Below are 115,343 nucleotides of genomic sequence, written 5' to 3'. Positions count from 1 at the left end.
AAATTGCGACGATTTGTGACACTGTCAAACAGCAAGGCGATTCTGCGTTGTTTGCGTATAATGAACAGTTTGATCGTGTCACTGTCGACACACTCGAAGTACCACAAGCACAGTTACAACAAGCATATGACACGCTAGATGCTGAGTTGCGCCAAGCATTGGAACTGAGCTATCAGCGTATTTATGATTATCAAGCAAGTATTCGCTATCAGAACCAACCAAACAACCAAGAAATGTATGAAGTATATCATCCGATTGAACGTGTCGGTGTCTATGTGCCAGGCGGTAAAGCGAGCTACCCTTCTACCGTGCTAATGACTGCAACACTCGCCAAAGTTGCAGGAGTTAAAGAAATTGTCGTTGTGACACCACCACAAACAAACGGTATTGCACAAAGTGTGTTAGCAGCTTGTCATATCGTTGGTGTCGATCACGTCTATCAAATCGGTGGCGCGCAAAGTATCGCAGCACTGGCTTACGGTACTGAAACGATTCCAAAAGTAGACAAAATTGTTGGACCTGGGAACCAGTACGTTGCCTATGCGAAAAAGCTCGTTTATGGCGAAGTCGGTATTGACCAGATTGCGGGTCCGAGTGAAATTGCATTAATTATCGACGACACATGCGATGTTGAAGCTGTGGCGTATGATGTACTCGCTCAAGCAGAACATGATGAAATGGCACGCACTTATGTCATTTCAACAGACTTGGCACTCCTTGAACAACTTGAGGGGCGTTTAAGTACACTCGCTGAGACGTCAGAACGCCGAGATATTGTTACAGCAAGTTTACGCGACCATCACTATGCGATATACGCGGATGACTTTGAAGCGTGTTGCCAGCTAATGAACGAAATTGCACCAGAACACGCGTCGATTCAAACGGCAAATCCTGAACAGTTTGTCCCTTATATTCACTACGTCGGCAGTCTGTTTTTAGGCAGTTATGCACCGGAAGCTATTGGTGACTATATCGCAGGTCCGAGTCACGTCTTACCAACAAACCGTACCGCACGTTTCCAACACGGACTATCCGTAAATGACTTTTTAACCAAACATACCGTGATTCAACTGTCACGTGACACCTATCAACAGACATATCGTGCAGCGGCGACGATTGCACAGGACGAACAGCTTTACAATCACCAACAATCTTTAACGGTCAGAATGCGAGGGGAAAATAATGATTAGAATCGATAAAAATGAAGGTGTGGGGACGCCTTTGTCAGCGAAAACATACTTTGACATACTCAATAACCAAGATTACAACTTGTATCACGATGATGACTATGACCGCTTCTGTGCGGCATACGCCAACTATTTCGGTGGCTTTTCAAAAGAACAAGTATGTGCGGCAAACGGCTCAGATGAATTGATTCAAAAATTGATGCTCATTATGCCGGAAGGTCCTTGTCTCACGTTAAACCCTGACTTTTTTATGTATCAAGCGTATGCGGAACAAGTACAACGCCCTATTGAATTTGTCGATGCAACGCCAGACTTACAATTTCCGATTGAAAATGTCTTAAAACGCATTGACGACGTGCAACCGAGTTTCTTTATTTTAAGTAATCCGCACAACCCGACAGGACAGCGTTTCGATGAACATTACATTTTACAAATTGCCGATAAAATGAAAGCACTCGGTGGTTATATTGTCGTTGATGAAGCGTATATCGACTTTTCAACACCGCTCGACATTACATTGGAAGATCACATTGTTGTCATGCATACATTGTCGAAAGCGTTTGGACTCGCCGGCTTACGTGTGGGTGTATTGATTGGTACTGAACCGACAATTGCTCGCGTACGTCGTATTGAGCACCCATATCCGCTTAATATTTTGTCATTGCGCATTGCGACATATTTGTTTGAACATCCAGCATCAACGAAAGTATTTGTTGAACAACAACGTGACTTAAGTGACCGACTTAAAGCGATTTTCACACGCTATGTTAGCGATAAATTAACGCTATATCCAAGTGACACGAACTTTATTTTAACGGCGGGTGAACAAGCTGTAGCACTCGGTAATTATATTTATGAACGTGGCTTTAAGCCGAGATTTTATGACCCTATCACAGAACAACCAATGGGCGATTGTGTGCGTTATTCTATTATGTCTACTGAAGATATGGAGCGTTTTGAAGCAATCGTGAAGGAATGGAGTGAACAGTATGACCTTTCAAATTAAACGTGAAACGAAAGAAACCAAGATTGACATTACGATGTCTCAAGGCAATCAAGAGAGCCACATTCAAACGGGCGTTGGCTTTCTTGACCATATGTTAACACTGTTCAGCTTTCACAGTGGCTTACCCTTATCAATTGATGTACAGGGCGATACGTGGGTGGACGATCATCACACGACAGAAGACATTGGTATTGTGTTAGGTCAATTGTTGCTACAACTCACACAAGCGAACCCTTACTATGAGCGTTATGGGCAACAATATTTACCAATGGACGAGACGCTAGCACGTGCGGTCGTTGATATTAGCGGACGTCCTTATCTCAACTTTAATGCGACATTTAGTAAGGAAAAAGTCGGCCAGTTTGATACGGAACTTGTCGAAGAATTTTTCCGTGCATTTGTCATCAACGCGCGATTGACTGTACACATTGATTTGTTGCACCAAGGGAATACACACCACGAAATTGAAGCGATTTTCAAAGCTTTTGCGCGTGCATTGAAACAAGCATTGGCACCTGCACAAACGCAACGTATTCCATCGTCTAAAGGTGTGATCGAATCATGATTGTCATTGTAGATTACGGCTTAGGAAATATTCATAACGTTAAACGTGCGGTCGAATTTTTAGGGTACGATGTCGTCCTGTCACGCGACCCGGAGACGATTCAAGCAGCCGACCAATTGATTTTACCCGGCGTTGGGCATTTTAAAGATGCGATGACCGCCATTCGTCACTATCAACTCGACACCCTACTTCAACAATGTAAGCAACCAATGATTGGCATTTGCCTCGGCATGCAGTTAATGTACGAAGGCAGTGAAGAAGGTCATGTCGCAGGGCTCGGGTTGCTAAAAGGGCACATCACAGAAATTCAAACGCCTTATACCGTGCCGCACCTTGGTTGGAATAACTTAATTGCAAACTATGCCGAGTTAAAACACGACGTCTATTTTGTACATAGTTATCAAGCACCGATGAACGATGATGTCATCGCTTATGCAGAATATGGCACAGACATTCCGGGCATTGTTCAACACGGACGTTATATCGGCATTCAATTCCACCCTGAAAAAAGTGGACAAATCGGCTTAGATATACTTGCACAAGCACTCAAAGGAGGATGGCAACATGCTTAAACTATGGCCAGCAATTGACCTGATTGAAGGACAAAGCGTGCGCTTAACAGAGGGAGATTATGATACATCTGAAGCAATGACACGTTCCGCAGAAGACAGCATTCAGTTTTATCAACAATTCGACTGTGTTGATCGTATTCATATCATTGATTTAATCGGCGCAAAGTCACAACGTGCGATTGAAATGGACTATATTCGCCAGTTAATCAACAGTAGCACGAAACCGATTGAAGTCGGCGGTGGCATTCGTGACGTTGAAACCATTCGCGCATATTTAGCTCATGGCGTCGACTACTGTATTGTCGGAACCAAAGCCATTCAAGATATTGCATGGCTAACAAAAATGGCAACGTTATTTCCCGGGAAACTTTACGTCTCGGTTGATGCTTATGACACCGATATTAAAATCAATGGTTGGCTAGAAGATGCACAACTGAACTTATTTGACTATGTCTCAGCTATTGAACACTTGCCTCTTGGTGGTGTCATTTACACAGACATCTCTAAAGACGGTAAGTTACAAGGTCCGAACTTTGAACGTACGGCTCAACTCGCTGCACATACACAACTGCCCGTTATCGCATCCGGTGGCATACGTAACCAAGCAGACTTACAACAGTTAGAAGGTACGGGTGTTGCGGCGGCTATCGTTGGTAAAGCGGCCAATCAACCTGAATTTTGGGAGGGCTTGCGATGATCAAAAAACGCATTATCCCCTGCCTAGATGTCAAAGATGGACGTGTCGTTAAGGGGATTCAGTTTAAAGGCTTACGTGACATCGGTGACCCCGTTGCGCTGGCGATGTATTATAACGACAGCGGTGCAGACGAACTGGTCTTTTTAGATATTTCCAAAACAGAACGTGGACATGATTTAACACTCGACATTATTCAACAAACCGCTTCACAACTGTTTATTCCTTTAACGGTCGGCGGTGGGATTTCAACATTGGAAGATATTTCACAATTACTCAAACATGGGGCTGATAAGGTATCCCTGAACTCTGCCGCATTAAAAAATCCCGAACTTATTCGCCAAGCAAGCGAAAAATTCGGGCGTCAATGTATTTGTATCGCCATCGATAGCCAATACGATGCTGAGACGGACGACTATTATTGTTGTACACATGGTGGTAAGAAACGTACGAATAAGCGGGTTTATGACTGGGTTCAAGAAGTGGAAGCACTCGGTGCTGGCGAACTACTCGTAACGAGCATGGCGTATGATGGCATGAAAAACGGCTTTGACCTTGACCATTTGAATGGGATTGCGCAAAAGGTCAACATCCCAATTATCGCATCAGGCGGTGGCGGTAACGCAGACCACTTTGTCGAGTTATTTAATGAGACACCCGTATCAGCTGGACTTGCAGCGAGTATTTTGCACGATAAAGAAACGACTGTTACAGAAATCAAAATGACACTCGATCAAGGAGGGATTCCAGTCAGATGGCACTAAAACCAGACTTTTCAAAAGGACTTTTACCCGCCATATTACAAGACGCGACAACACAACAGGTGCTGATGTTAGGTTATATGAATGAGGAAGCATTTGAACGTACTGTCAATGATGGCGTCGCATGGTTCTATTCACGTTCCAAACAACGCTTATGGAAGAAAGGCGAAACATCCGGTCACACACAACAAGTCGTTGATATACAGCTTGATTGTGATAGTGACGCGATTTTACTATTTGTTGAACCACAAGGACCTACATGCCATACCGGTTCACAAAGCTGTTTTAACACAACGCTACCTTATCGACTACAACAACTCGAAACAACGATTCAGCAACGTGCTAACGCCCAAGCCGACAAGTCATACACGCAATACTTGTTGACAGAAGGAAAAGAAAAAATCACGAAGAAATTTGGTGAAGAAGCATTTGAAGTCGTCATCGCCGCAATGAAGAACGACCGTTCCGAACTCATTGCCGAAAGCGCCGACCTACTGTATCACTTCTTCGTACTCCTACACGAACAAGGCGTGGCGATTCAAGATGTCGAAGCCTTACTCGCCGAACGCCATCACACGAAAAATAACTTTAAAGGGGAACGCCAAGACATTGAAAATTGGTAGTGACCGTAAAAAACATGCCACCTTTATAGTGAGCATGTTTTTTTACTTATAAATGTGTATCTTCCTCATCTTTTTCACTCGCATGTAAAATACTGAGTGAGCGACGTTCAATCTTTTTAAAGCGCTCAGCACGTGTTTGAAGTGCAATCCGATCAGCTGATAACATCATCATAAAAGAAATCATGATAATCACAAAGATGACGATAAGCGGTACACCCGCAACGATTGACGCTGTTTGTAGGATTTCAAGTGCACTTTCCCCACCGACAAGCATCAGTGAAAACGGCAGTAAACATAGCGCAAACGCCCAGAATAAGCGATTCAACTTGATAGGCTCTCCTTCTACACGAACCTGTGTTGCTGAAGCTACGATATACGATGCCGAATCGAATGTCGTCACTAAAAATAAGAATGCTGAAAGGACGAACAATCCAATAATAACTGGCGCAAATGGCAGATGATTCACAACTTCTATAATCGCTGCTTCTGTACCGTGTGTATCTAAGAACGTTATGACATCAAATTGACCTGTAATCTGTAAATACGTCGCGTAGTTACCTAAAATGCCGAAGAATAACATACAACCAAATGTGCCATAAACAATCGTCCCTAAAATAACTTCTTTCATTGTACGTCCCTTTGAAATCCGCGCAATAAACAAGCCAATAAACGGTGCGAAGACAATCCACCAAGCCCAATAGAAAACCGTCCATTGTTGAGGGAAGTTCGTTTCTTCACGTCCACCAATACCACCAAACGGCTCTAACCACGTGGCCATTTGGAAGAAGTTTTTAAGCATATTCCCAAAGCTTGTCACGGTTGTTTCCATCATAAAAATCGTCGGTCCAACGATAAAGACAAAACCGAGTAAAGTCAATGCGAGCCATACGTTTACATCACTTAATAGTTGAATCCCTTTTTTCAAGCCACGATAAGAGCTGTATCCGAAAACAATGGTAATCGCCAAGAGTACACAACTTTTAACGACCATACTGGATCCATCAACACCCGTCAAATTCTCTAAACCAGCCGAAATCATTGGGACACCTAATGCCAGTGATGTTGCAGTTCCACCAATCAAACCAAAAATAAATAAAATATCGACCAGCTTACCAATAACCTTATCCGTTTGCCCTTTTAAAATCGGACGACACGCTTGACTAATTTTAAACACCGGTTGCTTTTTTACGAAGACTAAGTAGCCAATGGGCAATGCCGGTAAGACGTATATCGCCCATGCGATGGGACCCCAATGGAACATACCGTACATTGTGGCAAAGTTCAGTGCGGCATCACTCATCGGCTTTGCACCTTGAGGCGGGGCTTTAAAATAGTAGGCCCATTCAATCACACCCCAATACAAAATATTCGAACCGATTCCAGCACAAAACAACATAGATGCCCACGCAAAATTACTAAATTCCGGGCGATCACTTTCACGTCCAAGCGTCACGGAGCCATACTTTCCGAACGCAATATATAACACAAAACAAAAAATTGCGAGCCCTAATACGAGATATGTCGCACCGAGATTCGTTGTGACAACTTCATTCATCGCCACCACAACAGCACGACTTTGATTTGGAAATACCATCATCGGTATCACAGCCAGCAACAAAATACACGCTGCCCCACAAAAAACAATCCAATCCATTAATTTTTGATCTTTATGCATCCTAACATCCCCTTTATATATATCTATAGCACCCGTGCGTCGTCATTAAACCTTTATTTCAGCCTACCGACGTTTTTAATGCATATTAAGGGGGTGGCGTTTTATAAATGATCCTCTCACTGTTCATTATTTGGTATGTTGTGGTGTATCTCGTTTTTTCATATTAAGTTCGTTATACTAATAATAAACATCACTTAAAAACGTTTCATATTATAAACAAAGGGGCGATATTGATGAATCTTGTAACACTCGTACTGATAGGTATAGTATGCACAATCATCTATGCACTGTTTTGGACTTGGCTATTCGACTGGAACCAAAAAAGGAGAGCAAAACGGTTTACCAACCTATCTCCCCTAACAAAAAAACAACGCTATGTCATCTTTTGAATTCATATTCTGTTCGGATTTGTTTTTGTTATATATTTACTCTATATGAATTATAGATAAGTAGACCTTTTCACGCCATAAAAAATACCCTCACATCAGAACATGTCTGCCTAAAAGGTGTGAGGGCTTTGTCGTTATATTTGAATAATAATCTATGATAGAAACAAAATCAACTAGCACTTGATTTTAGTTACCTATCCACTTCACTATACCGTGCTAATATTTGGTCAATAATATATGCTTGCCTAAAGTCTAATGAGATACGCTTGTGCTTATGCGCTAAGTATAAATATTTATCATTCTGAGTCTCGATATACTTCCTTACATAAAATAAACACTTTCCATATATCAACATGATATCCTCTAACTCAAAGTCGGAATTCCCTTCTAATCCGAATACATAAAATGCGATAATCTTGTCTTCATAGTTATTATCATAATTAGCTTTTAAGGAATATTTTAGTGCATGATTGTTTAGCTTTTCATATAAGTATATAACGTTCCATTGAAAGGCTGTCGTATTATGAAAAACTTGTTCTTCATAATCTTTGATATTGATTTTATCACTATGATACATAGAATTAGCTCGAAAATCGTTATAATACTGTGAATCGCTTCCTTTTGTGACTAATTGATAGATATGATGTCCATCGTTACCTTTAATAAACGGAAGCATTGTCATCATCCCAACTATCATATTCATTAGTATCACATCGTACAGGAACGTTGTATTTGTCGTAAAATTAGTAATACAAAACAATATTCCCGCACAAAGGAAGTTAAACATAAAACCACCGCTACAATATGCGACCAATTGATTTACTTTTACCGGTTTTTCCCAATCTTCTACGTACATATTTGTCATTCCCAATCCCAAAAACACAGGATGATTCACATAAATATGTCCTTTTAAAATAAGCACACTAACGAGTGACAACATAAATAATTTAAACTTGAATAACACACCCCAAAAATAGTGTCCTAATTCATGGACAACGATTGAAATAACTCCCGCTATAATGAGTAACGAAATATTAAAGATTATCTCATAATGATAAACATAGGAAATAGCAGTCATGATGAATAAACATATTTCCAGTATGAGTATATTGTCTAATAGCGCATATAATTTTCGAGCCATTGCTTTCATCACGTATTTCCCCATTTAAAATAGATTCGTCTTTCTATTATTTTACCATAATAAAACATGCTTCTGATTTTCATCTTCACTTAACTCTAATACTTAAAAATTAAGAAACTATATTATATTTTCCTCATACTTGATCCTAATTTGATTTATTTTTGAGTTTTCTGATAAAATTGACTGATGTCTCATAAAAACATTTAAACTATTTCATCGTTCTATAAACTAATAAGACACCTTTCGAATAATTTGAATTAAACTTCAATAGTTCATTATTATTTGATTCTATGTCTATCTTTTTAACTGAAAAGTACGTTTTATTATGATAACGAATATTAAAATCATCGTAAGATTCAGTCTTAACATCTTCAAAAGTTCTATTATTCACACTAAAACGTGAATTCTTAACTGACTCAATACGCTCTTTATCACTAACTACATAAACATACCCCTTAAATCCATTAGACGGAACTTTTAACATTTCTCCTTTGTCTTGTTTGGTTATATGTACTATACCCAAGTTATCTGTATCGTCTTTTGGTATTTCTCGTTTTATTTCCATTTCGACATCTTTTCCTATATCATTAAATCCACATGAAATTAGTACTAATGCCGAGATACTAAATATCAAACATACTATTAGTTTTTTAATCCTCATCTTTTTCACTCCTAATATACTCTAAAATATCGCCCGGTTGACAATCAAGTTCCCTACAGATTCGTAAAAGGGTTATGAAACGTATCCCTTTTGCTTTTCCTGTTTTCAATATTGATAAATTTGCCTCTGTAATATCTATTCTTTTTGCAAGCTCTTTCGATGTAAGATTTTTTTCTTTAATTAGCTTGTCTAAATTTACTTGTATCTTATCCATACCATTAAATAAATCCCTCATTTTCTTTTTGGATATTACTTCCTTTTTCCAGCACAATTATCAATATAGAGTTAAATAACATAAATGCAGCATGTACTAAATAATTCTTGATTGAAAAATCGAATACAGCACTAACATTTTCTACATTTAAATAGTTGATTATTAGGTTTATTATGAATTGAAAAACAGTCACTAAAACTAAAAATATCATTGATTTCTTTAGTTTTTTAAGATTTTCATCACTAAAGTATTGCCCATCACTAAAAACAAATAATAGCTCACTCCAAATTTTCAATAATTGGATGATAAAAATAGAAATAGTAATTAGCAATATTAGAATACTTAGTGGAATCATTATTGGCACTTTGGTAATAAAGTCTCCATAGTCAAATGTAAATGTCCAATGATTTCTCTGTCCACCAAATAAGACCCCTGCTATGCCTATAAACATTATGAAAATTAATATCCAGATAAGGTAGCGCATAAAAGACAGAATATAGCTTGTTATTCTCATGATATTTCTCATACCACAACCCCCGTTATTGTCTTACAATAATTTTCTTCAATATTATTGTGAAACGATAATTTATTTTTGTCAATAATTTTTACTAGTGTTTCATAAAATAGTTGCCACTTAATGATTGCAAAGAACTACATATATTAATTTTAAACATAATAAAACTGTATGGATGCTAAGTCACATTCTAAATCATGACAAAATCCAACAATTGAGTTGAAGTAATACAAAGCTCCAGGATTTAATAGATATTTGACGTATTCCCTATAAGAAAAACAACGCTATGTCATCTTTTGGATTCATATATTGTTCGGCTTTATTTTCGTTGTATATTTACTCTATATGAATTATAGATAAGTAATAGTCTCAACACTATCAGTTTACTTGGTCATTTCTACATACTATTGAAATGGAAACTAGTAATTGTGATTGAGTGCCTATGTTCAATGCCATTAAAACAAATGAAATAAAATACTGTGTTAAAATGAAAAGTGAAAAACATAATTTATTTTAGGAGGCTGGTATCATGTTGTATGTAAAAAGTAAGCTTCTTTTAATAGTTGGAATTGTCATTTTTGTTGCTATGTTTTATTTTAAAGTAGAATTAGGAGACTCCATAATAAGACCTTTAGGGTATCTTTTATCTGGTCTTTTAGCAGGAAAATCTATTGGATATAAAGAGAAGGATAAATAAAAACAGCCCTTAACTTCACACAACGAATGTGGTGTGGTTAAGGGCTTTATATATTAGATGCGATATGATGTCACGGCACCATCGTTTGGATCATTTTTGCCGTGAACGTAGTAGTCTACATGTTCCGGTTCTAATGGTTTTACACCTTTAATGATGTCTGCTGCTTTCTCAGCTAACATCAATACTGGTGAATGGATGTTACCGTTCGTTGTTGTTGGCATAACGGATGCGTCTACAACACGTAAGTTTTCCATGCCATGTACTTTCATCGTTAATGGATCTACAACTGCCATTGGGTCTGATGCAGGTCCCATTTTCGCGCTACATGATGGGTGTAAGGCTGTTTCTGCATCGCGACGTACCCAGTCCAAAATCTCTTCGTCTGTTTGAACGCTTGGTCCTGGAGAGATTTCGCCACCGTTGAAACGATCCATCGCTGGTTGTTTCAAGATGTTACGTGCCACGCGAATTGCTTCAACCCATTCACGTTTGTCTTCTTCCGTTGATAAGTAGTTGAAGACAAATTTCGGTTTGACGTATGGATTCGTTGACGTGATTTTCAAGCTACCACGTGAGTTAGAATACATCGGTCCTACGTGTACTTGATAACCGTGTGCTGTTTCTGCTTTTTGTCCATCGTAACGTACCGCAAGTGGCAAGAAGTGGAACATCAAGTTTGGATATGCCACGTCGTCGTTTGAGCGGACGAAGCCACCACCTTCAAAGTGGTTACTTGCGGCTGCACCTGTACGACGTGTAAGCCATTCTAAACCGATAAATGGCATTTTCAGCTTGTTCAAGCTTGGTTGCATTGATACCGGTTCTTTACATGTATGTTGAATGTACACTTCCAAGTGATCTTCAAAGTTTTCTCCGACACCTGGTAAGTGTAAACGTGGTTCAATGCCGAGTGTTTTCAAGTATTCTGTATCGCCAATACCTGAAAGTTGTAACAGTTGTGGCGTGTTGAAAGCACCACCTGATAAAATCACTTCTCGTGCTAAAACTTTGTGTAAGCGACCGTTACGTTTGTATGTCACGCCTGTCACTGTATTACCATCAAAATGCAGTTTCTCAACAAATGCACGCGTTTTAACGGTTAAATTTTTGCGTTTCATCGCCGGACGTAAATACGCACGTGATGCTGATACACGACGACCGTTATGAATTTGGCTGTCAAAAGGACCAAAGCCTTCTTGGCGATAACCGTTCACGTCTTGTGTTTTTTTGTATCCCGCTTCAACTGCCGCATCGAAAAATGAATGGAATAACGGATTATTCGCTGGTCCACGACGCAATTTAATTGGTCCGTTCAAACCACGAATTGGATCGTCTTTTTCCGCACCGAATGTTGTTTCTAAGCGTTTGAAGTACGGTAGACAGTGGGCATAGTCCCAAGTCTCCATGCCTTCTGGTTGTCCCCATTTTTCATAATCTAACGGGTTCCCACGTTGATAAATCATGCCGTTAATAGAACTTGATCCACCGAGTACTTTCCCGCGTGTATGGAAGACTTTACGTCCACCCATATGTGGTTCGCCGTCTGTCTCATATTTCCAGTCATAGAAACGATTGCCTGACGGATACATCAGTGCTGCTGGCATTTGAATTAATAAATCCCAAGGGTAGTCACTACGCCCTGCTTCTAATACTAATACTTTCTTATCTTTATCTTCACTCAGACGTGCGCCTAATACGGATCCTGCGCTACCGCCACCAATAATAATATAGTCGTACATTTTATCGTATGCTTTACCCATCGAACATCCTCCTCAAGTTAACCTTCAAGTGATTGTTTCTCAGTGTGCAAATGACTACTGTTTACCAAACCAATGAACTGGCTCTGGATTCGTATTCGTTAAAATATGTTTCAACTCTAAATATTCTTCTAAACCGGCTGTACCAAGTTCGCGACCGATACCTGATTGCTTGTAGCCACCCCATGGTGCTTGTGCGAAGTAAGGGTGGAAGTCGTTCACCCAAACCGTACCCATACGTAACTTGTGTGCCACGCGTTGGGCTTTACCAATATCTTGTGAGAACACACCGCCTGCAAGACCATAAATAGAATCATTAGCAAGGCGAATCGCTTCTTCTTCTGTATCAAAGCCTTCGATTGTCACAACTGGACCGAACACTTCTTCTTGTACGATACGTATAGACGTGTCGCAATTTGTGATGACAGTCGGTTCAAAGAAAAAGCCGTCTTGTAAGTCTTCACGTTCTGGGCGTTTACCACCAATCGCAATCGTTGCACCTTCTTCTTTCGCCACTTGCATATAGCTTTCGACTTTCTCACGATGTGCTGCTGAAATGAGTGGTCCTAACTCTGTTGTCTCATCAAAGCCGTTGCCCATTTTGATGTCTTTAATACGTTCAATCAATGCCGCTTCAAAATCATCTTTAATCGCATTATGAACGATGAGACGTGAACCCGCAGAACATACTTGTCCCGCATGGAAAAACGCACCGTTCAACGCTTGGTCTACGGCTAAATCAAAGTCTGCATCATCAAACACAACATTTGGGTTCTTACCGCCCAATTCCAATGCTACGTTCGTTACATTGTCTGCCGCTTGTTTCATAATGCGTTTACCCGTTTGAATACCACCTGTGAATGACACTAAGTCCACTTCTGGGTGTGTTGACATGACGTCTCCAATGTCAGAACCAGCACCTAATACAAGGTTAATAACCCCTTTAGGGAAACCAACTTCCTCCATCAGTTCAAACACACGAATCGTTGTTAACGGTGTGATTTCACTTGGCTTCATAACAAGTGAACAGCCCGTTGCCAATGCAGGCGCAATCTTCCATGACGCTTGAAGAAGTGGATAGTTCCACGGTGTGATTTGTGTCACAACACCGATTGGCTCTTTCACGACTTTACTTTCAGTGTTTGGAATTGGTGAGTCGATTAATTCACCACCGTCTTTATCTGCTAAACCTGCAAAATACATGAAGACATTGTGAATATCATCCATGTCTGCGCGTGACTCTTCTAACGTTTTACCTGTATCTAGCGTCTCTAACTGCGCTAAGTTTTCACGATTTTCTTTAATTTTATCGGCAATCTCTCGTACTTTTTGCCCTTTATATTCTGCCGTTGTTTGCGCATATTCCCCTGCATCAAACGAACGACGTGCTGCTAAAATGGCACGTTCCACATCTTCTGTCGTACCTTCCGCAACTGTTGTAATAACTTCCTGATTGTATGGATTAATAATGTCACGTGTGCCGTGATTACTGCTTTCTACCCATTCGCCATCGATAAATTGACGACGAGATAACTGCTTAATCAGTTCCATCCTATACACCTCTGTTAAGTTTGTTAAGTTTTTATTTAACGAATTTCACAAAGTTAACTCTATCATACTTGTCAAAAAAGTGTCAACTTTCCCTAATAGACACTGTTAGCTAAAACGTGATTTTGTTAAATTTTGCATCTTTTTATCAGAAAAACTTGAGTTTCTGTTAGGAACAAGCGTACAATTTAGCCGATAGGAAAGATATAAAGGGAGGTGACCATTAAGTGACACAACATACAAATTATGAAGCACAACTAGAAACAGCGAAGGATATCGTGATTAACTCCATTGCTGAAACGATGGACCTGTACGGTATCAATCGCAGTGTCGGTAACTTATATGGCACAATGTTATTTGAAGAGAGTATGACACTTGATGAAATGCGCAACGAACTTCAAATGAGTAAGCCGAGTATGAGCGCAGGGGTTAAAAAGCTGCAAGAGTTCGATGTCGTTAAACAACGCTTTACACGTGGTAGCCGCAAGCAACATTTTGAAGCTGAAAAGGATTTCTTCACATTCTTCAGCAACTTCTTCACACAAAAATGGTATCGTGAAATTAAAATTAATATGGCTGCCTTACAAGAAGCAGAAGCGATGATCGATGACGTTCTCGCTGCTGACGATGTCGATGAGACATTACGCCAAGAAGCACAAGACGTGAAAGCACATATGATTCATTCACGCCTATACTATCAATGGCTCAATTCTATTAGCGACGCGATTAAGTCAGGTGCCATTTTTGACTATTTCCCAATTCCTGACAAAGACGCCTAAAAAAGTGAAGTCTGACATACCCAAATGCCAGACTTCACTTTTTTAATTTTTATAAGTTATTATCTTCGTCGTCTTTTTCGCTCACTTGTAAAATCCTCAATGAACGACGCTCAATTTTCTTAAAGCGTTCCGCACGTGTTTGTAGCGCAATACGGTCCCCCGACAAAATCATCATGAATGAAATCATAATAATGATAAAGATGACGATGAGCGGCACACCTGCCACAATAGATGCGGTTTGTAAGATTTCCAACGCTTTTTCGCCACCGACAAGCATTAATGAGAATGGTAATAAGCACAATGCGAACGCCCAGAATAAGCGGTTCATTTTCAAAGGCTCTCCTTTTACGCGTACTTGTGTGGCAGCCGCTACGATATATGATGCAGAGTCGAACGTTGTCACTAAGAATAAAAAGGCGGATAGGACGAACAAGCCGATCATCACAGGCGCAAATGGTAATTGGTTCACAACTTCAATAATGGTCGCCTCTGTACCGTGCGCATTTAAAAACGACACGACGTCAAATTGCCCTGTTAGTTGTAGGTATGTCGCATAGTTTCCGAAAATACCGAAGAACAACACGCAACCGAATGTTCCATACACAATCGTACCGAGAATGACTTCTTTCAACGTACGACCTCTTGAAATACGGGCGATGAATAGACCGATAAACGGCGCATAAACAATCCACCAAGCCCAGTAGAAAATCGTCCATTGTTGTGGGAAGTTTGTTTCTTCACGACCACCAATACCGCCAAATGGTTCCAACCACGTTGCCATTTGGAAGAAGTTTTTAATCATATTACCGAACCCTGTCACAGTCGTCTCCATAATAAAAATGGTTGGTCCGATAATAAAAACGAATGCGAGTAGGACGAGCGATAACCACACGTTCAAGTCACTTAATAGCTGAATCCCTTTTTTCAATCCGCGATATGAACTGTATGCAAAAACGACGGTGATTGCAAGAAGTACGAAACTCTTCACGACCATGCTGGAGCCGTCAACACCGGTTAATTTCTCTAGTCCAGCTGAAATCATCGGCACGCCTAATGCAAGAGACGTCGCAGTTCCACCGATCAATCCAAAAATAAAGAGAATATCGACTAATTTACCGATAAAGCCGTCCGTTTGTCCTTTTAAAATCGGACGACACGCTTGACTAATTTTAAAAATCGGTTGTTTCTTCACAAATACTAAGTAACCGATTGGTAACGCTGGTAATACGTAAATCGACCATGCAATCGGTCCCCAGTGGAACATGCCATACATCGTCGCGTAGCTCAATGCGGCATCACTCATCGGTTTCGCACCTTGTGGCGGGCCTTGATAGTAGTACGCCCATTCGATGACACCCCAGTATAAAATATCCGAACCGATACCGGCGCAGAACAACATAGATGCCCAAGCAAAGTCGCTAAACTCCGGACGATCGCTTGCACGCCCAAGTGTTACCGAACCGTACTTACCGAACGCAATATATAACACAAAGCAGAAGATGGCGAGACCTAACACGAGATATGTCGCACCTAAGTTCGTTGTAACAAAATCATTCATCGCCACAACGACCGCACGGCTTTGTTTTGGAAAGACCATCATTGGGATAACAGCGAGTAACAAGACAAACGCTGCACCACAAAAGACAATCCAATCCATTAATTTATTATCTTTATGCACAGTAAATCCCCCTTAGTTAATCTGTAGCATGACATGATAAAACCTCTGCTTTAGCCTAACGAAGTTTACATTTTAATGCAAATTTCATTCAATCACATACAAGTACAATTATGAATATATATAACTAAGAGTCATTACAAATATTGACAAAACAACGTTATAAAGTAGGTTAAGAACGTTAAATCAAAACTTAACAATTCATTTTATGTATTTTTATTCATCTTTAATTAATATTTATTTATTTTCAAATAGACAAAAATGCCCACTTCCATTTTAAAAAGTGAGCATCTTATTACGATTAAATATTTGGGCCGTATAGACGTGGTGTATCGTCAACAGGTTCACCGGCGATACGCTTCGTCAAAGTACCATGCCACGTTTCAGGCGTAAACGGTGCTGCTTGTAGTTCTTTTAATGATGCCATATCTGTTGCACCACGTAATGTATCGTTCATGCGTTGAATCGTCCAATCAGGATATGGGCGTTCTTGTAAATCCAATGTATCCCCCTGCTGAATGTATCCTTCTTTCAACACACGATAGTACCAGCCCGCTTTTCCAGTCTCTTCTAACATGACCGAAAAGTCCATAATGCCTTGACGACGACTCGTTTTCCAGCAAGGGCGTCTCGGTTGTGCCACTTGTACGACTGCATCGCCAATTTGGTAAATATCGCCAATACATACCGTTCCTTCATCCATACCTGTTACAGCAATGTTCTCACCGTTACTGCCAACACGAATCTCTTGTTGATAGCGTTCACTGAACACGGGATAATGTGCCACTGCATATGCAAATAACGCTTTTTCTGCACCGCCGTGATGACGTTTATCTGCGACTGTATCACCTTGAAGCCCTTCTTTACCAAGCCATACAGGCTCCGTTGTTTCTTGTTTAAACATTGCCGTTGTCCAAGTTTGTGCCATGCGTTCGGTCGCATCGGCATTGCCATGTTGACGCACTTGCCCAATATACAGTTTTTGAATTTGACCCGTCATCTTTATCGTCTCCTTTTTTCATTTCTGATTGTCATATATTACTAGCAAAATCTTAATACTTGTATCGCGCTAAAATGCCTTATACACTAACATTAACCAATAAAGATAAAGGTGGCAACAACTTATGCAACATTCATTATATCAACACGGAACACTTGGGACATTGATGGCAGGTGCACTCGAAGGCACTTGTTCAATTGAAACACTTCTAGAACATGGCGACCATGAGATTGCCACATTAACCGGTTCGGACGGAGAAGTTATTTTTGTCGATGGCCAAGCGTTCCATGCGACGACATCAGATAGTGACGTGCGCATCCTAACTGGTGATACACTCACACCGTATGCATCTGTCTCAAAATTTTCAGCAGATACCACTTTTGAAGCAACAGCAGCAGATCAGGATATGTTGTATCAACAAATTCGCCAACATATGTTGAGTGAAAACTTATTTGCGATGGTTAAGATTACAGGCACCTTTAAGCATATGCATGTGCGTATTATGCCGAAACAGAATCCGCCGTATACACGTTTGATTACATCTGCCAAAGCGCAACCAGAACATCATCGAGAACATATTACAGGCACGATTGTCGCAGTATACACACCAGAAGTCTTTCACGGTATTGGTGCGGCTGGTTTCCACGCACACTTCATCTCAGAAGACCGCACATTTATGGGGCATATTTTAGGCTTTGACCTTGCTGAAGGAACAGTAGAAATTCAAAATTATGCTGTTTTTGAACAACATTTATCAACAGAACCGAGCTTTCTTAATAAAACATTCGATTACCAAGATATTGCAGAAGACATTCGACAAGCAGAGTAACGCTAGATATAATAATAAACCGCCCATCAAAGTGACTGGGCGGTTTATTATGTTGCAGGGCGTTAAAATGATGCTTCTTAGACTTGCCGAAGTGAGACTATCTGGTCTACTCCCTATTCATCTTTTTCTAAAAAGTTGAAAATATGTTCGGCATTCTCAATATTATCAATATGACCACGAAATGCTTCAGAGCCTGGTCCATATGCGTATGTGTTAACGTCAACACCTGTATGACCATATGATGTCCAGCCTGTGCGTGATGCATCATTGATCGGTTGTTGTATCGCATCTTGTAATTTTTGATATTGTTTGTCGTATTGTTCTTGTTCTTTATTTTCGTCTAACTTCGCTAACTGATTTGCTTCTTTTTTAATATTTTGGATTGCTTTATCATCTACATCGAAACCATAACCTTGTTGTAACGTGTCTTCAATCGATTCTCCAGTTGCAATTTGATCTGTCATCCATTGCCCCGAATGCTTCATGCTTCGTACCTTATCAGCGTGCCATACATAGTCATGACCTTTCCCAACAGACAAGCCCCCTGTTGAATGGTCTGCAGTGGCAACGACAAGTGTATCAGGATGTTCCTTTGCATAGTTCATCGCGTCTTCAAATGCTTGTTCAAACCCTTGCATTTCTGACATTGCGCCTGTTACATCATTGGAATGTCCTTGCTTATCAATAGACGCACCTTCTACCATTAAGAAAAAGCCTTCATCGTTTTTAGACAGACGATCTAACGCTGCTTGTTGCATCTCTTTCAAGCTTGGGTCATCATCAGGTGCATCAATTTGTAACGGCATATTTTTATCCGCAAATAGCCCTAGCACTTGGTCACTATCCGCTTCTGCCAACGCTTCTTTCGTCGTTACAACATCATAACCATCTTTCTCAAATTTTTTATCAACGTTGTCATTATCTTTACCAAAATACTTCGCACCACCACCAAGTATGACATCTACCGTATGTTGATCATTGATACGTTCTTCATAAAATTGTTTCGCAATCTCATCTTTTTGACTACGATCTTCAACATGTGCCGCATACGCTGCTGGTGTCGCATCTGTCACTTCAGCAGTTGTGACAAGCCCTGTTGATTTTCCTTGCTGTTTCGCACGCTCTAAAACCGTTTCTACCTTTTGCTTGTTCTCATCTACACCTATGGCACCGTTGTATGTTTTCTGTCCGGAACTAATGGCCGTGCCAGCCGCCGCAGAATCTGTAATGTTATCTTCCTTGTCTGCTGAATATGTACGTTGCATGCCTACCAAATAATCATCAAATGCGGTTGTTTCCATTTCTTTTGTGTCTGGGTTATCGGCAAAATAGCGATACGCTGTGTTATAAGATGGACCCATGCCATCGCCCACCATAAAGATGATGTTCTTAGGATTTTTCGTATTACCGTATGTCACAGCATCTGCGTCGTTAGCGTCCTTTGCCAACGTTTGTGGCGCAGTACTCACGAATGATGCGCCTACTAATGAACTTGCGATTGCAATCTTACCTAATTGTGCAGTTAACTTCATATCTCATAAACCCCATTTCCAATATTGAATTCACGTTTATTGTAAGCGAACTTTTTAAAGAAACTTTGAGGTTGAGATTAAGATTTTGTAAAGCTGATATACGTTCCACATGAAACATTCCAAACAAAGGGAAGGCTACCCGCGCTCTGCCAGTAGACTCCCCTCTGTATCATTGAACGATTATGTGTATTGAATGGTCGCTGTTAACAAGACCTGCGTATCCGTCTCATTGCGGTAACTATGCGTATGTTCACCATTGAAACGAATCGCTTGTGAAGCTTCAACATGATATGTTTGTGTTCCAATATCTAGTGTTAGTGTTCCGTCATTAACAATAATAAACTCTTGGGACCCTTGTGGATGGCCGTCTGAATCCAACTTGCCACCCGGTGCAATTTCCATGCTAAACATTTCAAAACCGTGCGCGTTATCATATGGAAAGTACGGATAGACGACAACTGATTGATCGTCATTGTAAATCGGCTGTAAATCTTCCGTGGCTACTTGATAAATGTCTCTTTTATTGTCACTAATCAATTCATTTAACGGTAAATGTAACCCATTCGCCAACTTCCACAATGTATTAATACTCGGGTTGCCTGTTCCCTTTTCAATCTGACTAATCATCGTCTTACTAATCCCTGTTAATTGAGATATTTTATCCAAGCTCAATCGGTGTGTTTGACGATATTGTTGTATATTACGTGCAACAATTTGATTAATATCCTCCATCATTCCAAACCCTTTCTATTTACAATATAAAGAACATAATGTACGATATAGTTTGTCTTTTAAAAAGAACGTTTTGTTCATTATAACAAATTATAAGGAGTGTACGCTATGAACACATCATCTTCAAAAGTCAATTGGCTCTTATTTGCTGGTGTCTTATTAATCGCCGCAAATTTACGTGCGCCTATTACATCTGTCGGTGTCGTCTTACCTACCATTCAAGAGACATTACATCTTAGTCATACAGAAGTGAGTATTATTGCTATTATTCCACTACTTGCATTTGCCGTCATCTCACTGATCGTTGCGCGTATCAGTCACCGTTACGGTATGGCACGTGTACTCTTTGTTGCGCTGCTCTTGATTTTTGTCGGCGTTAGCTTGAGAAGCATTACAAATAGCACACTACTTTATGTCGGAACGTTATTGATTGGTGTTGGCATCGCGTTTGGTAACGTCCTTGCCCCGGGTGTCATCAAGTCGAAGTTTCCATATCGTATCGGTATTATGACCGCTTGGTACACGGTTGTGATGAATATCTTTGGTGCTTTATCATCTTATAGCGCAGCACCACTATTACACCACTTTAACTACAATATTGCGTTGGGTGCTATTGGTGTTGTAACAGTGATCGCCATCATTGTGTGGGCACCACAACTCAGAAGTCATGATACACATGCACAAGCGACACAAACAAGTCATGTCAACGTCTGGAAATCACCGTTATCATGGCGCATTACTTTGCTGATGGGTGGACAATCACTGATCTTTTACTCACTCATCAACTGGTTGCCCGAATTTCTATTAACGTATGACATATCTGTTGAACGCGCGGGTCTGTACTTATCAATTTTACAACTCGTGATTATTCCGTTCACGTTTGTCATTCCAATCTATGCCGTACGTCTACAATCACAAGTAGGACTGACAGCATTTGCCGGTACTCTTTTTACAACAGGTGTCTTGATTCTCATGATTTTCCCACAATGGGCATTTATTTCTATCATCGTTGTCGGTATCGCATGCGGTTTTGCGTTCGGTCTCGTGAACACATTCTTTAGCTTGCGTGCTGAAAATGGGCTAACAGCTGCCAAACTCGCTGGTATGTCACAAGCTGTCGGTTACCTATTCGCATGTATTGGACCATTAATGTTCGGTCTACTACACGACTTAACAGGCACATGGACTTGGTCACTTGCGATATTATTAGTCACAGCCATTGCGATGATGTTTATCGCAGCAGGTGCAGGCCGTCAAACAACGATTGAAGCCACACTTGGACTAAGTGAGAAAAAGTAAATCTGGACAAAAGCGGTTAAGATTTGAACAGAACTGAACGATGTGCAAAATTATTTTCATTTTGCCGAAATCGTGGCAGTTCTGTCGAAAACCCTGCTTTTGGGCCACCGTTTATCACTTTATTGCGCTCCATCTTCTTCACTAAATTGGCGTCTGAAAATGAGTGTGAGCACTAATACAACAACGGAACTTAAGGCTGCGGTTAAGAATACCGGCATGAACGCCATATGTGCAGCGGACTCTAATCCCTGCATGAGCGCTTGACGTGTCGGTGTTTGTGCTAACTTTTCTAGCTGTTGCCACAACGCATAAGTACTACCATTGACGTTTGCCACATCATTCATAATGGAAGTAGGCACATAGTCTGGCGTGAGATTTCGTTCAGCTAACGCCGCTTTCACTTGCGACATCGTTTGACTGAAGCCCAATTGAATCAATGTCGCAAACAATGTTGGCGCAATGGTAATCCCCATTTGACGAGACACGGATAAGGTCGCAATAACCGTGCTGTTACGGTCATCTGCATAGCCGGCTGTTCGTGTTGCCAATACCGTCATCGGTGCACCAATGGTAAAGCCGAATCCAAGACCTGCCACAATCGAGAAGAATAGAAAAATCACGACGCCAGTGACCATAAACGCCAAACCACCGTATCCAACAATACTAATTATGCTGGCAACGACTAATGCAAACACAGGTCCTTCTTTATCGACAATACGTCCACCGAGTGATGCGCCTACACCTGATGCCAATGCCAGTGGTGTAAGCCAAAAACCACTATCCGCCGCGCTGACGTGTAAGACATTTTCTACAAAGGATGGGATAAAGATAATGGCACCGATTAACATACCTGAACAAATGCCCATGATTAAAATAACCGCAAATGTCGGCTTACGTAATAATGAATAAGGTAAAAAAGAATCAACATTTTTACCTTCATTGCGTTTCTCAATCCAGATCATAATGGCATAACCGATAATTGCTAGTAGGAAAAACGCCACGACAGACCAACGCATGGCAGGGTTCATCGCTTCTGCCGCACGAATATTGTAAATGCCGAACATTACTAAGAGTGTTGAGAGCGAGAACATCATAATGGCATAGGTGTCCATTTTCTTCTGCACAGGACGTTGCGTCTCTGTCATTTTCAACATAACAAATAATGTAATAAAGACTGCGATAGGTACATTAATTAAAAATAACCAGTGCCACGTCCCTGTGATTTTAATTAACAGGCTACCTAAGTTCGGACCGAGTACAGAAGCGATGCCGTTCATTGCGCCTAACGCGCCGAGCATGGTGCCTTGTTTTGAACGATCATAAGTTGAAATAAAATGAGCACTTGCGATAACAAATAAACCACCACCACCGAGCGATTGAATTAAGCGCGCCACGATGAAAAATGTATAGTTCGGGCTTAATGCTACGAGTAGTGAACCAATCCCAAATAATACAACTTCAAGGATATACACTTTCTTGCGTCCATACATATCGGCTAATTTACCGGCGATAGGTGTTGCGACTGCCATCCCCAATGTATAAATCGCAATGCCCCACGCCCCCATTTGAGGCTGTATCTCAAAAGATTGGTTAATTGTCGTTAACGCTGCGCTAATAATGCCGTTATCTAACGCCGCCATAAACACACCAATCAGTAACAGTAGCGCTACAAAATTAAATTTGGTTTGTTTCCCTGAGTCCACTTAGGAATCCTCCTTTGTTCTTTTCCTTTATACTACTATCTAATAATATCAATGTGAATCTAATATGAACAGAAATTGATTGTTATGAATAAGTAAAAAATGACTACGTACAATAACCGCTTCATCGGCTATCACATCGTAGTCATTCATTTGAATTAAAAGTTGATTCCTATTCTGCTTTATATGCTGCATGTACGATATAATTCAAGTCGTCCTTATGACCTTTGAACGTCTTGAACATACGCATAAACATCGGGCGGTTCTCTTTTTTCAGCGCATTTTTAATAATTTTCGCCGTCCCTTTAAATCCTTCGTCATAAATCATCCCTTTCGGCGTCATCAATGTCATTGCCCCATGTTGTGTTTCGATATTTGTGAAACCTGCATCCGTATATAATGCGTTCCATTTCTCTTTCAGTTGAGGCGATACTTTGACGTTAATAGCTTCGGATAAGTCATCAATGATTTGTGTTTCTTTGGCAGGATTTTGAATAACAATATCATGCGTCAACAATACACCACCTGGCTTTAATACACGATAATATTCTTGCAATGCTTGTTGTTTCGCCTTCACGGGCAACATCGTTAACATCGCTTCATTTAACACAATATCAAAGCTATTATCGTCAAATGGTAGGTTCATCGCATTCGCTTGTTGTAAATGAATCTTATCTGACAACCCAGCTGCTTTAACATTCTGCTCCCCTTGTGCCAGCGCCGTTTTATTTAAATCAACCGCTTCAATATGGCAACCATACGTTTTTGCCAAATGAATCGATGTCGTACACATATTACATGCGACTTCTAACACTTTTTTATCTGAGCGAAATTGCCCTTTCTCTATTAACCAATCCGTCGCAAGCTTGCCACCTGGACGTAATCTTGTTTTACCGAGTTTTGCTAAAAATGTATGACCTGCTTCTTTTTTCATTATGCCACCTCATTTAATTGATAATGATTATCATTATTATATCATGCACGCATTTATGATAGAGATATTCTATTGTGGCAATTTCATGGCATTCCAGTGATTTTTTGAGCCGTGTCATTTATCATAGAAGTATCATATAAAAAGGAGCTACTTTATGAAACCTGTATATTTTAACCATGATGGTGGCGTTGATGACTTAATCTCGCTTTTCTTACTTTTACATATGGACAATATTGAAGTGATTGGTGTTAGTGCGATTGGTGCTGATTGCTATGTGGAACCTGCTGAAAGTGCATCACGCAAGATTATCAATCGCTTCAGTCACTATCCTGTTGATGTTGCAACATCTTATGAACGTGGTAAAAATCCATTCCCGAAAGATTGGCGTATGCATGCCTTCTTTATGGATGCTTTGCCGATTTTAAACGAACAACGTCCAATGCAATCTCACGCACTTAAAACACATGCTTATGAAGACATTATCGAAAAGGTACAAGCGTCTGAAGCGCCTGTCACACTCTTGTTCACAGGACCGCTGACAGACCTTGCGAAAGCATTAGACGTCGCACCTAATATTACAAATAATATCAAACGTCTCGTATGGATGGGTGGTACATTTTTAGACAAAGGTAACGTTGAAGAACCTGAACACGACGGCACAGCTGAGTGGAATGCTTTCTGGGATCCAGAAGCCGTTGCGCGCGTATTTGAAACGGATATTCCTATCGATATGGTTGCGCTCGAAAGCACCAACCAAGTGCCACTCACGCCAGCGATTCGCCAATACTGGGCAGACCAACGCGAACATACAGGCGTCGACTTCCTAGGTGTTAGTTACGCAGCCGTGCCACCATTAACACACTTCCAAACGAACTCAACGTATTTCTTATGGGATGTGCTGACAACAGCTTATACGGGTAAGCCTGACTTAGTACGTCAAAAAACGATTCATGCTTCTGTTATCACACATGGTCCGAGCCAAGGCCGTACGTATATCGATGAAACAAACGGTCGCCCATTGAACCTTGTATATCACGTTGACCACGATGCCTTTTTCGCATACATTACTGACCTTGCCAAAAAAGCACACGATTAACCACAAAGCCTAAAATCTCGTTTTACTACAAGATTTTAGGCTTTTCTCTTACATATCTGTATCTTTATGTGCTGCTTTCCATGCTTTCACATAATCTAAGCGCTGTTTCACTTTGCGCTCATTGCCTTCTTCTGTAGGTTGATAATACACATGTGATGCGACACTTTCAGGACGAGTCGGCATGGTCGTCAACTTATCCTCATACGCATGGGCTAACTGATACCCTTGACCGTACCCTACTTCTTTCATTAACTTGGTTGTCGCATTTCTAAGATGTAATGGCACCGGTTCATCAATCGTCTTTTTAATATCCTTTTTAACAGCGACACGTGCTTTATATGTCGCGTTGGATTTCGGCGCTAACGATAAATAAATGACGCATTGTGTCAAATGGACATCACATTCCGGCAGTCCGATATAACGACATGCTTGGAACGTATTTACAGCAAGGTTTAACGCATTATTATCCGCTAAGCCAATATCTTCACTCGCAAATCTCAACAAACGTCTCGCAATATAAATCGGATCTTCGCCACCATCAATCATGCGCCCTAACCAATAGATAGCTGAATCTACGTCACTATTGCGCATCGACTTATGCAATGCTGAGATAATGTTGTAATGTTCTTCGCCGTCTTTATCGTAATAGCCCACTTTTTTATCAAGCAACTCATTCATTAACTCCGCAGTCACTACGACTTTATTCTCTTTGCGGTCACTATTAATCACCAACATCTCTAACGTATTGAGCGCCACTCTTGCATCGCCATTTGAATACGTCGCAATCTGTTTTAATCGTTCAGGTTCAATTGAAATATGCAATTCTGGAAAGGCATGATCTGACGCCAACACTTTATTTAACAATTCAACAATATCCGCTTCAGTGAGCTGATTCAGCATAAACACACGCGTCCGTGACAACAACGCCGAATTCACTTCAAATGACGGATTCTCTGTCGTCGCACCGATTAAAATAATACTGCCCTTTTCCACATACGGTAAAAAAGCATCTTGTTGCGCCTTGTTAAAACGGTGAATTTCATCGATAAACACAATCGTACGCACACCTAGTTGACGCCCTTCTTCCGCTTCATTCATGATTTTGCGAATTTCCTTAATCCCGTTCATCACAGCACTGAACGTCACAAATTTCGAAGCCGTCTTTTTCGCAATAATCTCAGCTAACGTCGTCTTACCGACACCCGGTGGTCCCCAGAAAATCATCGAAGACACTTGGTCATTATCAATCATTTCTCGTAAAAACTTACCTTCACCGACGAGATGTTGTTGTCCGACAAAATGATCAAAATCAACTGGTCTCAAACGACTTGCCAACGGGGCATTCATCGTCATATCTTCATCAAACAATGATAATTCTTTCATCCTTCTCAGTCCTTACAACCTCTATTTTTTCCGTCCATACTTGGCAGATTCTTGTTCTAGATTTTCTAAAATACGCGTTAAATAACGTTCCACATCTTCAATTTCTTGATCAGAAAAGCCCTTATAAAAGACCTCACTCAACTTGTAACTCACTTCATTGCCAAGCTGTTCTTGTTCCGCACCCATTGGCGTTAAGTCAAACATGCGCTTACGCTTATCAACTTCTGATGCGACAGACTTAATGAGCCCTTGTTCTTCCAGTCTTCGTAACATAATCGATAATGAGCTATTCGCCAAGCCTGTAATCTGAGACAGCTCACTCGCCGTTTGCGGATGTTTATCCCAAAGCGCAGACATAATCTTACCTTGTTCCGCACTGTACAAGATACGAGAATCCATCGCCAAGTATCGATTAAACAAACGCCCATTTAATAACTTAATCTTTAATGTTAAATAACCACCATTTTTTGATTTCATGATTCAACCTCATTTACTTCTATATAGAAACATTATTCATTAATATGTTACTATATAAAAACAAAAATCACAAACATCTCGTTTAATGGCACGTAAAAACCCCCACAGGTATTCGAAACTTGTAGGGGTGCAATATAATTTATAATTGACCTTTTTCCATTGACTTTAGGAATTTAACATAGCCAATGATTAAAAAGATTATGCTTAATAATAGTGAAATCACTACTAAAATAAGCTTGTTATAGCCGGTGTACAACGTAAAAACTAAAAATGAATAAAAGTATAAGTGACTTGCGAAAATACCGATCACACCGACAAAAAAGTTGCCCACTGTCAGTAAAAAGCTGATGACAGCTGGGAGTACAAATCCTTGGAACAAGTAATTCAACATATAAATAAAACTGATTATCGGCAAGAATGTTAATATCAATAGCATGAATAGCGTTACAAAATCAATATTTAGCAAGTCCAGCTGCTGCGTAAAAATAACATAACTGGCTGCATATAACAGATAGCCGAGCAGCAACATGATAACACCAATCAATACATAGAATACAAAGTTAAGTAGATAGTACGTCTTTAAACTTTTAAAATAAGTAACTGTGTTTTGAAACGCATGATTTCTTCTTTCAATTCTAAACATTAAGCCAACAATTAACGTCATCGCTAACGGTAACACCAACTCAAGAAATACTTGAAGTGCCGTCACACGAAACAATTGTAAGTCTGTTTGTTTCGCAAAAAACGCGAGACATGCAAATAAACTGACAGTCACAATAGGCAGACCTAACATAATAGGCACAATAGAAGTACGTTTCATTTTTAAGAACTGCATTTTCAAAAATAACATATTCTAAAATTCCTTTCTGTTAATGTAGAAATTGGAAATAATCATTACGATTACAAAGACAAACGTACTATACATGCCAAACACGAAGAAAGATGTATCAAAGAACAGGACCCTATTGTGATCTAATATCTCTTTTGCATTGATAATTTGTTCGGGAATCTTAAATGGCATCGTTTCAGATTGCATTAATAAACTGACCAATGCGAATAGAATGCCCACTGCAATGACGTACACTTTATTTTCAATCACTAACGCAATGAAAAATTGAATCGCCTGCATGGCTAAAGTCCCAATAAAAAATGCAAACATGATATACACAAATGACATAAGGTTAGGGATATTACCATTCACGAAAAGACTTGTTAGTAAATGACACACTATAAATACAAGCGTTGTGACTAACATTAGTCCCAACAGTACTAGGAACTTCGCAGAGATAATCTCTCGCTTACTTTTCTTGCTAACCAACAGCACAGGCCACATGTTACTTTCATATTCCGTAGATATAATCTTGGCACTGAAAACGCCATATAAAAAGTAAAAGACAGGTGCAAACCATGCAAGCGCATAGATTAAAAAGATAAGTGCTGATGGTTTCACACTCGAAAAATGTAAATTATAGTAATACAAGCCGATTGCCAACACTTCAGAAATTACAACCGCAATTATAATAGAAACAATAAAAGTGACCTTTGGCAGTTTATACCATTCTGATTTAATGAGACTGTTCATTGGCAAAATCTCTTTCATTATTTGTTAACCTCAAAAAGATATCTTCTAAAGATGACTGTTCATGATAAATTTCATAAATATTAATATCATGATTCACGAGCGTTTTATTAATATGCGGAATATCTTGGCGTTGGGCTTTTACATGTAATCGACCGTCTTCAATAGATGTAGGAAATGTATCTAATAATGCGACTGATTTTTCATTATTATCCGTCACAAAGTACACACTATCTTGCTTGTACTCATCTAACAATGTCTGCATATCGCCTTGGAATAACAATTGGCCTTTATTAATCAAGCAGACATAACTACACATCTGTTCAATTTCAAATAAGTTGTGGCTTGAAACAATAATACTAATCCCTTTTTCTCGAACGAGCTTCATTAATAACTCGCGCATTTTCTTAATACCACTTGGATCCAAACCATTCGTAGGTTCATCTAATATAATCAACTTAGGATTATTCATTAAAGCGATCGCAATACCTAATCTTTGTTTCATCCCTAAAGAATAGTCTTTAACCTTTTTCTGAGCGGCATATGTCAGCTCCACAATCGACAACACATTTTCAATTTCTTCAGCGTTGTTGTGATGAATATATTGCATAATCTTCAAGTTTTCATATCCCGTTAAATGATCATAGAAAGACGGAGAATCCACAAGCGCACCGACTTGGTTTAAAATTTCTTGTTTATGATTCTCGAGTTTCATATCAAACAGCTTCACTTGACCCGCTGTCGGTTTTGCCAAGCCAAGCAACATTCTAATCGTCGTCGTTTTCCCAGACCCATTGGGACCTAAGAAGCCACAAATTAGCCCTTCAGGAATTTGAATATTTAAGTTTTGAACAGCTTGAAAGTTACCAAACTGTTTACTCACATTTTGTGTCTCAATGACATTCACAATCGTTCCCCCTTTGACAAATTACGAAAACAAAACTAGCTTTGAGATTTGCCTAATTTTACTGTGATAATTGCTAATACAATCGTTATCAATGTATAAATAACTGCCGAAATAAGAATCACAGTAAAGTTCGGGTTCATCAATTGAATTGGAAGTGGTGCATAACTCACATATAAGGAATTACCAGTATGTGCCATAGCTAAAAACATTTTAATGGTACTCCAAGCTGTAATAAGTGTTACAATTCCTAAAATAACTGCTAAAATTTTCTTTCCCATTCATTTCAACTCCTATAAAAAGTTTAAATCAGTAAATAATACTCTCTGAAATCGTTTACCCTTAAATAATACTGGCTATTCATAAATTTGACATAATTATGTTAAAAAGAGGATTATCGTATGTAGAAAATAAAATGAAGGAAATAAATGCACAAAAAATAGCCCACGTTACTATGGGGAGAACGTAGGCCAAAAGAATTAAAAATATGAAAATAATTAACACTGTAAACATATTATAACACAATTTTATATTAAATTTATACAATCAGATTCAAAAAAATCAATTAATTTATTCAGTGTGCTGTGAGTATAACATAGTAAGTATACACAATATCTAGCAATCTGCTTACGAATGATATAAAAAAACAAGCATGTAGACTGAAAGCATCTACACACTTGATGGAATCATTTATAATCCTAAAATTGTTTTGATTGTTAAGCCGACACATACCGTTGTCGCAATTAAGAAAAAGCCTGGCAGTAAGAAGCTGGTTGTTTTCGTTGAACGTGTTTCATCAACATCTACCGCAAATAAAATCGTTGGTTGTGCTGGAATCACAAAGTTAACATTCAGTGTTTGTACAATTGCTAAGAAGAACGTAGGTGGAATACCTAACGTAATCACAATTGGTACCATGATTGATGCTGTCGCTGACTGTGAAATGACTACCATTGAGACAAGCCCAACGAATAAAATTAACAGCCATGGTGCTTGTTCAACAAGGCCACCGATTTGCGTTTCCATAATGTCACGGTTCGATGGCGCACTAAAAATAGTCGCCCCTAACCAACCTGGTCCTAACACCGCAAATAAAGCACCGATTGCTGCTTGTGTAATATGTGAATTCAAAATTTCATTCGGTTGAATCTTAATTAATAACAGATTGACCATCGCACTCATGTACATAAAGAGTTGTACAAGGTCAGTCATTTGTAACTTCACAATCTCTCCATCAATTTTGAAAGATGGACCGAGTTCTGGGAAGATACCAAATGTTAGAATACAGCCAACTGCTACGATAAATGACAGTACGCCGATTTTAACACGTGTTGAATATGTCTTCGTTGACTCATCTTCAACAATTTTTTGGAGCATCGTCTGTGCTTGGCGTTCGTCCATTTTAGTTTGGCCAACGAGTGTAATGAACACACTCAATATCACCATACTAATCAGTGCTGTTGGTAAAACAATCGACAAGTATTGTCCCATTGTAATGCCTAATCCCGCAAATTCAGAAATCATATATGCTGTAGCTGAAGCTGCCGGGCTACATAACAATGCGATATTCGCCGTTAAAACAGATGCTGTTAACGGCTTTTTCGGTTTAATACGTGCTTTTAACGCCGTTTTCGCAATAATCGGTTCTAACGATAATGCAATATTTGCTGTACCAATACCGAATACAAATAAAAAGACGATCATCGGCGCAATAAAGATAATTGATTTTGGGAAACGCTCGATTACTTTTGATGCCAAGTGTACTAAATAATCAATACCACCTGTTGCTTGAAGCGTCCCACCTGCAATCCCAATCGATAAAATGATTAACACTGCTGTTACCGGTGCTGAACCTGGTGGCAAGCCAAAACCAAATATCATGACTAACTGTGCGACAATCGCAAAAATTCCACATCCAAGAGCACCTGCTGTACGTAAACCAAGTACGATCGCAAGCACCATAATTATAATTTCTATACTAAAAAGAAGCATTCTTTTTCTTCCTCTTTCTATGTTTTCAATGTGAATATTTTAACATAATACTAATGCCATGATAACGTGTTTTTTATACGCTTTTTGACATATTTGTTAACATCTAACAGTTATTACAAGAGCAGTTTGTTTTCTTTAAATTTTAGGATGTGTTAGGTTATGAACGAACTAACAGTTGATTTTGAAAGGTGGACTACAACATGGAAACGATTAAAGATAAAGTAGCCGTCATAACAGGCGCAAGCAGTGGGATTGGTGCTGCCATTGCACAAAAACTGAATGACAACGGCGCGAAAGTGGCACTACTATCACGTGATGAAGACAAAATGAATGCGATTGCCGATAACTTTACGGATGCACTCATTATTCCAACTGACGTGACAGACCGTGCAGCTGTTGAACAAGCGATTCAACACACAATTGAACACTTTGGACAAGTGGATATTGTCGTGAACAGCGCTGGATTAATGACATCTTCAGCTATTACGAAAGGCGATGTAACCGGCTGGGATGCGATGATTGACGTCAACATTAAAGGCACACTGTATACAATTAATGCGGTAATGCCACATCTTCAAGCGCAATCTAGCGGACATATCATTAATATTGCGTCTATCTCAGGCTTTGAAGTGACAAAAGTGAGCACATTGTATAGCGCAACAAAAGCAGCTGTCCACGCTATCACACAAGGTCTTGAAAAAGAACTGGCACGCACAGGCATTCGTGCAACAAGCATTTCACCAGGTATGGTTGATACACCACTTAACACAGGCTATGACTTCGGCGACCGTAAAATGCTGGAAGCTGCCAATATCGCCGATGCAGTTGTATACGCATTAACACAACCTGCACACGTTAACGTAAACGAAATTACCGTGCGTCCGGTATAACATTATCTATTTAGGGTGTCGGCTTTCTCATAAACAATCTAGCCCCACCCGGCAAGGTTGAGTTGGGGCGTGGGACAGGAATCTCATTTTCTAAAAAACCCCTTGGTCCCACCCCACTCATCTACTGCCACCTCCATCGATCATCCCACTTAAGATATACTCCCTAATCATATCGCCACGCCTTTTTTACGCCACACAATTGACATAACTTTGCCAAAATTCTAAACTTAAATTAAACGTTTTCAAACAGGATAAGGAGGATGTATTATGACGAAAATTGCAATTGCTGGCGCAGGTGCTATGGGAAGTCGTATCGGTAGCTACATTAAACAAGCAGGCTACGATGTGACATTAATTGATACGTGGCCAGATCATGTTCAAGCGATTAATAATAAGGGGTTAGAAGTTCAGACAGAAACAAATACATACATCGTAGACATCCCTGCCGTTTTACCAAAAGATGTGACAGGTGCATTTGATTTAATCATTATTTTAACAAAATCGATGCAATCTGAAGAGATGATTCATCAATTAAAGGATAAGGGTGCGATTCATCAAGACACAGCAATCCTAACAATGATGAACGGACTCGGTCATGATGAACGTTTCGCGAAAATCGTTCCACGTGAACAAGTCTTTCTAGCAGTAACAATGTGGACGGCTGGCATGCGTGGACCGGGGCAAATTTTACTTGAAGGACAAGGCAGCATTGAACTCCAACGCGCAGACGGTCAAGCCGATCAACGTACAGAAACAATCAATCAAATCTTCAATGATGCAGGCTTAAACTCTAAAATTAGCGACAATGTGTTCCAATCTATTTGGTCTAAAGCTACATTGAATAGCGTATTAAATCCATTATGTAGTATTCTCAACAAAACCATTTATGAATTCGGCAGCTATGAACATGCACGTGCTATGGTCACACCGGTGATTGATGAAATTGTCGCCGTTGCTAAAGCGCGTAACGTTGAGCTTGACGGTGCAGCTTTACTTGAGAAAATTGAAGCTGCTTATCCTAAAGAAACACAGGGCCTACACTATCCATCAATGCATCAAGACTTATACAACGGACGTTATACTGAAGTCGATTACTTAAATGGACAGATTAGTAAATACGGACGTGAAGCCAATATTCCAACACCTAATAACGATATGTTGACACACCTCATCCATCAACTTGAAATGCGATACGTTAAATAACAAAAAGCGTGGCACGACAACTTCTCTAAGTCATCGTGTCACGCTTTATTTGTTAGGCTTACCAACCTGTAAAATCTGATTTATCAATGTAACGTAAAGTGAAAACTAAATTAACAATCGCAAAAATAATACCGACACTGCCAATAATAAATAGCAATACTTGGCCACTCATTGATGTTGAAAATAATAATGGTGGACAAACAATTAATAGTAAGGCAATGACAATGACGTTAATAAATAATTTGTTATTCATAATGATGTTAGCCCCTTTGTAAAATAAAATATGTAGCTTCCCTTTTGTTTTATGACGAAAGTTTGTCTATATAAATTTTACAATAAACTAATTTTCAAATCAATATTAGGTGAATATTTTGAAATTCAATAAAAAACATAGCGCAACAACTTATTTATCAGTCGTTACGCCACATTTTCCATCATTGATTAAATAATCGCATCGGGTTCTTCTGGCAAGATTTGACCACCATCAATCACAAGGCTTTGACCCGTAATAAATTTTGCTGGTGGACTTGCGAAAAATGCCACCGCATAACCAATATCAAAAGGTTCTCCAAGTTCATGCGTTGGGATAATCTTGCGTGTCCCTTCTAAATATGCCTCGCCTTGTGCTTTTAAGCCATCTGTCAGGACATTACCTGGTTGCACCGCATTAATCGTGATGCCATATTTCGCATATTCTAACGCTGCACTACGCATAAAGCCGAGCTGTCCAGCCTTTGTTGCACCGTAATGCGCCCATCCAGGATAACCCGTAATTGGACCTGTCACAGAAGATGTTAATACCACACGTCCATAACCTTGCGCCTTCATCACCGCAAGAACCGCTTGTGTCACAAGGAATGTCCCTTTCAAGTTGATATTTTGAATATGATCCCAATCCGCTTCCGTCATCGTCTCAATAGAAATTTGCGGATAGACACCTGTATTCGCAGCCAAAATATCAATGCGTCCATGTTGCGCTACAATATCAGCGACAACCGCTTCTACACGCGTTTTATCCGTAACATCTAACTCATAGAAATGTCCTTGTACGTCATCTGCCGTTTGTTGTCCCGCGACCGTATCAATATCACCTACAATCACTTTTGCGCCTGCTTGCGCCAAGGCCTCCACAATGCCTTTACCAATACCATTGGCACCACCTGTTACCAATGCGATTTGACCTGATAAGTTAATCATAACAATTGCCACCTTTCTCTATTTTAAAACGCTTTCACTTATAGTATCCCCTATAATCAGGTGCGTTAGACAAGAAAATCGCAACAATTCTATGACAAATGCGGCTTTGACGATCGCTTCTGAGTAACCGTGTTTAATAAGATGTTAACCAGTTTAAATACATATATTCATTATTTTTAAATAACAACAAATTCATTATCTCGATATAATAATTAACGTCATCAACACCCTAACTGTTGAAGCCAGACACGTTAGAAGGTGATTCAAAATGAGTGTCATATCAGTTCTATACTCAACACTTGTTGCCCCAATCATTATCGGTATTGTACTCACGACTTACACACATTGGTTAGACAAGCGTAAGCGTTGATGACTGTCAAAAACCAATTACCAAAAAAGCGCCATCTACTATCGCAACTAGTAGGTGGCCCTTGGTGTTTCAATATGAATGTCAAATCACTCTTTACTCAACTTATTTACATTATATCTATATGGATAAAGATGTCAATAAACATAGCTATACCTATATAACCTCTCGCACCCTTCGCTATCCAACACTCTTTTATAAAATAACGTTAATTAGATTTTCTTATAGTTGCTGCATCTAATTCGTTGAGCCATATAATAGTTAATGGAGAGGATTTCTACTCAAGAAGGCCTCTCCATTTCAATTATTGCTCTACTTTTTGTTTGCCTGAACCACGTTCGTTCACAAACTGTTTGTTGTAGTAGTTACTGTTCACGCTAATTTCATGATCAAACTTCTTGATACCGTCACGTTCAATCAATGTTGGCGTATCTGAGAATAAGTCTGTTCCTAGACCTAAGCGATCACCCTTAATTTCTACGCCCATGCTCGATAAAATTGTTGGAAACATATCTAACGGCGCAAACTTACGATTCTGCACTTTCTCTGGTTCTTTGGCAGGGTTCAGAATCAAGTTAAAGATGTCACGTTTATAGTTTGGAGCGAAGTTTTTAAAGAACTTTTTATCCATGCTGAGATGGTCACCCGTGATAACAATCGTTGTATCTTCATAAAACGGTTGCTGTTGGATCCAACGTACGAATTCGACCGCTTCTGATGTTGAATATGCAATTACGTTCGCATACTGATTATCACGTGGCGTTGGCGTGTTTTTAGACACATAACCATCTGGGAAATGCGTGTCTGCTGTTTCCATTGTAAAGTTGAATGGCTTACCTGTTTGTGACAAACGTGTAATTTCTTGTTTTGCGAAGTCATACAGCTTGTCATCTTCAAATCCCCACCATACTTTGTAATCTTTTGGAATATAGCCGTTCGCTTGCGCATACTTCCAATCCCAAATATTGAAGTTTCCGTGTGATTTGAAATACGTTGTTAAACCACCGAAGTCCGCATCGGCACCGAACATAATTGTTTGTTCATAGCCTTCTTCCTGTAAAATATCTCCGAGACCACGTGCACCTGGCAAGAAGTAACCCGACTTACCATAGCTGTTACCGTTCATTGGAATTTTAAGTGGAATACCCATGCCCATATTGATCATACCTGCAACTGACCAACTTGAACCATAAGTTTGATATGGACCACCGAATGGGTCTTTTGTATCAGAGAAATGCACGCCTTCTTTTGATAATGCGGTTAACTCAGGCATTAAGTTTTCGTGCATATAGCCGCCCAAATCCTTCGATAAATACGAGTTCTCGACAGATTCTAAATAAATGTGTACCAAGTTACGTTTCTTTTCTGGGAATTGGTACTGTTTTGTCGTTGGTGCGACATAGTTTTGTTTAATATATTGTGAATCTTTCGCGTATGCCTCATATACTTCTGGCAGGCGTAATTTTTTAGAACCGTATGTAACACCTGACACGAGTACCGCAAAAGCAATTAGAAGCAATAATGATTTACCGACTGTGCGTTTGAGTAGCGTGCGATGCTTCTGCCAAACGATATCGTAACGGTTATACACCACTAAAATAACTATTGGTATCGCAAAAAACAATGACTTTAGAATTGGTGTGCGAAAGATTTCTGCCACCATACCGTCTGACGTCCCTTTAATTGGCGACTTGAGGTTGAATAGAAATTGTTCTGGTGTGATGTTACCAAAATAATCAATAAACCAGTCTGCAAAAAATACGACGAGTAGTCCGATAATCGTAAAAAGTAAGATGACTACTTTAACGAGTACATCAAGCCATCTACGCTTTACAGTTGTTTCACGGAATTGAACAAGTGTTTGGCGTTGTAATAAATATTTGATGCCGATCCAAACGAGACCTATGGCAAGCGCAACACCTAAATAATAGACTGCAAATACTGTTTTATAAGTCGCAGCTTCCACACTATCTGGGCGCCCTAATACGATGACGAACAAGCCAAGTGTGAAAACATTAATTACAACAGTATAAAATAATGCTTTTCTGCTCAAACGACCAATCGTCTGTGTGCGTTTCATAAATACACTATCAAGCACTGTGCATAAGACACCTACTAAAAGATAAATGAGCCATTGCATTTTCTGTTAATACCTCCATGTTATCGAATATAATCCTTTTATATTTTACACTGTAATACAACAGATTGTCATGCTATTTCTGGCGTATCTTCGTGAACAATCGGTGTCCATTTAATTGCTTAAAATTACTTTAACAATAAAGTGCTTAACATTATGCTCCAAGAAAAGAAAACGGTTGCAAAAATCGCGGGCCGACGCTATACTAATTTACAAGAAAACATAATTGCTTTTTAAATCAAATTCACTTTAGTACGTTTATACAACTTCTATTTATCTTCTAACTTGGGTGGCTACTACCCTTTGAGCAGTTCGTTAAGTTATCACTTCTGTATTTTAATGTCACCAAACATTTTTATCACTCATACGATCCTTTGTGATATACCCAAAAGTTGAAAATACTCATGAGACATCACGTGCACTGTCTTTGTATACGTTTGGCAGTAGCTGTATGACGATGTATAGCTTACATCTGTCATTAGTACATTAGGGAGGTCTTACTAACCCTCAATAAAAGTAGTAAAGCTATCATGATTCTGTATATGTTATAACGACAGCCACGCAAAATCTGGGGAACTTTGCGTTGATATTATATCGCTATTTTGGAGAGCGTAGTGGTATGACAACATCATGATTTCAACATATCTATCCATTACAATGATAGTACTTCGAGACTGGACATTATTTTTTATGCGTAATAGTATGCCAACCTCGCAAGTCCCTGTCGCATTCGCACATCGAAAATATACTCAAATATGAATAACCGATCACAGTAAAAGGCATGTGACAAGATCATCTTCCATGATGTATCTTTGTTCACATGCCTTTTTATATGTTATGCGCTTAACGCTGTTTCAAGTGCTTGATCACTGTCAATATCTGGGCGCACTGGGTCATTTTCATAATAGACGCCTGTTCGGTCTTTAATTTTATAATTGGTAATATTCATTTCTGTTCCGTCAAAGAAACGAATGGTCGTATTTGCGGTTGTATAGGTCGCACTGTTTTTACCGATAAACTGCGTGTGCGGGCGCCCTTTGAACGCGAGTGCTGTGATTTCACCTGAACTTGCGGTTTTCTTACCGATTAACACATCAACAGGTGTTGTTAAGTCTTTCTTGCCTGCTTTGACTTGTACATCTGTCCCACCGCCTGTTACTTTGCCGTCTTTCAATGTGGCATCAAAGTGATTACCGTCTCGATCAATCCATGACATCAGTGTACCATCAGGAATAATCTTAGATAGGCCGGCAATCATCGGTCCCATATCACCACCGTCATTGTCCTGTAAATTGACAATCACACGTTTATAATCGTGCTTTTCTAACGCATCATTCAGTGTCGTCGCGTAACGTTTCGCCTCTTTTTCACTACCAATAAAGCCTGGTAAGTCTAGTACAAGTGTCTGTCCGTGCATTTTACTCGTCGGATACACTACCTCGTACTTATCATCGTGTTGTTCACGCGCTGTTTGAAGGAATGAATGTTTTCCACCTGCAACTTTTAATGCTTTTTCCAACGCATCGTGTGTCTCGTCATACGATTTTGCGCCTGATGTTGCTTTATAAGCTTCTGCTTTGGCACGTTCCCATTTGTCACCTTGTGCATAGAGACCTTGATGCTCCATCTGTGTTAGCGCAATTTTGACATATTCTTTCGTCGATGGTTTCGTAACATAAAGGTTATAATATGGGCCATATGTTTTGAGTAAAAAGAACAGTGTCACAGCTAAAACAGCAAAAACCCCGATAACCCACAACAGTATCTTTTTCATCTTCAACGCTCCTTGTGTAACTATTATCGGTTCAATTATATCACGCTTCACACACGTAATATGGTTCAATATTTAAATCATTATAGCGCTGTTTGAAAGCATCCGCGTCCTCTGGATGATCAAACAACAAAAAAACACCTATGACGGGCATTCACGCCTGTCATAGATGCTTATCATGAATTAGTGTGCTAACATTTCGTCTTTTACTTCTTCTTTAGAAAGGTCAGCTGGGTAATATGTTGGCCAGTTGTCTAATTCTTTTAAGACTTTGTCACGGTCGTTACCCATAAAGATATGGTAGTGACCTGTTTTCACTGGTGCGATGTTGTGGTCGCTAAACTGTACGTATTTCGGTAAGTCTTTAGAACCTTCACCGTCTAATTTGAATGTGTAACGCACACCACGGTTTCCACCTTCGTATTGTAAGATGTCTTTACCATCATATTTGTAAGTACCTGTCATAGACTTACCATTTTTTGTAAATGTAATGCTGTCATCTGTGATTTTAATTTTTTCGATATCTGTTTTGTAACCTGTGTCGTAATATGCTTTATATTCTTTCGCTGACTTGTCGCCTTTTTCTTCAGCTTTATGTTCAAACACTTCGTCTAATGTACCATCTTTCAATAATGGGTACACTGATTGCCAATCACCTGCATAGTCAGATAATGTACGGTCTTTGACTTGGCTATCTTTGAAGTAACCATCTTGAATGGCTTTTGAATGTTTGTCTGCCGCTTTGTCATCTTCAACTTTAATTTTGTCGTTCAGTGCTTTTTCAATGTTTTTGATGTTTTCTTCCATTAATGATTGATATGTCGCATCTTTCGCTTGGTCTTTAGATACGGCTTCCATGTTGTTGAATTTCAATGGTTTCGCATCTGTTTCTTTACGAATCGTATCTGTGACTTTATTCGCAACGTTTTCTTCGTATAAGATGTATTTCGCACCTGTGTCGTTAATCTCTTCAACGATTTTTGTTAATTCTTGTTGTGATGGGTCTTCCGCATTTAAGCTTTGAACACCTTTTTGAACGAAACCGTAGCGATCTGCTAAGTAACCAAGAGATTCATGTGAGACGAATACCGCATGACCTTGATGATCTTTTGTCGCTTGTTTCATTTTGTCGTCAAGTTGATCTAAGTCTTTTAATAACTTGTCTGCGTTCTCTTTGTATTCTTTTTTATGCTCTGGATCGCGCTTGCTTAAGTCGTCACGAATCGCTTTTACAAATTCCTCATCCATGTTTGGATCTAACCATACGTGTGGATCGTAACCACCATGGTGATGATGTTCATGTTCTTCTGACTCGTGGTCGTGACCTTCCGCTTCATGATCATGATCTTCCCCTTCATGCTCATGTTCGTGTTGGTCTGTTAATAGTTCTGACTTATCAAGTTTATCCTCTAATGATAACTTGTGGTCATCTTTTTTGATTGCGCCTGCTACTTTTTTCGCAACAGGGTCTAAGTTATCGCCTGTGTATACGAACACGTCTGACTTACTCGCATCAATAATATCTTTTTGTGACGGCTCGAAGCTATGCAGGTCCGCACCTTTAGGGTAAATTGAATCTACTTCAACGTGCTTCCCACCAATTTGTTTCACGAAAGATTGAAGTGGATAAACCGTTGTTGTTACTTTCAACTTATCGCCTGAAGCAGCTTTATTATCATCTGATTGCCCGCATGCCACTAACAAAGTGCTTGCTAATGCTGCCGTAGCTACTACTTTTAAACTTTTCTTCATTTATAGGACGCCTTCCTTCAAATAGTAATCATTACGATTAGAATTATACATGAGACGCTACAAATGTGCAATGACGTTTTTTATTTTTTAGGTTGCGGTCAAATTCTGCTTTGCGTGACACCGTTTACTGACTTCCCAGTGTCCAAATTAATAATGGCTCACCTAAAAAACGACAGTAGCTGTCTGACGTTGACGCACTACTGCCGAATGTCTATTAAATTGCCGCAAATCCTCGTTCTAAGTCGGCAATAATATCATCTATATGTTCGAGTCCGATTGATAGGCGAATGGTTTCTGGTTCAATGCCTGCCGCACGTTGCTCTTCCTCAGTTAACTGTTGATGTGTTGTCGATGCTGGATGGATGACGAGTGATTTCGCATCCCCAACATTGGCTAATAATGAAAAGAGTGATAAGCCTTCGATAAATTTTTTGCCCGCTTCATAGCCGCCTTTGACACCAAATGTAAAGATAGCACTCGCACCTTTTGGTAAATAGCGTTGCTTGTTTTCATAATATGGGCTTGACGGTAAGCCTGCATATTTTACCCATGCAACTTGTTCATGTTGTTCTAAATAACGCGCCACTTTTTCAGCATTTTCCACGTGGCGTTCCACACGCAATGATAATGTTTCTAATCCTTGTGTTAATAAAAATGCATTAAATGGCGACAATGCAGCGCCGGTATCTCTTAACAATGTTGTACGGATTTTAAAAGCTAATGCTGCTGGTCCGAACGCTTCATGGAACACTAATCCATGGTAGGAAGCATCCGGTTCACTCAAGCCTGGGAACTTACCGTTACCCCAGTCAAAGTTACCACCATCGACAATCACACCACCCATTGATGTTCCGTGTCCACCGATAAATTTCGTTGCCGAGTGCACGACAATGTTCGCGCCATGGTCAATTGGACGGAATAAATACGGTGTCGCAAACGTGTTGTCCACGATAAGCACAATGCCTTCCTGTTTTGTCAGTGCTGAGATTGCATCAAAGTCATCAATATTCCCTTCAGGATTACCAATTGTCTCAATAAATACCCCTTTCGTATTCGGGCGGATAGCTGCTTGAATACTATCAATCGTTGACGTATCGACTAACGTCACCTCAATACCAAACTTCGGCAATGTATGCGTCAATAACGTATGTGTACCACCGTAAAGTTTGTCACTTGCGATAATGTGATCTCCCTGTTGCGCAACCGCTTGAATCGCATACGTAATCGCCGCCATACCTGATGCAACGGCAACACCTGCGACACCTCCTTCTAGTTCTGCAACACGTGTTTCTAGAACAGCCGTTGTCGGATTCGTCAGTCGCGTATAAATATTGCCGAGTTCTTCTAAGCCAAATAAGCTCGCCGCATATGCGGTATCATCAAATGTAAAAGACGTCGTTTGATAAATCGGCAATGCGCGTGATTTTGATACCGCATCTACTTCTTGTCCTGCGTGCAATTGTAACGTTTCAAATTTGTATGATTCTGTCATGATTTTTACCCCCTATAATTAAAAAAGCGCCACAAATATCTCAATGAATATCAAGATTCTGTGTACGCTTCTAAATAAATGACAACTTATCTCTCAGGTTCATCTCACCTGCAGGAATTAGCACCTAACTCAATAGGTTGCCTGGTTTCATCGGGCCTGTCCCTTCACCAATCTTGATAAGAAATAATTCGTTATATGCAGTTGTTAAAATAGTATTGTTATCATATATCAGAAAATTCCGACAGTCAAGAGGTTTTTCTTTAATTCCGATAAAAATATTCAACTTTTATAACCGGTGGCATTCGATGTGCTTATTCCACATAAATTGCTTGTGCGACCGAGTGTGTTCGCATATAGGTTGGCATATGAATAACCCGCTGATTGAGTGAGCCGCGATAAGCGAGATTCGGTCGATACAATTTTTGAACAAACATACCGTCTACCAACATATCAATGTCTTGTAACACTGCCTTGCGTTCATCCGTCTGACGCCATAAATATTCTAACTGATAGCCCGTCCACACCCAAATATCTTTCGTACGTCCAAAGTGCTGACGGAATGCACGGATAAGCGGGATGACGACGGCTAAGTTACAAAAAGGTTCGCCACCTAAAATGCTGAGCCCTGAAATATAAGACGGTTCGCATGCGGTTATCACTTCGTCAATCATCGCATCACTAAATGGTTCGCCATAACGAAAGTGCTGTGCTGCGACGTTATAACACCCTGGGCAACGAAATGGACATCCCGACACGTAAAGACTGCAACGCACACCTTCTCCATCAACAAAGCTGTGCGTTTCAATCTTAGCGACATAGCCAGCTCCCCGTATCACTTGTGCAGTTGTCACGACTTTGGCACCTTCATATGTTTCACACGCGCACAAATCTCTTTATGGCGCCCTTCAATCGTTGGACGTTGCACGGGATTACCGAGATAACCACACGTACGCTTCACAACATCTACCGTCTCAGGATTTTGGTTGCCACAGTTCGGACAACGATAACCTGTTTCTGTCGTATCGAAGTCACCCTCAAAGCCACAGTCGTAACAATGATCAATCGGAATATTCGTTCCCAAATAACTCACGCGATCATAGGCATAATCCCACACCGCTTCTAACGCTTTTTTGTTATGGTCTAACTTCGGATACTCGCAATAATGAATGTAACCACCGCTGGCATAGTGCGGGTAGTCTTGTTCAAAGTCTAACTTCTCAAATGGCGTCACATCTTTACGCACATCATAATGGAAGGAGTTTTGATAATAACCCTTGTCCGTCACATCTGGCACAGAACCAAACTGCTCGTAATCCAAGCGACAAAAACGATCTGTCAACGACTCACTTGGCGTACTATAAATGCTAAACCATACATCATGTTCATCCGTCCAAGCATATTGATAGTCACGCATCGCTTTTAAAATATCAATGGTAAACGCCTTGGCTTCAGGATTCGTTTCCCAATTCGGTCCATAGAACACCGTCGCCACTTCATAGAGTCCAATATATCCCATTGAAATTGTCGCACGTTGATGATCGAATAAAGTAAACACGTCATCTTGTTCTTGTAAACGATATTTAAACGCACCATGTTTGTATAAAATTGGCGCATTATTAGGCTCAGCTTGTTTCACACGTTCGATTCGGAAAGCTAATGCATCATGTAAGACATCCATACGTTTCTCAAAAATTGACCAAAATCGTGATTGGTCGCCTTTAGATTCCAACGCAATACGCGGTAAATTCAACGTGACAACCCCTAAGTTACAGCGCCCACCATTTTCATATTCGCCTTGCGCATTTTGCCAGGCAGGTAGAAATGAACGACATCCCATCGGCGCTTTAAAATCTCCTAACAGTTCCACCGTCTTGTCATAGTTTAAAATATCCGGATACATGCGCTTCATCGAACATTCCAACGCTAATTGTTTCACATCGTAGTTCGGATCTGTCGGCGCAAAGTTCACACCTTTCTTAATTGAAAACACGAGTTTTGGGAAAATAGCTGTCACGCGGTCCTTTCCTAACCCTTTAATACGTGTTTGTAAAATGGCCTGTTGAATTTTACGACTCATCTCATCCGTACCAAGTCCAAAGCCAAATGTCACAAAAGGTGTTTGACCGTTTGAGGTATACAACGTGTTCACTTCATATTCTAAGCTCTCAATTGCCGCAAAAATATCTTGTGTTACTTGTTCATCTACATAGCGTTCAATATCTTCAGCGCTGACGTACTTTTCCGCGACAGCACGATGTTTACGTTCATTATGTATAGCATATGTACTTAATACTTCATCAATGCGATCAATTGTACAGCCACCATATTGACTGCTTGATACGTTAGCAATCATTTGTACTAACTGTGCAGCAGCTGTTTGAATCGATTTCGGCGACGTTACATGCGCATTGCCGATTTGAAAACCTTGTGCCAACATCCCTTCAGCATCAATTAAGCAACAATTCGTTAACGGTTGAAATGGATGATAATCCAAATCATGAAAGTGAATATCGCCCGATTGATGTGCCACCGCAACGTGTTCTGGTAAAAGATGTTGTAAACCATACGACTTAGATACAACCCCTGCCGTTAGGTCACGCATCGTTGCGAATGTCTGACTATCTTTATTGGCGTTTTCATTCACAATTGTTGGATCCTTCGTCATCAACCCATGTAGATCTCTTTCTAATTGTGTCATACACCCACGCTTCTTTCTATATATAGTGTCTGATATTCATTTTAGGCACTATATATAGTATTTTCAACTCACAACAAAGGCGTTAACCGATTTGTCATTTCTTTAAGAACGTTATGTGAACTTTCCATATGGCACAATTTTTTACATATTGATACATGGTGGTGGGACACCCTTTATCGGTTTCCCAGTGCTTAAATTTATTGTGTCCCAGCCCCGTCGTCCCACCCCGGCAAGGCTGACTAGGTATGAAATCTCATATTTAAAATGATTATTCTTGTTAATGTCCACTCCCCTATAAGCACGGCAAAAAGGACAATGCGTCTCACTCAACAAAACGCATTGCCCTTTTTCAATTCCACCACTAATGTATCAAACCAGCGAGTGACAGTCCGTAATAAATAAGGAACATCTTTTTACTGAACTTCACTAGATACAAAATTACAATGATCAACGTTGTAATAAACATTGCTGACTTATATTTTTTCTTTTCTTTCTTCTCTTCTTGCTCGCCATTTTCTAAATACGCTAATAACTCTGCTTCGATTTCTTTGTTAATCTCCGCATTGGGATCTTCGTGTTTTTCTTCGACGACATCTTCTCGTTTTACTTTTTCTTCTGTCATCTGTCAAACTCCTTATTACGCTTTTTTAAATACATGTTGATATTGAACGTAACCTGATAAGTAATGCTCAATATCATCGATTCGTACACGGTAGCCATGGTGTTTAATGAAGAAACTATTCAATACACGGCTTGGCTTTTTGAAATACATGACAATCTCTGGATAGAAGAAGCCTGTACGCTCGTAATCTGCACGTGTATGAATCGTATCTAAGAACTTCTCTTCGTCTAATAGTTCATCCACTAAGTGCTGATAGCCTGATGTTTTTGCTTTTTCAACTAAGTGATACGTTGCCATTAACATCTCTAAGAACGTTGGGAAGGTTGTCTCCCTTTGTTTCATATAGTCTAAATATGAACTTACGTTGTTAATACCAAATCTGAAGTATTTCTCTTCTGGTACGACTTGCACAAGTTCATTTGTACAATAACCGAGCCAGTGGTCATGATACTTCCAATAATCATTTTTAATGAAGTGTTCAAAAAGTGTTTGAACCGTTTTAAGCCAGCGTTCATCATTGTCTTGTTGATACAGACGTAATAAACCTAATGCAGCCTCACCATCATAGTACACGATTCGGAACTTTTCTTTAACCGCAAAGTCTGGATAATTTAAAATATGTACGGTTTCACCCGTCTCAGGATTGATCATCTTCAAAATACCTTCCGCAACACCTTGTGCATGCTTCAAGTATTCTTTATTTTGACCGCCATGTTTCAAATATTCACAAACTGTAAAAATAAATGCCGCGTTTTGACCGAGTTTGATCTCGTTAATATTTTCCGTATCATCAAACACAAACTTCGCACCCGTGTCATCTGTCGCAATATAGTTATCAATGACATATTCAATCGCGCGCTCAGCTGGTGTTAAGTCTTTTCCTAAATAAGATAATCCCTCAATTAAAGAATACGTAGATGATGAGTGACGCAACATATTATAGAAGTTAATCGTATTGTCGAAATGTGGGAAGTAACCATAGATATAGCGACCATTCGGCTGCAACATACCTTCTAAAAACGACGTACTATGCGCAATTAAACGGTCCATTTCGACGTTCAAATCTTCCACGATACGCAAGTTCTTTTGGTAGCCTTTGCTGTGAAGTTTGAACACACCTTCGCCATCGAAAATAAAGCCTTGCGTGTAGAACTTTGTGACTGTTTGTCCTTTGTACGCAGCAGTGCTGAACTTTCTACGATGACTCGTATATTTTTTCAAATAGTTGTTCACATTCTCTTCTGATAGGTAAAACTCTTTCGTTCCTTTTCTTGGACGTACAAACGCATTCGCATTAATCTCTTCCGGTAAGAAAGTTAAATGCCAATTTTTATCCATTGCGACACCAAAGTCTACATAGTTACGACGTGTTTTGACGAGTGTATCTGCAATATTATCGAATAACACGGATTCTGTCTCTGTGACAATATCCACCTTAATCCATTCTGGAAATTTTCCAACTTTCTCTCTGAACTTTTGGCAGAATTTATTAATATCTCTATCAAGATAGCGACGATTTTTAAAAAGACGTACTTGTGCTTTGCGGTCAGGAACCCCCAAGCTAATGAAAACATAGTCATATGTCAGCGCCTCTTGTTCAATCATCTCCACAAGTTCTTGAATATTATTTTCTAAAGCCATACTTTTTCTCCTTTAAGTCTCATTTACTATACTTTACAAGTATTTTCGCATTTCTGCAATCCTTAATAGAAAGAGTGAGACACCAAAATGCCTCACTCTTAATTGTAATACTTCATAACAAACGATGAAAGCCAATGATTATGATTGAATTCCTACACCCATGATATGCACCCTTATATCACGGTGTACACATTGGATATTTCGATATTGTATACAAGTATTAACTGTTATTTATTTTTTCTACGACGTGAGCCTACTAAGAATAGAGAACCTACAGCCGCAAACAATGTGCCAAATAATGTGCCGTTTGCATTGTCTGCACCTGTTTCAGGTAATGCATCGCCATGTGAATCTTTATCATGGTCAGCATCTGCGTCAGAGTCGTTATCAGAATCCGAGTCGCTGTCTGAGTCTGAATCGCTGTCTGAGTCGGAATCGCTGTCTGAATCCGAATCACTGTCTGAGTCTGAGTCGCTATCTGAGTCGGAATCACTATCTGAATCCGAGTCGCTGTCTGAGTCTGAATCGCTGTCTGAGTCTGAGTCGCTGTCTGAGTCGGAATCGCTATCTGAATCCGAGTCGCTGTCTGAGTCTGAATCGCTGTCTGAGTCAGAATCGCTGTCTGAGTCAGAATCACTATCTGAGTCCGAGTCACTATCTGAGTCGGAATCGCTGTCCGAATCTGAGTCACTATCTGAGTCTGAATCGCTGTCCGAATCTGAGTCGCTGTCTGAATCCGAGTCGCTGTCCGAATCCGAGTCGCTGTCTGAATCGGAGTCGCTATCTGAGTCGGAATCGCTGTCTGAATCTGAGTCGCTGTCTGAGTCGGAATCACTATCTGAATCCGAATCGCTGTCCGAATCTGAGTCACTGTCTGAGTCTGAGTCGCTGTCCGAATCCGAATCGCTGTCTGAGTCGGAATCCGAGTCACTGTCTGAGTCTGAGTCGCTGTCCGAATCCGAATCGCTGTCTGAGTCGGAATCCGAGTCGCTGTCCGAATCGGAGTCGCTGTCTGAGTCGGAATCACTGTCCGAATCTGAGTCGCTGTCTGAATCGGAATCACTGTCTGAGTCGCTATCTGAATCGGAGTCACTATCTGAGTCCGAGTCACTGTCTGAGTCTGAATCACTGTCTGAATCCGAGTCGCTGTCTGAGTCAGAATCGCTATCTGAGTCTGAGTCGCTGTCTGAGTCTGAGTCGCTGTCCGAATCTGAGTCACTGTCTGAGTCAGAATCGCTATCTGAGTCTGAGTCGCTATCTGAATCCGAATCGCTGTCTGAATCCGAGTCGCTGTCTGAGTCAGAATCGCTATCTGAATCTGAGTCACTATCTGAGTCAGAATCGCTATCTGAATCCGAGTCGCTGTCTGAATCCGAGTCGCTGTCTGAGTCAGAATCGCTGTCTGAGTCGGAATCGCTGTCTGAGTCTGAGTCACTATCTGAATCCGAGTCGCTATCTGAATCCGAGTCGCTGTCTGAATCCGAGTCGCTGTCTGAATCCGAGTCGCTGTCTGAGTCTGAGTCGCTATCTGAATCCGAGTCGCTGTCTGAATCTGAGTCACTGTCTGAGTCTGAGTCGCTATCTGAGTCGGAATCACTATCTGAGTCGGAATCACTATCTGAGTCGGAATCGCTATCTGAATCCGAGTCGCTGTCTGAATCTGAGTCACTGTCTGAGTCGGAATCGCTGTCTGAGTCAGAATCACTATCTGAGTCCGAGTCACTATCTGAGTCGGAATCGCTGTCTGAGTCAGAATCGCTATCTGAGTCTGAGTCACTGTCTGAGTCTGAGTCACTGTCTGAGTCGGAATCGCTATCTGAATCTGAGTCGCTGTCTGAGTCGGAATCGCTGTCTGAGTCAGAATCACTATCTGAATCCGAGTCGCTGTCTGAGTCGGAATCGCTATCTGAGTCGGAATCGCTGTCCGAGTCTGAGTCAGAATCGCTGTCTGAATCCGAGTCGCTGTCTGAGTCAGAATCGCTGTCCGAATCGGAATCACTATCCGAGTCTGAGTCAGAGTCGCTATCCGCATCTGCGTCAGCATCCGCGTCTGAATCTTCTTTATAGAATCCTGAGTCGATAGACATGTCGTCTTCTTCAAGGTCTACTTCTACTGTTAGACCGTCTGAATCTTTTTCATCGTTAGTACCTTGGTCTACGCTTGTTGGTGTGTAACCGTCTGGCGTACCAAATTCTACCGTGTAATGTCCTGGATCTAACTCTTCAAAAATGTAGTTACCATTTTCATCTGTTGTTGTACGATCGATTTCTTCACCACGGTCGTTTTTCAAGATAACTGTTACGCCCGAGATACCACGTTCATCAATATCTTGGATACCGTCTTTATCTGTATCTTCCCATACATAGTCACCAAGACGTAGCTTAGGCTCTTTATAGAAACCAGAGTCAATTGTTAAGTCATCTGCTTGTAAATCAACATCAACGATAAGACCATCCGAGTCTTTCGCGTCATTACCACCTTTATCAACGCCTGTTGGTGTATAACCTGCAGGTGTTTCAAATTCTACTGTGTAATAACCTTTCTCCAACTCTTCAAAGATATATTTACCGTTTTGATCTGTTGTTGTACGGTCGATTTCTTCGCCATTTTCATTTTTCAAGATAACTCTAACGCCTGCGATACCACGTTCATTCGCATCTTGTGCGCCGTCTCTATTAGTATCTTCCCATACGTAGTCACCTAAACGTACTTTTGGCTCTCTATGTTGGTTACCATCTGCGTTACCTGAACCTGCGTAGATAAAGTTTTCATTATCCCAGTAGAAAGTACTTCTCTCACCTGAGTAACGTGCTTCTGTTTCCATTTTCACGCGTGTTTTTACGTTTTCGCCATTGTCTACATAATGACCATCAACTGTAACAATATATGTTTTATTGATGTTACCGAAGTCGATACCTACTGAGTTGTCATTGTTAAATGTTACGTAAGGCATTACATCATTTGTTACATCGATTAAGTTCGAATCATTCGGATTAACGAAGTAACTGTCCGTGATACGGTTTTTATCTCTTACTTCATAGATTTTCAATTTCGTTTGATCTGCATTAATCACTGTCGCACTTGTGTTTTGATCATCTTGATAACCTTGAATTGTAACGTATGAATTTGTTAAATCACGACCCATTGGGTTTACGTATACTGTTTGATGATATTCATTTTTCGGTGAAGGTACATCAATTTCTGTAATTGTCGATGTGATATTTGCACCGTAATAAACATCATGTCCTTGTGCTGGATTACCGTAATCGATTTCTACAGTGCCACGATAGTGCTCGCCTGACATATCAAAGTCAACATTGTAGCGACCATTTTTTGGTGAATTTTGACGGTCAGCAAAAATTGGTAATGTAAATTGACCAGATACGTCATCTTTATCATTTACATAATCTGTGAAGATATAAGTACCAACTTTACTTTCAGTGTCATAATAACCTGTCGCAACAATTTCACCTGTTCTGCTATATAAATCAGGTAATACATATGTGTTATCAACGTTTGAGTAGTCAATGTCACCATCTAAACTCAAGTTATGCGGTACAACAAATGTAAAGTAGTCATTTTCACGAACCATACCTTCTACTCTAAATGCACCACTGAAATCAATAGACTCACCACGGTTTGGATAGAAAGGTCTATTTTCAATTTTAAAGCCATCCATTACAACGGCGCTGTTTACTAAACGTCCTGATGCTGTATTATCGCCTGCTGCACGGAAAGATGTACCATGTGGAATTGCTTCACCATTTGCAGTTCGTACTGTTGCTTTTGGTGTCGCTACTGGTTTTACAACCGCTTCTGTTGTCGGTTCAACCGCCTCTTTCGATGTTGCTTCTTGTTTTGCTGGCTCAGCCACTTCTGTTGTTGGTTCAACGCTCTCTTTTTCTGTTACTTCTTTCTCTGCAACTGGTGTCTCTGTCTCAGTCGCTTCAGTTGGTGCTACTTCTTCTTTGTTTGGTGTTTCTGTTTCAACAGCCGTCTCTGTTTCTTTATATGTTGTTACAGGTGTATTTGTTGCTTCTTCCGTTGTTGTTTCATTTTCTACTGCTGGTTCTGCTACAGGTTCATCCGCTTGTGCATCCCCTACATCTTGTGCCGTTGGATTCGCACCATTCGCAACTTCATCTGCTTTAGCTTCATCACCTAAGCCGAATAATAAAGTTGCCCCCACTAAAATAGATGCTGTTCCTACTGTGAATTTTCTAATCGAATACTTATTCAACCTGTTAGGCAAGAAATCAAGTCTATGACTACCAGGTTTCTTCTTTTGTGTCATTATTACATTCCTCCCACTTTACTCGTAAACTAAGTTGCCAAACAAAGGTATTGTCCAACAACTTATCGTTTTTGATAATGCCAAAAGAAGTAATAAAAAACTATTACTTTATAAAATTATTAAAGTCGCAAAGAGAGCCGTACACGATATAAAAACACATAAATAAAACAAGCATATAACGTTCAATACTTGTTCTGACTGAATCATATATTTAGTAACTTATATTACTTGATAACAGACTATATAAAATATGAATTAAAGTTTAGAGCTTTTGCACGAAAGAAAAAATGCGTTTATTTATTATTATTTTCAAAGAATATTTCAATCATCAAAAAGTTGGAAATGTATTTGTTGTACGCACTCAAAACTATTACCATATATCTAAAAGCCTAGGAAAAGCGTCCAAAAATCATTATAAACGCAAAAAAGAAGCTTCTCATGCTTTCATGAGAAACTTCTTTTTTGCGTTCTGGAATCATCCAGTTCTTTTTATCTATTAGTCTTGGATTTTACTTATAATGGCGGAGGAAGAGGGATTCGAACCCCCGCGAGCCGTTAAGCCCCTGTCGGTTTTCAAGACCGATCCCTTCAGCCGGACTTGGGTATTCCTCCATGTCGTCGAACACAATAACTATAATATTATAGCTTGGGATTAATGTCAACAATATTTTCAAAAAAATTTCATAAACGATTAAAAACAGGCGCTGGAACGTTAATAGAGACATTCCATTTAAGTTTGCGTATTTGTAAATGGCAGTAACTTACTGTCATGAAAATACGCTTTTACAAGCTTTTTCGTGCCTAGTCAGCCTTGCCGGGGCACTACTACGAAATCTTTGTTAACACATGAGATTTCTGTAGTGCTCCCTTCCATTTGATATTCATCGCTCACTAAGATACGCTTATTTTATTCATTGGTCATCATCAAAGGAGCGAAGTCATTTGATTCAGCGATTATTACATAAACCGTGGCGTATCGCCATTACACTTTGTACTGTTTTTGCCATTGCGATGATTGTATTCACACGTTACAACGCTATGTTCTATCACACACCTATTGGCGAAGTTACGCAAGTCGTCGCACATCACAGCAAACACACGATAGACGAACAACATAACAAAGACATTCACTATACGGACAAGCTATCTATCAAACTCTTAAACACATCTCAACAAGGCAAGACGGTCCAAGTAGAACATCAATATAATGGTTCTCATACCGAGGCTCAACCGTACCACAAAGGTGATCGTTTATTGTTGCATGTCAATCCGTCTAATGGGGACACATATATTGTAGAGAAAAAGCGCGATACACTGGTAGTAACCGTTCTGAGCGTATTCCTACTGTCGCTACTTATTATCGGTGAGCGCATCGGCTTACAATCGATTGTGTCACTGCTTATGAACACTGTTGCCATTTTAGTGGCGGTATGGTTATACAATCAGCACCCTAACTTGAATCTATTCTTACTGATGAGTGTTGCGGTAGTACTTGCAACTATACTGACATTAACACTCGTCATTGGCTGGCAATCTCGAACAATCGTTACTGTTATTGCAACGCTACTCGGTACATTTATTTGCGTTGGTATCGCTTGGCTCGTTATTACCTTAGCCAACAGCCAAGGCATTAAGTACGAAACGATGAGTTTCTTAACCGTACAGCCGAAAATGATTTTCTTAACATCTGTACTTGTTGGTACACTTGGCGCTGTGATGGACGTCGCGATTACAATATCAAGTGGTATGTATGAAATCTTACAACGTACACCAACGATTCGTATGCAACGATGGATTAAAGCCGGTCAAAACATCGGCAAGGATATTATGGGCACAATGACCAACATTTTACTATTTTCTTATTTAGCTGGTGGTCTACCTATGCTGTTGCTGTTTTTAAAAAATGGCAACACACTCACATACAGTATTTCGATGAATTGGTCGCTCGAAATATGTCGCGCCATTACAGGTGGTATCGGCATTGTCTTAACCGTGCCACTCACCATTCTCTTAATGCGCATTTGGTATCAATGGAAAGGAGGACGTGCACAATGAACGCACTTTTAATACTGACACTCATTTTATTTGTATTGATGTGGTTGTTAGGCGGCAAAACTGGCGTCGTCTCCTTTCTGACGTTATTTCTGAATTTCATCATTTTATTTATAACCGTACTCTTTATTGTTTTTGGTGCATCTATTTACGTGATGAGCTTGATCTTTAGCTTACTAATCGCGGCAGTGAACCTGTTCTTACTTAACAGTTTTAACATCAAAACGATTGCAGCATTTATTGCCAGCCTTGCAACGACATTACTTATGCTTGGCGCGATTTACTGTTCTGTGCACTTTGGTCACTTACAAGGCTTTACACCTGAAGAACAAGACGAAACCTATGTATTTTCATTAAATATCGGCATCGACATGACACAGTTTATGATTTTTACCGTAATTTTAGCTGTGATTGCTGCTGTGATTGACTTAGCCATTACAATAAGCTCGCCTGTTTATGAGTTACATGTAACGAATCCTACTCTGACACAGCGCCAACTTTTTGTATCAGGTATGCGTGTCGGGAGAGAAATCTTGGCAACTTCTGCTAATACGATTTATCTGGCATTTTTAGGAGGGTCTTTAACCTTACTTTTCTGGTTTTTCAACCTTGATTACAGTTTCGGGCACCTAATCAACGCCAAACTCTTTACGCAGGAAGTGGTTACGATTGCTTTAGGTGGTATTGCGATTGCTTTATGTATTCCGATGACTGCTTTTGTCACAGCTTGGTTACTCAAACATCCAACGCAATTACCGTTCATCAATAACGACACACCTACTACATCTGCACAAAATCCCGAGCAATAAATATATTATCTTAAAATAACATAATACGTGTCGCTATATATGGTTGACACGTATTTTTATGTACCCAACAACCTTCAATCCCACCTCTAAAACACTTTAAAAACTTGACATTATATTTAATTTGCACTCACAACCTATCTTTCTCAACATTATCGAGAAAACCTAAGTTCTGGTAGGATAATTTTTTAGAAAAGTAGTATTAGGATATTTACAATGAATTAATTGTGATATAATTCATAAGTGAATGATTTATATTAATAGGAGTAACAAAAATTATGTTATCAATCAAACAAATCAATACGATTCTTAACGGCAGAACCGTTAATGTAGATGAGCACAACGAAAACAACATGATCAATGACTTTGAAACCATTTTCCACTACGTCAATTCAAAACAAACTGCTTATTTTTCACCTAACAAAGAAACTTGGGCACGCTTTTTAGGACGTGGTAAAGGTGCGGCTGACGGCAACGACATGATTAAACGTGACCAAGAAGACATCGGTCTTATTATTACCGAAAAGGAAGTAGAAGGTCTCAAATATCCAATTCCACAGATTATCATTGAAGACTCTGTTGCATCGATTAAAAAATTAGCGATTCATATTCGTAATCAATACACAAACCCACTCATTGCGATTACAGGTTCAATGGGAAAAAGTTCGACACGAATGATTACGACATCGTTATTACAAGATTACGATGTGCTAGAAAACCGTGGAAACAACAATGTTCGTGGTTCAATTTATGGCATTATGCTAAAACTCATAAAGAATCCAGACTTTGCGGTAGTCGAAACATCATTGAATGCGGTCAATTATATTGAAGATACTTCTGTCAACTTACGCCCTGATGTCGCAATTGTGACAGGTATTGGCGCGGCACACTTCTCTTCATTTAAAAGTATTGAAGAAATTGCTAAAATCAAATCACGTATTTTCAACGGCCTTTCCGAAGACGGTGTTGCGATTATTAATGGCGATACGCTATTTGTAGATATTCTTAAAGAACAAGCGGCAAAACATACGCAAAATGTTCTTACATACTCAATCGCCACTTCTTCAGATGCCGACTTAACACCGGAATTTATTCAGTATCAAAAAGGGGCCGTGCGTTTCGGAATCCAAGAGCACAACACACTTCAAACGTATCAGCTCAATACGATTAGCTCAGGTATGATTTCAAACACACTTGCGGCACTACTGGCATTGAAAAAGCTCAATGTGACGATTAACGCAGATCATTTAAAAGATTTCCAACCGTTCACGAAAATATTGAATATGAAGCCAATCCAAACGCCACATCATCAATTAACGCTAATTGACGATACGCATAACGCTTCTTTACCAGCAATGATCAATGCGATTAAAGCATTCGATACACAGACGCGTTTCTTTAAAGGAAATAAAATCATTGCGCTCGGTCAAATTAGCGACTTAGGTGACAAAGCGCGTGACGTGCACCAAGAGCTCGTGCCAGTGTTATCCGAATCAAACGCAGACTATATTCTGTGTCTAGACAATGACTTACGCCCAGTCGTGAACAATGTGAAAAACAAACATATTTCTTGGTACGCCAGCAAAGAAATGATGTTCAACGACTTGAGATTCTTATGTAATGAAGATTCCGTGACATTGATGAAATCTTCAAGTGGTGGCACTGAATTCCCAGAAGTTGCACGTAAACTACCACACGTCTTATCAGCAAACCATATGCAATATAAACATGATGATTTGTTCGATGAAATGCGTCGTATCGGTCAAAGTTATTTAATCGTCGACAATGAGACGTTAGAAATTGACAGAGCCGTAAACCCTCGCCTTTCTATGACTGTCGATGGCTTAGGACCACTTATTTTCTATATGTATGCCATGGATGAAAAAGTAGCAGATACGTCACGTCCATTAAAAGAATGGGGAACAAATAATAAAACATTTTATACAGGTAGACCGATGACAACTTATGAATTATTAGCGCAGGTTACTAATAACCCGCATCCATCTGTGTTATATGAATTGTCAGATCGCCTGTTTAAAAACTTTGCGAATCGTAAGCAATATACACGTTCAGTTATTGAAAAATATGACCTAGATCCTTGTGTAACGATTAATCTTACAGGCCGTTTTATGAGAAAAGAACGCCAAAGTTATTCTGTTCGTGATTTGTATAAAATATTCACGGACTATCATCACGATCTATTCCGTTTTGGTAATACCTTTATCATTGGTGGCGACTATAAGAGCGGCTATATGAAGGGGCGCGATAAAACGATTATCTTCACATCGTATCAAGACCCAGAAAGACTTAAAGGACTTATTAAGTTTTAAATAAAGAAAAGCACCCGACACAATGACGTGTTAGGGTGCTTCTTCGTGTTAATTATTGTTCAGTTGTACGATCTTTATAATTAATCACAATGACATCGCCTGGGAAGAAAGATACTTGCGTTGTTTCTGTATCGTAAAAGGCTTCTTTGTTTACATGTGCTTTAATGTCTTTTTCGTTATCTTTCACTTTGTCGACGAACAAGACTAAATCAACAAGCTTGCCATCCTTATCAAAGCCGAAAACGACATCGTTCTTTTCATAAAGGGTAATTCCGTTCTCATCACCGACAACTTTTAAATCTTTGCCAAGCACTTTGTCAGCATCTGCTTTTGTTGATTTTCCAACTTGTAAGCCTTCATATTTAAAATTATCTGCTGCTAATGCTTGATAGAAATATTTATCTTTCAATGCATCATTGTCTTTATGGTTGAACACACCTTTATAACTATAATGCGCTTTTTGCGGTGCTTTCTCCGTATGTGCTTTCTGTGGCGCTGCATCTGCGACAGACACACCACCGAGCAGTAATCCCGCTGAAACACCTGTTGCTACTAAAGCTTTCACATATTTGTTCATTGCATTCACTCCTCGTATTGTATTGGATACGTTGTTATTTTAAGTGCCTGATTCAGCACATATTCACTTGGCTTTTGCAATAACGACACATGACGGTACCCTGCTATATTTCAATAGTAACAAACTCCCGACGGTAATACATCTTTTAGCCCTTTTCTTACATAATCTTTAACATTTTTCGTTATAAATCGTCATCAGCGCATCATTTTTTTACGTATCTATGTGTACAACATCAAAAAAAGGATATATATTATACTGTACCAACAATATAGCACGTATAAGGAGTGACTTCATTATGGCTAAAAAGTCAAATAAAGGATTAAGTGTATTATCTACATTATTATCTGGTACAACAATTGCAATTGACGGTTACAATCATTACGTATACCGTTCAAAAAACAAAAAGCTAAGCTATCTTTCATTAGGTCTTGGCGCAGCAGACATGGTGTTAGATTTCTACCTATCATTAGGTGCGAAAAGTAAGTTTGTAAAAGTATGGTCATTATTCTCACTTGGCCGTCAACTACGTTCGCAAGCATCAAAGTTTAAAGCCATTCAAAATCAATAACGTATGTAAAAAAGCAGTAAATCTCTTCTCACACGAGGGATTTACTGCTTTTTGTATTAATGAATATATTTGTATGAGTAAACACTATAACTTGGTATTGTGCGGTATGTTTGCACACCTACACCACCATTAAAGTTCATTTCAGATACGAGTAGGCTGCCATCTCCGTTGATGCGTTCAACGTAAGCAACGTGACCATAATAGCCAAGATCTGATTGTAAGATTGAACCTACAGCTGGTCGGTTGTTGACTGTATAGCCGTCTCGTAACGCATTATCATCCCAAACGTTCGCATTCCACCAGTACGTACTAATTGGACGTCCTGCCGCTTTACGCTTGTTGAATACGTGCCATGTACATTGTCCCCAATCATAACGGTTGTCATGATTAAATACAGGAGATGTATAGTTTGTTGATGGCGTATTCCATGATTGCGTTTGAGTTTGTGTTTGAGCTACCGCTGTACCAGTCACTTTTAATTTTTGTCCTGGGAAGATTAAAAATCCGCTCAAGCCATTTAAGTTCATGATATTTTGATATGATGTGCCATATTTTGACGCGATCAATGCTAATGAATCGCCTGGTTGCACTGTGTAATACGCACCGTTACCTGTGTTTGTACTTTGTTGTGTCGTTTGTTGCGTCGATTGATTCGAAACAGCTGTACCGCTTACTTTTAACTTCTGACCTGGGTGGATTAAAAATCCGTTCAATCCATTCAAGTTCATAATGTTTTGGTATGTTGTACCGTATTTTGACGCAATCAATGCCAATGAATCACCCGGTTGTACGGTATAATACGCACCGTTACCAGCGTTCCCCGTCGTCACACGTCCAGTGCTTTGCGTTGTTTGACTCGCAGCTGCTGTACCGCTGACTTTCAGCTGTTGACCTGGATAAATTAAGAAATTGTTCAAACCATTCAAACGCATAATGTTTTGATATGTTGTACCATAGCGTGCTGCAATCGCCGCTAATGAGTCCCCGCTTCGTACTGTGTATGTAGATCCTGTTGCTGATGTATTATTTGTATTGTGTACTGTTGTGCTACTGCCTGATACTGTTAACACTTGATTCGGGAAGATCAAGTTCGAGCTCAAGTTGTTCAATGACTTCAACTGTGCAATCGATATATTATGTTTCGTGGCAATTGACCATAATGAATCGCCAGCTTGCACACGATACGTTGCTGCTTCTGCATCACTCGTTGCAGCAACTGCTGTGATTGCTGATGTGCCAATGACGGCTGCAATTACTTTTTTTCGCACGTCGTCCCTCTCCTTAGCTTTATAACTGTTATTTACATTTTTTCATTATACACGCTAAAGATGTGAAAATATATACCTTTTATATAACATTCTCATTACAAAATACTCAGGACGGCACTTGTTCACGCAACTAAATGGTACACAATTGAATTACATCACGAATTAATAACACAACTTCCCACCACGACAGTCATGACAGCTTTTCATTTCTATAATTGCAATGAAACTTCATTACAATTTATGCGATACGACTTTCTATTTTTTACTTTTGCGAGATAACAAAAATAAAAAAGCGTCAAACAAAACGACCGTTATCGCTCTGCTCAACGCATGGTTTTTATTTAGAAAGTGTATCTAATGCTTGTTTTAAGTCCGCTACTAAGTCTTCTGTATCTTCAATACCTAAAGATAAACGGACAAGTCCATCCGCAATACCTTCTTTAGCACGTACATCTGCTGGAATTGATGCGTGTGTCATCAAGCTCGGTACTGAAATTAAGCTTTCTACAGCACCTAAACTTTCTGCCAATGTGAAATAACGTGTTTTCGTTACAAGTGCTTTTGCTTGTTCAACATCTGCCACTTCAAACGATACGATACCCGGTGTCCCATCGGCTTGCGCTTGGTGTACTTCATAATTTAGGTGTTCTTTTTGACTTGGGTGGTAGACTTTCAATACATTTGGATGTTCTTCTAGCATAGACACCATCGCTAATGTATTTTGTTCAATTTGATCTAATCTAAGTCCAAGCGTCTTCATCCCACGTACAACTAAATAACTGTCTTGTGGTCCTAAAATACCACCTGTTGAGTTTTGAATAAAGCCAATGCGTTCAGCAAGTGTATCATCCGTTACGGCTACAAGTCCTGCCACAACATCACTATGTCCACCTAAATATTTCGTTGCTGAATGTACAACAATATCCGCACCAAGTGTTAATGGTCTTTGGAAATACGGTGTCATAAACGTGTTATCAACAACTGTTAAAATATCGTGTTGACGCGCTAAATCGCTAACCGCTTTAATATCAGTCACACGTAACAATGGGTTAGACGGCGTTTCAATAAAGATCATTTTCGTTTTATCGTTAATTTTATCCGCAATGTTTTGAACATCTGTTGTATTTACAAAATCAAATGAAATACCGTAACGCTCAAATACTTTTGTCATTGCACGATATGTACCACCATACACGTCAGAACCTACGATAATGTGGTCACCTTGGTCAAGTAACATAATGACTGCACTAATCGCAGCAACTCCCGAACCGAATGCAAAACCATGTTTCCCATGTTCTAAGTCGGCAATGACAGATTCTAATGATGCACGTGTCGGGTTCGCAGTACGTGAGTATTCGTAACCTTGACGTAACGAACCAATACCATCTTGTTCATAAGTACTTGTTTGGTAAATAGGTGTTGTTACCGCACCTGTATACGGATCTGTTGTTTTACCACCGTGGATTAATAATGTTTTTTTATTCATAACTTAAAAGCCTCCATATTGAAATATCTGTTTTGACATATATCGATCACTGCCATCTGGAAATACGACGACAATATCACCATGTTCAATGCGTTCAGCAACGCGCAGTGCCCCTTCTAGCGCTGCACCAGAAGAACTACCGACGAGCAAGCCTTCATACTTGGCTAATTCACGGACATGGCGGAATGCGACGTCATCTGGTACCACTTCTACACGTTCAATCCATTGCTTATCCAAGAACGGTGGCCATACTTCAACGCCAATACCTTCCGTGTCATGCGTCCCTTTTTCACCACCGCTCAAAATAGAGCCTGTTGGTTCAACGACAACTGATTTCACATCATGTGCTTGCAGTACTTCGGATACACCTGAAAATGTACCACCAGACCCTGCACCCGCTACAAAATAATTAATTGTCGGCAATTCTTGTAGCAACTCCTGTGCCAGCGTCTCCTTATATGCCCCTGGATTATCCTCTGTCTCAAACTGATTCGTATAAAACGCACCCGTTGACATAGCATAATCTTCTGCCGCGCGACGTGCACCTAGCATGCCTTCCGTCTTAGGCGTACGATGAATCGTCGCACCTAGCGCATGCATAATGGCTATTTTCTCTTCTGAAAAGCCCTCTGGCGCAAAAATCACACACTGAATATCATATTGCGTGGCAACGAGTGCTAGGCCAATGCCTGTATTACCCGCTGTAGCTTCTACCAACTGACCACCACGTTTAAGCGTCCCTTTCTCTAGCGCACGTTCGATTAAATGTTTGCCGAGACGATCCTTCACACTACCACCTGGATTGTGCATTTCCAACTTGGCAAAGATGCGAACTTTCTCGGTACTATAATGTTGTAACTGTACTAACGGTGTATTGCCGATTAAATCAATCGTATTCACAGCACGAACCCCTTTATAAAACCTAGTTAATCAATAAGGATTATATGCCATATTTATAAAAAATTCAATCTAAAGAACTTTGTTGCGCACAATTTCCTTTGTAACCTAAAGATACGGTACACTAATAGGGAGTAAGACAAAGGTTGGGACAAAAGTGATTAGGGTTTGAGCAGAACCGAACGACACTGTTAATGTTTCTATCTTCTACATGAAATCTCAAACATAAATTGAATTGTTTCTATTAAGATCCTAGCCTCATTCAGAAAGGTGTGAATCATATGACACGCGTTCAAACAACACTTGGTACTATTCGCGGGTGCCGCTTCAATGACTATGATGTCTTTAAAGGCATTCCATATGCCCAGCCACCCGTTGGCATCAAACGCTTTTGCCATGCGCAGCTAATTACGAAAGCATGGTGTGGCGAACTCGATGCGACACAATTCAGTCCAGTGCCGCTCCAACCTTTTAACTCGCTGGAATCGTTTTTCTCGGTCCATACGCATACGCCCGTTCAAGATGAAGATTGCCTCACACTGGATATTTGGCGCCCACGTCATATCACAAATGAGCGTCCACTCCCAGTTATCCTTTACTTCTATGGTGGCAGCTTTGTAAACGGGCATAGTGCACAGGCGCTCTATCAACCTGATGCCATTGTTCAGCAACAAGACGTCATTGTTGTAACATGCAACTATCGCCTAGGTGCACTCGGCTTTCTCGATTGGTCCGCCATTAATCCTGCATGGGACTGTAATAATGGCTTATCCGATCAACTATGCGCCTTGCAATGGATTCATACACATATCGCCGCATTTGGCGGAGATCCGACACACATTACATTAATGGGACAGTCTGCCGGGGCAATGAGTATTCAAGCACTACTCCAAATGCCACACGTACAACCACTTGTCCATAATGCCGTGATGCTCAGTGGTATATTGCAACCCGATACAGCCACGCAAGCACAAAAAAAAGCGCATGAATTCCAAACGCTTAAAAATCATTTAGCTCCCGATACACCATGGGAAGCACTAACAGCTGACACAATACTATCGCTTATGATGGCACATCAAGCGCAATACGGTAAGTCAAAAGGGCTAGAACTGTTATATCAACCGGTTACCACACTTGCTATGCCTTTTAAAGCTAATGCACCTTTATCGTGCCCGATATGGATAGGCGTCACTACAGCTGAAGGCGATATTTATATTCAAAATGAACTTAAAAAGTTAGCAACACCACAATTCCAAAAAGTCGTTGCACGTGCTGGACTGACAATACCTGAAGCACACGAGATTGCGACAGCCCAACAACAGCGCGACTATATTACGAAGCATTACTTTCATATACCATTTCAAACGTATAAGAAAGTCTTACAAGCACACACAGACGTTTACACATATACATTCGATTGGTCACACGCAACACATCCTGCATATCATAGCGCTTATCACATATTGGATGTCACTTTTTGGTTCGGACGTCTCGATATTATCGAAGCACAAGGCGCCAATATAACAGATCACGACCGTCAACTGAGTCAGCGCATGATTCACGACTTATGTACATTCGCCTATACAAGTCAACTCCCGCAAAGACACATACATTATCGTTAGACAAAAAAACACTTCCGTAACGATCTCGAACAAATCGAATCCTACGAAAGTGTTTTTCCTTATTATTTAGACTAACTGTAACACGAATACAGCTAGAATAACGAACGGTAAAATGTATTTAACTAAGGCATACCATGGGTAGAAGAACTTAAAGCGGTCTCTACCGAAGCCTTGAATTAATAAGTCTTTATCTAAAAGTTGACCGACAACTAATGTCGTTGCCAAAGCGCCCAACGGCATTAACAGATTAGACACTAAAAAGTCCATGTTATCAAAGATTGTGCCAGCACCAAATTGCACGTGACTTAATGAGCCAAATGACAACATCGCTGGAATACTAATAATTAATACTGCGATACTTGTTAATAACGCGACACGTGAACGTTTTGTATTGTCGTTGCGTGTTAAGTTCGATACATTCAACTCTAACAATGAAATTGAAGACGTTAACGCTGCAAACAAGAATAAAATTAAAAAGATAACGTAGAAGAATGTGCCATACTGCATCTTTTCAAAAACTAATGGTAATACTTTAAATAATAGACCTGGTCCCTCAGTCGGCTCATATCCAAACGCTTTAAGCGCAGGGAAAATTGCCAGGCCGGCTAAAATCGAAATAAAGATATTCATCACAACAATTGAAATCGCTGAAGACTTGATCGTCATTTCTTTAGGCGCATAACTTGCATATGTAATCATCCCTGTTGTCCCAAGTGAAAGTGCAAAGAATGATTGCCCTAACGCGAACAGCATCGATTCCATTGTAATATCTGAAATACGTGGTTGTAACAAGTAACGGACACCGTCCATTGCGCCGTCCAACGTCAATGCTTTCGCTACGATGACTAATAGAAAGATAAAGAGCAACGGCATCATAATTTTAGATGCTTTCTCTAATCCTTTTTGAACCCCTAACATAACGATAACACATGTTAAACCGATAAAAATAAATTGCCCCATAATGGTATACACGGGATTACTAATAATCGCTTCAAATTGAATATCGTGTAGCTTAGACGGTAACACGTGTAATAATTGCATTAATACAATACCGATATAGATGACTATCCAGCCACCAATAACGCTGTAAAAGCCAAACAGTACGAATACTGCGATATTACCATTCCAGCCGATGATGTTGAGCCATTTTTTACCCGTCAACTTACTATAAATTTCAGTTGTATATGTACGTCCTACCTTCCCTACGATAAACTCCATAATAAGAAGTGGTAGTCCGACTAATATTGTAAATAATAAAAACATCAGTAAGAATGCGCCGCCACCATACATACCTGCCATATATGGGAACTTCCACATCGCACCGAGGCCAATTGCAGAACCAGCACTTGCTAGTATAAACCCTGTTGATGTTTTCCACTGTGATTCCTTCAGCAATGCTTTCACCCTTTCTACGTTAAAGCGATAAAGTGTTTTTAACAGTAATTTCTAGAAATATACCATACTATATCCAAGGACGCAATAAACTAAAACGCTTTTAGTCAGAAAATATTATGAAAATTCTGTGTAAACATTGAATATTTAGTTTCTTTTGGTATGATTAAATTGAATAAAGAGGTGAAGAAGATGACGCAAAAATTGAAAGAACGTTGCTATCTCATTGCAATCATCATAAGTACACTTTGTGCTTTGTCGTCTGTATTATTTAATCTAAGCCCTGCGATTACAGCTACCGTCACATTCGTATCTATCATCGTATTCGCAGTTCTTTATTTCGTAGTACCGACAACGGACAGACGAGGTAGACACATTAAGTAAATCAACCATTAAAAAGCAGCCTGTTTCCAGGAGCGCATCACTGATAATGCACGCCTGATTGAAACACGCTGCTTTTGTCTGTTTATAAACACGCTCTGTCGCCTTGCTTATAACCTACTTCTGCAAGAACTTCTCTATATAAAACGCAGATTCTTCAATAGAACGATATTCTGTGTTGATAACCGTCGCATTCAACTTCGCAAACACTTCTTCGGCATACGCAAGCTCTTTCTTAATACGCGCCAAGTCGTTGTATGTCGCTTTGCCTGAAATACCTAGCACTTTAACACGCTCTGTACGGATATTCATGATGTATTGTGGGCTTGCCGTTAGACCGAACACCTTGAGATTCTTTTGCTTAAACACTTCATCAGGAATCCCCACTTCAGGAACAAGCGGGATATTCGCAATTTTATAGCCTTTATTCGCTAAATACATACTTAGCGGTGTTTTAGATGTACGTGACACACCGAGTATTAATGCGTCGGCTTCACCAATATCGGTAAAATGTTTACCATCGTCATATTTAACGGAGTATTCAATCGCTTCGATACGCTTGAAATAGTCATCGTCTAACTTATGAATCATGCCCGTTTCAGCGACTGGTTCAACGCCTGTTTTTTCTTGGACAAAGCCCATTAATTCAGACATATAGTCGACATACGGAATGCCGTGTTCTTGCGCATAGGCTTTACCCATCTCGTTGTATTTTTGGGAGACAATCGTCGTTACAACGATTGCCTCTTTGTCCACTGCCAACTCAAGTATCGTGCGTAAATCTTGTTCCCCTTTAATAAACGGGAACTTTTTAATTTGTACTTGATCTAGATTAGGAAATTGTCCCATTACCGCATGCGTCATGCGTTGTGCGGTTTCTCCGAGCGAATCCGACACGATAAAGATTGTTAACTGTTGCTTGCTCACTACTATCTTCCTCTCTCAACCTCACTTTGCGCCGTCGCAAGAATTGCACCTGGCACACGGAATGGTGAACATGATACGTAGTCAATCGCTAAGTTGTTGAAGTAGCCGATTGATTTCGGATCGCCACCTAATTCGCCACACACACCGATTTTAATGCTTGGTTTCGCCGCTTTCGCTTGTGTAACCGCAATATCGATTAACGCACCGACACCGTCTTTATCGATTGTTTGGAATGGGTCTACCGCTAAAATGTTATTTGTCACATATTCGTTGATGAATTTACCAGCATCGTCACGTGAGAAGCCGTAAGTTAATTGCGTTAAGTCGTTCGTACCGAAACTGAAGAAGTCACATTCCTCTGCCAACGCACCTGCAACCATACACGCACGTGGTGTTTCAATCATTGTACCGATTAAGTATGTTAATGATTGACCTGTCTCTTCCATCAACTTATCAATACATTCCACGATTTGAGCTTTCAATAATTTGAATTCTTCTACCGTTGATACAAGCGGAATCATAATTTCTGGCTGACAGTTGATACCTTCTGCTTTTAAGCGTGCAACACTGCCCATAATCGCTTCAGCTTGCATAACGTATAATTCAGGATACGTAATCGCTAGACGACAACCACGGTGACCTAACATCGGGTTTGTTTCGTGTAACTCTGCGATACGTTTATTTAATTGCTGCTCAGAAATATTCAATTGTTGTGCCACATTACGCACTTCATCGTCGCCTTTTGGTAAGAACTCGTGCAATGGTGGATCTAATAGACGTACAATCGTTGGACGTTCGCCTGATAGACGGAAGATTTGTTCAAAGTCTTCTGTTTGGTAGTCACGAATTTTATTCAACGCTTGAATACGTGTTTCTTGATCTGATGATAGAATGAAACGACGCATTTCTACTAAACGTTCCGCTCCGAAGAACATATGCTCCGTACGTACAAGACCAATGCCCATCGCATCGAATTGGTAACCTGCTTCAATATCCGGTTTCGTTTCCGCATTCATACGCACGTTCAAGCGGGCAACTTCTTTCGCCCATGCCATAAATTGATCGAATGCTTCACTGTTTTCCGCACTTGTCGTTTCAACAACACCTACATAGATGTCACCATTCGCACCGTCAACTGATACTTCATCCAACTCTTTAATCACGCCACCCGCATATGTCACAGTTTTGTTAACTGTATCAATATCCAAGTCTGAGCAACCTGTTACACAGCATTTACCCATACCACGTGCAACAACCGCTGCGTGTGATGTCATACCACCATGCGTTGTCACAATCGCTTCACTCGCAATCATCCCTTCAATGTCTTCAGGAGACGTTTCAGGGCGCATTAAGATGACTTTCTCCCCTTGTTCAGCGCGCAACTTCGCATCTTCAGCCGAGAATACAACACGTCCTGTCGCTGCACCTGGACTTGCCGGTAAACCTGCTTTAGAAATCACTTCCGCTTCTGCCAACGCCTCTTCTTTGAACGTTGGGTGTAACAATGTATCAATCGATTTCACATCAACTTTTGTCACAGCTTCTTCTTTCGTTAACACGCCTTCTTCAACAAGGTCAACCGCAATTTGCATCGCTGCTTTTGCTGTACGTTTACCGTTACGTGTTTGAAGAATGTATAGTTGCTCATTTTCAATTGTGAACTCGATATCTTGCATGTCTTTATAGTGTGCCTCGAGTTGTTCTGACACTTTCACAAATGCTTCGTGTACGTGTGGCAACTGCTCTTTTAATGTTGCGATGTCTTGTGGCGTACGGATACCTGCTACAACGTCCTCACCTTGTGCGTTTAACAGATACTCACCAAATAACTTCGCTTCGCCAGTGACTGGGTTACGTGTGAAGGCAACCCCCGTACCACTCTTAGGACCACTGTTACCGAATACCATTTCTTGTACGTTAACCGCTGTACCGATGTCATGTGGAATATCGTTTAAATCACGATATACGCGTGCACGGTCGTTATCCCATGATTTGAATACCGCTTCAACCGCTTCTAATAGTTGATCAAGTGGTGCTTGTGGGAATGGTTTATATGCATTTTCAACATAGACTTCTTTATAGTGATTACAGATTTCTTTTAAGCCCTCTGCTGGAATATCCGCGTCATTTACATAACCATGTTCCTTTTTATAACCGTCAAAGTATGTATCAAAAGCGGTCATTGGAATATTGTAAACAACCTCACCAAACATTTGGAGCAGACGACGATAACAGTCGTAAGCAAAGCGTGCATCGTTCGTTTTCTCAGCTAGCTTCTCAACGTTCTCGTCATTCAAGCCAAGGTTTAAAATCGTATCCATCATACCTGGCATTGAGATTTTCGCCCCACTACGCACAGATACAAGTAATAAATTATCGTCTGATGAAAAAGCTTTACCTGTACGTTCAGAAAACGCCTGTAATTGTTCTGTCAATTGCGCCTTTACTTCATCAGATAACGCTTGACCACGACGAAGGTAATCAATACACGCCTCAGTTGTAATCGTAAAACCATCAGGTACTGGTAAACCTAAACGTTTCATCTCAGATAGGTTTGCCCCTTTACCACCTAATAAGTCTTTCAAGTCTTTATGTCCTTCATCAAATGCATATACTAATTTCGCCATACATGTCACCTCATCATTTTAATGTGTCATACTAATAATAAAAAGTATGTCATATTAAAACGAAAATGACAATCAAAAACATAGAATTCTTAAAAAAGTTATGAATTTCGTCAAAAATAAAAACTGGTGATTGCGGTATTTGATCGATGAAAAGCCCCACAAATTAGCCTTTTATTGAGCGTTACGCTTGAGATTTGAGGAATCACGAAAAAAGAGACGCTACACCTTCTCGGTTAAGAAAGTTATAACGCCTCAAAATAGTATGTCATATTTTAAAATTAAATGAGTGTCCATATATTTTTTACAATAATAGCAGCGACAACTAGGATAATACCACTCGAAATTTTATTCAGTATCACGATATATTTTCCAGATGTGTCGATACGTCCTAACTGCTTTCCGACAACTGCCAAAATTACAAACCACAGCCATGAAACTGCGATAGTTGCGCAGGCAAAAGCGAATTTTTCATACCCTGCATATATAGATGCACTTGTACCGATGACACCGATAGTATCCATAATGGCATGCGGATTGAGCAACGACACTGACAAGGCAAAGCCGATTTGTTTGCGTGCTGACATCGGCGGTTGATCTGTTGCTTGTGCTGGCTTTTCAGTCCATAACGACCATGCCATATACAGTAAAAACACGAGCCCTATGACATAAATCGCAAGCTGTAAGGACGGATATTGATTGAGTAACAACGACACACCTAGAATCGCTAACAAAATCAGAAGCGTATCACATAGTCCGGCTGTAATAACGACAGGCGCCACTTTCTTTAAACTTTTATGATTCGCACCTTGGTTGAAGACAAAAACATTTTGTGCGCCTAATGGTAAGATCAATCCTAACGCTAATAAAAAACCGTGTAGCATGGCTTGGAACATGTTAATTCACCTTTCTTTCAGCAGTACATATATCTCTTATTACACTATAAAAGCCAGACAAAGTTGTTTTAAAAAACCCCGTACAATGATGTGCTGATTTATATTCTTCATCTCTCATTAAAATAATATGCGCTTTTTTAAATGGTAATGCGGAATTGCTGGAAACAAATGATGAACAAGGTGGTAATTATCATGGTGTGGATGTAATAAAAATAATGTTATCGGATTTCCAAACGTGTTTCTACTTGAAGTTAACTCCGATTCATTATTCAACCCTGCATGTTCAGCCATTTCTGCCCAGTACCGTATTTTATGATATAAATTCACTTTGATTGTCCCTATTATGTATTTAGGTACATGAAATAACATTAAAACTTTGATAACATGGTCTTTAATAAATTTCTGAGTATCTTTTTGAGGTTTATCTAGTCCAACTAAGCGATAACGTTTAATGTCTGGATCAAGTTGCTCATCCCATAAATTTTTATGATGTTTAAAATGCGATTTACAATAGGCTGTATAACTTGTAAAAATAGGAAATGCAACAAAAATACACGCAATCCATTTATTGTAGTTTTTATTTTTAAATAACAATCTATATGATGCATCATGCATTAAGTTATCAAAGGCACGCATTCTACTACCAATAATAATAATGGCAAGCAAATAAACTATAACATGTTCGTATTGTATCGATAAAAGTACAGATATAACAATCATCAACCAATCTGTTATAATACAAAACGAATTATGCAAGTTATTTTTACGATATAAAGGCTTTAGATCATGAATGATATCCTTCGAAAACACAGCTTTTTTCAACGTTTTATTTGACATAAAAACACCCCTTTTCTCAAAGCATACACGATGTCCCGACGAATGAAATCATCCAACAAGAAAATTTTAACCAACCAGACAGGAGGTGCCCCAATGAACAACAAACCAAAATACCAACAAATTATTGATGACATTTTAAACGATATCAATCATGGCGAACTAGAGGCTGGCATGAAGTTACCTCCTCAAAGAGCTTTAGCTAAAAAGTATCAAGTGAATCGTACAACCATTGTTACTGTCATGGATATTTTAAAAAGCTACGGTATTGTAGAAAGCAGAGAAAGAAGTGGTGTCTATATTTCTCATCAAGGATGGAATCAATACATCCATCACAACTTAAGCTGGCAGGATTACATTGGTAACAGTCCAACCCCTAATAACCAGTTTTATATTAGAGAAATTAATCGCTGTGAATTTCTTGATGATATGGTAAGACTTGGCACCGGTGAACTTTCACCCGAACTCATTCCGAATGCGACTTTCAAAGACATCATGCAGGATGAGCATGCGCAACATTTATCATCAAATTATGAGGCACCTCAAGGTAGTATGGCTTTACGAGAACAGATTAGACAGCTGGTCGCACGTAGAGGTATTTCATGTCATGTTGACGAGATTTGTATTACATCTGGTGCACTTCAAGGACTCAAACTCATTGCTGATGGTTTACTCGTACCTGAATCAACGGTCATTGTTGAAACACCTTCATATATCAATTCTGTGCGTACATGGCATAAAATTCATTCCAAGATGGTTTCATTACCAATCTCGTACATCAAAAATAATATACATGCACTTTTCAAAGAAGACACAGATTACAGCAATAGTATCTTTTACTGCAATCCGACACTTCACAATCCAACTGCTAACAGTTATTCATTAACGGAAAAAGAACATATACTTGCACAGTGTAAAAAGAAAGGCATTCCCATTGTAGAAGATGATATTTATAGCGAGCTTTGGTTTGAAGGGACACCACCTCCACCACTCAAATCATTGGATACAAGTCATCACGTGCTGTACTTAGGGAGTCTGTCAAAAACGGTTAGTCCCGGCTTACGTATTGGCTGGATTATTGGTAATAAGCGTGTCATATGTCATCTCGCCGATTTAAAAATGCAAAATGATTACGGCGCAAGTTCCATTTCACAATATATCGCAACGCAATGGCTTGCCAACTATCATGAAAGCCATGTTAAGACGATTAAAAAGTACTTAATTACACGGAAACAGTTGATGGAAGCCGCACTCAAAAAGTATTTCTCTGATATCGGACGTTGGCATGATATACCGGGTAGTTTTTATATTTGGTTTCAGTTTCACGTAGCCATCGATATGAAAAAGCTATTTCAGCTAGCCATTGACGCCCATTTATTAATACACCCGGGTGAGATTTACTCGGAAAAAGCCAAACAGTATATGCGCTTTTCATATTCTTATATCGACTCTGACAAAATAGATGACAGTCTCTGCAAACTCAGACAACTCATCGACAGCGAAAAGTTAATAAAATAGCGAACACAGAACCCCTTTATTTTTTAGTGTGTTTCTGTGTTCACTATTTTTAAAGATTTATTAATTTAATGGTTAATAATGCTAGTATGACCAAGCTTGAAATGATTACTAGAACATTTATTAAATTGATGAATAGCTTCAGCTTTTTTCTGTTGTTGTATTCAGGGCTTTTGTAAAGCAATATATAATATATCACTAAATTGGCTGTAAACATTCCGAACATAGAAGTTAAGATACCAAAGTGTAGTTCCATATAACCACTTTGTATTAAAAAATATGAAAAGCAAATGATTAGAAACAATAAGATTTCGTAAATTAATAGCATTATGTTTTTCCACTTCTGAATTAGCTTATTGTAATTCTGTAAACTAAAATTTGGAGGGGTTAAAAATGAAAAAAGCTGTTATTACATCGTTGTCTAGTTTGGTTTTAGTTACAGGTGCTGCATCTCCTGTAGTTAATGCTAAAGAAAATGTGGTTAATAATCAAACTTCTAACGTTCAAACAGAGGACAATGTAAATACTGAAGCAATTGCTAGAGAAGCTGCTAGAGAGAATGGTGCTGATTTAAGCGCTTATGATGCACAACAAATGGAACGCGGAAAAGCAACTTTAACTTTAAAAGCTGCTAAAGAATTATTATCAAAGAATAAAGCAAAAATTAATAACGCTATCAAAAGTGCAATTGAAAAATTACCGTTGAACGCCGAACAAAAGAAAAAGTGGATTTCTATAATAACAATTGATGGATTTATAAAATATTTAAATCAAATAACTAATTTTACAGGAAGTATTGAAGACGCAGCTCAAGATTGGTTAACAAGCATTGGGGTTCCGGGGTGGATTGCACAAGTTATTGTTCAAACCATTTCATTCTTCTTAGTTTAAATAATAAGGAGCTGGGAATTATATCCAGCCCCTGCTTCTATTACTCAATAATAATATTGTCGATTAATCGCGCTTTTGAGAATTTAACAGCTAATGATATGAATACACGTCCTTCAATCGTTGTACAAGGCTCCAGCGCTGGGTAGCTATATACTGCGACTTCTTCTACATTACCAGACGTATGTGCCTCTAAATGTTCACGTATTAACGCAACGAGCTTGTCACTCTCACGTTCTCCCTCATCATAGTGTTTCTGTGCCAATAATAAGCTTTGATATAGGTGTACTGCTTCTTGTCGCTCTTTTTCAGTTAAATAGACGTTGCGCGAACTTTTCGCAAGGCCATCCGCTTCACGTACAATGTCCACGCCGATAATCTTCACGCCATGATTGAAGTCGGCTACCATTTTTTCAACAATCGCTAACTGCTGGGCGTCTTTTTTTCCAAAATATGCAAAGTCTGGTTGCACAATATTAAATAACTTATTAACAACAGTTACAACACCGTCAAAGTGCCCTGGTCTTTGCGCACCTTCTAAGACTTCCGCAAGACGTCCGACCGTCAACGTTACACCTAACTTCTCTGGATACATTTCTTCCACACTTGGGTAGAATACATAATCTACACCAATCGCTTCAACAGCGGCCACATCCTGTTCAATCTGTCTCGGATAGGCATCAAAATCTTCATTCGGTCCAAACTGTAAGGGGTTCACAAAAATACTTACAACGGTCGTATCATTATTTTTAACTGAGCGACGCATCATCGTTAAATGACCATCATGCAATGCACCCATTGTAGGAATAAAGCCGATGCGTCCTCCTTGGCGCTTGCACGCTTTCATCATCGCTTGCATCTGTTTCACTTCTGTAATGACTTGTGTCATGGTTACTTCTCCACCTCATCCATAATTTGTTTTTGATATGTGTATTGTTCAGATGGAAAAGCACTACTTTTCACTTCGTCATCATATTGTTTAAGTGCTGCCACACCTGTCGAAAAATCACCGTATTGTTTTACAAATTTTGCTGTACGTTCAACGCCATAATTTAACATGTCGTGATATACCAACACCTGACCGTCCGTACCCTTCCCTGCACCAATACCGATGACCGGGATGTCTAATTGCCTACTAATATGTTCGGCAAGATCGCTCGGTACCGCTTCAAGCACTAATGCTACGGCACCTGCTTTTTCAACAGCTTTTGAATCTTCAATCAAACGTTCGGCACCTGCTTTTGTCGCACCTTGCATGCGATAGCCCATGACGCCGACACTTTGTGGTGTAAGTCCTAAATGCGCCACAACCGGTATCCCTAAATATGTTGCTTGTTGAATAAATGACGTGAGATGACCGCCTTCCACTTTAACCGCATTCGCACCACTTTGTTGATAGAGTTTGGCTGCATTTTGTAGATCCGTTGCCAAGTCGACACCTACCGTACCAAATGGCATATCCACAACAACGAATGTATCTGGTGCACCACGACGAACTGCCTTACTATGATGCAACATATCATCCAGCGTCACGTCGACTGTGCTATCGTAACCCAACACAGTCATTCCTAACGAATCACCGACTAAAATCATATCAATACCCGCTGCTTCAACTTGTTTCGCACTCGGATAATCATACGCTGTCACCATTGAAATTTTGTTGCCTGCTTGTTTCATTTGATGTAAATCACTTAACTTTTTCAATTGTTACACCCCTTAATTAATTAATAATTTTATCGTAAAATAAGCGCTTACTAAATTCAATTTGTTTTTACTTTGATTTTATCTTAAACGCCCGCTATAGTGAATGTAAAAGCTCTTGAAGGAGGCATTATGACTATGTCTAACATTGCTGTTATCGGCGCTGGCGCTGTGGGTACTGCCATTGCGATGATGTTACAGCCCACATCATCTGTCACATTGCTTGGACGCCAAGATGCAACACGTATTTATGATGATTGGGAGACACAGACGCAACAGACCATCGATGTCCAATCACTCACAACGTATCAAGGTACTTTCGACATTATTTTTATTGCTGTCAAAACACATCAATTACCAGCAGTGGTGCCACATTTATCACGTTTGACACATTCAAAAACAGTCGTCATCTTAGCGCAAAACGGTTACGGGCAACTTGACCTGTTGGCAGACTATCAAGCCTATCAAGGTGTTGTATACATTAGCGGTGAAAAGAACGGCACGCACGTTACTCACTTTCGCGATCGACGCATTCATATCCAACGTGATCAGTATACAGAACAATTTGCAAAACAGTTGGCGAATAGCAATTTAGAGCTCGTGTTAGAGAATACGATCGAACAGACAATTTGGTATAAGCTCTTGGTCAATTTAGGCATTAATACAGTCACTGCACTCACACAAGACACCGCACGTGTGCTCAAACGTCCGGACATCTATGAGTTATGTCGACAACTCTTAATTGAAGGTTCGAAAGTTGCCAGAGCTTGTGGCGTTTCATTACCTAATACCATCGTTACAGATATTATGCAGATTTATGCTGGTTATCCAGATGAAATGGGCACGAGTATGTATTACGATGTTAAAAATCAGCAGCCGCTCGAAGTTGAAGCAATTCAAGGCTATATTTATCGCCAATCTCAACAACATCATCTCGATACACCGACGCTTGACCGATGTTATCACGACTTAAAGCAACTCGAACCAACCGCATAGTAAAAGGCATGAGTTACCGCGCTCATGCCTTTATTTTTCATATAATGTTTGCCAGTTATGCTCATTATAGACGCGTACACCATGTTGTTGTAATAATGCTGTCGTCACACCAACACCTTGTATTTTTGTCCCGTTGAATTGACCGTTATACACTTCTGTACTGCCACATGACGGACTGCTATCTTTTAAAATAACGGTATCAATATTGTATTGCTGTAAAATATGCAACGCTTCTCGTGCACCTTGCTTGAATGCTTGTGTCACATCTTTGCCAGATTGCGTTTGCACTTTATTTTGTCCGCTCCAAACAGACACGCCATCTCCACTAGTCAATTCAGAAGGTTCGCGTGGGACAGACAACCCGCCTAACACTTCCGGACAAATCGCAATTGCTTCGCCACGATCAATCAACTGCTTTAACGCATCTTGGCGCTTATGCCCACCATCATAGCGAACAGCTTGCCCTATCAAACACGCACTAATGCCAATCATGTCATCACTTCCATTCCCGTAGTCTTCTATAAAATCAGTATATCAAAAAAGCCACCCAAATTATGGGTGACCTCGCTACTAATGTTGTTTCTTAAAGTTAAATGGGGCAATTGGATTGAAAGTCCAAGTGATTAACAAACCTACAAGTAATGACATCGCTGTAATTTCTAACCACTCAATGTTACTTGCAACAAAGCCAGCAATTGAAAAGCCTACAAAGCTCAATAGTGATGTTACGATAAATGTCGCTAACATCTTCATCATACCTTCCTCCTACTACAAAATGAAAAACGCCCTCTCTTTTTAGGCGTTTACACGTCAAATCATATTACGTATCTATCTCTTTTTATTGCACATAATGAATGTGCCGATACGTTCCAGTCATTTAGTCCACGGCTTACTGTAACATACCCTACACACTTTTTGAAGACTTCTGTTTCAACAAAATGACCATTCAGGTGCATACTTTGAGTCTCCACGTTCTAAAGCATACAATAAAGTCATAGTAAAAATAGACAAAAGAGGCGATGTAATATGACTCACATTTCATTAACCATTCAGGACAAAACATACGATGCAACGCTTTACGACAATCCAACGACACATCAACTTAGCACACTGTTACCACTAACAATCACAATGAACGAACTTCATGGTAATGAAAAATATCACACGCTTGATACGACGTTACCTACAAATGCAGAGGCAGTTCGAACGATTAAAACTGGGGACTTCATGTTATATGGTGACAACACACTCGTGCTGTTTTATCAGGATTTTTCAACGCCGTATACGTACACAAAATTGGGGAAACTGAATGATACAACAGATCTTGAAAATCTCTTAGGACACGGCAACGTAACCATTACCATTTCGAAAGCTGAATAACGTGCGAAAAGCTAGAACACCGCAATAGATGTTCTAGCTTTTTAATAGATTTTTTATCGTTGTAGTTCGTTGTCTAACCAAGCAACGATTTCCGCAAAAATACTTTGGTTGTATGAGCTTTCATTTAATATTTCATGTTGTAATCCGTCATAGATATGGATTGATTTATGTTCCGAACCGACTTCATCAAATAATTGTAACGAATCTTTATAGCTCACGAGACCGTCTTCTTTACCATGCAGAATTAAGATATTGTCCGTCAATTTTTCAGCGTTATTTTTTAAATATTCAACGCCGTCTAATAATGTAAAGACGAGTCCCATCGAAATTCGTTTAGCGTTTAAGTCATCCAGTTCGTACTTTCTCATTACGTCAGGGTCTGAACAAACACCTTCACCTAGTTCATTATCTAAATACGTTTGTGGCGAAATACTGCGGTCTGGCTGTCCGAATAATTCTAATTGATAACGTGTCAGCGCGCCACACGTAATAATTCCGTCCACAGTGTTTGGATGTTTCGTGCCAAATAGCGTTACGGTATAGCCGCCCATACTATGACCTAGCAGATATACTTTCCCTTCAAATGTTTGTTTTACATATTCTACAACTGCCGATAAGTCTTCCACAATTTCATCAATGCGACTGTAAAATGTTTGTTGCCCACCGGAATGACCGTGACCGCGTTGATCATATCGAATCACATTAAATTGCTGATTGTGGAGATAGTTTGTAATCTCGTCATAACGCTCGAGTGACTCTGCCAGACCATGCACAATAATGACATTGGCTTTAGCTGGTTCACCCACAATATCATTCACCTTTGTATGAATCTTTGTGCCATCCGCCGATGTTAAATGTTTAATATAATTCATATTATCCGCCCCTTTAACAAAGATAAAAACGTTTACACTTAAATAGTAGTTAACATTTTAACCTTTGTCACTTCAGAACAAACGATTTGTACGCTGTTTTTCAAAAATACGATTTAAACAATATTTCTAATAAAAAGCTATATTTCTTCAACTAATGAAATACCTAGTAAGTCCATAGCCTCTTCAAGCTTACTCGCAACCAGACGGAGTAACATTACTTTCGATTGTTCATTTGCGCTACCAAGAATACGTTCGACACCATAATAAACAAAAAGAGGGCACATGCCCCCTAACTTTATGACTTAAAATATGTTTCAATCAATTGTGATTTAATCTCTGGTTCAACAAATGCATACTTTAATGCTCTTTTATTAATCACTGGTATATCTTCAAGTGTTAATAGCTGATTGTCCAACAACAACAGATATTCTTGCACGAGATTTGTTTGTGTAACACCTCTGTTATCGGTATTAATCAGAAATGGTACGTCTAACTTTTTCAATAACGGGATATCAATTTCGCTAATATGTTGAATGGCTTTTGTTTGAAGGTTGCTACAAGGACAAATTTCTAACAGCACATCTTCTGTTTTGAGCGTTTCCAATAACTGCGCATCTTTTATAGAAGATACACCATGCCCAACACGTCGTGCACCTAACTTAATCGCATCGTAGACGTTTTTGTTACAACCACATTCGCCTGCGTGTAGCGTTAAATTCAGCTGATGCGCTTTCGCAAATGTAATACTATCGGCAAATTCTGGCATTGTATTATCATCTTCACCACCAGCTAAGTCAACGCCCACCACATATTCTTGCAATGATGGATGTTCAAGAATATGCTGAAATACTTCAATATTTTCTTCATTGCTATGATGTTTCATCCCGCAAACCAATAAGCGCACAACGACTGGATATGTCGCTTCAGCTTTGATCGCACCTTGCACCGCCGCGCTGATAACTTCCAATACTGACAGACCTTTATCTAGATGTAACTTAGGCGCAAAACGTAATTCGATGTACTTGATACCGTCATGATGTGCTTGGGATACCACATCCACTACACTATCAACCAAACTCTTTTCCGTTTGCATGACTTTAAGTATTTCATCAAAACACACTAAATACTCGACTAAACTTTGACACTGTGCATCCGCCGATATTTTATCTATATCAATCGCAATATTTTGTTCTTCGGCTTGCGCTTGTATATAAGCAAGACTCACTGATCCATCTAAGTGACAATGCAACTCTATCTTAGGTATCTCTCTGACTGTGTTTTTCATAGGCATTCCTTTCAAATCTGTAAAAAGTTTATTTTGTCCGAAAATTGATTGTTATAAGAATACCACAGTTCTATAAAGACACAAAGTTGAATTATTGATTAATATCCGAACTTTCTTTTCATGATTTAACAAGACGCAAAAAAGCCAGAATCCCTATTTTATAGACAAGAAATTCTAGCTTTTATACATTACTTTACATATTTTTAAATTTTCTTCTGGCCGTTAATACGATTGCACCTGCCAAAGCTAAAAACAAGCCCATAACAGATGATGTATTTGTCGACGTACGTCCTGTTTGTGATAGCTGACGCTCCCCTGCCTCACTATCTTTTGGCATATCATTAGACGCTTGATACTGAACATTTGATGACATCACTTTAGGATACGTGTTAGCACGACTGACATTCGTTTGTATCGCAGTCGGTTTGATGTTAGACATTGATGCAGTCGTCATAGACTTCACACCCATATTAGTAATATCTTTTGTCGTCGTTGATTCATTTTCCTTTTGAGACACTACTTTCTTTGGCACATCAGTCTCTTTTGTTTGTTGTACTGTATTTTGTTCTTCAGAGCCTGCAGTTTCATTTATCGTCTCTTTATTAGCTGGTTTAGCAACATTATTTGTTTGCGTCTTCTCATCTTTACCTTCAGACGGCTTCACAGCGCCTTCTGTTTGTGTTGCTTGTCCGTGATTTTCAGGTGGCTTTACAACGTCTTCATCTTGAGGTGTTGTTTCTATCGGCTTAATGGGTGGCTCTTTCTCTAAAAAGCTGTTAATCCACGCGTACAATTCAGGTGTAATCGGTGTGCCTAACGTACCATAATCATTGCCACGCAAACCATATGTATGAACCGCAATAATTTCTTCAGTATTATCTAAAAAGACCGGTCCACCTGATTGTCCTTCAGAGTTATGCATGGAATACTCTATCGTTCCTTGATCCTGTACTTGAATTAACGTCCCATCCGCATACCATTGATTCTTAGTTTTCTCATTTTTCTCTATTGGATAACCTTGGCTGTATACCTTCTTACCAAGCATGCCTTTATCAAATGGCTTAATCGCATACGGCTTGATTAAATCGCCTATCGACTGCCCCTTTTCATTGGGCTCCAGTTCAATAATGCCCATGTCATATCTTCTATAAGGCATTTCTTTATATTTTTCCGGCACATGCATCGCTTTAATTTTAAATCTGCCATACGGTTCATTATCTCCATCTTTACCTGGAATCACATAACCACCCGTCATATAGTCTCGCGGATAGTTGTTGTTATAGACCACGTGTCCTGCCGTCAAAATTAGATTCTTACCAATGACCGCACCAGAACCATCGCCGCCTTTCAAACTCTCTATCTCACCTTTATAATTCGCATTATCCGTATGTACGAATGCTGTATTCGGTTTGACCGCATCTCCAGTTAACTTTTTACGATTATCTATTAAATCACCGTCTTTATCATAATTCGGATCCTTGGACGTGTCATATGTAAATGTCTCTTCTGGTTCATCATCTGCATCATTAACCTCATCAGCTTCAAATGTTTGTAGTTGTGCTGCATATGTATCTGGTGTTGCTTCTAAATGCTTTTCTGCTTGTGTCGGCTGTATTTCACTTATTCCACCATCTTGATTTTGAATATGTTTCTCTTGATTGGCATCTTGAGTCGCAACTACTGTATTAGATGCTTCCGGTAATTCACTCGCATGCGTGACCTGCGTAGGATACACAAAATACAAACCCGTTAAAATAAGTGGCACCTTGATATAGTTTAAATTACGCATTAAATTACTCCTCTCTCTTTTTCTCTTGTAGTATAGCGTCATATTTAAATATAATCAACAATTTTGTTAGGTAAGCCTAATTTTTTACGTTTGCATTATGATTACAACATATATTAATGACTATCAAATGATTGCGATGATGCTGTTACCTTTGGGTTTCTCAGCATCAACCTTCTACCTTGCTGAGAATGTGCCATACTACATCAATATCGTGGCGTCTATCAATCCGTTAACTTATCAAGTCAGTATCTTGCGTAGCATAACATTTTCCATACATCAACTCTTTAGCTTTGACCATTGGCTTCACAGCTCTTTCGCTAATTTCTGGTGTGTGAATATTAAAACATAGCGTTCTTGTGATTAAGGAAAACTAGTGACAAATTGCTATTACCAGGATAAAAAGTGACTAGAAACGAGTTATTCATCTCTAGTCACCTTTAGTCTCATAAATTACTATAGTATATTTAAATATTACCTACTTTTATTCACAATAGATTCTTGTATGTTTCTCATGCTGTTTTCTATATTTGCAATCATTTCAATACTGTTAGGTTTAAGTCCATATACTGTAGATCTTCCTTCACCAAATTTCATGATGATATCTTTTTCTATAAGCTTATTCACATTTGTCTTAGCAATATATTCTGTGAAATTATCTAGTTTTTGAATTTCTTTCATTTTTACATTTCTGTTTTCTTTTATAATATAGCTAAGAATATTTTTCTCTAGTTCTGTTAAATCAACGTAACTATTGGCTAAATCGATTTTCCATATCTTTAATTTAGTTTTTCCTTCGCTACTTTGAATTTCTGGCATACGAAACTTATTCTTTTTTGCCATACTAAATATTTTCATCCCGCCTGAACCGGCGCGCTCACTGTATCCTGCTTTTCTAAACAGTGTAACAATTGTTGAATTCCTAAGCTTAGACTCTCCACCTCTTGCAAATTCTTCTTTAGTCACTAACATTTCTCCAGGGTTATTAAATACGTAATTATTTTTATAAGCTTCTACTATAATAGACGAATTGTCTTCATAATCAGCATGTATTAATAAATTCGCTAACGCTTCTCGTAATGCAATTTCAACATCCACTTTAACATTTTGACGAATTTTTGTTATATCATCTAATGAGAACTCTTCCAATACTGTATTTGTTAATCTATTTAAAACTATATTATAAAAGTTAAACAAATTAATTTCTTCATTATTGATATCACCCGAACTCACTCGATCTAACCATCTTTTATCTTCTGTGTAATGCGTTCTATTTCGATAATCCAAATGAAAATTAGGATAAACTTCTGATATAGCACTTTCTTTCCCAAAAAATAGTAATGCACCTTTTTTCAGTTTATATTCATTAGTCTCCCTATCTCTGCCTACAGCGCCAAACTGCTTTAAAAACTCCCAATGGTCCATTGATAAAACATCTATTTCAGAGTTCCTCTCATGAATTATAGATTTATATTTTTTAATAGTATCTAAATCATCAATAGTGAAATTGGATAATAATTCACTATCATTTTCTGGATTAGCATTTCTTAGGTATCTTCTTATTTCTTCATCACTCATTCTATGATCACTATCATTTCTCCTTATAAAGCTATTATTTATATTCCCCCTAATATGTACTGGCTTATTTTCACTTTTTACTTCTGGAATCCTTATTCTTAAGTATTCTAAACCGTTATGTTCCAGCTTTTCTATGTTCTTCATTTTAATATTATTGAAGTTAGTAAACTTTTTATCATTAGCTGTATCTACAATAATTTGAACAAAATTTTGAGCATCAGTTAATCCAGTAACTTCATAACCATTCTCTCTTTCGCTAACCCCCAAATATATGACACCACCTTCAGTATTTGAAAATGATGAATATGTGTCCCAAAAAGACTTTGGAAATTTACCACTTGCTTTTTTATACTCAACTGTTGTGTTTTCTTCTTCAAAATATAATGTCATAGGCTATCAATCCCTTCTTTTCTGATTCTAGAGGTTTTCTAGAGGTTTTATTCCATTTGCCAACTATATATCCACTAAAAACCTCATGTTCACAGCATTTTGCAACAAAATTTTCTAGAGGTTTTCTAGAGGTTTTCTAGAGATTTATATATGCATTAAACCCCTTTCACACTCACCTTCACAAATTACACTTTGTCATTTCTATATATATTTTAAAATGAATTATAGAAGCTAATTTTATACAAGTTTCACTCATACTTTCAGCTACTTCCCCTTCTTATTACGCTCTGTCACTGTAATAATTGTCGGAAGCAATACACAACATACAATAATCGTAACAATCAAACCCGCATTCATACACATATCCCCTCCAGCGTTACTTTTATAGTAAAATTATAGCACAAACAAATCTGTACACCCGGAAAATCATTTTACTATTCTATTGAATAAATTATTGCAATAAGGACATAACACGTCAAACAAACGACAAGATGTCTTTACTGAAACATCTGAAAATGACATCAATTTCTATCTTAATGAATTCAGTCTAACAACCTCAGCTTTTAATAACGAAAATTTCAACCGTGTCGATTTCGAGGCGATTAAAAATTAAAATGGTTGCAATAGTTTCATTATGATTTCCTCTAAATAGATAAAAATACTAATCAACTGATTAATGATGTCTGAATATCATCCCTATTTTTTAGCTTTTCATACTATGCTACTTTCTAAATCATAGAACCGTAAAAAAACCTTACAACCATTGTGATTGTAAGGTTTCTTATTTGGTTCTATTCCCACTCGATTGTGCTTGGTGGCTTAGATGTGATGTCATACACCACGCGGTTGACGTGGTCCACTTCATTCACGATACGTGTCGAAATCTTTTGTAAGACTTCCCAATCGATGCGTGCAAAGTCACTCGTCATACCGTCAATAGATGTCACGGCACGTACACCGACTGTATAGTCATACGTGCGGTAGTCACCCATTACGCCGACTGAACGGATGTCTGGAAGCACTGTAAAGTATTGCCAGATTTCACGTTCTAAACCTTCTTCACGAATCACTTCACGTAAGATCGCGTCTGATTCGCGAACGATTTCTAACTTGTCTTCCGTAATCTCACCAAGGACGCGGATACCAAGACCTGGTCCTGGGAATGGTTGACGCCATACAAGGTGTTCTGGAATACCGAGTTCGATACCAAGCGCACGTACTTCATCTTTGAAAAGTGTGTTGATTGGTTCGATGAGTTCGAATTCCATATCCTCTGGTAAACCACCTACGTTATGGTGTGATTTGATTGTTTGTGCCGTCTTTGTTCCTGACTCGATAACGTCTGTATATAACGTTCCTTGTGCTAGGAAGTCGACACCTTCCAATTTAGATGCTTCATCATCGAAAACATATACGAACTCGTTACCGATGATTTTACGTTTCTTCTCAGGATCAGAAACGCCTTGAAGTTTCGACATGAAGCGTTCTTTGGCGTTCACACGAATGATGTTCATGTTAAAGCCTTCACCAAATTGTTCCATGACCATGTCGCCTTCACCTTTACGTAAAAGACCGTGGTCAACGAAGATACATGTCAATTGGTCACCAATCGCTCTGTGTAATAACACGGCTACAACTGATGAGTCTACGCCACCGCTCATCGCACATAATACTTTGCGGTCGCCGACTTGTTCGCGGATTTTTTGAACTTCAATATCGATAAAGTTCTCCATCGTCCATTGACCCGTACATTGACATACACGACGTACAAAGTTTTCTAACAAGTCGTTACCGTACTCTGTATGACGTACTTCTGGGTGGAATTGCACGCCATAGATGCGACGTTTTTTATCTTCAATCGCTGCATATTGTGTGCTTGGGCTATCCGCAATCACTTCAAACCCTTCAGGAATTTCGATTACTTTGTCTGAGTGACTCATCCAAACTGTTTGTTCTTCAGGTAAGCCGTGGAATAATTCATCTGACTTCGCTTTAATAATGGCTTTACCGTATTCACGTTCGTTAGCACGCTCTACTTTACCGCCTAAAAGTTTTGTTGTCAGTTGCATACCATAACAAATACCTAATACCGGTACACCTAAATCATAAATAGCTGGATCAATCGTGAACGCATCTTCTTCATACACTGAATTCGGTCCACCAGATAGGATGATACCTTTAGGATTCATTTTTTTAATTTCATCTAACGAAATCTCGTGATCATGCAGTTCACTGTAAACGCCCATTTCACGAATGCGTCGCGTAATCAGCTGATTGTATTGACTTCCAAAGTCGAGGACAAGAATCAGTTCTTGTTCTTTTGCCATTTCCATACTGTTTGTACTCCTTTAATCTTAGAATGAGTAGTTAGGTGATTCTTTTGTAATTTGAACATCGTGTGGGTGGCTTTCTGCTAAGCCGGCAGCACTCATTTTTGTAAATTGTGCTTCATCACGTAATTGTTGTAAGTTGTGAGAACCTGTGTAGCCCATACCACTCTTCACACCACCGATTAATTGGTAAATTGTGTCTTGTAATGGACCTTTGTAGTCGATACGTCCTTCTACACCTTCTGGCACGTATTTTTTAGGTGTTTTGTCTTCTTGGAAATAACGGTCGTTTGAACCGCTTGCCATCGCACCTAATGAGCCCATACCACGGTATACTTTATATTGACGGCCTTGGAACATTTCAACTTCGCCAGGGCTTTCTTTTGTACCTGCTAATAAGCTACCTAACATTACCGCGTGTCCACCAGCAGCAAGTCCTTTAACGATGTCACCTGAGAATTTGATACCACCGTCAGCGATAATTGTTTTGCCGTGTTTACGCGCTTCTGTTGCACAGTCATAAATTGCTGTGATTTGTGGTACACCGACACCTGCAACAACACGTGTTGTACAGATTGAACCTGGTCCAATACCTACTTTAACAACATCTGCACCCGCTTCAAATAGTGCTTTCGTACCTGAAGCTGTCGCAACGTTACCTGCAATAACAGTAATTTCAGGGTATGTTTCTTTAATATGTTTTACTTGATCGATAACACCTTGTGAGTGACCGTGTGCTGTGTCGATAACAAGTGCATCAACGCCCGCTTCAACAAGTTTTTTCGCACGAATCTCTGTATCTTTCGCAATACCAATCGCTGCTGCTACAAGCAAACGACCATGTTCGTCTTTTGCTGAGTATGGATATTCATGAACTTTTTCGATATCTTTAATTGTAATAAGCCCTTCTAATACACCGTCTTCTACTAAAGGTAACTTTTCGATACGGTGTGATTGAAGAATTTTTTCTGCTTCTTCTAACGTCGTACCTACTGGAGCTGTAATCAAATCTTCTTTCGTCATAACGTCTGAAATTTTAATTGAGAAGTCTTCAATAAATCTTAAGTCACGGTTTGTAAGAATACCGACAAGTTTACGTGAAGCTTTGCTGTCAACGATTGGTACACCTGAAATACGGTATTTACCCATCAACGCTTCTGCTTCATACACACTTTCATCTGGTGTTAAATAAAATGGATCTGTAATAACACCATTCTCTGAGCGTTTTACTTTTTGTACTTCATCTGCTTGATCTTCAATGCTCATGTTTTTGTGAATAACACCTAAACCACCTTGACGCGCCATCGCAATCGCCATTTTTGACTCAGTGACAGTGTCCATACCTGCTGAGATAATCGGAATGTTCAACTTAATCTTATCCGATAATGTGACACTCAAATCTACTTCTTTCGGTAATACATTCGATTCAGCTGGAATTAATAAAACATCATCAAATGTTAGTGCTTCTTTTACAAACTTGTTTTCCCACATTTTGTACAGCCTCCATTCTAATTGTTAGTTACATTATTTCACATTTTCTTGATTTTGTTGATAGTTTAGACCATTAAAAAATAAATTTAATACAATTGCCGATAACGTTCCTAAAACGATTCCATTTTGCGTCAACCATGCAAACTGGTCACCAAGCGCTTGAAACGCCTCTGGAACTGCTGTAATTCCTGCACCTAAACCAACAGAAATCGCAATAATTAATAAGTTATTCTGATTCTTGAAGTTAATGTCGTTCAAAATGCGCATACCATACGCCATAACCATACCGAACATCGCGAGCATCGCACCACCTAAGACAGACAGTGGAATAATATTCGCCAACGCCCCTAGTTTTGGAATACAGCCACAGACGATTAACAGTGCCACCATGCCGTAGATAACGTCATTCTTCTTAGCACCTGATAATGACACAAGTCCCACGTTCTGTGAGTATGCTGTATAAGGAAAGGCGTTAAAGATTGAACCTAACGTAATCGCAATCCCTTCCGCCATATAACCTTTACGGAAGTCTTTACGCGTCAATGTCTTACCAGTAATCTCACTTAACGCATGATACACACCTGTTGATTCAATTAAACTCACCAACGCAACGATAAAGAATACAATCGTCGCACCAATATCAAACGCAAATCCTGTAAAACGGAAAGGTCTTGGTAATTCAAACCAATGTGCTGAAGCAACTTGTCCAACATCTACTACGCCTAAAAAACTTGCGAGCACCGTACCAATTACTAGTCCTAGCAAAATAGCAATAGACTTTAAAAACCCGCGTGCAAAACGCTGTAAAATTAAAATAATGACAAGCGTCACAACACCTAACAAAATATGTGTTGGCGCACCGTAATCTTTCGCCCCTTGACCGCCTGCAAGATAGTTCATCGCAACAGGCATCAATGTAATACCGATAATCGTTACAACGCTCCCCGTAACAACCGGTGGAAATAGTTTAACGAGCGATGCAAAGAATGGTGCAATCACGATAACCAGTAGACCTGATAAGAATAGCGAACCATATAAGACGTCTATCCCTTTCGTTTGACCAATCAAAATCATCGGTGCAACCGCTGTAAAGGTACATCCTAAGACAACCGGTAGTCCAATACCGATACCTTTATAGACTTGCAAGAATGTTGCCACACCACACATAAAAATATCTACTGTTACTAGGTATGCCGTCTGTTCTGCAGAGAAGTCTAAACTTGTCGCTACAATAATTGGGACAAGAATCGCACCTGCGTACATGGCTAATAAGTGTTGTAAGCTCAGCAAGAACCTTTTCATTATGCGTCATCTCCTAACAAAGTAACCTTGTTCCCTTTTAAAGATGCCACTTGACATAATGATGATACCGTCAGTCCTGCTTCCTCTAAACGCGCACGCCCTGGCTGGAAGCTCTTTTCAACGAGTATACCAATACCCGCCGTCTTAGCGCCTGCTTGCTGTGCTAAACGATGTAAGCCTAACGCTGCTTCCCCATTCGCTAAAAAGTCATCAATAATTAAGACCGTATCTTGATCAGACAAAAACTCATTTGAAACAATCACCGAATTCGTTTTGTTTTTCGTAAATGAATGTACATCCGTTTGGTAATACCCTTGATTCAAAGTGTTCGGTTTCGCCTTTTTCGCAAACAAACACGGTACATTAAAGCGGTGTGCCACCATGATTGCCGGTGCAATACCTGATGCTTCAATCGTTAAAATCTTTGTAATACCTTGATCGCTAAACTGCGAATGAAAGACTTCCCCAATCTCGTACATCAATCCTGCGTCAATCTGATGATTTAAAAAACCGTCGACTTTGAGAATGGCCTCATCAATAACCACACCGTCTTCAATGACTTTTCTTTTTAACGCATCCAAAACTATTCCTCCTAGATAACTCAAGATATTAAAAAACCCCAAAACTAAAGAATATCGTTTCAGGTGTTAGAGTAATAGTCATACAATTGTACAGTGACACTGACATCATCGTTAGAACGCCCTTTGACATTACTAAATACACTGACTTTTTGTCGTAAAAGCGCCGAACGTATGTCGCATGTTACAGATGTAGTTATTACTCATAGTCATATCGTTTAAGGCGACATGGTAGAAACTTCTAAAGCCATATTCTTCAGATTATATGAGTCTATGTAAATTATTAACTGATAATAGCAAATTTAACGTTTTTTCGCAATACTGGTATGCAAAACATCAATTTTTAGAATTCTTTAGCATCTTTACAAAAGTTATCATTAAATAGCATAATAAAAATGTATGCGTTTAACTTTTCATTAAAAGGGTATTTGAAAAACTAAATAATAATGAACGGGGGCATCCGAAATGACTCATTTTAAATTGGTAAAAAACGAAGAAGATGTGATTAAAGCAGTTGATGCATTGTTGCGCGATGGATACAGCGAACATGAAATTACAATTGTCAGCAAGGAGCGACTCAAAACAGACCGTTTCAACGACTCAGAAGTCAAACAGAAACCAACTGCAGGTACAATTAGCGATAAGTTTATGCGCTTTTTTATCGGAGAAGATCCAGAAGAAGCTGCGTTTACACGCTTTGACCTTGCTGATAACGACAAAGAACAGTTGAAGCAAGCCGTACTTGATGGCGACATTGCCATTGTAGTTGACCGCAATCAACATTTAAATGGCGAAGTGACACAAACGAACAGCGCTTATGAAACACAAGACTTCAAACATCATCCATCTGAACATAAAGGCGATATTGAATAATTTTAAGCACTCCGTTAGCACTCAGGCGATTCTTACGTCTGGGTGCTTTTTTGTGAATCAAACGTTCGACAAGGACTGACTTGTAGGCTGAGAAACCAACAACCGGAGTCCTAGCATCCCTCATCAGCTTCTATCTCAAATCTCAAGCTTAAACGGTATGTTTCTATTCATATAACATCCCTTTGAGTATGCTATACTAGAGCCATTACAAAGAGGTGATAGGCTATGAAATTTATTCAAATTAAATCGACAAAAGATCCGTGGTATCAACCAGCAATCGACTTTTACACTGGCAGATTAGACCCCCTTGTGACGGAAGATGAGTCTGTCTTTGTCCAATCGCTCAAAACGGAAAAGACGAAGAATGATTATGTATTCTTAGTTGGCGTGGAAGACGGCCGTGTGGTTAGTTTTGCGACGGCACACTATGAAGCTACAACGAACGCTGGCTTTATTATTTATTTACTAGCAGAACATGGCGACAACCACGAAACGTATCTTGAGGAGACACTGTATCAAACGGAGGCGTGTATCAACGTATTATCAAACCAGTTGCACGGTAAAGATGTGAACTTCTTTATGTTTGAATCAACGTTTGAGTCACCTGATGTGAATTCACAAACGGCTGATGATATTGCATTCCGCAGACGTTTCCTCACACAACATGATTTTGAAAAACAAATACAAATTCCATATATTCAGCCGTCTCTTGATCGTAATGGCAAGCCGGTGCCCCTCGACCTTTATATCAAGGCGAATATTCCTTTAACGAAAGACATCTATGGGACAAGCGTCAAGTCATGCTATATTCTCAAATATGTCTTTGCGAATCGTCTACCACGTAAAGTCATCTATCCATTACTCGTTAAGATGGATTTGCGTAAAGATCCGACTGCATAAGCCCTTGAAATCAAGTCGTAAAGTCGCTACAATTAGGAAGAGGTAAGACTGACGGGTCACTGAACGAACACTGACAGTCGTCTAAAATTGTAGAAGGAAGGATCCGGTTATATGCTAACAAAAGAATTTGCTCAAAAATCTGGCTTAAGTGAAAAGCAAGTCCGCAAAATCGTTCAGCACCTTGAAGAACGTGGTTACCATTTAGGCAAAACAGAATATCGCGGGCGTGAAGCGACTGATTTTAAAGAAGACGATATTGCATTATTCCAAGAGATTGCTGAACGCGTTGGTCAAACGAATAGCTATGAGCTCGCATTTGAAGAACTTGAAAAAGAAAAAGACTTCTTACAAGTGATTGTTAAAGACGACGCACAACAGTTGCCAGCAGATCAACAACTTTCTAACTTATTCAATGAGTTGCACAATGAAATTAACCAGATGCGCGAAGAACGTAAAATGCTCGGACAAATGGTTACACAAGTACATCAACAACAAGAAGCATTGACTGAGTTACATAACAAGTTGGAAACACAACTTAAAGCAAATAGCGCGTCGATGGAGGCATTAACAGAAGCTCAGAAGAAGCAAACGGAGCAACTCGGTACGACACAAAAACATATCGAATCACAAATTGAAGAACAAAAGGCTTTGACAGAGAAAATCGAAAACAGCGAGAAAAAAGGCTTTTTCCAACGTTTATTTGGTGGTTAAGCCACGCTAATATAAGACAGATGCTTTAAAATTAAATATCATGCTAGGGGTGCTCGAAGTGAGCTGAGAAAGACTGACTCTTAACTCTTTGAACCTGATATGGTTAATGCCATCGAAGGGAAGCAATGACATGTCGCAACGCGCAGACCACGGTCAGGCGGTTGCAACGAACGATAACGATATTGAAGCTATTGTTATTAACAGCGACTCAATTTCAATCATACATGCAAACTTCCTGCACCCTCACATGCAGGAGGTTTTTTTATGTTACAAACAGTGATTATTGGTGCGGGTGTCATGGGAGTGTCTATTGCCCGTCAACTCAATCATAAAGGTAGACAGATACATATTATTGATCGCTCTACCCCACGTATGAATGCTTCTTATGCTGCGGGTGGTATGTTAGGTGCACAAAATGAATTTTTTGAAGATACCCCTCTTTACCGCCTTGCGATGATGAGTCGTGTCATGATGCCTGATACTGCTGAACGGCTCAATAAAGAAACGCAAATGGATATTGAATTACAAACACACGGACTTATCAAAGTCGCAACGGCACCACAATATGTAGCGGATGTGAAGAAACAATTTGCTTTTCTGTCTCAACAAGACCATGCGATATATGAACTATCACCCGCACAACTACATGAACGTTTCCCGCAGTGTGACGTTCATTCGTGTGCGGCGTTTAAAATTCATGACGACGGTCAAATTAATGCAAATTTGTATACACAGGCTTTGATACAGTCGGCAATTAAGCGGCCACATATACACCTGCATTTGCATACAGAAGTTATTCAAATCACACAGACGGGGACACATTATCATATCGCAACTTCTCGTGGTTCCTTTGAAGCTGATGAACTTATCATCGCGGCAGGTGCATGGAGTGGCACACTGCTTCAACAACTTGGCATTGAACTGCCTACGCAACCGGTCAAAGGGGATGTTAAACTCATCGAATCTGACTACACGGGGCTGAAAGAGACGATTTTCAATATGAATGGCTGTTATATTGTGCCGAAAAAGCCGAACCGCTTCTTAATTGGCGCGACATCTGAAATTGACAACTGGAGTACACATAATAATGAAGCGAACTTGCACTGGTTAGATGTAGAAAGCTTCAACATGATTCCAGCACTCCAGCAACACCGCGTCATTAAAACTTGGACAGGCATCCGCCCTATCACACCAAGCGGCATCCCTATTATGGGCGCAATACAGCCGAACCTTTACGTTTCAACTGGTCATTATCGTAACGGTATCTTGCTGTCACCTATCGTGGGAGAGTTGATGGCACAACTGATTGACGGCGATACATTGGCCGAGCAACAATTGAAACCATTTTCTCCATTAAATTAAAAAATTAACGCATAGGGCTTGATTTTATAGACACTTGCACTTATTCTTATTATACAAATCGGAATTAAAAAGGAAGCGTCTATATGTCTACATTATTAATTATACTTAACTTAATCATCTTCATTGCGATTCTTGCAGGCTTATGGATGATGACGAAAAAGCACGTCAAGTTCCCTACACGTGTCTTCACGGCACTCGGTCTAGGGATTGTACTCGGTGTGATCGTGCAACTCATCTATGGTTCTGACAGCAAGATTACAACCCAAACAACTGAATGGATTGGCATCATTGGTAATGGTTATATTTCCTTATTACAAATGATTGTTATCCCACTTGTTTTCGTATCTATCATTGCCGCGTTCACTAAGATCGACCTTGGTGAAAAGTTCGCGAAAATGGGTTCTTATATTTTTATGTTCTTAATCGGTACCGTAGCAATTGCCGCAATTGTCGGTATCGCCTATGCGATGTTATTCGGCCTTGATGCCTCAAGTATCGACTTAGGTCAGGCTGAAAATGCACGTAGTTCTGAAATCACACAAACAGCGAAAGATTTAACAGCAACAACATTACCAGCACAAATCTTAGAACTACTCCCTGCAAATCCGTTCTTGGACTTCACAGGTGCACGTGCAACATCAACAATTGCAGTCGTTATCTTCGCTGCATTTATCGGTTTTGCATACTTACGTGTCGCACGTAAACAACCTGAAAATGGTCATGTTTTAAAACGTGCAATCGATGCGGTATACGCACTTGTTATGGCTATCGTTACGTTCGTATTACGCTTAACGCCTTATGGTATCTTAGCCATCATGTTGAATACAATGGCGACAAGTGACTTCGCAGCGATTTGGACACTTGGCAAATTTGTCATCGCATCATACGCCGCACTTATCACAATGTACATCATTCACATGATTATTTTAGCGGTACTTGGTGTGAACCCAATTCAATATATGAAAAAAACAGCAGAAGTTATGGTATTTGCCTTCACATCACGTTCAAGTGCGGGTACGTTACCACTTAATATTCAAGCACAAACAAACCGCTTAGGCGTGCCACAAGCCATCGCGAACTTCTCAGGCTCATTCGGTCTGTCTATCGGTCAAAATGGTTGTGCGGGTATCTATCCAGCAATGCTTGCGATTATGGTCGCACCCGTTGCAGGTGTTGAAGTCGACTTACAATTCATCGCAACACTTGTTCTCGTTGTCATCATTAGTTCATTTGGTGTCGCAGGTGTTGGTGGCGGTGCAACATTCGCATCAATCCTTGTCCTTTCAGCATTAAACTTACCAGTCGGACTTGCCGGTGTGCTTATCTCAGTTGAACCGCTTATCGATATGGGACGTACTGCCTTGAACGTTAACGACTCAATGTTAGCAGGCACAGGTACAGCAAAACTTACAAAACAATTAGACGAAAAAGTCTTTAACGACAATCACTATGACGAATTGTCAACAAGTCGTTAATCATTAATAAAGCCGCCTATGTGGATAGTATGATTGCTATCCACATAGGCGGCCTTTCTTTTATTTTTTATTAAATCCGGCGTTTTTGAGCCAATGATCCATCTCTAAGCGCTGTTTGCTACTCATAAAGTTTCCTACTTGTTCAGACCATGTTTCCGTGCGTTGCCCCTGTGTTCTCTCTTTATAATAATCAGATACCGTTTGGTCATAATCTGCTAACTGTTGACGCTGTACATCACGGTCTTTGTTATACGTGTCTACATGGAAAACGTGCTCTAACGGTAAGCGTGGTTTTGGTGAACCATTCTCATCATCTGCAGGCACACCCAACGCCATACCAAAGAGTGGGAACGTATACTCAGGTAAGTCTAAAATCTCTCGCACACGTGCCACATCGTTACGCAACGAACCTAAATAGACAATACCGTAGCCCATATCTTCAGCAGTAAGCGCAATGTTCTGAGCCATTAATGACGCATCCACCGTTCCTACAAGTAAACCTTCCGCTGATTCAAAGCTCGTTGACATATCACGTGATTGTTGTTCATTCACGATACTGTGACGATTGTAATCAATCACGAATACAAACAAATAACCGTTATCTACGACGTACGGTTGTCCTGATACTTCTTTAAGTGCCAGTTTCTTCTCTTCATCTTCTACGCCAATCACTGACGTCGTTTGTAAGTAGCTCGATGTCGACGCCATTTGACCTGCTTCGATCAATTTTTCAACCGTCTCACGTGTTAACGGTTCTGGTTTGAATTTTCTAACCGAATGATGCTTTTTTGCTAAGTTATAAACGTAATCTGACATGCTTGACACTCCTCTATGCTTTTTTCTCATATTAGCAAATCATCTAATGAAACGCATATACCTTGCTTACTTGCATCTTTCCAAACAAACCTTTATCATAAAAATATAAATTTTCTGACAAAGGAGTGTCTTTATGTCACAAAAAGCACAACAATTAGCAGATCAAGTATTCCAAGCTTACGATACACAACAACCCATCCCTTTCCTAAATCCTGAAGCTGATGTGGATGAAGTCTTAGGCTACCAAACACAAGATGCCTTAATCGATAAATTAAAAGCACACAATCACACTGAAGTCGCAGGTTATAAAGTAAGTATGACGAGCGCTGAAACACAAGCCTATGCCAACACGCACGAACCTGCTTATGGTACATTGCTCAAAACCGTACTAAAAGAAGACAGTGCAACAGTTCAATTAGATAAGCTATTCGCGCCATTAATCGAGCCCGAATTAGTCTTCGTTATAACAGAAGATTTGCCAGCTGAGCCAAGTATTGATGATGTATTGAACAACTCACAACTCGCACCTGCCATCGAAGTACCAGATGCACGTTACGAAGACTGGTTCCCTAACTTTACATTAGGTGACCTACTGGCAGATAACACCGCAACAGGTCTTGTCGTTGTCGGCGAATCTGTGGCCCAACTTGATTATGAAACGCTTGGTAACGTCACAATGTCATTGAAGTATAATGGAGAAAAAATTAAAACAGGCGTCGCATCAGAAGTATTAGGTAATCCTGTTAAAGCTGTTCAATGGTTAAGCCAAAAATTAGCAAGCCATGGTAAAGCGCTCAAAAAAGGTGATGTCATCTCATCGGGTACATTCATCCCACCTATTAAAGCAGAACAAGGTACGTATACCGTTGATTACCAAGGTGTCGGCAGTGTGACTGTGACATTTGAATAATACATTTTAAGGCTTTTCGAGTACGTACTTGGAGAGCCTTTTAACACTGTTCATTTTCAATAAAGGTGTCTTTAATTGAGAATTCATGACAATCAATGCTATGATGAATGTAGAGATGGCATGCGTACACTGCATTGCTGCGCATCATTCCAGCGACGCAACATCGCACGATAAAAGCCACATATAAATTATTTCAGTTTATTAATTGACGTTTTTATCGTTCCATGCCATAATAATACTCGAGATTAGAATTATTATTAAAAAGGAATTATAACAAAGAAGACTTTGTGGTAGTTCTAATCTAATAATAATAAGCACATATATTAGGAGGCCAATTAACATGTCATTAATCGGTAAACAAATTGAAGATTTCACAGCACAAGCATATAACGCACAAAAAGATGAGTTCGTTGAAGTAACTCAAGAAGACTTAAAAGGCAGCTGGAGCGTTGTTGTATTCTACCCAGCAGACTTCTCATTCGTATGCCCAACTGAATTACAAGACGTTCAAAGCCAATACGAAAAATTACAAGAACTTGGTACAAACGTATTCTCAGTATCAACTGACACACACTTCGTACACAAAGCTTGGCACGATCACTCAGATGCGATCAGCACTTTAAAATACACAATGATCGGTGACCCATCACAAACAATCACGCGTCAATTCGACGTATTAGACGAAGCATCAGGTCTTGCACAACGTGGTACATTCATCGTTGACCCTGACGGTGTTGTTCAAGCAGCTGAAATCAATGCTGACGGTATCGGCCGTGACGCAAGCACATTAGTACACAAAATCAAAGCAGCACAATATGTACGTCAAAACCCAGGTGAAGTTTGCCCAGCGAAATGGGAAGAAGGTAGCGAAACTTTAACACCAGGTTTAGACTTAGTAGGTAAAATTTAAGGAGGCTTTACTGAATGCTTAATCAAGAGTTAAAGAATCAACTTGCACAACTTCTTGATTTGATGGAAGGTGACGTTGTCTTCAAACTAAGCACTGGATCAGGCGAAACATCTCAAAAGATGGAAGATCTTGTGAATGAAGTTGCAGAAATGTCATCACGCATTACAGTGGAAAAAGCAGACTTAAAACGTTCACCTAGCTTTAGCGTGAATAGACCCGGAGAGGACACTGGCATTACTTTTGCCGGTGTTCCTCTTGGTCATGAGTTTAATTCTTTCGTTCTTGCCCTTCTACAAGTAAGTGGTCGTGCTCCGAAAGAAGAACAATCTGTAATCGATCAAATCAAAGCGATTGATAAACCATTAAACTTTGAAACATACATCAGCTTAACATGTCAAAAATGCCCTGACGTCGTTCAAGCATTAAACCTTATGAGTGTATTAAACCCGAATATCACACATACAATGATTGACGGCGCTGCATTCAAAGAAGAAGCTGAAGATATTATGGCCGTTCCATCTATCTTCTTAAACGGCGAACAATTCGGTAGCGGCCGTATGACAGTGACAGATATTTTAAGCGCATTAGGTCAAGGTCCAGATGCTTCTGAATTCGAAGGCAAAGATACATTTGATGTACTTGTTGTCGGCGGCGGCCCAGCAAGTGCAAGTTCAGCAATTTATGCTGCACGTAAAGGATTACGCACAGGTATCGTTGCAGATCGTATCGGTGGTCAAGTGAATGATACACAAGATATCGAAAACTTGATTAGCGTGAAGAAAACAACAGGTACAGCACTTGCAGGTAACCTTGAAGAACATATTAACGAATACAATATCGATGTGATGAAAGGTGTTCGTGCAGAATCTGTCAACAAAACAGATGACGGTATCGACATCACATTGAATAATGGTGCGACACTTCGTACAAAAACGTTAATCGTATCAACAGGTGCACGTTGGAGACAACTTGGTGTACCAGGTGAGCAAGAGCTTGCGAATAAAGGGGTTGCTTACTGCCCTCACTGTGACGGTCCATTGTTCGAGAACAAGAACGTAGCCGTTGTCGGTGGCGGTAACTCTGGTGTTGAAGCTGCGATTGACCTTGCTGGTATTTGTAAAAACGTTACATTACTTGAATTTGGTGCTGAAATGCGTGCGGACAAAGTCCTACAAGAACGCTTAAATTCATTATCAAACACAACAGTGATTACAAATGCTGCAACAAAAGAAATCACAGGTGACGAGCGTGTAACAGGTCTTACTTATGAAGATATGCAATCTAACGAACAAAAACACATTGAATTAGACGGTGTGTTCGTTCAAATCGGTCTGTCACCAAACACTGAATGGTTAGGCGATACAGTCAACCGCAACAGAATGGGCGAAATTGAAGTTGACCGTCTTGGTGCAACAAATGTCCCAGGTATCTTTGCTGCTGGTGACTGTACAGACCAACGCTATAAACAAATTATTATTTCAATGGGATCAGGTGCAACAGCTGCATTATCAGCGTTTGACTACCTTATCCGTAACTAATAAAAAAGAAGTCCGCATCGTCGTGTGTGGACTTCTTTTTGTATGTTATTCAATTTAGACAAATGACACGAGCCAATGCCATATTCTCGTAATTAATGAAACAAGTTCATCCCACAGCGATTGTAACCAATTGCGCGTTTCAGGATTGTCTAGCTCTTTTAAAGCGTCTAGTTTGTCCCCTGCTTGTTTCTGGATACTATCTCTCAATTCATTCGCTTGCTTTTTAAAAGCTTCTGGATCTTGCGTCAAAACATCTGATTGCGCAACATTCATCATGATATTCTGAATCACCGCAATCTCATTGTTACTTAACACTTGATTCAAATTACGCTCATTTAACGTTTGATTGACAATATTATTGATTGTTAATTCATTGATTTGTTGATTAGACGCTGTCGCTTCCGCAATTTGAGACTTCATGTCGGCAATCGCTTCATTCAATGCTTCATCCGAATAGCCTTCCGTGTTCGCATGATTTTCACTAATGCGTGCTAAGTCATTCATCTCACTATGTGCATTTTGAATATCTTCACGGTTTAACGTATTTCCTTGTGCTTCATACGCTTTGTAAATACCTGTCAATGCACCTTCACCCGTTACTGGATCCACTGACGCGATACGTATCGTCGCATCTTGAATACCAGACGTAATCGCTGCGTTCATATATTGTTCTTTCGTAATACGTGTAATATTCTCTGGTGTTTCAATCTCAACGTCTACACCGTGTGTAAAACGTTTTGGCTTGATAAGTGCACTTGAGTGAATATAATCATACTCTGTGCCAGTATATCGAATCACATCTGTATTTGTGACTTGGTATGTTGTGACGTTGTTGCCAACACCCAACGTATCTTTTGTTTCTGCCAATTGGTCGTTATTTAAATCAGCACCTTGTAAAAATATCTCTTCTTTAGGTTTGTATTCATTCGCAGCGGACACATTCTGTGCGACACCTGTCAATAATAGAGAGGCTACCATACCACTTACGATTATCTTTTTATACATATACTCACTTCCTTATCCACACTTTTCCTTATTTTACCACGAGTCACACCCTAGCGTATCAAACCATAGACCCATCGTAAATATTCCGAAAAAATAATCTACCAAAAAAGTCAGATACGTGCTATAATTCTGTTAATTCTTATCAATTTACTATGTTTTAGGAGGGGTATGATGAAATATCTTAAGTTCAGTATTATTTTGATGATTGCGGTGTTGCTCGTAGCATGCGGCAAAGATGACTCTGCAAGCCAAGAGAATGCAAAAAAAATAACAGTCGGTTTCGGTCCTGGTACATACGAAGAAATCTTCCGCGGTGGTATACTGCCTATCTTGGAGAAAAAGGGGTATGATGTGGAAATTAAATCTTTTTCGCAAACAGATCAAATCAATCCTGCGATGAAAGATGGCGACATTCAAGCTTCCGTCTTCCAAAGTACAGCATATATGAATAGTATCAATGATAAAATCGATGCCAAAATGATTAAAAACAATGATGTTCCAACCGCACCTCAATCGGTATGGTCTAAGAAACACAAATCATTAGATGAAGTTCAAGATGGACAAACGATTGCTGTACCGAATGACCCAGTCAATCAAGAACGTGCATTAAGAATTTTAGAAGGTCTTGGATGGATTAAGCTGGATAACAAAACAACTGGTGTAAACTTTAAACTATCTAGCGTACACCCTGACAAATACGATTTAAAATTTAGTGAAGTTGCATCACCACAAGTACTGCGTTCATTAGAAGACGTTGACTACGGTATCGTGAACGGTAACTATATTGCGGATAGCGGCCAAAAGATTAGCGATGGGCTTGTTGTGGAAAAAACACCAGACGAGCACAAAGTCATGTTAAGTATCAATGCGTCAGACAAAGATAAAGAATGGGCGAAAGCGTTACGTGACGCATATAAGGATCCTGAATTTATTAAATGGTTCCGTGAACATGATGAATACAGTGGTTATATCGAGCCAACAGATTGGTAAGGTATTATGAGAAAAGTGTCTAGCATGAGCTTCATTGAGCCCCACTTGTTGAACACTTATAATCATATTAAGATAAGTAGTGAAAGTATCTACAATGATAGGTAGCTTCACTACTTTTTTATATACTTTGAAAATTAAAGGAGCGATGTGATTGGCAATGGGTAGGGTAATACTTATTTGGTTAGTACTATTAATATTTAATATCGTCAATTCAATATCACTTGTATTGGGTAAGGGCACATTAATAAACATATCTCCCTGGTTAACAGGGTCTTTATTTTTAGTAGTTTCTTTATTTATCATAGGTTTACTCATATTCCGAAAACATACACAACAGAACTTTACAGCACATGATTTAACCGATAACACGGATATAAATTTAGAGGCGAATGAATTTTTCTTTCAATTGCCATTATATATAGTCGATAAGCAAGTCATTCCTATATATGGGGGTGAAGATATAACTTATTCACCATATTACTTTAACCGTATTCATCAAATTTTTAGTCTATTGGGTTTTTATTCTATGTATAGCACACACTTACAATCTAATACGAATAGCGTGAAAATAATTGCTCAAAGTCCTTTCACTCTCAGATATAAATATAACGTGTATTTAAACGATGATTTCATTGGAACGTACGAGATGCATAAACTTTTAAAAGAAAAAGGAATCAAACAGCAACTCCCCTATGTCTTTTATACTAAAGACCATACGTATTCACTTAAAAACGATTATATGCGTTCAAAAACAACAATCTTAAATGATAATGGAGATATTGTACTTCAAGCAAATAAGCGCTTTTGGGATTTAGCTAAGGACAAACACACTAAAAAACGTGGAGAAAAACATACTATTACAATAAACAATACTGATGATTGCCCAGAACTATTTTTAGCACTTTACATTCAAGCAATCATTAATAGACAAACTCAAGAATCTGCGTAGGAAAGAGTCATGTATAAAAGGCTTTATTTTGTTTATGAACGTCCCAAAAACAAGACCTGTGTCTCCTTTTCGAAACACAGGTCTTGTTGTTTTATTGCGTTTTTACTTCATTTTCTGCATGCCCATAATCAATTTCATAGACTAAATCTTGAATCATATCGTAGTCTAATTGGTTTGGCTGGCCGCCTGTAATTAAATAGTCGCCAACGAAGATTGAATTAGCTACCATCAATGCTGTCGCTTGTAGTGAACGCAAATTGACTTCACGTCCACCTGCGATACGAATTTCTTTTGACGGGTTAATCAAGCGGAATAACGCCAAAATACGCAAGCAACGCATCGGTGTCAATTGATTCATGTCGCCAAACTTTGTACCTTTAATCGGATGTAAAAAGTTGACTGGAATACTATCCGCATCAATGTCTTTCAATGCAAATGCCATATCGACAATATCTTGATCCGTTTCCCCCATACCACATATAACACCCGAACATGGCGAAATATGATGTGCTTTCATCGTTTCAATGGTTTCTAAACGATCTTGGTATGTATGTGTCGTGACCACTTCGTCATGATAGTTTTCACTTGTATTTAAATTGTGATTATATCGGTCAACACCTGCCGCTTTCAGTTTAGTCGCTTGCTCGTCATTCGCTAAACCGAGACACGCACATATTTTCAACTGTGGATGTTCGGCTTTAATGCGTTCGACTGATGCCGTGATATGATCCACTTCCTTATCACTCGGTCCACGACCACTCATCACAATACAATACGTACCAATCTCGTTCTCTGCAGCTACTTTTGCACCTTCTGTAATTTGATTTTCTGGTATTAAAGCATAACGTTGTTTTTCTTTCATCTCTCTTGACTGTCCACAATAGCCACAATCTTCGGGACAAATACCGCTCTTCGCATTCAAAATCATATTTAATTTTACTTTATGACCATAATAATATTTGCGTAATTGATATGCCTCATGTACTAATGTCATCGTATCTAATGATGCATCTGTAAATAATGTATATGCTTCTTCAGGCGTCAGAAACGCCCCATTTAAAATGCGTGTTGCAATTTCCAAAGCAATCCCCTCCTACTCTACAAGCAGTATAGCATAATTGTAATGTTATTTTAATTATAGTTTACATTAAGGTAAGAGAATTTCCATCGTCGTATTCAATCGTCTAATAAGTATTAGATTTTAATAGTAATCGTCATTTATTTTCTGAAAATACATAATATTGTGTTGACGAATGTGGAAAAGTGACCTACAATAACAAACATTACTAATTAAGTCGGAATTCAAGGAGGCAGTTATGATTACGTTTCAAAATGTCAGCAAAACTTTTAATAAAAAGAATACAACCGTTCACGCATTGAATGACGTTAGCTTTACTGTGAATCAAGGCGATATTTTCGGTGTGATCGGGTATAGCGGTGCTGGCAAGAGTACATTAGTGCGACTCGTTAACCAGCTTGAAAAACAAACTTCTGGTGACGTATATGTGGATAATCATCACTTGAATACATATACACAGGCAGACTTACGCAAAGTAAAACAAGATATTGGTATGATTTTCCAACACTTCAATCTACTCAATGCTAAGACCGTTTATAAAAACGTCGCCATGCCACTCATATTGCGAAAGGTGAACCCCTCAGAAATTGAAAAACGTGTCAACGAAATGCTCGCTTTTGTAGGCCTTGATGGTAAGGCGCAACAATATCCGAATGAACTATCAGGTGGTCAAAAGCAACGTGTCGCAATTGCACGCGCACTAGTCACAAACCCTAAAATTTTATTGTGTGATGAAGCAACGAGCGCACTTGACCCTGCAACGACAGATGCCATCTTAGACTTGTTGAAGAAAACGAACGAAACATTCGGTGTAACCATTCTAGTGATTACGCATGAAATGAGCGTTATTCAAAAAATTTGTAACCGCGTCGCTGTCATGGAGCAAGGTTCAGTGATTGAATTAGATTCTGTGAAGAACGTGTTCAGTCATCCGAAAACACCGACAGCAAAACGTTTTGTCTCAACGGTTATTAATACCGAACCGTCACAACATGTCGTTCAACAGCTTTCACACGAAGACAACGCACAAATCTATCAACTCTTTATCGAGAGTAATCAAATATCACACGCCATTGTGCATGATTTAATCGCGCAATTCCAAGTCAAGGTCAATATTGTTCATGCTTTTATGGCGGAAATACAAGACGATACGGTCGGCTATCTTTGGTTGCAAGTCATTGGCGATGACGCACAACAACAAGCCGTTCAAAATCACTTAACAACACAACATATTCACTTCGAGGAGGTGTCAGAAGATGCTCGGTTCATCCATTGATTCAGCACAACTATTAGAAGCACTTTATCAAACACTTTACATGGTGTCAGTAGCACTCGTCATCGGTTCACTCATCGGGATTCCACTCGGCATTTTACTTGTGGTTACCCGCACGAATGGCATATGGCCGAATGCGATCATCCACCATGTGTTAAACCCAATTATTAATATTTTACGTTCTGTACCGTTTATTATTTTACTAATTGCGATTGTACCGTTCACGAAACTTTTAGTCGGTACGTCAATCGGAACAACGGCTGCGATTGTGCCATTGACAGTCTATGTTGCACCGTATATCGCACGTCTGATTGAGAACTCGCTCTTAGAAGTAGACGATGGCATTATTGAGGCGGCAAATGCGATGGGTGCGTCGCCAGTACAAATTATTCGTTATTTCTTGTTACCAGAGGCACTCGGTTCACTCATCCTGTCTATCACAACTGCAATTATCGGCTTGATTGGTGCAACTGCAATGGCTGGTGCTGTTGGTGGCGGTGGAATTGGTGATATGGCGCTTGTATATGGCTATCAACGCTTTGACACACTCGTCATCTTAATCACAGTCATCGTACTCGTCATTATCGTGCAACTCATCCAATCACTCGGTAATGTACTCGCTAGAAAAGTAAGACGCAACTAAACTTAGGAGGTTTCCAAATATGAAAAAGTTAATCACTGTATTATTCGCTGCACTATTTTTACTTGCAGCATGCGGACAAAACGCGGACACGAAAAAAGTAACAATCGGTATCGCTTCAAATGATTCAAAAGCGTGGGAAAAAGTTAAAGAATTGGCGAAGAAAGAAGACATCGACTTAGAAATCAAACAATTCTCTGACTACAACGTTCCTAACAAAGCATTAAGTGATGGCGACATCGACATGAACGCCTTCCAACACTTTGCCTTTTTAGATACATTTAAGAAGGAAAATAAAGGCACTGATATTACACCGATTCGTACATCTGTATTAGCGCCATTAGGTATTTACTCTGAGAAAGTGAAAGACGTAAAAGATGTCAAAGACGGTGCTAAAGTAGCCATTCCAAACGACATCTCAAACCAAGCACGCGCCTTGAAGTTACTTGAAAAAGCAGGCCTTCTTGAACTTAACGATGACTTTGGTCTTTCTAGCTCTATTAAAGACATTAAAAACAATCCGAAAAACTTAGACATCACAGCTGTAGATGCACAACAAACAGCACGCGCACTCTCAGACGTTGATATTGCGATTATCAATAACGGTGTTGCAACAAAAGCAGGCTTAGATGCTAAGAAAGATCCGATTTTCCTTGAAGACTCTGAAGGCGATACAACAAAACCATTTATCAATATCATCGCAGTTAACACAAAAGATAAAGATAACAAAACATACCAACGTATCGCAGAATTGTACCACTCTGAAGAAGCAAAAGATGCTTTGAAAGAAGATACGAAAGATGGCGAAATCGTTATCGACTTAAAACCATCAGAAATTAAAGAAATTGAAGATAGCTTGAAATAAGCATACTAAAAGCGGTAGTGCCCTACTCAATGATTTGAGTACTGGCTGCTACCGCCTTTTTTAATGACATTTATTTATCTTGTGCTAACTTGTCTGTTGAACGCTTTTGCAATACGATCGCTAATGCACCGACAATAACGAGCAATGCTGCGATACCCATTGCACCTAAATATTTTGTAATATAGCCGACGATAATACCTACCGCTAAGAAGTCGGTATCTGAGAATGTTGTTGCGGCTGACCCTAATTCTCCCATAAACGGAATGAATAATAACGGTAAGAACGTAATTAATAAACCGTTGAGCGCAGAACCTGCAACCGCCCCTTTAATACCACCGCGTGCGTTACCAAATACACCAGCTGTCGCACCTAGGAAGAAGTGTGGGACAACACCTGGCAAGATAACGACACCACCGAGCATGAACATAATAAACATCCCAGCAACGCCTGTAACAAAGCTGACGAAGAAACCAATTAGTACCGCATTTTGTGCATAAGGGAAGACAATCGGGCAGTCTAATGCTGGCTTTGTATTTGGAACCAGTTTTTCAGAAATCCCTTTGAATGCTGGCACGATTTCTGCCAATATCAAACGAACACCGGTTAAGATAATGAATACCCCTGCCGCAAAGGTCACACCTTGAATGACTGAAAAGACGATAAAGTTTGTACCTTCACTCAACTCAGTATGTACATAATGTGGACCTGCAAACAATGCCGCAATAATATATAACACAATCATTGTTAACGAAATACTAATCGTACTCTCACGTAAGAAACTTAAACCTTTAGGGAACTTAATATCTTCTGTTGATTTTGATTTACCTGCGAAAAGTTTTCCTACTTCACCGGCAGCCCAGTAACTTAGCGTACCAAAATGACCAATCGCAACTTGATCTGACCCTGTAATCTTTCTCATTGTAGATTGACCAAGCGCTGGCAAGACAGCCATAATTAACCCTAGAATTAATGAACCTAAGACGACCGTCAGTGTACCTGTGATATTACCAACTGTTAGTAAAATAGCTAAGAACGCCGCCATATAGAACGTATGATGCCCTGTTAAGAAAATATATTTAAGATTTGAGAACCGTGCGATTAAAATATTTACGAGCATCCCAAACATCATAATGAGTGCTGCCGTTGTACCGTATTCTTTCAATGCAATAGAGATGATGGCTTCGTTATTCGGCACAACCCCTTGTACACCAAATGCCTCTTGGAACATTTTACCGAATGGCTCGAGCGAACTCGTTACGACACCTGCGCCCGCGCTTAATACTAGGAACCCTAAAATTGTTTTAATAGTGCCTGATGTAATATCAGCCGCAGATTTTTTCTGAACAACTAAGCCAATCAGTGCGATTAACGCAACGAGAATTGCTGGCTGACTAAAAATATCGACGAAAAATCCTAATACTGCATTCATAGCGTCAACTCCCTTGAGATTATAATTGATTCATTGCTTTAAGCTGTGCTTCTAACTTCTCTTGTAGCTCTGCTTTATCTAAAATATTATCTAATACGATGACGTCACCGAGACGTTGCGCATTTTCTTCTAAGTCACGTCCGCAAATGAATAAATCTGCCATTTCTGGACTTGCTGTCATAATGTCACTATGTGCGACCTCAATATCTGCAGGTGCTTGTAATTGTTTTAAAGCCTCCTGTACGTTCATCTCAACCATAAAGCTACTTCCTAATCCATGTCCGCATACAACTAAAATTTTCATATTAATCTCGCTCCTCTAATAATGTTTTAATTTCTTCCTTACTGTTCGCAGCCATGAGTGCTTCAACGACCTTTGTATCGCTCAATCGCATGGCTAAGTTTCTTAATATTTCTAAATGCGCCGCTTCATCAACCGCACTTAACACAAAGATCAATGTCGCATAACGACCTGTTTCTGAAAAATTAATATGTTCATCTAACTTCAACAAACTCAATCCGACCTGATGAACATCTTCACTCGGTCTCGCGTGCGCAATCGCAATCTCTGGCGCAATGACGATATATGGCCCCATCTCATACACACTGTTAATCATTGCGTCAATATACGTTTGCTCAAAGTAGCCCGCTTCAAGCAACGGCTGTGCAGCAAGACGAATGGCCGCTTCCCAATCGGTCACACGTTCTTGTAGTTGGATGTGTGACGCTTGAATCAATTCTGACATTTATGCATCTTCCTCCTGACTTTGACTGATATCGTGAATACTTTGGATAATGGCTGTTCGATTTCCTGCCATCATCTGCTGTCTATCTGTTTCATTCATAATGAGCTGGCTTAATTGTCCGAGCGCATTCAGATGCACGTGTGGATTGCTCGTCGCTAATACAATCACGACTTTTACAGGATCGAATCGCTCATGATTGAATACAACGCCGTCTTCATAATGAACGAGTGCCATGCTGACCGGTACATGAACGTGTTCAAAATGTGCGTGCACCAATGCGATATGTGGGCTGATGACCATATAAGGCCCAAATCGATCCAATTGCGTGAGAATATCTTCTGCATATTGCGCATCAACATGTCCCGATGCCACTAATAACCCAACACTTTGCTGAATGGCAGCCGTTCGATCTTCCGCAAATTGTCCTGTGAGAATATGCTGTTCTGGCAAAACGTCTTTCAGCGTAGGTCCTGCCAATTGATAGTGTGCGACTGTCGTTTCCCGATGTGCATTAATCATCTGATTGATTTGGGCACGATCGGCTTTATTTAAAAATGGCGTTACCGTAATTACTGGCACTGAAAACTGATCAACAGGCACCGTCGAAATAATGTAATCAATACTTTGCGACTGCAGAAACGGTTCTGAAATATCATAAATTGAAAAGGCATCTAATATTTCTAATTCTGGATAGATATTCTGAATACGACTTTTCAATAATTGTGACGTTCCAACACCCGAGCCACACAGCAGAATGACTTTAATACGCGTTGCTTTGGATACATTGACACGCTCCATAGACGATGCAAAGTGAAGTGCTAAATAGGCAACTTCATCATCGTTAAACACGACTTGATACGTCTCTTCAAAAAGTTTCACTTGTTGCTGAATGACTGTAATCAAGTCACGATAATCGCGCATAATTTCTGCTTTTAACGGGTTCGTATGCATCATGCCAAAACGCATTCGATGTATCGCTGGTTGTAAGTGGGTCAACAAGCTCGTTCTCAACTTGTGGTCTCGGTCAAATGGCACACCTATCTGCGCACTCACTTGCTGGATAAATGTTTGAATCACGTGACCTAGCGTATCGTCGTCTGTTTCCACATGAAATGTCGTCCCTTTCGCACCAAGCAAATGTAAAGTAATAAACGCCGCTTCTGTCTTTGGAAATGCCACGTCGAACAATGTCTCTAACTGCTCAGTCATATCCAGTGCTAACTGAAACGCTTCTGTATTTTGCAAGCGTTGGTACTCTGCATCTGGTATTTCGAAATGAAACTGCTCACGTGCACGATGAATGGCGATCACAATATGAAAAATCAAACCATCGATAGCCTCTTGTACCAGTTGTACTTGTTGACGTCGTAACGCCGAGACCACAATTTGTCGAATGCGTTCCAACTCATCTTGTGAAAAATGTGCGATGCCTAGTTGCGGTGCTGCATGCTGAAAATAAGTGTGTATCGCATTCGCATAGGCTTCTCTCAAAGCTTTCTCGCTTCCTTCAATCACAAAACCTTTGTTGCGCACATATTCTAGGCGTAATTCATACTGCGTCAATTCACTTTGAACATTTTTCAAATCATCTACAACTGTGCGACGCGAGACATGTAACATATCCGCAAGCATATTAGAGCTCACCGGCTGTGTCGCTTCAAATAATTTCAACAGAATATAATCTCTACGTTCTTCTTTTGAATAATGCACAGTCATCGCATTGTAATCTGCTTTTTGTGCCGTCGACTGGTCATGAATCATAATACCGAGACTTTTATTGCGTACAACTTCTAACTGATATTGCGTTTGATACGTCTCAATATACGTCAAATCATATTGAATGGTCCGTTCAGATACGTGGAACTGATTCGCAAGTTCTGCAATAGTAACAAATGTGCGACGCGAAGCAAGGTACGCGACAATTTGTCTTTGACGATCACTCAACACATGCATAACCTCCTTATAAACATTGTAAGCGTTTGCCATTATGTATGGATGTGCAATCTATTTCGTCTGACAATCCGAAACATTTCACATCTATCAGCTTCATATTATGTATTAATAAAAATATTGTATAAGTTTTATAATCACTTTATTAAAATGGATAATATATAAATCTGCAAATGATACAAAAATTGTTTACAATAGTAATGAGGGGTGACTTATGAAAAACTTATATACGATTGAACTTAACCATCCTAATGATGACCAATTTAAATTAAATGACGGATTAAAAATTGTTTTAGTATTAAAGGGAACCATGCGTGTATTAACTCATCAAGATACCCATTCCTATGAAGCAGGCGAATTATTTTTAATTAATCATCGAGAGACCTATCGTTTTATAGCAAATGACGATACACTTTACATCGCAATTCAATTGAAAATGTATTATTTACAAAATTATATGTACGATGCTGCACACAAATACTTCGTTCTCGAAAAAGAAACTTTGCAAGAAGTCATCTACAAACAAATGGTGAATGCTATTGCTAATATTGGCATCGTTCATATTCGACAAGGTGCATTCCACCGCTTATACATCGAACAAAAACTTATGGATTTAATGTTTATTTTAGTTCGCTACTTATCCACTAAACGTCCACTTCATAATCAGAAAAACTTACCAGATCAACGCTTAGAAGCGGTATGTCGCTATATTGAAACGCATTATGCTGAACCCATTACATTAAGTGATGTTGCAGAAATGGTTAACTTGAGCCCTTCTTATTTGTCAAAACTATTTACAAAACAAATGGGGACGGGATTCAACCACTACATGAATCATATTCGCTTGGAACATTGTAAAGCCGATCTCATTAACACGACGGATTCCGTTACACATATCGCCTACAAACATGGTTTCACAAGCTCTAATATGCTTTTGAAGTATTTTAAAGAAGATACACAACTGACACCAACAGAATACCGTAATCATTATCAACACAACACGATACATAAGTCGGTAACAGCAACCGACAAAACACCGCAACAGACGTACCTATATTATTTATCATTATTTATTAATGCCAACATAGACACTGTCATGCAATCACCGGATATACAAAAAGTTATTGATGTCACTTTTGCTGAGCACACACAACAGTTATCGCATTTTGACCATGTCATTCAAATTGGCAATTTAGAGACATTACTCGTTCAGAGATTTAGAAAGCAACTTGTAGAGGTTAAGCACGTCCTTGGCTTAGACCATATACTCACAAAAGATCCTATACAAACACGCCGTCTTATTAGTGAAACAATCAAAAGTGATGAAACGATTCCTCATGTACACCCTTATATGAAGATCGATGAATGTCTCAACTTTTTATTAGCACATGACATTGGTCTGGGAATGGAAGTTCACCCACCACAATCACATGCAAACTTCCAACAATATTGCAGAGATTTATCGCGTTTATTAGAACATATGTATAATATCGTGCCAAATAGCAAACAGCTTAAGTTAGTTGTTTATTTGGATTGTCTCGATAGTGCACGATTCAACAAAATCATCACGTTGTTCAAATATTACTTCACTGATACTACTGTCGTAATGAACGTTAATATCAATCATCCTGAAGAAACCCATCTTGCAAAATCTTTGCTACACAACAACAGACAGCAAATTGATGCCATCGCTTTTGATGCAAACCAAAACGATATTGTTGACTTAGCTAGTATCGAGCAAAATCAATATAACCAAGCTAAAAAACACATTACATTACAACTCGAGAAACTTATTGCCCGGTTAGCATTAAAGCATCATGTACCTCTCCCATTCATTTTATTAAATTGGAATACACTGACTGGAGATACAAACTTAACAAACGGTGAATATTTTAGAGCGGGCATTATTTTTGAACAATTAATCGAAATGAATCAACGTGTGAAGACCATTGGTTACTGGTTGAACTATGAAATCCACCAGCAACACAATCATGCGGATACCGCTGCACAGCTTGATGGTATTGATTTATATCATCAATTTGACGGCAAACGTCCTGCATTCTTTGCCAGTATGTTTTTCAGTAGATTATTTAATCGCATACTGTATCGTAACGATAATTGTATCGTTCTTGGGACACCACATCATTTTCAAATTGTGATTTGGGACGCTGAGCACTATAACCCATACTTTACATTAGACGCGCACTTGAGCATCCATAGTCACAAAGAGTACCAACTCGATATCGACGGTGTGGTACCAGGAAAATATAAAATTAAACACCTTATACTAGATAAGAATCATGGTGCACTTTATAAAGTTTGGCAGCAATATAATACACAGCATGGTATGGATGAAGAAACAATCGCATATGTTAATCGAATCTCTTATCCGAAGTTAGAAATTAGCGAAGTCGAAGTGCTACAAAAACTAACGTATCATCTAAAATTGCTCACGAATGCTGTTCATATTATCGAATTTAAGAAGTATATTAACCCCGATGACTAACAGAGCTTAACTTCTCAGCTTAATAGAAAAACAATATGGGGGCATGACAAAAATGAATATCACTATTTTGTCCTCCCCCATCTTCTATGTACTTAAGTAATAAATAAAATATCAAAATAATAAAAACAACATATTGAAAAAACCCCCACAACGTTAAAGTAAGTATTGTAAAGAACAAATCGACGCTCATACTTAAACAACACTTAGGAGGAAGAAAACATGGTTCAACAACAAAACGCTCAGACGTATCGTGGGGATAATAAGCTCATACTAGGAATCGTACTTGGGGTTATTACATTTTGGCTATTTGCACAATCACTACTTAATGTCGTACCTACACTGCAAAATACGTTCAACAGTAATATTGGAACAATTAGCACAGCCGTTAGTATCACGGCACTCTTTTCTGGAATGTTCATCGTAGGCGCAGGTAGTTTTGCAGATCGGATTGGTCGTGTGAAAACAACTTATATCGGGCTCTGGCTTAGTATTATTGGGTCACTATTGATCATTTCTAGTAGCATACCTGCATTACTAATTTTAGGTCGTGTGATTCAGGGGTTATCTGCGGCAGCAATCATGCCATCAACACTCGCAATTATGAAAACATATTATGAAGGCAAAGAACGTCAACGTGCCTTAAGTTACTGGTCTATCGGTTCATGGGGTGGCTCTGGATTAGCTTCATTATTCGGTGGTGTCGTTGCAACAAGTTTTGGCTGGCGCTGGATTTTTATTATTTCTATTATCATTGCCATTCTTTCAATGTTATTGATTAAAGGAACACCAGAAACAAAATCTGTAAGCAATGTTAAATTAAAATTTGACGTCCCTGGACTTGTACTACTTGTCATAATGATGTTAAGTATTAATATTATCATCACACAAAGTGGTGCTTATGGATTGATGTCACCATTCATTTTAGGATTAATTGTTGTTTTTATCATTACAACAGCACTATTTATCAAAGTTGAGAAAAAACATGTTAACCCGTTAATAGACTTTAAACTCTTCCAATCGAAAGCATACACTGGTGCAACATTATCTAACTTCTTATTAAATGGTGTTGCAGGTGTGCTACTTGTCGCAAATACATTCGTTCAACAAGGATTAGGTTTTAATGAATCTCAAACTGGATGGCTCTCTATCACATACTTGTTTGCTGTCTTAATGATGATTCGTGTCGGCGAGAAAATTTTACAAAAAGTCGGTGCTAAAAAACCGATGTTACTTGGTACTTTTATCAATATGTGTGGGATTATCTTAATTTCATTCACATTCCTGCCAAGTACACTTTATGTTATCGTATGTATTATTGGATACTTATTATACGGTCTGGGTCTTGGCTTTTATGCAACACCTTCAACAGACATGGCTATCTCAAACTCACCGGAAGATAAAGTTGGAGCAGCCTCTGGTGTTTATAAGATGGCATCATCACTCGGTGGTGCATTCGGTATCGCCTTATCAGGTGCGTTATATGGGGTTGTTGCCAATGCCACGAACGTTCAAGTAGGTGCAATGGCTGGTCTTGGACTTAACATTTTCATGGCCTTGTTATCATTGATTATTATTATGATTACTGTACCATCATTCAAAAAAGCAGCATAAAGGGAGGATTTTACATTGTTACAAACACTTATTAACACATTAAAAGACAAAGAATCTCGTATGATTAACATCCGTCGTCATTTGCATCAATATCCAGAATTATCATTCCATGAAAAGGAAACACCGAAGTACATCGCGAACTTTTATCGCGATAAAGACTGTACGGTAGAAACTGATGTCGGTCCTAATGGCTTGAAAGTAACGATTGATAGTGGCAAACCGGGTAAAACAATTGCCATTCGTGCAGACTTTGACGCCTTGCCAATTCAAGAAGATACGGGCTTACCTTTCGCATCGGTCAATGAAGGTGTTATGCACGCGTGTGGTCACGATGCGCACACTGCTTATATGCTCATCTTGGCGGAAACTTTGATTGAGATGAAAGACAAGTTCAATGGTAAAGTCGTTGTCATTCATCAGCCAGCCGAAGAAGTTCCACCTGGTGGCGCACAAGCGATGATTAAGGATGGTGTCTTAGATGGCGTGGATCATGTCTTAGGTGTCCACGTGATGAGCCATATGCCCGTTGGCAACATTTACTATCGTGAAGGCAACGTACAAACAGGTCGAGACTTCTTCAACTTGAAAATTCAAGGTAAAGGTGGGCACGGTTCATCTCCACATACCGCTAACGATAGTATTGTCGCAGGGTCTTACTTTGTCACAGCACTTCAGACCGTTGTGTCAAGACGCTTGAATCCATTTGAAACAGGTGTTGTCACAATTGGTTCCTTTGATGGTAAAGGGCAATTCAACATCATTCAAGACAGTGTTGAAATTGCGGGAGATGTGCGTGCGTTAACAGATGAGACGAAGCAGACCATCAAAAAGGAAATTACACGTCTCTCAGATGGACTTGAAGCGATGTACGGCGTGACTTGTGAACTGGACTATCACGATGACTATCCAGCACTTTACAACGATCCAGCGTTCACAGAGTTTGTCGTATCATCCATTAAAGACACTGAAACAGATGCAATTCAAAGTGTCGAACGTTGCGAACCACAACCACCATCAGAAGACTTTGCTTACTATGCGAAAGAAATACCAAGTACTTTTATTTATGCAGGTGCTGCGCCTGAGGAAGGTGACATCTACCCACATCACCATCCAAAATTTGATATTAGTGAAAAATCATTACGTGTTGCAGCTGAAGCAGTCGGTATTACTGTACTTAGCTATTTGCAATAAACTTTAGTCATATCTTGGGACTGAGCGAGTCAATCATTTACCCACAAAATTGCTGCTCTACTCCCAATTAGCGCCCGGCATCCTTTTCGTTCTATATATCATAAACATTCCCTATTTCGTTTATAATTTTTGGAAGTGCTTTATTTTTTTAACTAATATCTATAATGAAGCCCTGATTAAATGTTTTTTACATCTAATCAGGGCTTTTTACAAACTATGAGGCTGGGAACTAATTATGTCCCAGCCCCTTTGCTTTTTCTTTTTATGATTATCATTTTCTAAATCTTGGAATGCTTGTTTAACTGTACGGTAATCACAATTATATCTTCGTGCTAGGGATGCATAACTTGGTTTTGTTTCATCTTTCATAAATTCTTTAACTCCTTTACGTATATCTTTTCTCATATTTACCTCCTTAAACTATGAGAAAAGGATACTAAAAAATGTAGGAAAACCAACAATTTTAAATTGCCGTTTTCCTACATTTTAACTTTGCCCTTAACAGCTTAACTATTTCTGAAACTTTAACATAATCTTATTTCAACAAAGATATAAAGATAACAAAGGGTTTTCTTTATATCTTTGTTTATTTGTTAGACACTCTGACGTTTGGTGTGGGAGAGGTTGAATAGCTAACTAATGGCATCAATTCTCCTAGTAGATTTAAATATTAAAAAGGTATGGTCGTTATTCATAACTAAAGAAATTAAAAGTATTTACTTAGAGGTAATGTAACGAAGGTTTCCATTAATGCTCCAATTAATAATAATATGACTACCAGACCTATAGTTTTACAGAAAAAAGGGTAATCATTTTTTATACTAATGCTCTGATTAAATATATATTGAAAAATGTACAACCTGTCTCTTATACACATCTGACG

The 115,343-nt window shown here is 39.5% G+C and carries 102 protein-coding genes, 1 tRNA gene, 1 pseudogene and 3 riboswitches (1 of these 107 running past the window's edge); of the genes and pseudogenes, 42 read left to right on the top strand and 62 right to left on the bottom strand.

The genetic code is table 11. The annotated features are described in order from the left end of the window. The 7 genes in view from hisD to hisIE are tightly spaced (each overlapping or abutting the next) and all read left to right on the top strand, a layout consistent with a single transcriptional unit that may run on beyond the window. Nucleotides 1–1,190 carry the 3' portion of a histidinol dehydrogenase gene (gene hisD / locus CD122_RS00510; RefSeq protein WP_103357069.1) on the top strand. 73 nt of this gene lie to the left of the window's left edge, so the window shows 1,190 of its 1,263 coding nt (coding positions 74–1,263); its start codon lies off the left edge, out of view; the stop codon is at nucleotides 1,188–1,190. Beyond that, entirely contained in the window at nucleotides 1,183–2,193 is a 1,011-nt protein-coding gene (locus CD122_RS00505; RefSeq protein WP_103357068.1) for a pyridoxal phosphate-dependent aminotransferase, read from the top strand. The genes hisD and CD122_RS00505 overlap by 8 nt, the downstream gene beginning before the upstream one ends. Next, nucleotides 2,177–2,758: an imidazoleglycerol-phosphate dehydratase HisB gene (hisB, locus tag CD122_RS00500; RefSeq protein WP_103357067.1), complete on the top strand. Its 582-nt coding sequence runs from the start codon at nucleotides 2,177–2,179 to the stop codon at nucleotides 2,756–2,758. Before CD122_RS00505 ends, hisB begins: the two co-directional genes overlap by 17 nt. Further along, the gene (gene hisH / locus CD122_RS00495) at nucleotides 2,755–3,330 is read left to right on the top strand and encodes an imidazole glycerol phosphate synthase subunit HisH (RefSeq protein WP_103357066.1); all 576 of its coding nucleotides are present in this window, start codon (nucleotides 2,755–2,757) and stop codon (nucleotides 3,328–3,330) included. The genes hisB and hisH overlap by 4 nt, the downstream gene beginning before the upstream one ends. After that, nucleotides 3,323–4,027, top strand: a complete 705-nt coding sequence (gene hisA / locus CD122_RS00490; protein ID WP_103357065.1) for a 1-(5-phosphoribosyl)-5-((5-phosphoribosylamino)methylideneamino)imidazole-4-carboxamide isomerase — start codon at nucleotides 3,323–3,325, stop codon at nucleotides 4,025–4,027. Before hisH ends, hisA begins: the two co-directional genes overlap by 8 nt. Then, a complete protein-coding gene (gene hisF, locus CD122_RS00485) occupies nucleotides 4,024–4,788 on the top strand; it encodes an imidazole glycerol phosphate synthase subunit HisF (RefSeq protein ID WP_103357064.1) in 765 nt (254 codons plus the stop codon). The genes hisA and hisF overlap by 4 nt, the downstream gene beginning before the upstream one ends. After that, entirely contained in the window at nucleotides 4,779–5,408 is a 630-nt protein-coding gene (gene hisIE, locus CD122_RS00480) for a bifunctional phosphoribosyl-AMP cyclohydrolase/phosphoribosyl-ATP diphosphatase HisIE (RefSeq protein WP_103357063.1), read from the top strand. Before hisF ends, hisIE begins: the two co-directional genes overlap by 10 nt. Nucleotides 5,409–5,454: 46 nt before the next feature. Here the strand turns inward: hisIE and CD122_RS00475 are convergent, their stop codons facing one another. The 5 genes from CD122_RS00475 to CD122_RS00455 all read right to left on the bottom strand — a co-directional run bounded on the left by CD122_RS00475 (nucleotide 5,455) and on the right by CD122_RS00455 (nucleotide 10,014). Beyond that, complete coding sequence (locus tag CD122_RS00475; protein WP_103357062.1) at nucleotides 5,455–7,083, bottom strand: BCCT family transporter; 1,629 nt, start codon at nucleotides 7,081–7,083, stop codon at nucleotides 5,455–5,457. Between the two features lie 579 nt (nucleotides 7,084–7,662). After that, a complete protein-coding gene (locus CD122_RS00470; protein WP_103357061.1) occupies nucleotides 7,663–8,622 on the bottom strand; it encodes a zinc metalloprotease in 960 nt (319 codons plus the stop codon). A 199-nt stretch (nucleotides 8,623–8,821) separates the two neighbouring features. Further along, the gene (locus CD122_RS00465; protein ID WP_103357060.1) at nucleotides 8,822–9,274 is read right to left on the bottom strand and encodes a hypothetical protein; all 453 of its coding nucleotides are present in this window, start codon (nucleotides 9,272–9,274) and stop codon (nucleotides 8,822–8,824) included. Next, on the bottom strand, nucleotides 9,264–9,488 hold the full coding sequence (locus tag CD122_RS00460) for a helix-turn-helix domain-containing protein (RefSeq protein WP_103357076.1): 225 nt from the start codon (nucleotides 9,486–9,488) through the stop codon (nucleotides 9,264–9,266). Before CD122_RS00460 ends, CD122_RS00465 begins: the two co-directional genes overlap by 11 nt. Nucleotides 9,489–9,492: 4 nt before the next feature. Continuing rightward, on the bottom strand, nucleotides 9,493–10,014 hold the full coding sequence (locus CD122_RS00455) for a DUF2975 domain-containing protein (RefSeq protein ID WP_103357059.1): 522 nt from the start codon (nucleotides 10,012–10,014) through the stop codon (nucleotides 9,493–9,495). A 517-nt stretch (nucleotides 10,015–10,531) separates the two neighbouring features. Here CD122_RS00455 and CD122_RS11840 point away from each other — a divergent pair. Further along, nucleotides 10,532–10,699, top strand: coding sequence for a hypothetical protein (locus CD122_RS11840; RefSeq protein ID WP_169926441.1), 168 nt, complete (start codon nucleotides 10,532–10,534; stop codon nucleotides 10,697–10,699). 53 nt (nucleotides 10,700–10,752) lie between these two features. Here the strand turns inward: CD122_RS11840 and betA are convergent, their stop codons facing one another. After that, nucleotides 10,753–12,459 (bottom strand): choline dehydrogenase, encoded by a 1,707-nt coding sequence (gene betA / locus CD122_RS00450; protein ID WP_103357058.1) that lies wholly within the window; start codon nucleotides 12,457–12,459, stop codon nucleotides 10,753–10,755. A gap of 54 nt (nucleotides 12,460–12,513) precedes the next feature. Next, on the bottom strand, nucleotides 12,514–14,007 hold the full coding sequence (betB, locus tag CD122_RS00445) for a betaine-aldehyde dehydrogenase (protein WP_103357057.1): 1,494 nt from the start codon (nucleotides 14,005–14,007) through the stop codon (nucleotides 12,514–12,516). A 224-nt stretch (nucleotides 14,008–14,231) separates the two neighbouring features. On the opposite strand from betB, the gene cudC reads away from it, so the two are divergent. Further along, nucleotides 14,232–14,783 carry a choline uptake/conversion transcriptional regulator CudC gene (gene cudC / locus CD122_RS00440; RefSeq protein ID WP_103357056.1) on the top strand — a complete coding sequence of 184 codons (552 nt, stop codon included), beginning with the start codon at nucleotides 14,232–14,234 and terminating at the stop codon, nucleotides 14,781–14,783. A 49-nt stretch (nucleotides 14,784–14,832) separates the two neighbouring features. Here cudC and CD122_RS00435 read toward each other — a convergent pair whose 3' ends face one another. Further along, entirely contained in the window at nucleotides 14,833–16,440 is a 1,608-nt protein-coding gene (locus tag CD122_RS00435; RefSeq protein WP_103357075.1) for a BCCT family transporter, read from the bottom strand. A 319-nt stretch (nucleotides 16,441–16,759) separates the two neighbouring features. Continuing rightward, nucleotides 16,760–17,458, bottom strand: coding sequence for an MOSC domain-containing protein (locus tag CD122_RS00430; protein WP_240624092.1), 699 nt, complete (start codon nucleotides 17,456–17,458; stop codon nucleotides 16,760–16,762). 124 nt (nucleotides 17,459–17,582) lie between these two features. Between CD122_RS00430 and budA the strand changes: the two genes are divergently transcribed. Then, nucleotides 17,583–18,287 carry an acetolactate decarboxylase gene (gene budA / locus CD122_RS00425; protein WP_103357054.1) on the top strand — a complete coding sequence of 235 codons (705 nt, stop codon included), beginning with the start codon at nucleotides 17,583–17,585 and terminating at the stop codon, nucleotides 18,285–18,287. A gap of 113 nt (nucleotides 18,288–18,400) precedes the next feature. On the opposite strand, the gene CD122_RS00420 is transcribed toward budA, so the two are convergent. Continuing rightward, nucleotides 18,401–19,819, bottom strand: coding sequence for an alkaline phosphatase (locus CD122_RS00420; protein ID WP_103357053.1), 1,419 nt, complete (start codon nucleotides 19,817–19,819; stop codon nucleotides 18,401–18,403). Between the two features lie 180 nt (nucleotides 19,820–19,999). Further along, nucleotides 20,000–20,551: a helix-turn-helix domain-containing protein gene (locus CD122_RS00415; protein ID WP_103357052.1), complete on the bottom strand. Its 552-nt coding sequence runs from the start codon at nucleotides 20,549–20,551 to the stop codon at nucleotides 20,000–20,002. Between the two features lie 108 nt (nucleotides 20,552–20,659). Here CD122_RS00415 and CD122_RS00410 point away from each other — a divergent pair, with 108 nt between their 5' ends. Continuing rightward, on the top strand, nucleotides 20,660–21,850 hold the full coding sequence (locus tag CD122_RS00410; protein WP_103357051.1) for a CynX/NimT family MFS transporter: 1,191 nt from the start codon (nucleotides 20,660–20,662) through the stop codon (nucleotides 21,848–21,850). A gap of 119 nt (nucleotides 21,851–21,969) precedes the next feature. On the opposite strand, the gene CD122_RS00405 is transcribed toward CD122_RS00410, so the two are convergent. Both CD122_RS00405 and CD122_RS00400 read right to left on the bottom strand, forming a co-directional pair. Continuing rightward, complete coding sequence (locus CD122_RS00405; protein WP_240624091.1) at nucleotides 21,970–23,553, bottom strand: MFS transporter; 1,584 nt, start codon at nucleotides 23,551–23,553, stop codon at nucleotides 21,970–21,972. A 169-nt stretch (nucleotides 23,554–23,722) separates the two neighbouring features. After that, on the bottom strand, nucleotides 23,723–24,484 hold the full coding sequence (locus CD122_RS00400) for a class I SAM-dependent methyltransferase (RefSeq protein WP_103357050.1): 762 nt from the start codon (nucleotides 24,482–24,484) through the stop codon (nucleotides 23,723–23,725). A gap of 154 nt (nucleotides 24,485–24,638) precedes the next feature. Between CD122_RS00400 and CD122_RS00395 the strand changes: the two genes are divergently transcribed. Beyond that, on the top strand, nucleotides 24,639–25,580 hold the full coding sequence (locus tag CD122_RS00395; protein ID WP_103357049.1) for a nucleoside hydrolase: 942 nt from the start codon (nucleotides 24,639–24,641) through the stop codon (nucleotides 25,578–25,580). Between the two features lie 48 nt (nucleotides 25,581–25,628). Here the strand turns inward: CD122_RS00395 and CD122_RS00390 are convergent, their stop codons facing one another. The 7 genes from CD122_RS00390 to CD122_RS00360 form a co-directional block, all read right to left on the bottom strand. Next, on the bottom strand, nucleotides 25,629–26,963 hold the full coding sequence (locus CD122_RS00390) for a replication-associated recombination protein A (protein WP_103357048.1): 1,335 nt from the start codon (nucleotides 26,961–26,963) through the stop codon (nucleotides 25,629–25,631). Nucleotides 26,964–26,984: 21 nt separating this feature from the next. Beyond that, nucleotides 26,985–27,440 carry a MarR family winged helix-turn-helix transcriptional regulator gene (locus CD122_RS00385; RefSeq protein WP_103357047.1) on the bottom strand — a complete coding sequence of 152 codons (456 nt, stop codon included), beginning with the start codon at nucleotides 27,438–27,440 and terminating at the stop codon, nucleotides 26,985–26,987. Nucleotides 27,441–27,579: 139 nt separating this feature from the next. Continuing rightward, nucleotides 27,580–28,290 carry an ABC transporter permease gene (locus CD122_RS00380; RefSeq protein WP_103357046.1) on the bottom strand — a complete coding sequence of 237 codons (711 nt, stop codon included), beginning with the start codon at nucleotides 28,288–28,290 and terminating at the stop codon, nucleotides 27,580–27,582. Nucleotides 28,291–28,293: 3 nt separating this feature from the next. Next, nucleotides 28,294–29,022, bottom strand: a complete 729-nt coding sequence (locus CD122_RS00375; RefSeq protein WP_169926440.1) for an ABC transporter permease — start codon at nucleotides 29,020–29,022, stop codon at nucleotides 28,294–28,296. Then, entirely contained in the window at nucleotides 29,006–29,926 is a 921-nt protein-coding gene (locus tag CD122_RS00370) for an ABC transporter ATP-binding protein (protein ID WP_169926439.1), read from the bottom strand. Before CD122_RS00370 ends, CD122_RS00375 begins: the two co-directional genes overlap by 17 nt. 35 nt (nucleotides 29,927–29,961) lie before the next feature. Beyond that, on the bottom strand, nucleotides 29,962–30,204 hold the full coding sequence (locus CD122_RS00365; RefSeq protein WP_103357043.1) for a hypothetical protein: 243 nt from the start codon (nucleotides 30,202–30,204) through the stop codon (nucleotides 29,962–29,964). A 409-nt stretch (nucleotides 30,205–30,613) separates the two neighbouring features. Then, nucleotides 30,614–31,915 carry an anaerobic C4-dicarboxylate transporter family protein gene (locus tag CD122_RS00360; protein WP_103357042.1) on the bottom strand — a complete coding sequence of 434 codons (1,302 nt, stop codon included), beginning with the start codon at nucleotides 31,913–31,915 and terminating at the stop codon, nucleotides 30,614–30,616. Between the two features lie 200 nt (nucleotides 31,916–32,115). On the opposite strand from CD122_RS00360, the gene CD122_RS00355 reads away from it, so the two are divergent. Continuing rightward, nucleotides 32,116–32,805 carry an SDR family oxidoreductase gene (locus CD122_RS00355; protein WP_103357041.1) on the top strand — a complete coding sequence of 230 codons (690 nt, stop codon included), beginning with the start codon at nucleotides 32,116–32,118 and terminating at the stop codon, nucleotides 32,803–32,805. Between the two features lie 267 nt (nucleotides 32,806–33,072). Beyond that, nucleotides 33,073–34,008: a ketopantoate reductase family protein gene (locus CD122_RS00350; RefSeq protein WP_103357040.1), complete on the top strand. Its 936-nt coding sequence runs from the start codon at nucleotides 33,073–33,075 to the stop codon at nucleotides 34,006–34,008. A 58-nt stretch (nucleotides 34,009–34,066) separates the two neighbouring features. Here the strand turns inward: CD122_RS00350 and CD122_RS00345 are convergent, their stop codons facing one another. Both CD122_RS00345 and fabG read right to left on the bottom strand, forming a co-directional pair. After that, nucleotides 34,067–34,261 carry a hypothetical protein gene (locus CD122_RS00345; RefSeq protein WP_103357039.1) on the bottom strand — a complete coding sequence of 65 codons (195 nt, stop codon included), beginning with the start codon at nucleotides 34,259–34,261 and terminating at the stop codon, nucleotides 34,067–34,069. A gap of 188 nt (nucleotides 34,262–34,449) precedes the next feature. Beyond that, nucleotides 34,450–35,205, bottom strand: coding sequence for a 3-oxoacyl-ACP reductase FabG (fabG, locus tag CD122_RS00340; protein WP_103357038.1), 756 nt, complete (start codon nucleotides 35,203–35,205; stop codon nucleotides 34,450–34,452). A gap of 268 nt (nucleotides 35,206–35,473) precedes the next feature. On the opposite strand from fabG, the gene CD122_RS11720 reads away from it, so the two are divergent. After that, nucleotides 35,474–35,575: a type I toxin-antitoxin system Fst family toxin gene (locus CD122_RS11720; protein WP_142381162.1), complete on the top strand. Its 102-nt coding sequence runs from the start codon at nucleotides 35,474–35,476 to the stop codon at nucleotides 35,573–35,575. 301 nt (nucleotides 35,576–35,876) lie between these two features. Here CD122_RS11720 and CD122_RS00335 read toward each other — a convergent pair whose 3' ends face one another. The 10 genes from CD122_RS00335 to CD122_RS00290 all read right to left on the bottom strand — a co-directional run bounded on the left by CD122_RS00335 (nucleotide 35,877) and on the right by CD122_RS00290 (nucleotide 52,592). Further along, a complete protein-coding gene (locus tag CD122_RS00335) occupies nucleotides 35,877–37,712 on the bottom strand; it encodes an LTA synthase family protein (RefSeq protein WP_103357037.1) in 1,836 nt (611 codons plus the stop codon). A gap of 832 nt (nucleotides 37,713–38,544) precedes the next feature. Next, nucleotides 38,545–39,483, bottom strand: coding sequence for a S41 family peptidase (locus CD122_RS00330; protein WP_103357036.1), 939 nt, complete (start codon nucleotides 39,481–39,483; stop codon nucleotides 38,545–38,547). 180 nt (nucleotides 39,484–39,663) lie between these two features. Then, entirely contained in the window at nucleotides 39,664–41,232 is a 1,569-nt protein-coding gene (adcA, locus tag CD122_RS00325; RefSeq protein WP_103357035.1) for a zinc ABC transporter substrate-binding lipoprotein AdcA, read from the bottom strand. Nucleotides 41,233–41,446: 214 nt separating this feature from the next. Continuing rightward, the gene (locus CD122_RS00320) at nucleotides 41,447–42,724 is read right to left on the bottom strand and encodes an O-acetylhomoserine aminocarboxypropyltransferase/cysteine synthase family protein (protein ID WP_103357034.1); all 1,278 of its coding nucleotides are present in this window, start codon (nucleotides 42,722–42,724) and stop codon (nucleotides 41,447–41,449) included. 83 nt (nucleotides 42,725–42,807) lie between these two features. Further along, a riboswitch (SAM riboswitch) is annotated at nucleotides 42,808–42,907 on the bottom strand. A 128-nt stretch (nucleotides 42,908–43,035) separates the two neighbouring features. Continuing rightward, on the bottom strand, nucleotides 43,036–43,575 hold the full coding sequence (gene nrdG, locus CD122_RS00315; RefSeq protein WP_103357033.1) for an anaerobic ribonucleoside-triphosphate reductase activating protein: 540 nt from the start codon (nucleotides 43,573–43,575) through the stop codon (nucleotides 43,036–43,038). Continuing rightward, nucleotides 43,572–45,422, bottom strand: coding sequence for an anaerobic ribonucleoside-triphosphate reductase (gene nrdD / locus CD122_RS00310; RefSeq protein WP_103357032.1), 1,851 nt, complete (start codon nucleotides 45,420–45,422; stop codon nucleotides 43,572–43,574). The genes nrdG and nrdD overlap by 4 nt, the downstream gene beginning before the upstream one ends. Before the next feature lie 361 nt (nucleotides 45,423–45,783). Further along, nucleotides 45,784–46,044, bottom strand: a complete 261-nt coding sequence (locus CD122_RS00305) for a hypothetical protein (protein ID WP_103357031.1) — start codon at nucleotides 46,042–46,044, stop codon at nucleotides 45,784–45,786. Between the two features lie 15 nt (nucleotides 46,045–46,059). Next, nucleotides 46,060–47,685: a poly(glycerol-phosphate) alpha-glucosyltransferase gene (locus CD122_RS00300; RefSeq protein ID WP_103357030.1), complete on the bottom strand. Its 1,626-nt coding sequence runs from the start codon at nucleotides 47,683–47,685 to the stop codon at nucleotides 46,060–46,062. A 227-nt stretch (nucleotides 47,686–47,912) separates the two neighbouring features. Next, nucleotides 47,913–51,980: an SdrD B-like domain-containing protein gene (locus tag CD122_RS00295; protein ID WP_103357029.1), complete on the bottom strand. Its 4,068-nt coding sequence runs from the start codon at nucleotides 51,978–51,980 to the stop codon at nucleotides 47,913–47,915. 519 nt (nucleotides 51,981–52,499) lie between these two features. Continuing rightward, nucleotides 52,500–52,592 (bottom strand) — tRNA-Ser (locus tag CD122_RS00290). 333 nt (nucleotides 52,593–52,925) lie between these two features. Between CD122_RS00290 and CD122_RS00285 the strand changes: the two genes are divergently transcribed. The 3 genes from CD122_RS00285 (at nucleotide 52,926) to CD122_RS00275 (ending at nucleotide 57,168) form a co-directional block, all read left to right on the top strand. Further along, nucleotides 52,926–54,035 carry a YibE/F family protein gene (locus CD122_RS00285; RefSeq protein WP_420852949.1) on the top strand — a complete coding sequence of 370 codons (1,110 nt, stop codon included), beginning with the start codon at nucleotides 52,926–52,928 and terminating at the stop codon, nucleotides 54,033–54,035. Further along, nucleotides 54,032–54,841 carry a YibE/F family protein gene (locus CD122_RS00280; protein WP_103357028.1) on the top strand — a complete coding sequence of 270 codons (810 nt, stop codon included), beginning with the start codon at nucleotides 54,032–54,034 and terminating at the stop codon, nucleotides 54,839–54,841. The genes CD122_RS00285 and CD122_RS00280 overlap by 4 nt, the downstream gene beginning before the upstream one ends. 275 nt (nucleotides 54,842–55,116) lie before the next feature. Then, on the top strand, nucleotides 55,117–57,168 hold the full coding sequence (locus tag CD122_RS00275) for a Mur ligase family protein (RefSeq protein WP_103357027.1): 2,052 nt from the start codon (nucleotides 55,117–55,119) through the stop codon (nucleotides 57,166–57,168). 52 nt (nucleotides 57,169–57,220) lie between these two features. On the opposite strand, the gene isaB is transcribed toward CD122_RS00275, so the two are convergent. Continuing rightward, on the bottom strand, nucleotides 57,221–57,745 hold the full coding sequence (isaB, locus tag CD122_RS00270; protein ID WP_103357026.1) for an immunodominant staphylococcal antigen IsaB family protein: 525 nt from the start codon (nucleotides 57,743–57,745) through the stop codon (nucleotides 57,221–57,223). Between the two features lie 295 nt (nucleotides 57,746–58,040). Between isaB and CD122_RS00265 the strand changes: the two genes are divergently transcribed. Further along, nucleotides 58,041–58,313, top strand: coding sequence for a hypothetical protein (locus CD122_RS00265; protein WP_103357025.1), 273 nt, complete (start codon nucleotides 58,041–58,043; stop codon nucleotides 58,311–58,313). A gap of 56 nt (nucleotides 58,314–58,369) precedes the next feature. Here the strand turns inward: CD122_RS00265 and CD122_RS00260 are convergent, their stop codons facing one another. From CD122_RS00260 to CD122_RS00250, 3 genes are all read right to left on the bottom strand, one after another. After that, nucleotides 58,370–59,581 (bottom strand): LysM peptidoglycan-binding domain-containing protein, encoded by a 1,212-nt coding sequence (locus tag CD122_RS00260; RefSeq protein ID WP_103357024.1) that lies wholly within the window; start codon nucleotides 59,579–59,581, stop codon nucleotides 58,370–58,372. Nucleotides 59,582–59,918: 337 nt separating this feature from the next. Beyond that, complete coding sequence (locus CD122_RS00255; RefSeq protein WP_103357023.1) at nucleotides 59,919–61,067, bottom strand: bifunctional cystathionine gamma-lyase/homocysteine desulfhydrase; 1,149 nt, start codon at nucleotides 61,065–61,067, stop codon at nucleotides 59,919–59,921. 3 nt (nucleotides 61,068–61,070) lie between these two features. Beyond that, nucleotides 61,071–61,967, bottom strand: coding sequence for a PLP-dependent cysteine synthase family protein (locus CD122_RS00250; RefSeq protein WP_103357022.1), 897 nt, complete (start codon nucleotides 61,965–61,967; stop codon nucleotides 61,071–61,073). 278 nt (nucleotides 61,968–62,245) lie between these two features. On the opposite strand from CD122_RS00250, the gene CD122_RS00245 reads away from it, so the two are divergent. Beyond that, a complete protein-coding gene (locus CD122_RS00245; RefSeq protein ID WP_103357021.1) occupies nucleotides 62,246–63,586 on the top strand; it encodes a carboxylesterase family protein in 1,341 nt (446 codons plus the stop codon). A gap of 66 nt (nucleotides 63,587–63,652) precedes the next feature. Here the strand turns inward: CD122_RS00245 and CD122_RS00240 are convergent, their stop codons facing one another. Then, complete coding sequence (locus CD122_RS00240; protein ID WP_103357020.1) at nucleotides 63,653–64,981, bottom strand: sodium-dependent transporter; 1,329 nt, start codon at nucleotides 64,979–64,981, stop codon at nucleotides 63,653–63,655. Between the two features lie 189 nt (nucleotides 64,982–65,170). Between CD122_RS00240 and CD122_RS00235 the strand changes: the two genes are divergently transcribed. Further along, a complete protein-coding gene (locus CD122_RS00235; RefSeq protein ID WP_103357019.1) occupies nucleotides 65,171–65,362 on the top strand; it encodes a hypothetical protein in 192 nt (63 codons plus the stop codon). Between the two features lie 114 nt (nucleotides 65,363–65,476). On the opposite strand, the gene CD122_RS00230 is transcribed toward CD122_RS00235, so the two are convergent. The 4 genes and pseudogenes from CD122_RS00230 to CD122_RS00215 all read right to left on the bottom strand — a co-directional run bounded on the left by CD122_RS00230 (nucleotide 65,477) and on the right by CD122_RS00215 (nucleotide 70,643). Further along, a complete protein-coding gene (locus tag CD122_RS00230; RefSeq protein ID WP_373694270.1) occupies nucleotides 65,477–66,223 on the bottom strand; it encodes a pyruvate, water dikinase regulatory protein in 747 nt (248 codons plus the stop codon). A 65-nt stretch (nucleotides 66,224–66,288) separates the two neighbouring features. Then, nucleotides 66,289–68,913 (bottom strand): pyruvate, phosphate dikinase, encoded by a 2,625-nt coding sequence (gene ppdK, locus CD122_RS00225; protein WP_103357017.1) that lies wholly within the window; start codon nucleotides 68,911–68,913, stop codon nucleotides 66,289–66,291. 278 nt (nucleotides 68,914–69,191) lie between these two features. Beyond that, nucleotides 69,192–69,806, bottom strand: coding sequence for a LysE/ArgO family amino acid transporter (locus CD122_RS00220; protein ID WP_103357016.1), 615 nt, complete (start codon nucleotides 69,804–69,806; stop codon nucleotides 69,192–69,194). Between the two features lies 1 nt (nucleotide 69,807). Continuing rightward, a pseudogene (locus CD122_RS00215) lies at nucleotides 69,808–70,643 on the bottom strand (fatty acid desaturase family protein). A 93-nt stretch (nucleotides 70,644–70,736) separates the two neighbouring features. On the opposite strand from CD122_RS00215, the gene CD122_RS00210 reads away from it, so the two are divergent. Beyond that, complete coding sequence (locus CD122_RS00210; protein ID WP_103357015.1) at nucleotides 70,737–72,158, top strand: aminotransferase-like domain-containing protein; 1,422 nt, start codon at nucleotides 70,737–70,739, stop codon at nucleotides 72,156–72,158. A 390-nt stretch (nucleotides 72,159–72,548) separates the two neighbouring features. Next, nucleotides 72,549–73,046 carry a hypothetical protein gene (locus CD122_RS00200; RefSeq protein WP_103357013.1) on the top strand — a complete coding sequence of 166 codons (498 nt, stop codon included), beginning with the start codon at nucleotides 72,549–72,551 and terminating at the stop codon, nucleotides 73,044–73,046. Nucleotides 73,047–73,086: 40 nt separating this feature from the next. On the opposite strand, the gene panC is transcribed toward CD122_RS00200, so the two are convergent. Together panC and panB are read right to left on the bottom strand one after the other, a co-directional pair. Further along, on the bottom strand, nucleotides 73,087–73,932 hold the full coding sequence (panC, locus tag CD122_RS00195; RefSeq protein WP_103357012.1) for a pantoate--beta-alanine ligase: 846 nt from the start codon (nucleotides 73,930–73,932) through the stop codon (nucleotides 73,087–73,089). A gap of 2 nt (nucleotides 73,933–73,934) precedes the next feature. After that, complete coding sequence (gene panB / locus CD122_RS00190; protein ID WP_103357011.1) at nucleotides 73,935–74,747, bottom strand: 3-methyl-2-oxobutanoate hydroxymethyltransferase; 813 nt, start codon at nucleotides 74,745–74,747, stop codon at nucleotides 73,935–73,937. A 135-nt stretch (nucleotides 74,748–74,882) separates the two neighbouring features. Here panB and CD122_RS00185 point away from each other — a divergent pair, with 135 nt between their 5' ends. Continuing rightward, nucleotides 74,883–75,740, top strand: a complete 858-nt coding sequence (locus tag CD122_RS00185) for an oxidoreductase (protein ID WP_103357010.1) — start codon at nucleotides 74,883–74,885, stop codon at nucleotides 75,738–75,740. A 30-nt stretch (nucleotides 75,741–75,770) separates the two neighbouring features. Here the strand turns inward: CD122_RS00185 and CD122_RS00180 are convergent, their stop codons facing one another. Continuing rightward, a complete protein-coding gene (locus tag CD122_RS00180; RefSeq protein ID WP_103357009.1) occupies nucleotides 75,771–76,232 on the bottom strand; it encodes a 2-thiouracil desulfurase family protein in 462 nt (153 codons plus the stop codon). A 78-nt stretch (nucleotides 76,233–76,310) separates the two neighbouring features. After that, the gene (locus CD122_RS00175) at nucleotides 76,311–76,496 is read right to left on the bottom strand and encodes a hypothetical protein (protein WP_169926438.1); all 186 of its coding nucleotides are present in this window, start codon (nucleotides 76,494–76,496) and stop codon (nucleotides 76,311–76,313) included. A 270-nt stretch (nucleotides 76,497–76,766) separates the two neighbouring features. Here CD122_RS00175 and CD122_RS00170 point away from each other — a divergent pair, with 270 nt between their 5' ends. Continuing rightward, a complete protein-coding gene (locus CD122_RS00170; protein ID WP_103357007.1) occupies nucleotides 76,767–77,120 on the top strand; it encodes a cyclophilin-like fold protein in 354 nt (117 codons plus the stop codon). 53 nt (nucleotides 77,121–77,173) lie between these two features. On the opposite strand, the gene CD122_RS00165 is transcribed toward CD122_RS00170, so the two are convergent. The 9 genes from CD122_RS00165 to xpt form a co-directional block, all read right to left on the bottom strand. After that, nucleotides 77,174–77,992 (bottom strand): alpha/beta hydrolase, encoded by an 819-nt coding sequence (locus CD122_RS00165; RefSeq protein WP_103357006.1) that lies wholly within the window; start codon nucleotides 77,990–77,992, stop codon nucleotides 77,174–77,176. Between the two features lie 137 nt (nucleotides 77,993–78,129). After that, nucleotides 78,130–78,276, bottom strand: a complete 147-nt coding sequence (locus CD122_RS11715; RefSeq protein ID WP_142381161.1) for a DALR anticodon-binding domain-containing protein — start codon at nucleotides 78,274–78,276, stop codon at nucleotides 78,130–78,132. An 11-nt stretch (nucleotides 78,277–78,287) separates the two neighbouring features. Then, the gene (add, locus tag CD122_RS00160) at nucleotides 78,288–79,277 is read right to left on the bottom strand and encodes an adenosine deaminase (protein ID WP_103357005.1); all 990 of its coding nucleotides are present in this window, start codon (nucleotides 79,275–79,277) and stop codon (nucleotides 78,288–78,290) included. A 193-nt stretch (nucleotides 79,278–79,470) separates the two neighbouring features. Then, nucleotides 79,471–81,066 carry a trypsin-like serine peptidase gene (locus CD122_RS00155; RefSeq protein WP_169926437.1) on the bottom strand — a complete coding sequence of 532 codons (1,596 nt, stop codon included), beginning with the start codon at nucleotides 81,064–81,066 and terminating at the stop codon, nucleotides 79,471–79,473. A gap of 471 nt (nucleotides 81,067–81,537) precedes the next feature. Continuing rightward, nucleotides 81,538–83,031 carry an RNA-binding domain-containing protein gene (locus CD122_RS00150; protein ID WP_103357003.1) on the bottom strand — a complete coding sequence of 498 codons (1,494 nt, stop codon included), beginning with the start codon at nucleotides 83,029–83,031 and terminating at the stop codon, nucleotides 81,538–81,540. 791 nt (nucleotides 83,032–83,822) lie between these two features. Continuing rightward, nucleotides 83,823–85,364 carry a glutamine-hydrolyzing GMP synthase gene (gene guaA / locus CD122_RS00145; protein WP_103357002.1) on the bottom strand — a complete coding sequence of 514 codons (1,542 nt, stop codon included), beginning with the start codon at nucleotides 85,362–85,364 and terminating at the stop codon, nucleotides 83,823–83,825. 21 nt (nucleotides 85,365–85,385) lie between these two features. Further along, complete coding sequence (gene guaB / locus CD122_RS00140; RefSeq protein ID WP_103357001.1) at nucleotides 85,386–86,852, bottom strand: IMP dehydrogenase; 1,467 nt, start codon at nucleotides 86,850–86,852, stop codon at nucleotides 85,386–85,388. A gap of 33 nt (nucleotides 86,853–86,885) precedes the next feature. Then, the gene (gene pbuX, locus CD122_RS00135; protein ID WP_103357000.1) at nucleotides 86,886–88,154 is read right to left on the bottom strand and encodes a xanthine permease PbuX; all 1,269 of its coding nucleotides are present in this window, start codon (nucleotides 88,152–88,154) and stop codon (nucleotides 86,886–86,888) included. After that, nucleotides 88,154–88,735: a xanthine phosphoribosyltransferase gene (xpt, locus tag CD122_RS00130; RefSeq protein WP_103356999.1), complete on the bottom strand. Its 582-nt coding sequence runs from the start codon at nucleotides 88,733–88,735 to the stop codon at nucleotides 88,154–88,156. The genes pbuX and xpt overlap by 1 nt, the downstream gene beginning before the upstream one ends. Before the next feature lie 183 nt (nucleotides 88,736–88,918). Then, nucleotides 88,919–89,021, bottom strand: a riboswitch (purine riboswitch). Between the two features lie 176 nt (nucleotides 89,022–89,197). Here xpt and CD122_RS00125 point away from each other — a divergent pair. The 6 genes from CD122_RS00125 (at nucleotide 89,198) to CD122_RS00105 (ending at nucleotide 94,053) form a co-directional block, all read left to right on the top strand. Further along, nucleotides 89,198–89,605: a general stress protein gene (locus tag CD122_RS00125; RefSeq protein ID WP_103356998.1), complete on the top strand. Its 408-nt coding sequence runs from the start codon at nucleotides 89,198–89,200 to the stop codon at nucleotides 89,603–89,605. Between the two features lie 225 nt (nucleotides 89,606–89,830). Then, a complete protein-coding gene (locus CD122_RS00120; protein ID WP_103356997.1) occupies nucleotides 89,831–90,505 on the top strand; it encodes a hypothetical protein in 675 nt (224 codons plus the stop codon). Between the two features lie 111 nt (nucleotides 90,506–90,616). Beyond that, nucleotides 90,617–91,216, top strand: coding sequence for a DNA-binding protein (locus CD122_RS00115; protein WP_103356996.1), 600 nt, complete (start codon nucleotides 90,617–90,619; stop codon nucleotides 91,214–91,216). A gap of 35 nt (nucleotides 91,217–91,251) precedes the next feature. Then, nucleotides 91,252–91,354, top strand: a riboswitch (TPP riboswitch). Continuing rightward, on the top strand, nucleotides 91,347–91,496 hold the full coding sequence (locus CD122_RS11835; RefSeq protein ID WP_169926436.1) for a hypothetical protein: 150 nt from the start codon (nucleotides 91,347–91,349) through the stop codon (nucleotides 91,494–91,496). It overlaps the preceding riboswitch by 8 nt. Continuing rightward, nucleotides 91,481–92,578 carry a glycine oxidase ThiO gene (gene thiO, locus CD122_RS00110; RefSeq protein WP_103356995.1) on the top strand — a complete coding sequence of 366 codons (1,098 nt, stop codon included), beginning with the start codon at nucleotides 91,481–91,483 and terminating at the stop codon, nucleotides 92,576–92,578. The genes CD122_RS11835 and thiO overlap by 16 nt, the downstream gene beginning before the upstream one ends. An 83-nt stretch (nucleotides 92,579–92,661) precedes the next feature. Further along, nucleotides 92,662–94,053 (top strand): L-cystine transporter, encoded by a 1,392-nt coding sequence (locus CD122_RS00105; protein ID WP_103356994.1) that lies wholly within the window; start codon nucleotides 92,662–92,664, stop codon nucleotides 94,051–94,053. Nucleotides 94,054–94,113: 60 nt separating this feature from the next. Here the strand turns inward: CD122_RS00105 and nfsA are convergent, their stop codons facing one another. Continuing rightward, nucleotides 94,114–94,869, bottom strand: a complete 756-nt coding sequence (gene nfsA, locus CD122_RS00100; RefSeq protein ID WP_103356993.1) for an oxygen-insensitive NADPH nitroreductase — start codon at nucleotides 94,867–94,869, stop codon at nucleotides 94,114–94,116. 133 nt (nucleotides 94,870–95,002) lie between these two features. On the opposite strand from nfsA, the gene CD122_RS00095 reads away from it, so the two are divergent. The 3 genes from CD122_RS00095 (at nucleotide 95,003) to ahpF (ending at nucleotide 98,227) form a co-directional block, all read left to right on the top strand. Then, nucleotides 95,003–95,779 carry a 2-keto-4-pentenoate hydratase gene (locus CD122_RS00095; protein WP_103356992.1) on the top strand — a complete coding sequence of 259 codons (777 nt, stop codon included), beginning with the start codon at nucleotides 95,003–95,005 and terminating at the stop codon, nucleotides 95,777–95,779. A gap of 340 nt (nucleotides 95,780–96,119) precedes the next feature. Beyond that, nucleotides 96,120–96,689 carry an alkyl hydroperoxide reductase subunit C gene (gene ahpC / locus CD122_RS00090; protein ID WP_103356991.1) on the top strand — a complete coding sequence of 190 codons (570 nt, stop codon included), beginning with the start codon at nucleotides 96,120–96,122 and terminating at the stop codon, nucleotides 96,687–96,689. 14 nt (nucleotides 96,690–96,703) lie between these two features. Then, entirely contained in the window at nucleotides 96,704–98,227 is a 1,524-nt protein-coding gene (ahpF, locus tag CD122_RS00085) for an alkyl hydroperoxide reductase subunit F (protein WP_103356990.1), read from the top strand. 54 nt (nucleotides 98,228–98,281) lie between these two features. On the opposite strand, the gene CD122_RS00080 is transcribed toward ahpF, so the two are convergent. Then, nucleotides 98,282–99,232 (bottom strand): DUF1002 domain-containing protein, encoded by a 951-nt coding sequence (locus CD122_RS00080; protein WP_103356989.1) that lies wholly within the window; start codon nucleotides 99,230–99,232, stop codon nucleotides 98,282–98,284. A 171-nt stretch (nucleotides 99,233–99,403) separates the two neighbouring features. Between CD122_RS00080 and CD122_RS00075 the strand changes: the two genes are divergently transcribed. After that, on the top strand, nucleotides 99,404–100,222 hold the full coding sequence (locus tag CD122_RS00075) for a MetQ/NlpA family ABC transporter substrate-binding protein (RefSeq protein ID WP_103356988.1): 819 nt from the start codon (nucleotides 99,404–99,406) through the stop codon (nucleotides 100,220–100,222). A 151-nt stretch (nucleotides 100,223–100,373) separates the two neighbouring features. Continuing rightward, nucleotides 100,374–101,171: a hypothetical protein gene (locus CD122_RS00070; RefSeq protein ID WP_103356987.1), complete on the top strand. Its 798-nt coding sequence runs from the start codon at nucleotides 100,374–100,376 to the stop codon at nucleotides 101,169–101,171. A gap of 91 nt (nucleotides 101,172–101,262) precedes the next feature. Here the strand turns inward: CD122_RS00070 and bioB are convergent, their stop codons facing one another. Next, on the bottom strand, nucleotides 101,263–102,252 hold the full coding sequence (bioB, locus tag CD122_RS00065; RefSeq protein WP_103356986.1) for a biotin synthase BioB: 990 nt from the start codon (nucleotides 102,250–102,252) through the stop codon (nucleotides 101,263–101,265). 235 nt (nucleotides 102,253–102,487) lie between these two features. Between bioB and CD122_RS00060 the strand changes: the two genes are divergently transcribed. Genes CD122_RS00060 through gmpC form a run of 3 tightly spaced genes read left to right on the top strand, consistent with a single transcriptional unit; the run spans nucleotide 102,488 to nucleotide 105,027 of the window. After that, complete coding sequence (locus CD122_RS00060; RefSeq protein WP_103356985.1) at nucleotides 102,488–103,525, top strand: methionine ABC transporter ATP-binding protein; 1,038 nt, start codon at nucleotides 102,488–102,490, stop codon at nucleotides 103,523–103,525. Next, nucleotides 103,506–104,165, top strand: coding sequence for a methionine ABC transporter permease (locus CD122_RS00055; protein WP_103356984.1), 660 nt, complete (start codon nucleotides 103,506–103,508; stop codon nucleotides 104,163–104,165). Before CD122_RS00060 ends, CD122_RS00055 begins: the two co-directional genes overlap by 20 nt. A gap of 19 nt (nucleotides 104,166–104,184) precedes the next feature. After that, complete coding sequence (gene gmpC, locus CD122_RS00050; RefSeq protein ID WP_103356983.1) at nucleotides 104,185–105,027, top strand: dipeptide ABC transporter glycylmethionine-binding lipoprotein; 843 nt, start codon at nucleotides 104,185–104,187, stop codon at nucleotides 105,025–105,027. Nucleotides 105,028–105,097: 70 nt separating this feature from the next. Here gmpC and CD122_RS00045 read toward each other — a convergent pair whose 3' ends face one another. The 4 genes from CD122_RS00045 to CD122_RS00030 are packed head-to-tail and all read right to left on the bottom strand — an operon-like array spanning nucleotide 105,098 to nucleotide 109,155. Beyond that, entirely contained in the window at nucleotides 105,098–106,456 is a 1,359-nt protein-coding gene (locus tag CD122_RS00045; protein ID WP_103356982.1) for a PTS ascorbate transporter subunit IIC, read from the bottom strand. Between the two features lie 19 nt (nucleotides 106,457–106,475). After that, complete coding sequence (locus CD122_RS00040; RefSeq protein ID WP_103356981.1) at nucleotides 106,476–106,760, bottom strand: PTS sugar transporter subunit IIB; 285 nt, start codon at nucleotides 106,758–106,760, stop codon at nucleotides 106,476–106,478. A 1-nt stretch (nucleotide 106,761) separates the two neighbouring features. Next, a complete protein-coding gene (locus CD122_RS00035) occupies nucleotides 106,762–107,202 on the bottom strand; it encodes a PTS sugar transporter subunit IIA (RefSeq protein WP_103356980.1) in 441 nt (146 codons plus the stop codon). Beyond that, the gene (locus CD122_RS00030; protein WP_240624090.1) at nucleotides 107,203–109,155 is read right to left on the bottom strand and encodes a BglG family transcription antiterminator; all 1,953 of its coding nucleotides are present in this window, start codon (nucleotides 109,153–109,155) and stop codon (nucleotides 107,203–107,205) included. It abuts the gene before it with no gap. Nucleotides 109,156–109,366: 211 nt separating this feature from the next. Here CD122_RS00030 and aryK point away from each other — a divergent pair, with 211 nt between their 5' ends. From aryK to CD122_RS00015, 3 genes are all read left to right on the top strand, one after another. After that, nucleotides 109,367–111,658 carry a transcriptional regulator AryK gene (aryK, locus tag CD122_RS00025; protein ID WP_103356978.1) on the top strand — a complete coding sequence of 764 codons (2,292 nt, stop codon included), beginning with the start codon at nucleotides 109,367–109,369 and terminating at the stop codon, nucleotides 111,656–111,658. A 219-nt stretch (nucleotides 111,659–111,877) separates the two neighbouring features. Then, nucleotides 111,878–113,269, top strand: a complete 1,392-nt coding sequence (locus CD122_RS00020) for an MFS transporter (RefSeq protein WP_103356977.1) — start codon at nucleotides 111,878–111,880, stop codon at nucleotides 113,267–113,269. 15 nt (nucleotides 113,270–113,284) lie between these two features. Beyond that, nucleotides 113,285–114,460 carry a M20 family metallopeptidase gene (locus tag CD122_RS00015; RefSeq protein WP_103356976.1) on the top strand — a complete coding sequence of 392 codons (1,176 nt, stop codon included), beginning with the start codon at nucleotides 113,285–113,287 and terminating at the stop codon, nucleotides 114,458–114,460. A 207-nt stretch (nucleotides 114,461–114,667) separates the two neighbouring features. On the opposite strand, the gene CD122_RS00010 is transcribed toward CD122_RS00015, so the two are convergent. After that, nucleotides 114,668–114,865 (bottom strand): hypothetical protein, encoded by a 198-nt coding sequence (locus CD122_RS00010; protein WP_103356975.1) that lies wholly within the window; start codon nucleotides 114,863–114,865, stop codon nucleotides 114,668–114,670. Nucleotides 114,866–115,343: the final 478 nt, after the last annotated feature.

This window comes from Staphylococcus rostri, from assembly GCF_002902145.1.
GTDB lineage: Bacteria > Bacillota > Bacilli > Staphylococcales > Staphylococcaceae > Staphylococcus > Staphylococcus rostri.
This window is presented reverse-complemented; position numbering and strand designations above follow the sequence as displayed.

What these genes read in the sequence shown, in the direction of transcription:
- CD122_RS00505 (WP_103357068.1), top strand. Translation starts at nt 1,183, where the DNA reads ATGATTAGAATCGATAAAAATGAAGGTGTGGGGACGCCTTTGTCAGCG.
- hisB (WP_103357067.1), top strand. Translation starts at nt 2,177, where the DNA reads ATGACCTTTCAAATTAAACGTGAAACGAAAGAAACCAAGATTGACATT.
- hisH (WP_103357066.1), top strand. Translation starts at nt 2,755, where the DNA reads ATGATTGTCATTGTAGATTACGGCTTAGGAAATATTCATAACGTTAAA.
- hisA (WP_103357065.1), top strand. Translation starts at nt 3,323, where the DNA reads ATGCTTAAACTATGGCCAGCAATTGACCTGATTGAAGGACAAAGCGTG.
- hisF (WP_103357064.1), top strand. Translation starts at nt 4,024, where the DNA reads ATGATCAAAAAACGCATTATCCCCTGCCTAGATGTCAAAGATGGACGT.
- hisIE (WP_103357063.1), top strand. Translation starts at nt 4,779, where the DNA reads ATGGCACTAAAACCAGACTTTTCAAAAGGACTTTTACCCGCCATATTA.
- CD122_RS00475 (WP_103357062.1), bottom strand. Translation starts at nt 7,083, where the DNA reads ATGCATAAAGATCAAAAATTAATGGATTGGATTGTTTTTTGTGGGGCA.
- CD122_RS00470 (WP_103357061.1), bottom strand. Translation starts at nt 8,622, where the DNA reads ATGAAAGCAATGGCTCGAAAATTATATGCGCTATTAGACAATATACTC.
- CD122_RS00465 (WP_103357060.1), bottom strand. Translation starts at nt 9,274, where the DNA reads ATGAGGATTAAAAAACTAATAGTATGTTTGATATTTAGTATCTCGGCA.
- CD122_RS00460 (WP_103357076.1), bottom strand. Translation starts at nt 9,488, where the DNA reads ATGGATAAGATACAAGTAAATTTAGACAAGCTAATTAAAGAAAAAAAT.
- CD122_RS00455 (WP_103357059.1), bottom strand. Translation starts at nt 10,014, where the DNA reads ATGAGAAATATCATGAGAATAACAAGCTATATTCTGTCTTTTATGCGC.
- CD122_RS11840 (WP_169926441.1), top strand. Translation starts at nt 10,532, where the DNA reads ATGTTGTATGTAAAAAGTAAGCTTCTTTTAATAGTTGGAATTGTCATT.
- betA (WP_103357058.1), bottom strand. Translation starts at nt 12,459, where the DNA reads ATGGGTAAAGCATACGATAAAATGTACGACTATATTATTATTGGTGGC.
- betB (WP_103357057.1), bottom strand. Translation starts at nt 14,007, where the DNA reads ATGGAACTGATTAAGCAGTTATCTCGTCGTCAATTTATCGATGGCGAA.
- CD122_RS00435 (WP_103357075.1), bottom strand. Translation starts at nt 16,440, where the DNA reads ATGGATTGGATTGTCTTTTGTGGTGCAGCGTTTGTCTTGTTACTCGCT.
- CD122_RS00430 (WP_240624092.1), bottom strand. Translation starts at nt 17,458, where the DNA reads ATGACGGGTCAAATTCAAAAACTGTATATTGGGCAAGTGCGTCAACAT.
- budA (WP_103357054.1), top strand. Translation starts at nt 17,583, where the DNA reads ATGCAACATTCATTATATCAACACGGAACACTTGGGACATTGATGGCA.
- CD122_RS00420 (WP_103357053.1), bottom strand. Translation starts at nt 19,819, where the DNA reads ATGAAGTTAACTGCACAATTAGGTAAGATTGCAATCGCAAGTTCATTA.
- CD122_RS00415 (WP_103357052.1), bottom strand. Translation starts at nt 20,551, where the DNA reads ATGGAGGATATTAATCAAATTGTTGCACGTAATATACAACAATATCGT.
- CD122_RS00410 (WP_103357051.1), top strand. Translation starts at nt 20,660, where the DNA reads ATGAACACATCATCTTCAAAAGTCAATTGGCTCTTATTTGCTGGTGTC.
- CD122_RS00400 (WP_103357050.1), bottom strand. Translation starts at nt 24,484, where the DNA reads ATGAAAAAAGAAGCAGGTCATACATTTTTAGCAAAACTCGGTAAAACA.
- CD122_RS00395 (WP_103357049.1), top strand. Translation starts at nt 24,639, where the DNA reads ATGAAACCTGTATATTTTAACCATGATGGTGGCGTTGATGACTTAATC.
- CD122_RS00390 (WP_103357048.1), bottom strand. Translation starts at nt 26,963, where the DNA reads ATGAAAGAATTATCATTGTTTGATGAAGATATGACGATGAATGCCCCG.
- CD122_RS00385 (WP_103357047.1), bottom strand. Translation starts at nt 27,440, where the DNA reads ATGAAATCAAAAAATGGTGGTTATTTAACATTAAAGATTAAGTTATTA.
- CD122_RS00380 (WP_103357046.1), bottom strand. Translation starts at nt 28,290, where the DNA reads ATGTTATTTTTGAAAATGCAGTTCTTAAAAATGAAACGTACTTCTATT.
- CD122_RS00375 (WP_169926440.1), bottom strand. Translation starts at nt 29,022, where the DNA reads ATGAACAGTCTCATTAAATCAGAATGGTATAAACTGCCAAAGGTCACT.
- CD122_RS00365 (WP_103357043.1), bottom strand. Translation starts at nt 30,204, where the DNA reads ATGGGAAAGAAAATTTTAGCAGTTATTTTAGGAATTGTAACACTTATT.
- CD122_RS00360 (WP_103357042.1), bottom strand. Translation starts at nt 31,915, where the DNA reads ATGCTTCTTTTTAGTATAGAAATTATAATTATGGTGCTTGCGATCGTA.
- CD122_RS00355 (WP_103357041.1), top strand. Translation starts at nt 32,116, where the DNA reads ATGGAAACGATTAAAGATAAAGTAGCCGTCATAACAGGCGCAAGCAGT.
- CD122_RS00350 (WP_103357040.1), top strand. Translation starts at nt 33,073, where the DNA reads ATGACGAAAATTGCAATTGCTGGCGCAGGTGCTATGGGAAGTCGTATC.
- CD122_RS00345 (WP_103357039.1), bottom strand. Translation starts at nt 34,261, where the DNA reads ATGAATAACAAATTATTTATTAACGTCATTGTCATTGCCTTACTATTA.
- fabG (WP_103357038.1), bottom strand. Translation starts at nt 35,205, where the DNA reads ATGATTAACTTATCAGGTCAAATCGCATTGGTAACAGGTGGTGCCAAT.
- CD122_RS11720 (WP_142381162.1), top strand. Translation starts at nt 35,474, where the DNA reads ATGAGTGTCATATCAGTTCTATACTCAACACTTGTTGCCCCAATCATT.
- CD122_RS00335 (WP_103357037.1), bottom strand. Translation starts at nt 37,712, where the DNA reads ATGCAATGGCTCATTTATCTTTTAGTAGGTGTCTTATGCACAGTGCTT.
- CD122_RS00330 (WP_103357036.1), bottom strand. Translation starts at nt 39,483, where the DNA reads ATGAAAAAGATACTGTTGTGGGTTATCGGGGTTTTTGCTGTTTTAGCT.
- adcA (WP_103357035.1), bottom strand. Translation starts at nt 41,232, where the DNA reads ATGAAGAAAAGTTTAAAAGTAGTAGCTACGGCAGCATTAGCAAGCACT.
- CD122_RS00320 (WP_103357034.1), bottom strand. Translation starts at nt 42,724, where the DNA reads ATGACAGAATCATACAAATTTGAAACGTTACAATTGCACGCAGGACAA.
- nrdD (WP_103357032.1), bottom strand. Translation starts at nt 45,422, where the DNA reads ATGACACAATTAGAAAGAGATCTACATGGGTTGATGACGAAGGATCCA.
- CD122_RS00305 (WP_103357031.1), bottom strand. Translation starts at nt 46,044, where the DNA reads ATGACAGAAGAAAAAGTAAAACGAGAAGATGTCGTCGAAGAAAAACAC.
- CD122_RS00300 (WP_103357030.1), bottom strand. Translation starts at nt 47,685, where the DNA reads ATGGCTTTAGAAAATAATATTCAAGAACTTGTGGAGATGATTGAACAA.
- CD122_RS00295 (WP_103357029.1), bottom strand. Translation starts at nt 51,980, where the DNA reads ATGACACAAAAGAAGAAACCTGGTAGTCATAGACTTGATTTCTTGCCT.
- CD122_RS00280 (WP_103357028.1), top strand. Translation starts at nt 54,032, where the DNA reads ATGAACGCACTTTTAATACTGACACTCATTTTATTTGTATTGATGTGG.
- CD122_RS00275 (WP_103357027.1), top strand. Translation starts at nt 55,117, where the DNA reads ATGTTATCAATCAAACAAATCAATACGATTCTTAACGGCAGAACCGTT.
- isaB (WP_103357026.1), bottom strand. Translation starts at nt 57,745, where the DNA reads ATGAACAAATATGTGAAAGCTTTAGTAGCAACAGGTGTTTCAGCGGGA.
- CD122_RS00265 (WP_103357025.1), top strand. Translation starts at nt 58,041, where the DNA reads ATGGCTAAAAAGTCAAATAAAGGATTAAGTGTATTATCTACATTATTA.
- CD122_RS00255 (WP_103357023.1), bottom strand. Translation starts at nt 61,067, where the DNA reads ATGAATAAAAAAACATTATTAATCCACGGTGGTAAAACAACAGATCCG.
- CD122_RS00245 (WP_103357021.1), top strand. Translation starts at nt 62,246, where the DNA reads ATGACACGCGTTCAAACAACACTTGGTACTATTCGCGGGTGCCGCTTC.
- CD122_RS00235 (WP_103357019.1), top strand. Translation starts at nt 65,171, where the DNA reads ATGACGCAAAAATTGAAAGAACGTTGCTATCTCATTGCAATCATCATA.
- CD122_RS00230 (WP_373694270.1), bottom strand. Translation starts at nt 66,223, where the DNA reads ATGACGCATGCGGTAATGGGACAATTTCCTAATCTAGATCAAGTACAA.
- ppdK (WP_103357017.1), bottom strand. Translation starts at nt 68,913, where the DNA reads ATGGCGAAATTAGTATATGCATTTGATGAAGGACATAAAGACTTGAAA.
- CD122_RS00220 (WP_103357016.1), bottom strand. Translation starts at nt 69,806, where the DNA reads ATGTTCCAAGCCATGCTACACGGTTTTTTATTAGCGTTAGGATTGATC.
- CD122_RS00210 (WP_103357015.1), top strand. Translation starts at nt 70,737, where the DNA reads ATGAACAACAAACCAAAATACCAACAAATTATTGATGACATTTTAAAC.
- CD122_RS00200 (WP_103357013.1), top strand. Translation starts at nt 72,549, where the DNA reads ATGAAAAAAGCTGTTATTACATCGTTGTCTAGTTTGGTTTTAGTTACA.
- panC (WP_103357012.1), bottom strand. Translation starts at nt 73,932, where the DNA reads ATGACACAAGTCATTACAGAAGTGAAACAGATGCAAGCGATGATGAAA.
- CD122_RS00185 (WP_103357010.1), top strand. Translation starts at nt 74,883, where the DNA reads ATGTCTAACATTGCTGTTATCGGCGCTGGCGCTGTGGGTACTGCCATT.
- CD122_RS00180 (WP_103357009.1), bottom strand. Translation starts at nt 76,232, where the DNA reads ATGATTGGCATTAGTGCGTGTTTGATAGGGCAAGCTGTTCGCTATGAT.
- CD122_RS00175 (WP_169926438.1), bottom strand. Translation starts at nt 76,496, where the DNA reads ATGATGAAGATGTTAGCGACATTTATCGTAACATCACTATTGAGCTTT.
- CD122_RS00170 (WP_103357007.1), top strand. Translation starts at nt 76,767, where the DNA reads ATGACTCACATTTCATTAACCATTCAGGACAAAACATACGATGCAACG.
- CD122_RS00165 (WP_103357006.1), bottom strand. Translation starts at nt 77,992, where the DNA reads ATGAATTATATTAAACATTTAACATCGGCGGATGGCACAAAGATTCAT.
- CD122_RS11715 (WP_142381161.1), bottom strand. Translation starts at nt 78,276, where the DNA reads ATGTGCCCTCTTTTTGTTTATTATGGTGTCGAACGTATTCTTGGTAGC.
- add (WP_103357005.1), bottom strand. Translation starts at nt 79,277, where the DNA reads ATGAAAAACACAGTCAGAGAGATACCTAAGATAGAGTTGCATTGTCAC.
- CD122_RS00155 (WP_169926437.1), bottom strand. Translation starts at nt 81,066, where the DNA reads ATGCGTAATTTAAACTATATCAAGGTGCCACTTATTTTAACGGGTTTG.
- CD122_RS00150 (WP_103357003.1), bottom strand. Translation starts at nt 83,031, where the DNA reads ATGACATTATATTTTGAAGAAGAAAACACAACAGTTGAGTATAAAAAA.
- guaA (WP_103357002.1), bottom strand. Translation starts at nt 85,364, where the DNA reads ATGGAAATGGCAAAAGAACAAGAACTGATTCTTGTCCTCGACTTTGGA.
- guaB (WP_103357001.1), bottom strand. Translation starts at nt 86,852, where the DNA reads ATGTGGGAAAACAAGTTTGTAAAAGAAGCACTAACATTTGATGATGTT.
- pbuX (WP_103357000.1), bottom strand. Translation starts at nt 88,154, where the DNA reads ATGAAAAGGTTCTTGCTGAGCTTACAACACTTATTAGCCATGTACGCA.
- CD122_RS00125 (WP_103356998.1), top strand. Translation starts at nt 89,198, where the DNA reads ATGACTCATTTTAAATTGGTAAAAAACGAAGAAGATGTGATTAAAGCA.
- CD122_RS00120 (WP_103356997.1), top strand. Translation starts at nt 89,831, where the DNA reads ATGAAATTTATTCAAATTAAATCGACAAAAGATCCGTGGTATCAACCA.
- CD122_RS00115 (WP_103356996.1), top strand. Translation starts at nt 90,617, where the DNA reads ATGCTAACAAAAGAATTTGCTCAAAAATCTGGCTTAAGTGAAAAGCAA.
- CD122_RS11835 (WP_169926436.1), top strand. Translation starts at nt 91,347, where the DNA reads ATGTCGCAACGCGCAGACCACGGTCAGGCGGTTGCAACGAACGATAAC.
- thiO (WP_103356995.1), top strand. Translation starts at nt 91,481, where the DNA reads ATGTTACAAACAGTGATTATTGGTGCGGGTGTCATGGGAGTGTCTATT.
- CD122_RS00105 (WP_103356994.1), top strand. Translation starts at nt 92,662, where the DNA reads ATGTCTACATTATTAATTATACTTAACTTAATCATCTTCATTGCGATT.
- nfsA (WP_103356993.1), bottom strand. Translation starts at nt 94,869, where the DNA reads ATGTCAGATTACGTTTATAACTTAGCAAAAAAGCATCATTCGGTTAGA.
- CD122_RS00095 (WP_103356992.1), top strand. Translation starts at nt 95,003, where the DNA reads ATGTCACAAAAAGCACAACAATTAGCAGATCAAGTATTCCAAGCTTAC.
- ahpC (WP_103356991.1), top strand. Translation starts at nt 96,120, where the DNA reads ATGTCATTAATCGGTAAACAAATTGAAGATTTCACAGCACAAGCATAT.
- ahpF (WP_103356990.1), top strand. Translation starts at nt 96,704, where the DNA reads ATGCTTAATCAAGAGTTAAAGAATCAACTTGCACAACTTCTTGATTTG.
- CD122_RS00080 (WP_103356989.1), bottom strand. Translation starts at nt 99,232, where the DNA reads ATGTATAAAAAGATAATCGTAAGTGGTATGGTAGCCTCTCTATTATTG.
- CD122_RS00075 (WP_103356988.1), top strand. Translation starts at nt 99,404, where the DNA reads ATGAAATATCTTAAGTTCAGTATTATTTTGATGATTGCGGTGTTGCTC.
- CD122_RS00060 (WP_103356985.1), top strand. Translation starts at nt 102,488, where the DNA reads ATGATTACGTTTCAAAATGTCAGCAAAACTTTTAATAAAAAGAATACA.
- CD122_RS00055 (WP_103356984.1), top strand. Translation starts at nt 103,506, where the DNA reads ATGCTCGGTTCATCCATTGATTCAGCACAACTATTAGAAGCACTTTAT.
- gmpC (WP_103356983.1), top strand. Translation starts at nt 104,185, where the DNA reads ATGAAAAAGTTAATCACTGTATTATTCGCTGCACTATTTTTACTTGCA.
- CD122_RS00045 (WP_103356982.1), bottom strand. Translation starts at nt 106,456, where the DNA reads ATGAATGCAGTATTAGGATTTTTCGTCGATATTTTTAGTCAGCCAGCA.
- CD122_RS00040 (WP_103356981.1), bottom strand. Translation starts at nt 106,760, where the DNA reads ATGAAAATTTTAGTTGTATGCGGACATGGATTAGGAAGTAGCTTTATG.
- CD122_RS00035 (WP_103356980.1), bottom strand. Translation starts at nt 107,202, where the DNA reads ATGTCAGAATTGATTCAAGCGTCACACATCCAACTACAAGAACGTGTG.
- CD122_RS00030 (WP_240624090.1), bottom strand. Translation starts at nt 109,155, where the DNA reads ATGCATGTGTTGAGTGATCGTCAAAGACAAATTGTCGCGTACCTTGCT.
- aryK (WP_103356978.1), top strand. Translation starts at nt 109,367, where the DNA reads ATGAAAAACTTATATACGATTGAACTTAACCATCCTAATGATGACCAA.
- CD122_RS00020 (WP_103356977.1), top strand. Translation starts at nt 111,878, where the DNA reads ATGGTTCAACAACAAAACGCTCAGACGTATCGTGGGGATAATAAGCTC.
- CD122_RS00010 (WP_103356975.1), bottom strand. Translation starts at nt 114,865, where the DNA reads ATGAGAAAAGATATACGTAAAGGAGTTAAAGAATTTATGAAAGATGAA.